The sequence below is a fragment of the Sulfurimonas paralvinellae genome, from assembly GCF_014905135.1.
Taxonomy (GTDB): domain Bacteria; phylum Campylobacterota; class Campylobacteria; order Campylobacterales; family Sulfurimonadaceae; genus Sulfurimonas; species Sulfurimonas paralvinellae.
Window position 1 is genome coordinate 1550450 of record NZ_CP041406.1, and the last position, 115343, is coordinate 1665792.

The following is a 115343-nucleotide window of genomic DNA, read 5'->3' on the forward strand; positions in this document are numbered from 1 at the left end:
GAAGGTTGGAGATATTGAGCGTTACAGTTGAGAGCGGTTGACGCCACTGATGGGCAATCATAGAGATCATCTCTCCCATCACGGCCTGTCTTGACTGCAATGTCAGCATCTTGTCTTTTTTCTGCATCTCTTTTATCTGCCGTTCCAACTGTTCTTGCTGCTGCAATATCAGTCGTTTTGATTCAATCATTTTATATTTATAGAAATAGACGATCAAACTGACGATCACTAGTGCAAAGACAATATAAAAAACCTGAAAGAAGCTGTATTTGACAGGTATGTAAGGCTGCAGTGGTGCGATTAGAATCATGCCGATTAAGATTAAAAACCATACAATGGTCACTCTGTCATCAACAAGATAGAGCATTACGATAGGATAGGTGTATATCCAGACAAATTTCATCTGCGTTGGATCAGTGACATATATCAACAGTATCAACAGAGTCGTACCTATGGTCGTAACAGACATAGAAACAAAAGTATAATACTGCTTACTGCGCCTTAAAAGAAAGAACGCAATGATGTTAAAAACGAAAAGTGAAAATTCAAACCATGCCAAAGCACTGAAATGGTTGATAATAAAACCATAAATATAGGCGATAGAAGATGTTATAAGAGCTATATTTATCATCTGAAATCGACTGCGCTGTTCGATCTCATCTTTTTGAAACTGGTGACCGCTAACAAAAATATTTCTCAATGACATCTGCATCCGTTTCTCTCTTAAGGAAGATATATCTTATCTAGCATCTCTTCATATTCACTTACAGCATCACTGTCAAGCGTAATGCCGCCCCCGCTTTTATAGACATAACCATCTCTTGTTTTTTCAATAAAACGGATCATCACCCCGCTATCGAAGCTTTGTCCGTCAAACAGACCAAAAACACCGCTGAAAAATCCCCGCTCATACATTTCTGTCTTCTCTATTATATCCAAAGTACTCTTCTTTGGCGCACCGCTGATACTACCGGCGGGAAGCAGTGAATGCAGTATATCTCCAAGATGCTCACGCCAATCTTTGGGAAGTACGCCAGAGATATGTGAACTTACCTGCCACAGCTCTTTTTCTCCTGCTTGAATTTTTTGTGTATAACGAAAACGATCAACCTTCACATCTCTTGCAACAATCGAGAGATCATTGCGTAGCAGATCAACGATCATAATATGCTCAGCCATCTCTTTAGCATTGGCTAAAATTTTCTCCTCTGCGTGAGGTATCGCCGCATCTATGGTTCCCTTCATCGGAAATGTATGAATGATATCATCATTTATCTGCACAAACTTTTCAGGAGAAAAGCAGACGAACTCATCTTTGTAACGAAGTTTGTAATGTGCATTGGCAAGCGCATATATCTCTTGAAGAGAAAGCTCAGTGTCAATAACAGTCGGCTGCGTGAGATTTAAAATGTAGGTATTACCTGAACGTATCTCCTCAATAATGGCATCAAACTTTTTTTTATACAATGCAAAATCGAGGGGAGATTTCTTTAAAAAATGTGGATGTGCTTTGTAAACATACTCTTCACAAATAGCAAACTCTATATCACTCTTTTTGAGTTCATCAAGCGTAAAAACTTCTACATTCTCTGCTTTAAAATCACTCAAAAACAAAAAAGGAGTTCCCTCACGTGAGAGGGCATTTATTTTTTCAAAAGGCATCTCTGCGTTTAAACTATCAACTTTTTAAGAATTGCCATTCGGATATTGACACCGTTGCTCACCTGCTGGAGTACTTTGCAGCGTTTATCTTCAAGCATCGCATCGCTAATATCTATGTTTCTGTGTACCGGACCAGGATGGAGTAAAATGATGTCACGATCCCCTACCAACTCTTCAGTGATACAAAAATCGCTCGCATAATCCTTGAGTGATGCATAGCTTTGTGAAGAGTGACGCTCAGTCTGGGTTCGAAGACTCATAATAGCATCCACTTCATCGATGATATCATGCAGATAGTGCGTCGTTCTAAGATCTGTTTTTGGTAAAAAATGCGGCGGAGCCACGAGGACTACTTCCATACCAAAACGTGTCAAAAGCTCAATGTTTGAATTTGCCACACGGGAATTCTTAATGTCACCGACGATGGCTATCTTTTTACCACTTACATCTCCAAAATGATCCTTGAGCGTATAAAGGTCCAAAAGTGCCTGTGAGGGATGCGCATGAGCACCATCACCTGCATTTAAGATAGCGGCTTTTGTATGGTTAGAGAGAATTTTCGGCACACCGGCATTTTGATGACGGACAATGATTGCGTGAGGGCCCATTGCATCGAGATTCATCGCTGTATCGACAAGTGTTTCACCTTTTTTTGTAGAGCTTTTTGCCACATCAAGATGCACTATCTCAGCGCCTAAACGTTTTGCGGCTATTTCAAAAGAGCTTTTTGTCCGTGTGGAGTTTTCAAAAAAGAGTGTAATAATGATCTTGTCCTGCAAAATCCGCTCGAATCTTCCATCACTGAACTCCTTTGCATCAGCTAAAAGTGCTTCTATCTCTTCTTTTGTAAAGTCATCAGTTCGAATTAAATGGCGCATGAGAATCTCTTTTATTTTAATTTACAAATTATACAGGACATCGCAAAGCGTGTCAATGTCAGAAGCACTTTTATATACTTTGAGATCTTTAGCCAGAAAGTAAGGTTCACTGACTACAGAAAAACTCTCATCATCCTCTTTACAGTTAAAAACAGTCGCAAAAGACACTTTTTTATCTTCAAGTGTCTTTTGAGAAAGCAGTGTATCATTGATACAGCCAAGTGAGCAGTGCGTCACTAGCAGTGCCGTTGCCTGAAGTGCTTTAATAAGGTCTATCATCATTGCATTACTGTCTAAAGGCACATAAAGCCCCCCTGCCCCTTCAATGAGCAAAACATCACAAAAGGCTTCCTGCTGTGCTATGGCTCTGTCTATCTTGTCATAATCAATGAGGCTGAAATTTGAAGCGATGGCAGGAGCCGCAGGCAGTTCGTAAGAGATGGGCACGATATCTTCAACATCCAAAGACCAGGCAAGCGGATTGAGCTGTTTTAAAAGCCCTAAAAGTTCATCCCCATCAGGATACATTTCATCTGTAACCCCAGTCTCTATCGGTTTAACCACACCGACACTATACCCTTTGTCAGTAAAAGCCCGCATCAAAAGTTTTGTGAGATATGTTTTACCGATGTCAGTATTGGTAGCTGTTATAAAAATTCGTTTTGCCAAAATTTCTCTCTTAATTATTTAAAAGATTATAGCAAAATAAAATTTTATAAGATAATGAAAAAATTGAAAACTATTAGATTTTTGCTTAATGTGCTTTAGATTTGGATGTTTTTGTAAAGGAGCTTACTGAAGTAAGTGACTGCACAAATCATCCGAAGATGAAGTGCAGTAAGTAAAAAGATATTAGTTTTCGTCTTGATTAACGATTTTATTTGCCGATATCCACGGCATCATTTCACGAAGTTTCACACCAGTCTGCTCAATTAATGAAGCACGAGCATTTGTTCTTTCAGCATTCATACGAGGATAACCTGCTTGACCTTCTAGGATGAAGTCTTTTGCAAATCTACCATCTTGGATCTCTTTAAGAATCTCTTTCATAGCAGCTTTAGACTCGTCGTTGATAACACGTTTACCAGAAACATAGTCACCATATTCAGCAGTGTTAGAGATAGAGTATCTCATATCTGCGATACCACCCTCGAACATTAGGTCAACGATGAGTTTCAATTCATGAAGACATTCGAAATATGCCATTTCAGGAGCATAACCAGCTTCAGTCAATGTTTCAAAACCAGCTTGAACAAGTGAAGATACACCACCACAAAGTACAGCCTGCTCACCGAAAAGATCAGTTTCAGTTTCATCTTTGAATGTTGTTTCGATAATTGCAGTACGTCCGCCACCGATTGCAGATGCATAAGAAAGTGCTAACTCTTTCGTAGTACCTGAAGGATTTTGACCAACAGCGATAAGGTCAGGAATACCACCACCACGAACGAATTCAGAACGCACAGTATGACCCGGAGCTTTTGGCGCAATCATAGTAACATTGATGTCCGCTCTTGGAATGATACGACCATAGTGAATGTTGAAACCGTGACCAAAAGCGATAGTAGCACCTTCTTTAAGATTTGGTTCAATCTCTTCTTTATAGATTTCAGCTTGATTTTCATCCGGTAAAAGGATCATTACAACATCAGCTTTTGCAGTAGCTTCGCCAACTGTCAATACTTCAAAACCTTTTGCTTCAGCTTTTGCCCAGCTTGATCCACCTTTTCTAAGACCAACAACAACTTCTACACCGCTGTCTCTTAAGTTTTCTGCGTGAGCGTGTCCTTGAGAACCAAAACCGATCATCGCAACTGTTTTACTTTTGATGATGTCTAAATTACAATCTTTGTCATAATATACATTTAATGCCATACGTTTTCCTTGAGGCTTTAGAGAAATTTACTCTAAAAAATTTGTCGCATTATACTGAAACTTTTGTAAAACTTTTATTAGTTCTAGCTTATAACAAAGATAAAAATATTTATCTTAATCTCACACTCTGTATAATATGAAAAAAATTAGAGGCAGTTATGAAAAAATTTAACCTATTTAACGAGATAATCATTACAAGTAAAAAAGAACTTCTTAATGCTGTAAACTCTCAAAAAGAGTTTGGTATAAACACGCAAGGGGAGATTGTATTTGCACCTTTTAATGCTAAAGAGATACTGATCTATCAAGACAAACACACGCCGCAGGCTTCGAGTGCCCTTATGCCGCCGAAAGTCCCAACACTCACCGATATCTTGGGAGAAAAGTATCAGATAGTAGAGGATGATGACCGTCTGCTTATAAAAGCATTCTCAAACTGGCAGGAACTTATCAAGATAAATACACCTCGCGCATCGTATGACGATACCACAGGAGATGGTGTCGATAAATTTGCAAACAATGAGCTTGAAGATATCGGCTGGAATGCAACTGAATTTGACATCTCTTACCGGGAACTCGTTGAAGTTTTAGAAGAGAAATGCGATGGGACACTGCTTTGCATCGAGCAGGAAGAGCCCTCTTATCAGTTCAGTGGATTAGGTTTTATAGCTGACGACAAACAGGCAAAAGAGATTCTTTTTAACTATTGTCAGGAAAAAATCAAAAAAATGACAAACGAAGACCCTCTGTATGCCAAAGACAACCTAAGCTCCGATGAAGAAGAAGCTGCAGAATTTTTCGCTGTGCTATAATCCAACAAATGACAAACAAACAAAAAATCACCATCGAGTATAAGTATCGCGGCAGTATCGAACTGCCGGACACTCCTCACTCAAAAGATATCTTCTTTCGTGTTAAACAGGCTTATGCAAACCATGAAAAGATGGGTGTGCATCTTCTTTTCTCACGCAATAAGCTTCAACAGCTCAAAAAATACCAAAAGGGTGCTGCGGAAAATGAACTCTTGGAGTTGGATTTTTACATTAACATGGGTGAGATACTTGGCTTTGAGACAAAAGATGCACAAAAATTAAAACAATCCATTATCCTTATCAACGATACTGCCCATACAGGCTTTAACATCACCAAACGTCTCAAGCTCATCAACAAAAAAAAGCCCTCTCACGCAAAGAAGAGTTACCTCTTTTGGGATATTGAGAACTTTTCAAGTATCGCGTCCATCTTCAATGATGTCATAGAACCCTATAACATAGACGATAAGAACATATTTCTAGCAGCAAACCCTGATTCACTCTACTTAAAAAAAGCGGAGTGGGAAGCAAATCTCTATGATTATGGAAAAACGCTCAACTCTTTTGAATTTATAAAGTGTGACCATGGAAAGAATGTAGCAGATGATGTTTTGCTGCGTGAGATGCAGAAACTGCACTTGAAAAACACAAATATCTTTATACTCACCTTTGACAGAGAGCTAAAAGAGCGTTTCACGCAAGAGGTGGATAAAAGCAACAACCTCTATATCTTGGGCAAATAACTTTAAAGTATACCTCTACTTACGAGCCAGATACCTCTGCAGAATTATCATAGCAGAGAGTGAATCGATGCGCCCGTCACGTATCTGTTTCATCTCTCCTTTCATAAGAGCTTCTGCTTCTTTGGAGCTGCCTGCTTCATCTTGAAAAAAGACTTCCCCTTGAAAATCGACAAGATTCATAAAGTGTTCTATCCTGCGGCGCATCTCATCTTCACTGCTTCCGCCAAGCGGCAGACCGACAACGACTACATCGGCTTCCCACTCTTTTAGCACTGTTTGTACTTCAGCTGCTGCTTGATTGCGATTCTTACGGATGACTGCCGGCAGCGGTGTTACAATGTCCTTATGTGCAGAATAGGCAAGACCGATACGCTTGAGTCCTAAATCAATAGCAATATATTTCATCTATTTTCCAAGACAAAAAGAGCCGAACATCTTGTCAAGCATCTCATCATTTTCAAACGGGCGTGTTATGCTTGCCATTGCCTTGACGGCTTCATTGAGATGAAAAGAGAAAATTTCAAGTTCTTGTGACTCAAGCGGTTCATACGCCTCTTCAATATTACGCATCGTCTCCCTCACCGCACTGATCTGACGCTCCGAAATCAGCATGATCTCATCACTGCTGTTACTACTGTCCATAATGGCTTGCAGCTTTGCAACAAGAGAAGAGACATCCTCTTTGGAATTGAGTTCAAGATCGAAATCCATACCCTCAAGTAGAAATTTCTGCGGCAGATCGACTTTGTTTTTAATGATGATCTTCTCTTTATCGGCTGCGTGAGCATGCAACAGTTCGACGATCTGGCTATCCTCATCATCAGCCTCACGTGAGCCGTCAAAGAGAGCGATGACGATATCACTCTGTTTAATAGCATCGAGACTTCTCTCTATTCCTATGCGTTCTATCTCATCATCAGCCTCACGGATTCCTGCCGTATCAACGATTCGGATAAGGTGTGTGCCGATCTTCACCTGTTCTTCAATAGTATCACGTGTCGTTCCCGCTATATCACTGACTATGGCACGATTATAATTCAGCAACGCATTTAAAAGGGAGCTTTTACCGACATTCGGTTTTCCAATTATAGCTACACGAAAGCCCTGCATCAAGCCTGCGCGTGACTGCGATGCCATCAATGTTTTTTGCAGCAGCTTATACAGTTCATCGAGTTTTGCTCTTATCTGCGCAACCAAATCTGTTGGCAGATCCTCTTCTGCATAATCGATCGTCACTTCAGAGTAAGCAAGTATATGAATTATCTCATCTCTGACCTGCTCGATGAACTCTTTAAGTGAGCCTTTCATCTGAGCGGCAAGTATCTTCGCCGCATCTTCACTCTTTGCCTCTATGAGTTGTGAGATAGCTTCTGCTTCGCTGAGATCTATTCTTCCGTTAAAAAAAGCCCGTTTGGAAAACTCGCCGGCATTGGCAAGGCGTGCACCTGCATCCAAAGCTGCCTTGAGAATACTCTGTGCAACGATATAACCGCCATGACACTGGATCTCGACAACATCCTCTGCAGTAAAAGAGTGCGGCCCTTTGAAATAAATAACGATAGACTCATCAATAAGTTCACCATCAGCATTGTAAATATTTGTCAGCGTTGCATATCTGTTTTGGAAATTTTCTTTTTTGGAGAGTTTTTTTGCGATTGAGAATGACTCAGCGCCGCTGAGTCTAATTATTGCAATAGAGCCAATGCCATTTGCAGTGGCAACGGCTGCTATAGTATCATTTTCCATGATCAGTTCGTGTGGTAATCATTTACCAGAATATATTTAAGTCCGTCCCGAGTTGAACGGATAACGACATATTTTTCCGGATAACGCTCACGCAGCTCTTTGAGTGCGATCTGAACGAGAACACCATCAAGAATTTTTGTTTGTGCACGGCCGTCTCTGTCGATATTTTCACATACTGACGTGAGATAACGGCCGACGGACTCTTCCTGATTTTTCAAAAATTCTGCGATCTCCAGACGAAGCTGTACATCATATTTTGTATTTATCCAGTTAAAGAGCATATAAGAGAGTGCTTTGTAACGGTACCCTTCTTTTCCTATGAGCAGTGCTGCATCTTCACCTTTAAACTCTACAAGCAGTGTCTCATTGTCATATGGGCTAACTTCAATGGTATCGATCTCGAAACATATCAGCTTAAAAAGGTCATTGATCTCTTTTTGCACTTCAACTGCAATGGCATCGATGTCAACGGAAACTTCTTTTTCGATATTCTCTTCATCATAAGCGTCATCATAATCTGCCGTATAGTCCAGCCCACTTGCCAAATCTTCCTCTAACTCTTCTTCATCCTGATCACTCACAAAAGAGGTCGGCATGATAGTGTCATTTAAGAATGTCGGGCTTATTTCTTCCTCTCTAACAACAGGCTTCTCTTTTTTTGGAGATACTTGTTTTGGAGTATTTACTTCATTCTTGACCTGTTTTGATTTATCAATCGTTGCAACAATGATTGCCGGCTTTTTAAAAAGTCCCAAAAAACCGCCGCTTGGAGCTTGTACAACTTCAACAGCCATCTCCGTAACGGAACATTTTAGTGTAGCTGCTGCATCTTTGTAGGCTTCTTCAAGGGTTACAGCTTCTATCTTAATCATAACTATTTCTCGCTTTTTTTCTCTATGGCAGCTTTTGCATCTTCAGCATTTTTAAACTGCTGATTTACCATATACTGCTGTGCAATTGAGAAAAGGTTATTTGTAAACCAGTACAGAACAAGTCCTGAAGGGAATGTTACAAAGAAAAATGTAAAGATCACAGGAAGATATTTAAACACTTTTTCCTGCATTGGATCTGTAAAATTATTCGGTGTCATTCTCTGTTGTATAAACATTGAAGCACCCATTAAGATCGGTAGCACATAGTACGGATCCATACGTGAGAGGTCATTGATCCATAAAATCCAAGGAGCACCTTGCAGCTCAACCGCGTTTAAAAGGGTACGGTAGAGTGCAAAGAAAACTGGAATCTGCAGTAACATCGGCAGACAGCCTCCAAGCGGATTTGCTCCGTGTTTTTTGTACATCTCCATTGTCATGGCATTGAGTTTTTGAGGGTCTTTGCCATACTTCTCTTTGAGCTCTTTGAGCTTTGGAGCAAGTGTTTTCATCTTCTGCATGCTCACCATACCTTTGTATGTCAAAGGATACAGAACCGCTCTGATGATGAAAGTAAGTGCAATGATGGCCCATCCCCAGTTTCCAAAGATGCCATGCAGCCAGGAAAGCAGAGCAAAAAGCGGTTTTGCCGCAAAAGTAAACCAACCGTATTCGATGGCATTTGTAAGGACAGGATCAATCGCTTTTAAAACTTTATGCTCTTTTGGCCCAATATAACCGTGAATATTTTCATTTTGTGCAGCATCGAAATAGACGACAGGATTGTCATCACGACCTCGTTCTACGATTACGTTTGTATCTTTTTTGAAACCGTAAAGAATAATCGCCGTATACTGATCAAATGATGATGCAAGTTTCACATCCTGAAAAATCTGTCTGCCCTCGGCATCACCGTCTTCAATGATGTGCGCGACATCATCACCTGTGTAAATAAGTGCTCCGGCAACTGCCATAAGTTTTTTGGATACCTGCGGACGATCTCCAAGATAAACAAAGTGTCTTACATCTTTTGAAAGTGATATCTTTGCATCATAATGCCCATCTGCATAAAATGTCAAAACTTTTGTAACAGTCAGTGACGGAAGTTTTTGTGTCAAGGTAACTGTCACAGGCTGATCTTTTACTTGAACGTCACTAATGTCTGCCATGTATGGTGTTCGTATCGCTGCATCATTAATGGCATCATCTGCAAAACGAATATAAAGAGGCTTTGTTCCCTCACTCGGAATAACTTGAGCATGAAGGTCTTCATCATTTCTAAATTTATCTTCCAAAAGCTCTTTAGATGCTATACGTCCCAAAGTGTCGATTTTTAAAACAAACTTCTCACTTGTAACAGTTACGATATCACTTGATGTTGTATTGGAAGCTTTTTCCTCCGCTGCAATGGCATGTCCGGCTACTTCTTCTACTTTTTTACTAATGTCTTGTTTTGCACTCTGTGCCACTTCTGTTTGAGAGCTCTTTTCTGCTGTGTTTGGCTCCGCCGGTGGAAATATTGCAGTATATCCTACGAAAAAAACTACAGATAACAGTACTGCGACTATCAATCTTTGATTTGGTGTCATTTTGTCTAACACTAACTACCCTTTATATGAAAAATTTTTTATAATGTAATAACGGTTTTTTTTATTGGGAACCAACCAATATTTTATAGAATCAACGTCGAGTTTTGCGGGCTTTTGTTTGAGCTTATCCAAGAGTGGATACTCTATGCCGCCTTCAAAAAATTGATTACAACGTAGTATTCTAGTAAAAGAGTGGTAAAAAGCACTTGAAATTGAATTGTTTTCGAAATTTAGTCGTGCATATTCGCTGCAACTTGGGTAATATCTACACGAACCAAATCCAATGAGTGTAAAAAACCTTTGATAAAGCCATAAAAGCTTAAGCAGTAATTGCTTTAGCACGTAAGAGAACTTTTTTAAAATCATTGTGGAATTTTTCATGAGAAGTATCGAAGAGGCCCGCTTTTGCAACAAAAATATAAGTACCGTCTTTGAGAGAGTTTGAAAGTTCATAAAACATTGCACGCATTCTGCGTTTTGCTCGATTGCGTTTTACTGCATTTCCAATTTTTTTGGTTGCTGTAAAACCTACTTTATGAACTCCATTTTGAGGAAGGTAAAAAAGAACAACACTGTTTGCGTGTTGATTTTTTCCTTTTCTATAGATATAGCTGAACTCTTTATGAGTTTTAACTATATCAAATCCGCCTATACTGACAATTTTTTACGACCTTTAGCACGACGACGGTTAAGTACGTTACGACCGTTTGCAGTAGCCATTCTAGCTCTGAAACCATGTGTTCTTTTTCTAGGTGTATTATGTGGTTGGTATGTTCTTTTCATGTGACATATCCTTATTTAATTTAAGTCCGGAAGTGTACAAAATTTTTGCTTAAAGCGCGGTTAAGGTTTAAGTTCTCTGCTTATTCTTACGAAAGAAACCATAGATGTAGTTACAGAGTTAGGAGTAGATTATGCGCAGGATTTCCATCTTGGAAAACCACTGCGCATTGAGGATTATATTAAAGATTAAGAGATATTTACGGTTACTTCTCCATTTTGTACCGTAAACTCTACGCGAGAGCCTTCAGTGACTTTACCTTCCAAGATAAGGTCAGCCAAACGGTCTTCAACAATCTCATAGAGAGCTCGTTTAAGCGGACGTGCTCCATATACAGGATCAAATCCTGCCTCTGCGATGTATGTTTTCGCTTCTTCAGAAAGCACAAGCTCAATATCACGCTCTTTGACTTTCTTTTTAATGTCATCAAAGAATATCTCGACAATTCCTTTAATTTGCTCTTGACCAAGCGCATTAAAGATAACAACATCATCAAGTCTATTTAAAAATTCCGGTTTAAAGGCCTGTTTCAACTCAGCCATAACCATTTTATCAAGCTCTTCACCTTGTGGATTATTGATGATTTTATCAGACGCGATATTTGACGTCAAGATAATAATGGTATTTGTAAAATCTACCGTCACACCTTTGTTATCTGTTAAACGCCCGTCATCAAGTACCTGTAAAAGGATGTTAAAGACATCCGGATGTGCTTTTTCCACCTCATCGAAAAGGATGACAGAATATGGTTTTCTACGCACCGCTTCGGTAAGCTGTCCGCCTTCTTCATACCCGACATAACCTGGAGCTGCACCGACCAAACGTGATACGGCATGTTTCTCCATGTACTCACTCATATCGATACGGATCATTGCATCTTCTGAGTCAAAGAGGAACTTCGCGAGCGTTTTTGCAGTCTGAGTTTTACCCACACCGGTAGGTCCTAGGAACAAGAAACTACCAATCGGTCTATTTTTGTCACTAAGTCCCGCTTTATTACGCTTGATAGCACGTGCTACGGCATGTGTCGCTCTCTCTTGACCGACTACTGTTTTGTTCAACTCATCTTCAACGTGAATGATTTTATCTTTTTCACTTTGAAGCATTTTGTTGACCGGTATGCCTGTCCATCTGCTTACAATTGAAGCAATGGATTCTTCATCGACAGAATTTTTAAGCAGCGTTCCAGCTTCTTGCATTCTTGCCCATTGTTCGTTAAGCGCCTTTTCTTCCTCGATTAGTTTTGGAATTTCACCATACTCAATCTCAGCAGCACGGTTAAAGTCAGCTTGTGCTTTTGCCAACTCTGCTTCACGACGTTTCGCTTCGATATCTACTTTAATACTCGAGATTTTCTCAAAAACCTCTTTTTCAGTTTTAAATTGAGACTCGAGATTTCTTACTTTCTCTTCTACATCAGCAAGCTCTTTCTCTATCTCTTCAAGGCGTTTTTCATTTGAAGGTGTTTTTTCCATCTTCAACGCCTCTTTTTCAACCATTAACTCTGAGAGTTTACGTTTTGCAGCACTGAGTTCATTCGGCTCAGATTCTATCTGCATTTTCAGCTCAGCTGCTGCTTCATCAATAAGGTCAATCGCTTTATCCGGCAAGAATCTGTCAGCAATGTATCTATCAGAAAGTTTTGCTGCAGCAACAAGTGCAGAGTCCGTAATATTTACATTATGGTGCGCTTCAAGTCTCTCTTTTATTCCACGAAGAATTTGCAGTGACTGATTCACTGTCGGTTCATCTACAGAGATAGGAAGGAAACGACGTTGCAATGCTGCATCTTTTTCAAAGTATTTTCTATACTCTTTAAGTGTCGTTGCACCGATAGTATGCAATTCACCACGAGCGAGTGCTGGTTTCAAGATATTTGCCGCATCCATTGAACCCTCAGATGCTCCAGCACCGACAATCGTATGAATCTCATCGATAAAGAGAATGATATTTCCGTTCTCTTTTACCTCATCGATAACCGCTTTGAGTCTGTCTTCAAATTCACCACGATATTTTGCACCGGCGATAAGTGCCGACATATCAAGTGCTATCAAACGTTTGTTCTGTAAAGACGTTGGAACATCCCCACTATGAATTCTCTGTGCAAGCCCTTCAACAAGTGCCGTTTTACCAACTCCAGGTTCACCGAGGAGCATCGGATTGTTTTTCGTTTTACGGATGAGAATCTGCATCGTTCTTGCAATCTCTTCATCACGTCCGATTACAGGAGGCAGTTTTCCCTCTGCTGCTTCTTTTGTAAGATCGATTCCGTATTTATCCAAAGACTCTAACGTTTCATCTGCAGTCTGTGAATCTATCTTCGCACCGCCACGAGCTGCTTCCAGCTCTTTAGCAAGATCCATAGTATTGATATACTTCGGTAAAATCTCAGAGAATGGAGGTGTCTGCAAGTTTGCCAAGATATAAGTGTCTACTGCCAAGAAAGCATCTCCATTTTTTATCATGAGACCTTCTCCGTTTTGTAAGGTTCTCACAAACTCTTGAGAAAGCTTAATGTTCTCTTTTGTTACAGATGAAGATTTTGGAAGTTTTTCTGCCATTGACTTAATGTCAAGCTCCATTGCAACTTTATCGACACCCATTTTATTGAACATCTGATTAAGCACCGAATCAGAATTCGTCAAAAGTGCCCATAAGAAGTGGATTGGTGTCACTTCCTGATTTTTATTATGAAGCGCCAATGAGACTGCACTCTCAATTGATTCTGTCATGTTATGTGTTAGTTTTTCGAAAATATTATTAGCCATTTTTAAATCCTTCTATTTTTTTTCTGACGTAAGTATATTCTATTTCTCAAAATAGCTTTGCTACTTAAGTCGCATAAATTATACTACTTGAGTATACCTTTGTCAATATTTTTATATCTTGGTAGCATAGAGGCATTGCCACTCACACCGCCACTATGTATATAAAGGATTCTCTCATCAGTTTGTTCAAGAAGTGTCTGCCACATCAAAGGAGCGTAGAGCAGATCAAATTCAATACCTCCAGATTTGAGCTTTTGATACATCTCATAAAACTCCGGATAAGGCTTTGCAAAATGATACTTTTTCTTTGATTCTAAAATATGAAGATTTTTCGGCAGTTTTCCAAGTGCGAGCATCTGTTCTTTTAGATAGCTGACATCACCGACACTCGGCGTTGTATAGATCCTATACTCCGGCAGTGCCAATGCTAAAAAGTATGCTGTCGTTCCTGTTCCCGAAGGCGTTGCCAATGATTGAATATCTTTATGCTCACGCAGCTGTTCGCGCAGCTCATCTGCCAAGACTTCAAGACCTTCTTTTGCCTCTGTTACCGCCCCGCCCTGATCGAGTATAAAAATTTTTTCATCAAGGTTTAGCCGTAAAGATGCTATAAAATCTCTATAGAGTTCATGCTCTATTTCATGATGCGTCATTCCTAGAGCAAGTGCTGTCGCAAAATTTCCAAGAGTGTTCTCTCGTTGTTGTCTACTTAGAGGTTTGGAGTAATAGATAAAATTCCAACCTTTTTGCCTACACATAGCTGCAATTGCAAGCATTGCATTGGACTGTGTACCGCCATAAGAGATAATTGTGTGGTAAAGTTCTTTTGGTGTTTGTAGAAGAGTGTAGAGTTTTCTGTATTTGTTTCCTGCCAAATAAGGGTCAATGAGATCATCCCTTTTGACAAGAAACTCTCTTGTGTCTAAAATAATTTTAGACAGAGGAGAGAGTTGCATAGAATGTTACTTGATTACAGCTTTCTTCTGTAATGCATCCATTTTTTTCTTCATGACTTCTTTGAATTTTTCCATTTTCAAACGTTGTTCGATAAATGCTTTTACTTCATCGAATTTTCTTGTCATAGATGGTTTTTTATCTTCAAGATAGATAACATGGTACCCAAACTGTGTTTTTACAGGTTGTTGCGTAATCGTACCTTTTTTCATAGAAAATACTTTATCATTAAAAGCAGGAACCATCTGTCCTTTAGAAAAATATCCAAGATCACCACCATTTTTACCGCTAGGTCCGGTTGATTCTTTTTTTGCCAGCTCGATGAATTTTGCTTTGAGTTTATCACCACTTAAAGATTTAAGCTGTGCAATGATCTTCTTAGCTTCATCTTCAGTTTTTACCAAAATATGGCGTGCATGAACAGACTCTTTTTCTCTGAATTCATCCATATTTTTCTTGTAGTAGTCTTTGAGCTCTTTATTTGAGATTTTGATACTGTCAAGTAATTTTTTCTGCCATACCTGAATAGCAAGCTCTTTTTTCATGCGCTCTTCAAGTTTTTTATATTCACTCTTATACTCAGCAGATTTTGTTATGCCTGATTTTTTTGCATCATCATAAATAAGCTCTTTGCCAATAAGCTGTTGCAGAACCTGTTGTCTGAATGCTGCTTGTCTATCAGCCGGTACTTGATTGAATCTTCCCTGAGTAGCTTGCATTAACTCTTGGTCAACCTCTTCTTGCGTAATAGGTTTGCCATTTACGCTCACTAATGTTTTTGCTGATGCCACTGCTCCAGTGAGTAGTAAAGCAGAAAGTAAGATCGTTACTTTATTCATTATAGTTCCTTATAGATTAGTTATAAGAAGTTTAATGACAATATATTAACAATTATTAAACAACAGCTCTTTTACTCGGCAAATGTAAGATATTTGTCTAAAATAGATTCCAGTTTTTCCCGTGTCAACGGTTTTGAGAGATAATCATCGAGTCCTTCGGCCAACAACATCTCTTTATCCCCTTCCATAGCCATTGCAGTCAGTGCAACTATAGGCAATTCTCTGTCTCTCGGCATTTTATCTTTAATCTGTTTTGTTGCTATGATCCCGTTCATCTCAGGCATATCAATGTCCATGAAGATGATATCGTATCTGTTTTTTTCAGCCATTGAGACAGCTTCAAGCCCATTGGCGGCAGTGGCTACTTTGATATCATACTCCTGTAAAAGGATTTGAATGAGTCTTTGATTGATAAGATTGTCTTCGACGACCAAAGCAGTCAGTCTATGTTTTAACTGCAGCTCGTTTGTCTCTTCTTTTTTCGGTTCAAATTTATGAACCGCATAAAGATGTTTTGCCATATTGCTTGGCAAGATTGGTTTATGAATCACTTCATCGACAATATGCGTCAGTTTTGTCTGTAGTTTTTCATGCTCTTCCAACAGAAGTGTTATCGGTGCTTTTTTAGAATACGTTCCGAGTTCAAGCATCCATGAAGAGTCATTTTGATTGCCGACAATATAAAGCGCATCTATATCATCGTAAAGTGTCTCATCAAGAAGATTTGATTTGATGACATCAATAGCAAAAGCTCTGAGATAGATCGTTAAAAAGTTTGCTTCATCCACTCTTGAGTTATCAAGCAGTAGCACTTTTACTTTGCGTTTTGGCATCATTTTATAGTTTTGACCTTCAGAGTCTTTAAAATCAAGTACAAAGTTTACATATGTGCCATTATCTTTCTCACTCGTTATTCTCAGCTCAGAACCCATCAGTTTTGTAAGTCCGTGTGAGAGACTAAGTCCGACACCCATTCTCTGGTCTGCCTGATTTCCAGCAGTAAAAGGCTCATACATAAAGGCGATCTGCTCTTCTGAAATGCCTTTGCCGTTGTCTTTGACTCCAAAACCGATGCTGCAGGCACCGTTTTGTGCACGCTTGAGAACTTTAACTTCAAGGATGACCTTACCGCCGCGAGGTGTGAACTTAATGGCATTTTGAGTAATGGCATTCATGATCTGTAGAATCTTATTGATATCACCTGTCAGTTTCTGCGGAATTTTAGGGTCTATGAATGAAAGGACTTTCACCCCTTTCTCTTCTCCGGCTTTATAAAAATGGTAGGCGAGTTTTTCAATCTCCGGCAGCAGATTAAACGTTTCATTCTCCAATTCAAGGCGACCTCCCTGGAGCTGTGAAAGATCTAACAGAGTTTCAATATTCGTCATCAGACTTTTCGATGATTTTGAAATCATATTAATATATTCAAGTTGTGTAGCATCAAGGGAAGTCTCTTTAAGAAGTTCTACAAAACCAAGTATCCCGTTCATAGGTGTTCTAAATTCATGTCCTATATTGGCTAAGAACTTAGTTTTGAGTTTTTCTACTTCTTTGGTTTTCAATCTCGCCTTATGTAAACTCGTCACATCTCGCAATTCTAAGATATAAAGATTTTTATTATGGGGGTAGATATGACAATAAGCATCGATAACAAGAACTTCATTCGTCTCCTGTGATGCTAAACTAACACGGTAACCATCACTTTTATATTTTTTGATGTAGTCAAGCCAGCTTTTGTCAGACTCTGTAAATATCTCTTCGCTCTCATTTAAAAAGACATCTCTTATACTCTCTTTTTCTCTTTTAAAATCATTCATATCATGATAGGACATGGTTTCTAAAAACTTTTTATTTGCCCATATCCACCCTTCGCTCTCCAAGAAGCAGAGTATCATATTCTCATTTTTATTGACAATGTATTTAAAAAAGTTATTATCTAGATAGTGTGAAACATCATCATCTACTATAATCGGCTCACGTCCTGCCTCTTTTTTATCACTGCCAAATATCATTGAAAAAAATCCCATAATGTTATCCCCCAAAAAAAATGTCGTAATTTTGATTATATCACAAAAAAAGGATAAAATTGCTTTTTAGACTTCTTTCATAACCTCTGATACTCTTCAGAGGTCTAAAAAGAGTTAAGATTGTGCAAAATGTTTTTTGAAGCGTAGCCGTAGCTACGGTGATGAAAACTTTTGTGCAAGATTGATTCTTTTTAGACCTCCCTTCGGGTAAACTATACAAAAAGATATTCTGTGTTGGATAACCTTCACCGTAACTACGGCTACGCTGAAGAACATCCGCCTTGACTATCATATTGTATAGTTTACTGAAGAATATCAGAGGTTATGAAAGAAGTCTTATGAAAAAAGCAACAAAAAAAGAGATTCAAGAAATTCACAAAAGATTTATTCAAAGATACAGCGATGCCGTTACCGAATTAAAATACAAAAATGCCTATGAACTTGTCGTGGCAGTTGCACTCTCTGCGCAATGTACAGATAAACGTGTAAACCTTATCACACCGGCATTGTTTGAGAAATACTCCTCACCAAAAAAGCTGGCGGAAGCGGATATTGACGATGTTAAAAAACTTATAAACAGTTGTTCGTTTTTTAATAACAAGGCAAAAAATATTATAGCCATGGCCAAACGTGTCGTAGAGGTCTATAACGGTGAGATACCTATGGATGAAAAAGAGTTGCAGACACTTGCCGGTGTAGGGCAAAAAACAGCAAATGTCGTGATGATAGAGTACACCGGAGCTAATCTTATGGCCGTTGACACCCATGTATTTCGGGTTTCTCATCGTTTAGGGCTTAGTAATGACAAAACAGCCAAAGCGACAGAAGCAACGCTCGTAAAAAAGTTTAAAAACGACCTGCATGCACTCCATCAGGGGATGGTACTTTTCGGACGTTATATCTGCACGGCAAAAAATCCAAAATGTGATGAATGTTTTTTAACCGACCTTTGTAAGACAAAAGAGAGTTTCAAGGTTTAGGCATAGAATTTGCTTCTTTAGAAATATGAAAAAAATTTTATTCCTATTGCTGCTTAGCCTGAGCAGTTTTTTTCTCTCAGGCTGTGTAAACAAGCACGGCATTTCGGCAAAATATTACAGTGACTGCAAAGAGTATTATGACCTGCAGGGCTATTATCACAAAGAGTGCGGGGACGATGATATCGTAACATACAAGCAGATGGGAGACCTCATCAAAAAGAAAAAACCCGAACCGACCTCCAATGTATGGTAAATCAACGCAAAGTTTTTAAATAGAATTTTCCATTTTTCACAGTAAAAACGGCACTTGATATATCTGTTCTTCTACTTGCTTTTATACTCTTTTGAAAATTGTTCGAAGATGAGTAGAGTTTTCCTCTAGATACTTTTGGATCACCAAAGACCATATGCATTGCCTGTGATGCCATTGCATCTGCAATACTTCTCACATTCTGTCTCTTTTTCGACAACGATTCTTTTATAAGCAGTGTTGTCAGTGCAGCCACTTTTTGCTCGCCTGTTATTTTTGTATTGAAGATAATCTTATCATACTCTGTTGATGCGGCTCGTACAGGCATGACAAGTGCAAAATTTTTCGCATGATTCAAAGCAAAATATATGCCTTCCGTCGCATCTGTATGCTTATTTTGCTTTATGATAGGACCGTCATACAGTCCCGTTTTCTTATTATACGCATACGCTACACTGCAGTTTGAGTTATATCTGTTCTTTTTTAGCTTTGTACAGAGTACAGGTAAATTGAAATGTATATCTTTATATCTGCTATAGTGCACTTGAAAATATTTTTGATATTTTTTAAAAGGGTTGGAGGTATAAAACTCTTTTTCCTTAGGCAGTCTCCAGTAATTGACCATCGAATTTGTCTTGAGTTTACTCAGTTTGGCAACGACAACACCTTTTTGGTTTTTCACGCCGGCTTTATACTCTGTCACTTCATTGTTGGATTTAAAAAGGAAATTTCTGCCGCGATACCTGAAGTATCCGCTGTATATCAATGTATCGAGTTTTGTTTCATAGATCTTCGGCCATGGCTTGCCCTTTGCAAAAACTGCATCTTTTACAATCATGCGTGGTTTTTTTTGTAAAATATAATCAACATAAGCACTCGGCATTGCCCATATAAGTTTACTTTTTTTATCATATACCAAAGAGAAAAGATCATGCTGATTTTTCCACTCTATTTTTGTAACATACTTAAAATAACTTGTGTCATATGGATTTTTAATGGTATGCAGGGTTACAGGCAGTACAAAATCTTCTTGAATGACTATCCATTTTTTATATTTTTGATATCCCTGCTTTGTAACTTCTATAAGATACTTACCTGGTTTTAAAAGAATATTGTCATGATATTTTGGTTTTATGTTGAGTATTCGAACACGAGCACCTTGAGGCGCTTTTACATACAATGTATACTGCTGCGTGAGCGTATGTGCTGAAGTTTTGGCACTCTCTTTTGTTTGATTGCTCTCCTTCAGTGCTGTATCCGTGAGAACAACTGGAGCAGGCTTCTCCTGCATACAGCCCTGTAAAATAAGAACTAATAAAACCAAAGCCGGCAGATATGTAAAGAGTCTCATAAACATCCTATTTTATAGCAATGAACGTTGCAAAGTTTGCCCAGCGGAATATCACTTCACAATGTGAAAATCCTGCATTTTTTGCCATTGTCATATTTTCTTCTTCACTGTAAGGCACAAGCACATTCTCCAACGCCTCACGCTTTTGCATGATCTCATACTCCGAGTATCCCTGCTCTTTTTTAAAATCATAATAACACTCTATCAGATCTTTATTTAATTTTGAATGATGTGATATCACTTTTTCACTAAAGATAAAGACACCCTCCTCACGCAAAGAGGCAGCGATCTTTTTTAGAAGTTCTTCACGTACAAGTGGTCGAACAAACTGCAGTGTATAGTTTGAGATAAAGACATCTGCCTCTTTATAATCGTATTGTAAAATATCAGCTTCTTGAACATCGACATCCGCCCCAAAAGCTTCTATCTTTCTTGTGGCGCGTGCAAGCATCGCTTTTGAATTGTCAAGCCCTATCAATGTCGCTTTTGCATGCAGATCCCGGTGGATTTCTATAAGCAATGAAGCTGTCGAGCAGCCAAGATCATACAAATATCCATCCTCACGCAGGTTTTTCAAGGCAAAGAACTTTGTGATCTTCTGACTCTCTTTATAAAAAGGAACACTCCGCTCCAACATGTCATCAAAGACCGCGGCGACTTCTTCATCAAATTCAAACTGTTTTTTTATCGGTTTTGTAAATACTTTATCATTTTTGTCATTCATCGTATGCTATTTTATCGAAAATTGTCTATAATTAAAAAAGAATAATATTAGAAGAAGGTTTTTTATGGAAATAAGCACATCAACATGGATGATGACAGCCTTTATTGCAGGGATGATTGTAAGTATATGGAAAATGTACCCTTTTTTAGTCAATCGGACACTTGAAGATGATGATACGGGAGAAGATGCCCACAATTATCTCATTGAACTTATGCAAAAAGTTTTAAAAGAAGAGGAAACGGCACCTGACGCGAAAACTCTTCATGAAAAGATGACGGCACATGCGGATTTTGATAAAGAGAGATTTTGGAGATTTAATCTCAACAAACTCAATCAGCTGCTTTTCACGCACTATGCACAACACCCGCACTTGAGTTCTATTGAGGATATTCACCAGGAAGTGAACAAAGAGACTAAGAAAAATTAGTTTCTATTTAATGCATTTAAGTCTTTATAAGCCTGCAGTACACGCTCTACTAAAGACTCTTGCCCTGCTCGGAGCCATTTTCTAGGGTCATAATATTTTTTGTTCGGCTTATCATCACCTTCAGGGTTGCCGATCTGTCCTTGAAGATAGTCATGGTATTTTTCAACATAGTTCTTCACACCTGACCATGTAGCCCACTGTGTATCTGTATCGATGTTCATTTTGATGACACCGTAAGAGATTGCTTCAGAAATTTCTGAAGGCAGTGAACCAGAACCACCATGGAAAACAAAGTTTACAGGTTTTTCAGCTGTGCCGAACTTCTCTTGGATGTATTTTTGTGAGTTATCCAAGATCTTTGGCGTGAGCTGCACATTTCCTGGTTTGTAAACACCATGGACATTTCCAAATGACGCAGCGATGGTAAAGTGTGGTGATACTTCTCTGAGTTCTTTATAAGCAAGAGCGACTTCTTCTGGCTGCGTGTATAAGAGAGCATTGTCAATGTTCGTATTGTCAACACCATCCTCTTCTCCACCTGTACAGCCAAGTTCTATCTCGATGCTCATACCTATCTTGCTCATTCGCTCCAGATATGCTTTAGAGATACCTATGTTCTCTTCTAACGGCTCTTCAGAGAGATCGAGCATATGTGAAGAAAAGAGTGGTTTACCTTGTGTTTTATAATAAGATTCGCCTGCTTCTAAAAGTGCATTGATCCATGGCAGTAATTTCTTTGCAGCATGGTCTGTATGCAGAATAACCGGAACACCATAAGCTTCGGCCATCATATGCGTGTGAATAGCACCTGCTACCGCACCTGTGATCGCTGCTTTTTCATTTTCATTGCTTAACCCTTTGCCTGCATAAAAAGATGCACCGCCGTTACTAAACTGAATGATAACAGGAGAGTTTGCTTTGGCCGCAGCTTCCAAAACACCGTTTAAAGAGTCACTGTTGACAACATTCACAGCAGGTATGGCAAAACCCTCTTTTTTTGCATGATCATAAACTTTTTGAACATCTTCGCCAAAAAGAACTCCGGGTTTTACAATATCTAAAATGCCTTTGCTCATAATACTTCCCTAAAAAAATTAATTTCAACCCGGATTATAATATATACTACATTTAAAACAACTTTATGTTAGAATGAAGTCAAAAAGAAACCATAATGCCTTTATATAGAGAAATCACAACAGATATTGTTCTCATAGATATTATTGATTTTTCCAAGCTCGATGCAAAGCAGCAGCTTGAGATCATCTCTTTTTTAACCCGAAGCTACCGTAAGGTGATAGAGAAGATGCTTTCTCACTCCGAGATAGTTCTCGAGAGTTTCATTATGGGCTTCATTCCAACCGGAGACGGTTTTTACTGTATTTTAAGTCCAAAGTATAAAGGATACGGTGTTATTCTGGGACTTAGTTTCAACCATTTTTCAGACCAAATAGCCAAGATGTTTCCCTATTTTCATGGTATACGCATCGCTGTCCATACCGGAGGCGTCAACCAGTTTCGGGACATTTTAGGACACAAGAATTTCATAGGTGACGGACTCAACGACTGTGCACGCTATCTTGAGCTCAAAGACTTTACCATCTCTACGGTCATGGTCTCCGACACTGCCTATGAAAACTTTAAAAGCTTCCTTTCAAAGAGAGAAGATTACAAAGAGCTTTTACAAAGAAGAGAGTTTAAACGCTCTGATGCCTACATATTTCAAGACAAGCATCATATAACAAAACGGGGTTATTTAGTCTGGATGAGAAAATCGGGTATAATTACTCCTCCAAAATATAAACTTTAAAACAGAGGGCAGACCATGCGATTGACCTTAGACGAATATTCAAAACATTTTAAAATGTCCAAAGAGATGATTAACTCCAAACTGCGTGCAAAAAAACTCAACTACATCATTGAAGACGGTATTACTTACATTATTGTCACCCGCAGCTCATTAGAACCCCAAAAACGTGAAGAGATCCACAAAGAAAAAAAGCAGACCATACAATCGCAAAAAGAAGAGACACAAAAAAAGAACGAGGAAAGAAAAATGCCGCAAAAACCTAAAACAACCGTTGCAATGGTACTTTCTCTTTATCAAAAAGAGAATCAACACCTCAAAGAAAAAATAGTACAGCTAGAAGCCAAGATAGACAAACTCATTGACGACAAGGAACAGATGCTGCGTGATGAGATGAACAAAATTGAGCAGGTATATTCTCAAAAAGATGAGCAGCTCAAAAATATTTTAGAGTTGATGAACACGCAACTGCTCACGCAAAAGTCGCAAACTATCCATGATGTTGAAACCGTTAGTGCTGATGTTGCGATCAAGAAAGAAAAAAATAAAAAAGAAGATGAAATTGTAGAACTCAAAGAATATCTCAAAACACTTGATCTTGAACCCTACCAAAGAAAGATCATCAAAAAAAGATTTTTGGCAGTATATGACAAAGACGTTCGTGTTATCAAACAAAACGGCAAACTCTATCTGAACTTTTCAAAATACGATTACAGCGACCTTTTAGAGTATTAGGAGTTATCAAGAGTGGCAACAAAAGAGCTTATAAAAACAAAACATATCAAAGATGCTCTTCAACGCTATGCGACAGATAATCTCATTCCACTCTCCGAATGTGATTTTACAATCAATAAAGTGGATACACTGGTTAAAAATGCAAGGAACCATGAGTTTGAGCACTATACAAAAGAGCGTCTAGAAGAATATCTCAACCCCGAAACAATTCTCAATGAGCATGTTGAATTTACGCAGATATACACCATCACTGCCATGCAAAAAGATACTCAGGAGATGGATCTTCTCTACACAATCGATTACGGAAGATATGCGACACATCCAACACTCATTCTCTCGCCGAAATCAAAAATACCCTATAAACGATATGCGCCTTCTGATACACTTAAACTGCTTTATAGAGAACTTAACAAGATAAAAGCCGCTAACGAGATTCTTATTGGCATCTTTGATGAAACTATGAAAACGACACTGAAGAAATTTGTAAAGTACCTCTATGCAGGAAAGTTTACAAAAAAAGTAAAAATTTCTCTTTTTGAAGGCATTGAACCTGTTGTTGCACGCCAAAGCCGTGTTATTTTCTGGTTCAAGGAAAAAGAAAAAGAAGGCATGGTTATAGAAGTCGATAAAGATGAGATACTAATAGAATACAAAAAACCGATCTATGGACATAATGGGTTCAATGCACACGGAAAATATATTGACACACTTTATGCACAGAACAATGATGATGTAAACATAGAGATAGATCCAAAATCTGTACGCATTGAGGAAGATAATAACTCGAAACGCTACATCAGTATAAACAAAGGCTATGTTCATTATGACGGTGTCAAACTCTCGGTAGACAACCGACTGAGACTTCATGAGATATCACGCAATAAACATATTATAGATTCTCATGATGAAGATAATAACATCGATGTCATTGTTGCGCAGCATGACGTCACAAAAGATTCCGTTGGCGAAGGTGTAGAACTTGTTTCTGAATGTATTGCCGTTGAAGGGTTTGTCGGTGCCGGATCCACGCTCGAAGCGATGCAGCTTGAGATCAAAGGAGCTACGCATCAGGACTCCAAACAATTCGCAAAGTTTGCCAAGATAAATCGCCATAAAGGAACGCTGCGTTGTCATGAAGCTGAAATAGGACTGCTTGAAGGCGGTACTGTACATGCAACGAAAGTAAAGGTAGAATCTTCTCTCGGTGGGCAGATTTATGCACAGGATGTTGTCATAGGACATACAAAGAACAACCTCAAGGTCTATGCATCAAACTCGATCACCGTACGACTTGTCAGCGGAGAGGACAATCTTTTTCAAATAAACTACAGAGATATTCCAATTCTCGATGCAAAGATACAATTCATTCAAGAAGAACTCGAAGATCTTAAATACAGAGTCGATCAGGCAAAACGCTTTCAACCGCAGGAAGTGAAACTCTTAGAAGATGAGATAGCTTCACTAAAGATTGAAGAGAAAAAGATCGTTGAGTCCTACAAAACAGCCACAATTACAGTTGAACAGCCATTTAGAGGTTTAAACTCCATAGTTTTCACAATAGATAAAGACCATGAGATTCACTACAAAACTGATGCAAAAGCCTACCTTCCATTTCATTTGAAAATAGATGACGGCACCATAACATTGCTTCCTCCTGCCATTTCTCTTACAATTGAATGAAGTTTAACAATTAAGTCTATTTATGATGGATCTTTGCTTTTTCAGAGACCATCTCATCAAGTTTAGAAAAGAGCAGATAACTTTGAGCTTCCATATCTTTAAAGTTAGCTACGATCTCATCTTCATGCTCCAGTCGTGTATCGACAGGTTTCAAAAAGTCAAGGTTGTGATAAACATCATCATGGACATGTTTATGCGGCTCTTCCATCTCTTTAAAAGCTTTGGTAGTGCCAAAACGCTCTTTCCCTGTGGTGGTATACCATTTGCCAAGACGACATTCGGTATGACGTGTAAATTCTTTTTGCGTATCAACATTTACAATAGTATTGTAAGCATCAGATTTAAAGATGATATGATCAATTTTTGCCAAAACTACAAAAACTCTGTTCTCCATATCTTCAACGACATCTGCCATCAGTCCTGCATCATCATTAAGCTCAGACATGGTTGCATTAAAAGCTTCTACGGAATCTGAAGACTCTTCTGCCAACAGCGTCATAGCTTCTGATTTATCTAAAACGGTACTTGCTTCTTGCTTCATGGAGTTGATAGAGATAGTGATCTCGCTTGTCGCTTTTTGCGTTCTCTCGGCAAGTTTTCTAACCTCATCGGCAACAACGGCAAAACCACGTCCGTGTTCACCTGCACGAGCTGCTTCAATGGCTGCATTGAGTGCCAATAGATTTGTCTGCTCTGCAATATCTTTAATGAGATCAACAACAGAAGTGATCTCATTTGTTTTTTCATTCAAATCTTCTATGGAAACATTACTGTCATTTATATGTTCAACCAGACTTTGAAGTTTAGATAAGATAGCTTCTACCTGCTGCATACTTTCAGAGGATTGGGAACTTGTTTTTTGGGTATTTCTATGGACATCACCCAGCTCATCGATAACATTGGCTATTTCACCTTGGATAAGTTTAAGACCATCGCCAACATTATTGATGCTAAGAACAGAGCTGTTAAAAGAGATGACCTTTTGCTTCTCATTAGCATCTTTCATCGCATCAATACCACTTTTAACCATATGTATGGCTTCAGAAAAATCTCCACTTAATCCCTCATCCTTAAGTTCATAACTAAAATCACCTGCTGATGCTTTGTGTACCGAAGTATTAATTCGTTCTGTTAAAGTTTTCATAATAGTTACAAGTGATTGTAAAAGTACGGTAATCTCATCCATCTCATTACGAACTGTTTTTCTGCGATTAACAACAACGTTTAAGTCACCCTCCGTTACTTTTGTAATTAACATTTTAAATCTATCAATAGCTCCGGTAATACCCTTTGTCACACTCAAAGAGATATAGATGACAAAACCAAGAATAAACAAAGAGGATATGATTAAAAATAACATTTTTCTTAATGCTCCGGAAGCTTTTGATGCAGCCAAATTATTAATATCCTTAGATATCTCATCTTCCAACCATTTTAATTTATTTATTTTTTTAGTTATTGTTTTAAACCAATAAATTGGATCGATTCCAAATTCGCTCTCCTTGGAAAAAGCGAGCTGTCTTATTTTTTCAACTTCTGCAAAAGAAGGGTCTGAAGAAGCTTTTTTATATAAATCATTTATATGTTTTGTAGAGACATGTAAAAAAAGATTGAGAAGCGTCTTTTGCTGACTTACCAAAGATGCAAATTTAGCAGATGTGGCTCTGTTAAATCTATCTTTGGCAAATACCGCTGACAATACAGCTCTTTCAATGCCGGCACGCTCTTTTGCTGAGATAAAAAGAACGAGAGAGTTGAAATCATTACGAACTTCTCTGTCCTTTGGCTCAATAGAAAATTCAGAGATAGTATCTATAATTTTTTTATTTAAGCCTGTATAAAAAGAGACAGCACCACTCACAGGAATACTAAGACTGTTTACTTTTGTACGCATAGATGCAATCGCGTCAAAATCTATCTCACGTTTGACATACTCTGAGTAGCTATTTTTATGGGTATTGTAAAATTTTTTCAGCGCTGCAATTTTGATATCGGTAGTTTGTTGTTGTTGCGGCAAAATATCAGAAAACTTTTTACCCTTAGACCCTAAAAATCCCGCACTGGCACCACGCTCTTTTTGTAACTCATGCAAAACTGCACTCATTTTTACAGAGAGTGCTACTATCGATTTTGTTCTCTTCTGATCTGAATACTCATTCCACGATTCATAAGAGAGAACACTTGCATAAGCCAATATAACAGCCAGTACACTCAAACTAAGAACTATTAATCTTTGCCGTATAGTTAAATTCCTCATGTTTTCACCTTTATAGAATTATAAAATTTCAATTTGAAGTTCAATTATTAAAAAATATCTTATCTGCTTCCAGCTTAAATCGCACTAACACTCAGAAGAGACTTAAATGAAGCCTCTGAATAAAGTCACTTTCGTTACTCTGCATTTTAAAAGTTACGTGTTTTATATAATCCTACCTATCTTAAATATATATAGCTCATAAACCATTTAATAACTACAAATAGTCTTTCAAACTTTATTAAAAATTATACGTTATTTCGTGTATAATATTCGTAATAACATATCTATTATTGTATTTATCGAATATAATATTCTATTTTCATACAATTAAATACATTATTTGATATATTTTTAATAATAAAATGTATATTTAAGTATTAAAACCGTATACTTTTCGAATGCAAATTGATGATCTGTTTAATATCCTTCATAACTCTATAGAGTCTCAAAACAACGGCAAGAAGATATCCCTTAAAGATATGGCCAATGAACTGGGAATCTCTATGCGTACATACCAAGACTGGAAACTCGGCCGTGCCAAACCACAGGCAGCCGCTGTTGTGATGAAGATGCTTGGAAAGTTGGATGATGATGAGATCATCAGAGCCGTTCGAAAAATAAACAAACTAGAGGAGTAGTAATGGGTGCGCTTACAAAGAATGAAAGAGATGGTTTGGAAGATGTATTTTTATCTATCCACAGTGTCAGCAGATATGAAAAACTCAAAGATTTATCATCATTAGTTATTTCTAAGCCAAGAACACTCAACTTCAAAAAACTCGTAAAACAGGCTAAACATGGACTAAAAGAAACAAAAATATCACATTTTTTACTCAAAATTGCCAAAAAGAAGAAAAATTTAAGCAAATAAACTATAAAGTATCTCTAGCTGAATTATTTAATTCGGAAAATTTTAATCCAAGGGTAAATTTATGAATAAAGCGCAATTCGTTGAGTTAGTACAAGAGAAAGGTGGTTACAAAACTAAAGTTGAAGCTGAATCTGCAATCAAAGCATTCACTGAAGCTGTAGTTGAAGCACTTGTAAAGGGTGAAGATGTTTCTTTAGTTGGCTTTGGTAGCTTCGCTGCTGCATTACAAAAAGGTAAAAGTGGTAAAGTTCCTGGTACTGACAAAACATACACTACTCAAGATAAAATGGTTCCTAAATTTAAAGCTGGTAAAGGTCTTAAAGACCGCGTTGCAGCTGGTAAATAATTGTTAAAATACCGTTATTTTCATAACGGTATTTTATCTCTATGATGAAATTATCATTCCTTCCTTCATTTTTTAAAACAAAAGATGAAACACTCATTGTCCCCGACTCTTTGTTGCTAAAAAAGATCAAATCACTCTCAGATAACAGTGATCTTATCGTTTTTTCAAATAAAGAAATTTTTCACCATAAAACTGCTTATTTAATTCCACTGATGATATATGACAAACTTCGCGATATCTATATCTTTGAAAGAAAAGAGTGGTCCTATGATGACTTAAAAAATGCAACTGCAAGTAAAGCAGAAGGTGTAGAGAATTCAAAGAATACGCTTGCTTTTGATAAAACACATGCAATTATCAAGCAAAAATTCAATGAGCTGCTTCACAATGACGGCGTCGACATTTTCAACTATCTGTTAATGGAAAATTTAAGTTCTGATGAGTATGAGCACTTAAATGATTCATTACAGGAAATTCTGCCAAAAGAGAAGATTATATTCAGTGATTCTGATACATCCGAGATCTTTAAAAAACTGCAAAATGCTGCAGATGAAAATCATTCTCTTCCTTCTGCCGACACTGTCTTAGGAACACTTTTTATACAGTATGCCATTGCACAAAACAGTAATGAAGTTCATCTTTGCAATAATGAGCAGATTAATTTTATAGATACAGATATAAAAGGAGTTCAAAATCTATGTGCTCCTGCGAGAAGCGGAAAAAGCTATGCGCTTCTGCTCAAATCGATAAAAGAGCTTTTTCAGCACAAAAGAGAGAAGATTATCCTTATAAAACCGACGACGCTCTCAAAAGATATTTTACACCAACGCTTTTTAGAACTGATCGAACACGCCATCATAGATATAGATCTCATGGCATTTGAGATTTTAACACCATTGGAACTCATCAACAGACATTTAGCCAAACTGAAAATGCCTCTGCTTGATGAAACACTTATCATAGATACAAAATTAATGCAAAAGAGCTTCGATGCCGCAGATATTATTCTCTGCGATGATGCAAATATGATACCTGCACAATTTCTCTCTTATCTTAAACATATACAAAAAAAAGGTGACTTGCTTTTCGTAAATAATATTGACCTGGAATCAACTTTCACTTTTACAAAAAGCTATCTTCCCCAAACAAGAGAAGTCCTGTTTCATCAAACGAATCCTCTTGCAAAAGCGCTCCATCTTGTTTCATCCTTATTACAGACTGCGGAGGCAAACGAAATTATCATAGTCAGCAGTAACAACAACAGAAAAAAGCTTCAAGATGACCTTGCTTTTTTCATAGAAGATAAAACAATAACAATCGATGCTTCAAAACATCTCTTGGAACAGGAATTGAACTCTCTTTTACTGACAACATATGATGATATCTTTGACTTGCATGCAAAACACATCATTTTAATGGATCTTTGTGATGAAGATAAAGAAAAAATCAAATATGCCTGCACCCTGGCAGAGGAAACTCTTCACATTCTCTATGAAGAGAGTTGTGAAACCATAGAAGGACTCAAGGAACAGTATGAAAGTAACGAAAACTGAACAGGAGTGGAGAGAACAACTCTCTCCAGAAGCCTTTGCCGTTTGCAGACAACATGGGACAGAAGCTCCCTTTTCTGGAAAATATTATGATAACAAAGATGCCGGTATTTACAAATGTGTCTGTTGTGGTGCACCTCTTTTTGAATCAAGTACAAAATTTGATTCGGGCACAGGTTGGCCAAGCTACTATGAAGCGATTGAAGATGCCGTTAGAGAAGTCAAAGATATGAGCCATGGTATGATTAGAGTTGAAGTTCGTTGCAGTAACTGTGATGCTCATTTAGGTCACGTCTTTCCAGACGGACCGGAACCAACAGGTATGCGCTACTGCATCAATTCTGTCTGTTTAGACTTTCAAAAGGAATAATAACAATGTTACAAAAATTATTTTTTACTTTTCTGTTACTACTCAATGTCAATCTCTTTGCCAAAACGAATCCTCACGTTATACTTGAAACAACACAGGGAAAGATAGAGCTGGAACTTTTTTCCGATACTGCACCTCTGGCAGTTGAGAATTTTATAACACATGTAAAAGAAGGTTACTACAATGGTATTGCATTTCACAGAATTATCCACAACTTTATGATCCAAGGCGGCGATCCGACAGAAACAGGACGTGGCGGTGAGAGCATCTGGCACAAAGAGTTTAAAGATGAATTTGCTCCAAATCTTGTTTTTGACAAAGCAGGCATACTTGCTATGGCAAATCGTGGACCAAATACCAACGGCAGCCAATTTTTCATCACAACCGCTCCTGCACCCTGGCTCAACGGAGGCTATACCATATTTGGAAAAGTAGTGGACAATGCTTCGATGAAAACAGTGATGAAGCTCAACAATGTGGCGACAACGGGACGTTCAGGCGGCGACAGACCGTTAGAGAGACAAGAGATTATAAAAGCATATATCAAGCAATAAAAGCTTATAATTTCATCATCCTATCTATGGAGTAACAATGGAAATTGAAACGATAAGCAAGCTTGAAAAAGAAGCACTCAAAAAAAGCGGAACTGACTTTACACGGATAGGGCTTGCTCTATTTTTCATGATAGGCGTTCTTACCTATACCTTTTTAAGCAGCGGCGGCATATCTGACAATATGTTTTTAGCCGTTGCCGCTTTCATTGGTGCTTATATGGCAATGAACATCGGTGCAAATGATGTAGCCAACAATGTCGGCCCTGCTGTTGGCAGCCGTGCAATGACCATGACAATGGCAATCATCATAGCAGCTGTTTTTGAAGCTGGTGGAGCACTCATTGCCGGTGGCGAGGTCGTCAAGACAATCAAAAAAGGCATTATTGACATTGCAGCCTTTGGCGGCAATCCCGACCCTTTTATATGGGCTATGATGGCGGCCCTCCTCGCTGCTGCACTCTGGCTGAATTTCGCAACAGCCATGAAAGCACCTGTATCAACGACACACTCTATTGTCGGTGGTGTGATGGGTGCCGGAATTGCAGCTGCAGGTTTTAGCATCGTTTCCTGGTCAACAATGGCAAAAATTGTCGCTTCATGGATTATCTCACCTCTTTTAGGTGGTCTTATTGCCGCTGCTTTTCTTTTTGCCATTAAAAAAAGTATTGTTTTTAAAGAAAATAAAGTAGAAGCCGCAAAAGAGTATGTTCCTATTTTTGTTGCTTTGATGTCCTGGGCTTTTATAACTTACCTTGTAATCAAGGGTCTTAAAAAGATATGGCCGCAGATCATTGAAATTGTAAACACCATTCCTCTTATCTCTCTTGAAATAACTAAAAAACCTTCCTTTGTAACAGCGCTAATTATCGGTGCTGTTATCGGTGTAGTCATCTACTTTATTCTCAAAAGAAAATTATCATCCCATAAGGGGTTGGAGAATTCAAAAGAGTCAGTAAATACACTCTTTACCATCCCTCTCATCTTTGCAGCAGCACTTTTAAGTTTTGCTCACGGTGCCAATGATGTTGCCAATGCCATCGGTCCACTCGCTGCAATCAATGATGCTGTTGTCAATGGCGGTATCTCTTCAAAAGCAAGTATCCCGCTGTGGGTTATGGGCGTGGGTGCTTTTGGTATAGCACTTGGTCTGGCTCTCTATGGTCCAAAGCTAATCCGAACGGTTGGTTCCGAGATCACTGAACTCGATCAGATTCGTGCTTTTTCCATCGCTATGGCAGCATCTATCACTGTTATTATCGCTTCACAACTTGGTCTGCCTGTCAGTTCTACACATATCGCAATCGGTGGTGTTTTTGGAGTCGGATTCTTGCGTGAATGGCTGCAGCTAACAGAAACAACCACCACGATCGAAGAAGACAGAGAACTTATTGAAGATGAGAAGAACATCCTCAACAGCTATAAAGATGAACTCAAATCATTAAAATACAAAACAGATAAAGAAGAAGCCGAGTATAAAAGAATTGTAGAACTTTACACGCTCATAGAAAAAGAGGAAAAACTTATAAAGTCTGCTAAAAAGCATATAAAAAGAGTGAAAAAAGTAGAGTATGTCAAGCGTGATGCTGTCAAAAAAATCATCGCTGCATGGATCATTACCGTTCCGGCTGCTGCCATTCTCTCCGGACTTCTATTTTTTACTATCCGAGGAATAATGCTTTAGAGTTTTAAAAGAGTCTCTTGTACTCTTAAAGCCTGTGCATGTTCATAGACATCATGCACACGTAAAATAGAAGCACCATTTCTAAAAGCTTCAAGATGCAGAGCCAGCGTGCCGGCTAATCTCTTCTCGACCGGTGAAGGAAATATCTTATCAATCATTGACTTGCGTGAGGCACCAAATAAAATCGGCTTTTGCAATGAGAGAAAATGTTCCAGGTTTTTCAGCAGCATCAAATTATCTTCAAGCCTTTTTCCAAAACCTATGCCGACATCAAGTACAATATCTTCGATACCAAATGATTCCGCTTTTGCTATGCGCGTTTGAAAAAAACTGTAAACCTCATCCAATACATCCTCGTAGTAAGGATCGTTCTGCATCATCTGCGGCGTTCCCTGCATATGCATAATAACAACTTGGGCTTTATACTTTGCCACTACTTCACAAACTGCATCGTTTTGTAAGCCTGTTATGTCGTTAACGATGCGAAAACCATGTTGCAGAGCATACTCAATAACTGCAGGCTCATACGAATCTATACTGAAATCCACACATTCATAGAGCTTTTTCTCTGCAATCAGATCACAGACAGGACGAACCCTTTTGAGCTCTTCCTCTACTGAAACGACAGGAGCATTGGGACGAGAGGAGACGCCTCCGATGTCAATGATGTCAGCACCCTCTTCTATCATAGCTTCTATTTTCTTGATAGCATCACTGCTTTGAAACCTGCTGCTGCTAAAAAAGCTGTCATCATTGGCATTGATAACACCCATAATTTTGGCCGTGTGAGGCTTTTGTATCTGTGTATAGATTTTGAGCTGTTTTGCCAGATCTTTAAGGCCAAATGGCTGAGCGAGTTCTTTGCGTGAGAGAACTTCAAGCTCTTTTGTCGTTGCAATCAAAAGGCAGTCCACTCTTTGTGTTTTTGCTACAACCGTTCCCCGTGGTACTGCCAGATCTGCACCGACAGAAAGGGCATCCTGTTTTAAAATATTCGCAGCGCCGACATGCAGATCCTTAATAGCTATCAAGTGCACTTTTGCTTTTGCGCTCAATATGCTTACACCGCCGTTGTCCACATCAAGCTTTTTAAGATACTGCTTTATATCTATCTCTGAAGAGAGCTTCTCTACAATCATCCTCTCTCTCCCGTAAAACTCATCAGTAGCATTGCAAAGACTGACTGTGCCCGGGCATTGAGATCAAGCAGTCTGTAAGCTTTATCGAAATTATCCAGTTGTCTCTCGCTCAAGATCAGTTTATCAACTACTGTTGCTCTATAGTAAAGGGCTTCAACAAGCCCTTTTGCTTCATTCTTTGACACACGGGCATTTGCCTTTAAAAAATCAAATATCTCTTTATAATCAATCTTTGCAAGATGAATATCTAAAACTTCTTTTTGGTGTGTCTGCTCGACTTTTAGTATAGGCAGTCTTGATCGTACCGTTGGGAGAAGATTGGATTTTGTTGGAGAGATGATGATAAATTCTATATTTTTTGGTGGTTCTTCGAGAAGTTTGAGCAGAGAGTTTTGCGCTACTGTCGTAAATTCCACTGCCGCTATGATGATGTACTTTGTTTCAGATTCACTGATGTACGCTTCGGCAGTGACAAGTTTGGCATGTTCAATCTTAAAATTCTCTTCGAAAAAAGAGACGACACGCAATGGTTTTAACGTACTCTCCAGCCGTTCAATCTCCTGCTCTATCTCTGATGCAATGAGGATATGTCCTTTGAGTTTATCAGGAGCCTGCATCGACCTCTCCAAACATCGTTGCACTTAACGAAGCATCAAAAAGACGGTAGAGCTGTAGAAGTTTGATGTCTAAAACAGGATCATAAGATTTCAGCGTAAAAGCATTGTTGAAATCTTCATCAAAGATCCAAAAATAACTCTCATCTTTTCTTTTGGCGATATCACTGCGTTTATCATCACCTTTACCGATATACCAAAAGAAATAATCATCTTTATAAGAAAGCGATATCATATCATCGAGCATATCTATCATCTCACCGCCACTGAGACTGTTATAGTGCGGATAGACACTGTCTATACTGATAATAGGAATAAGAGGACGATCCAAAGAGATGGAATTTATAGAGCTGATTATATACTGTTCCAGCCATTTTCTCTTCTCATCCGTGATCAGGATGACTGTTTTGCCGTTTAAAATCTGTTCAAGTGCAAAGGCTGTCGTTTTGGACCACTCAAAGCGGTACTCTTCAAGCCATGAAAGGCTTCCGCCCTCTTCACGAATAGCATCCAGACTCCATTGGGCAAAATCGAGTACCATAACTTACTTATCTAACTCGTATGCATTATGCAGGCTGCGTACTGCAAGCTCTGCATACTTTTCATCAATGACCATTGAGACTTTTATCTCAGAAGTTGAGATCATATTTATATTGATATTCTCTTTTGCCATTGTTGAAAAAGCGAGTGCCGCAACACCTGCGTGAGACTTCATACCGACACCCACGACAGAGACCTTACAGATATCTTCATTATATGAATCATCTTTTACTTCTCCGTTTTTAACGAATGTATCGACAACCATTTTAGCATCATGCAAATCACCGACAGGAACAGTAAAGTCAATGTTTGTTGTATCATCTACCGCCTTGTTTTGAATGATCATGTCAACATTGACCTCAGCATCAGCCAATGCATTGAAAATATCAGAAGCAATTCCCGGTCTGTCTTTGACACCCATTAAAGAGATGCGAGCCTGGTTTCTATCGAGTGCGATTCCGCTGACAAGTGGTTTTTCCATAATGTTTTCTTCCTTTGTGATTAATGTTCCCTCTTCATCGCTGAAGCTGCTTCGTGTTACTAAGTTTACATTGAGTTTTTTTGCAAGTTCTACCGAACGGTTCTGCAGTACTTTTGCACCGAGACTTGCGAGTTCCAGCATCTCATCATACGAGATGCGCTCAAGCTTCTTTGCTTTTGGTTCTATGCGCGGATCTGTTGTAAAGATTCCCGTCACATCGGTATATATCTCACACAGATCAGCCTTTAGTGCACCGGCAATTGCAACAGCTGAGAGATCACTCCCGCCACGGCCGAGTGTAGTAACATCACCATTGGTATTTACACCTTGAAAACCTGCGACAACTATGATCTTGCCTTTATCAAGCGCACTTTTCATTGTTTTTGGATTGATCTCCTCGATACGTGCTTTTGTATGGTGCTTGTCTGTTACAATACCTGCTTTTCTTCCCGTCATCGCTTCAGCATCAAAACCCATCTCCTGAAGTGCGATGGAGAGTAAAGCAGCCGTTACGCGCTCTCCTGAGCTCAGCAGCATATCCATCTCAGCACGTGCAGGATTGTCGGAAAAATGCTCCGCATACCCTACAAGCTTATTTGTCTCACCGCTCATGGCCGATACGACAACCACAACATCATTGCCTGCTTTTTTTGTCTCTGCCACACGATTGGCTACGTTTTGAATGCGTTCCAGGTCACCGACACTTGTCCCGCCGAATTTTTGAACAATCAACATCTACAGTAATCCCTCTTTTTTGAAATAATTTATCACCGTCTCATACACGGGCTTCTTAAAATGTGCCGTAAAATCAAGAACCTTATCAACATCTACAAACTTATAATTTATAAACTCCGGATGTTTCGTAGCGAGATTTATCTTTGCATCTTTACCAAGTTTCAGTAAAAAGTAACGCTGTGTCTGCCCTTTGTACGGTTTCATTTTTTTCGCTATCTTGTCCGGAAAATCATAACTGATCCACTCCGGATACTCAGCCACAATCTCAGCCGCATCCGTACCTATCTCCTCTTCCATCTCACGAAAAAGAGCCTCTTTAACCTCTTCACCTTTATCAATTCCACCCTGCGGAAACTGCCAGATGTCAGTTAAATCGTTACGCTGTGCGATAAATATCTCTTTTTTATCCGGATAGTTCTCCGATAAAATTATCATCGCAACATTAGGACGATATTTGTCATTTTTACTCATACCAACACCTATTTTAAATTACCGCGATTATACAAAAGATGCGATTAAAGTAAGTTTATCTTGTTATAATTTTGCCATGCTTTTATATATTCATATTCCATTTTGTGACTCCAAATGCTCCTACTGTGCTTTTAATTCCTATGTAGATAAATTTCATCTCAAATCCAGCTATATGCAGGCCCTTTATAAACAGCTCTCTTTTGAACTTGATCGCTTTGAAGCAACAGACAATTCCATCGAGACGGTTTTTATAGGAGGCGGAACACCTTCTACCGTTTCACCCAAACTCTATGAACCTATCTTTGATCTTATCAGACCTTATCTCACGCAAGATGCAGAGATAACAAGCGAGGCAAATCCAAACAGCGCAACACGGGAGTGGCAACAGGGAATGAAAGATCTCGGAGTCAACCGTCTCAGCTTTGGCGTGCAGAGTTTTAATGCAGCAAAACTCAAACTACTCAATCGTGCGCACACACCGCAAATGGCAAAAGAGGCAATCACTCACGCAAGGGAGATCGGTTTTGAAAATATCTCCCTTGATCTTATCTATGCAACACTCGGCGACACAAAAGAGCTGCTTGAAAATGATCTGCGTGAGGCCTTTTCACTCCCTATAAACCATCTCAGCGCTTATGCGCTTACTATTGAAGAAGGAACTGCTTTTGAGACAAAACCGCAAATGGCAAAAGAGCACTTGGATCTGACACAATGGATATTTCAAAACATCCAAGAACATAGATTTGAGCAGTATGAGATCAGTAATTTCGGTTCGTACCGTTCCAAACACAATCTTGGATATTGGAAATATAAAGATTATATTGGTGCCGGTGCCGGTGCCGTAGGCAAAAAAGATAACGAACGGTTCTATCCCTCTTGTGATATTGAATGCTACATCAACAATCCAATAAAGATGCGCGTTGAAACGCTCAGTGAAGAGGATGCAAGACTTGAAAAGATATTTTTAGGTTTTCGCTCCTGTATCGGTGTTTCAAAAGAGGTTTTAAGTGATGAAGAAAAAGTTAGAGCCTCTGTTTTGATTGATGAGAAGAAACTGCTCCTGCGTGAGGGAGTTTTATACAATCCAGACTATCTTTTAGCAGATGAACTTGCCCTCTTTTTAACCTCTTGAAGATTATTTAATCATTCTTTGGATAAAATTCAGAACTAAAAACCAATATGAAGGCTAATTATGTTTGGAATGGGGTTTACTGAGATACTTCTCATCGCCGTTATTGCAATTCTTTTTTTAGGTCCAGACAAACTGCCAAGTACAATGATAGAAATTGCTAAATTTTTCAGAAGTGTTAAAAGCACCATTGGCTCGGTCAAAGACTCACTAGAAGAAGAGATGAATGTTACAGGTATCAAACAAGAAGCGTTGGCATATAAAGAAGAGCTTTTAAAAGCAAGTGAAAGTGTCCATAAAGCGACAAATGTCCATGCAAATCTTGGGGCTGAGATTGACAATATTCTCAATGATGACGAACCGACAGCAGAAGTTGCCGCTCCACAAGCTAAAAAAACACCAAAAGAGCCTCAGGAAGTAACTTTTAAAAAAAAGAAAAAGAAAAAAAGTAAGCCTTCAGAAGAAAAATTAGAAGATAAAGAAGAAAATACAGATGTTTGATGAATTACGACCGCACTTAGTAGAACTCAGAAAAAGGCTTGCCATCTCTGCTGCAAGTCTCATTGTAATGTTTTTTGCAATGTTTTATTTTCATGAACCGCTTTTAAACTGGATGGTAGCACCACTCAATGATGCACTTGTTGAAGTCGGTAAGGTCTCTGTCAATGCAGCTAACGGAATGGTTACGACTTCTCAGGTCGGTGGCGCTTTTTTTGTTGCACTAAAAGTCTCTTTCTTTGCGGCAATCGTCGCGGCACTGCCTATCATCCTTTCTCAAATCTGGCTTTTTATAGCACCGGGACTTTATGCACATGAGAAGAAGATGCTCATTCCTTTCATCATCGGTGGAACGACTATGTTCATCGTTGGTGTCCTTTTTGCCTACTACATTGTAACGCCATTCGGATTTGATTTTCTCATCACATTCGGTTCTTTTAAATTCACACCGCTCATCAATATCGAAGATTATGTCGGATTTTTTACAAAGATTATGTTTGGTTTCGGACTGGCTTTTGAGCTGCCGATATTCGCTTACTTCTTAGCACTTCTCGGACTCGTTGATGACAGACAGATGACAGCATTTTTTAAATACGCCATCGTCATTATTTTTATTGTCGCAGCACTGCTCACACCTCCTGATGTCCTCACGCAGCTGCTAATGGCAGGACCGTTGATCATTCTTTACGGAATTTCTATCATCATTGTAAAACTGGTCAATCCGGCAAAACCGGAAGAAGATGACGAAGATGAAGATATAGATGATGAACAAGAGAGTGAAGAAATCACGGCGACAATTGCTGAAGAATCACAAGAGCCAAAACAAGATTAAAGACGTGTCCATAGACAAAGAACTCCTCACGCAGAGCTATGATTTCATCCTTCCGGATGAACTCATAGCCACACATCCTGCACATCCTCGTGACCATGCTAAACTATTAGTCTATAATAGAGCTTCAAACTCCATCACACACACTTACTTTTATGAGCTTGAAAAATATCTTCCAAAAGAGTGTGCACTTATCTTTAATGATACCAAGGTTATCAAAGCGAGACTTTTTGGGCACAAAACAAGCGGTGGGAAAGTAGAACTGCTCATTAACAGAGCACTCAATGCACATGATGTCAATGTCTATATCCGGGGAAAAGTAAAAGAAGGGACAAAACTGCACTTCGGTGAAGCTCTTGATGCAGAGGTAAAGGAGCTGCGTGAGGATGGCAGCCGTATTGTTAACTTTTATAGAAACGGCACACTGTTACGCTTTGAAGAGATTCTGCCTGTCATCGATAAAATAGGCCATATTCCACTGCCTCCTTACATAAACAGAGAAGACAATGAAGAAGATGCAAATGAGTACCAGAGTGTTTTTGCCAATGAAGAAGGTGCCGTAGCCGCACCGACAGCCTCACTGCACTTCACGCAGGAGCAACACGAGCGAATATGCAAAAACTTCAGACACGCCTATGTTACCTTGCATGTCGGCAGCGGAACATTCAAACCTGTTGAAGCCGAAGTAATAACAGAACATCCCATGCACGCAGAATATTATGCCATTTCTGATGAAGCCAAAGAGCTGCTTGACTCTACTGTGCCAATTCTCTGCGTGGGAACGACATCAACGCGTACTGTAGAATTCTATGAAAAGCATGGCAAGGTACAAGCGGGAGAAGCCAACCTCTTTTTACATCCAAAGAACAGACCTAGCCGTGTCAATCATCTGCTTACAAATTTCCACCTGCCAAAATCAACACTTTTAATGCTCGTAGCATCTTTTGTAGGACTGCAAAAAACAAAAGAGCTTTATGAGGAAGCTATAAAAGAGAAGTATCGTTTCTACTCTTACGGCGACGTTATGTTGATACTGTAACCCTTCCATTTTTAACAACTATCTCACCGCTGAGTTCAGCTTCAAAAACTCTATTTGAAAACTTTTTCAATGCTTCTTCATAGCTTGGATTTTTTGCACAAAAAGATAAAAAATCATCACTCTCTTGCTTTGCTTCTTGACTCACGCAGGTAAATTTATCTATAAAGCTTCAAGATTATAGATTGCTTCTGCCTTGCCCTCTTCAAGCAAAAGATTAGTACCTTGACTCTCAGATATTCTATGCGGCAGAACATAGATTTTTTTGCCCATTTTCATAGCATACTCCACACTGCGCATCGTTCCTGAGTCAATATCCGCATAGGTAACAACCAACACATCGCCAAGAGCTACGACCACTTCATTTCTCAAGACGAAATTATATCTGTTCGAGGGTGTTTTTGAAGGAAACTGGCTCATAATCAAACCCTCTTTTTCAATATCACAGATAAGATTTCTATTGATGGCGGGATAACGCTTATCTAAACCGGTCGCAGCGACCATGATGGTATTTTTAGCCCCTGCCGCTTTATGTGCAATGGCATCGACACCGATAGCACCGCCACTCACAACCACAACTCCTTGCTTTGCAAGTTTTCCTGCCAAAAGATGTGTCATCTCACGCACATACTGATTTGGCTTGCGTGAGCCGACAATAGATACTTTTTTATTGTCTAAAAGATCAGTATTGCCGATACAGAAAAGTTCTTTGGGATATTTTTTCATAGATTCAAGTGCATCTATATGAAAATCTATCCTTTGCATCGTAAACTTCTAGTAGATCTTATTGACAAGTACGAGATCAACATCTTTGGCAAAAAGCTTTTTCGATTCATACAGTGCTTCAAGTGTATTTTTATGAGGATGTCCTATTGCAATGGCAGTTCCGTGTGCTTTTGCAACCGCTATAGCTTTTTTGATCTGTCCTAAAACATATGGTTTATCCATATGATGATCCAAAAAAACATCACGTGCAACATATTTCAAGCCAAAATTTTTCATAACTTTAGGAGCCTGTGTTTGTGCAGTCGTGCGTGAGTCAATAAAATGGATATGATATTTATTGAGTGCAAATATCAATCTGTTCATTGCAACTTCATTAGAAGTAAACTTACTTCCCGTATGGTTGTTAATGTAAGCAACCTTTGGAAAAAGTTTTTTGATATCGGCAACTCTTTGAAGTATCTCCTGCTGCGACTCTCTTACACGCAGTGTATACGGTTCTTCTTTACTGAAGTGCATCGCTTCCATCGGAAGGTGAACCATATAAAACTTCTCGTGAGCCGCCAATTTTGCCGAGTTTGGACGTGCTGCACGAGGAGGCAAAAAAGACATTGTCAATGGAATACCGACACTTTTAATAGCACGTACCTGAGAGGCCGTCTGTACATCATCGATGATAATCGCCAATTTTGGTTTTGCAGCATAGAGCTTTGGTTTTGTAAGCGGTACCTTTGGCGGATTTGCCAATGCTTCACTCTCTATCTCATGGGCAGCGGAGTTGTAGGTTTTTGACTCTTTTTTCAGCACCTCTTCAAGCTGTTTTTTTACATTTGTTTTTTTGGGTTGTGATTTTGAAGGGAGTTTACGGACTTTCTCTTTTGTTACAGTTTTTACCGTTTTTTCTTCGGCACTGCTGTACCCGAAATAATAACCGATAAGAATCGAACTGAGCACCAAAGCAACAAGGGCAAGTGCCCATGCTGTGTACATTAGTACTTTAGAACTACTTTGCTTTTTTTTACTTTTTTTTCTTTTTGCCATCTTGAAACTTTTTGTAAATTTGTGAAACTATATCCTAAATATATTAAATAAATAATTTCATGACACTATGTCATAAAAATTTATAACAATTTTTCATGTGCTTATTTTAAGATAATTTTAGTATAATTGCGCGTTCCTTTCTCTTTGTAATCTCACAATTGAGACTATATTTAGATCCGAAAGGGAAACATGAAGCCAGTCAATGGCAATACCAAGAGGAGATCATACTATATGAGAAACTACGAAAACCTAGTAATCGTAAAACCTACATTAACTGCTGAAGAGATTCAAGCAGCTATAAAAAATGTTGAAGATATTATAACTTCTAACGGTGGCGAAATCGCTGCTGAAGATGCAATGGGAATGAGAAAACTTGCATACCCAATTGATAAAAACGAACGTGGTTATTACCAAGTAATCTACTACTCAGTTGCACCTGCAGCTATTGCAGAGATCGAAAGACGTTTCCGTATCAACGAGGACCTTCTTCGTTTTGTAACTATTAAATATACTACAAATCGTGAAGTAACTGCATGGAACGGGCTTGTTGAAAAAGCGAAAAAAGCAGCAGCAGCTCCGGCAAAAGAAGAGACTCCTGCAGAGGAAGCTCCTAAAGCTGAAGAAGCTCCGGCAACTGAAGCAGCAGCTGAGTAATAGCAAACGCTATAAAAAGAAGGAAAACTTATGTTCAATAAAATAATTTTAGTTGGAAACCTAACGCGTGATATCGAACTCAGATATTCTCAAAGCGGCATGGGCATCGCAAAAAGTGCTATCGCTACAAGCCGTAAATTCACTAGCAATGGTGAGAAAAAAGAGGAAGTCTGTTTTGTAGACATCACTTTCTTCGGAAGAAGTGCCGAAGTTGCCAACCAATACCTTCGCAAAGGAAGTAAAATCCTTGTAGAGGGAAGATTAAACTTTGAACAATGGGTTGACCAAAATGGACAAAAAAGATCAAAACACTCTGTAATCGTTGAGACTATGCAGATGCTTGACTCACGCAGTGACTCTCAAGGCGGTGGATACAATGCACCGGCAAGTAACGGTGGAGCAGATTATGCAGCACCTGCACAAGGGCAACCGCAAAGCTATCAGGCACCACAGCAGCAACAAAGCTATGGACAACCGGCACAGCAGCAACAGCAACAACAAAGTTATCAACAGCCATCACCGGCACAGGAACAAAGCCGTACAATGCCAAGTCCTGCCGATGTTCCAGTAATTGATATTGATGAAGATGAAATTCCATTTTAGAAAATAAATAGATACAAAGGTAATAACATGTCAGAAAAAAGAAAATACAAAAAAAGATACTGTAAATATTGTGAAGCAAAAGTTGACTTCATGGATTATAAAGATGTAGCAAACCTACGTTTTTCACTTTCAGAGAGATATAAAATCATGCCACGTCGTTTAACAGGTAACTGTAAACGTCACCAAGACATGATCTCTACTGTTATCAAACGTGCACGTGCAGCGGCATTCGTTCCGTACACTGTAACACGTAAAAAAGTTGTAACAGCACCTTTTGAAAACCTAAAATAAGGTTTTACAGACTCCCTCTTTTGGGTGTCACCACTTCTACTCCAACTCTCTTCTTAATTCAAAATACACTTCTCAATATATGCACTTATAGTTTATTGCGAACACTCCATGTCTTTAATTTAAAGTTAAATATTGCTACAATAAGGAAAAAGTGAATTTTTATGAAAATAAAAGCATATGCTCTCATAATTTGGTCTCTTTTACTTACAGCCAGTCTATCTGCACAAACATTAGAAAAAATTTCGCTACAACTCCTTTGGAAGCATCAGTTTGAGTTCGCCGGTTTTTATATGGCACAAGAGAAAGGCTTTTATAAAAATGCAGGATTGGATGTAAATTTTTTAGAGTATGAAAATGGTGTGGACGTCGTAAAAAACATTGCAAATGGTAAAACAGAATATGGCATTGCTTATCAAGATGCTCTGTTGGACAAACCATCTAGTAAAAATATTGTATTACTTGCCGCTATATATCAATCTTCTCCTCATGTGCTGATAACGTTAAAATCATCCAATATCAAGACACTTCAAGATTTCAAAAATAAAAAAATCATGATGAGTCTTGCGGCAAAAAATTCTGCCTCTTTTATGGCAATGCTACGTTCTAATGGAGTTTCACTCAAAGAGATGATAGTTGTAAAACCTACATATAATGTTGAGAGTCTTATAGAAGGCAAAACAGATATTATTACTTCTTACATCTCAAATGAGCCATATATACTAGATAAAAAGGGAATTGCCTATGATATATGGGATCCAAGAGATTACGGTTTCGATGTATATAATGATTTATTGATTACTTCAAAACAGGAGTTGAAGAATCATCCAAAAAGAGTAGAAAATTTCAGGAAGGCCTCTTTAAAGGGTTGGGAATATGCATTTTCACATATTGATGAAACGATTAATGTTATTTTACAAAAATATAATACACAGCATAAAACGAAAGATGAACTTTATTTTGAAGCTCAAAAATTAAAAAAACTTGCTTATGAAAACAATACTAAAATAGGAACTGTAGATAAATATAAAATACAAAGAATTATAGATATATATAATGTTTTGGGATTAACCAAGGGTAAAATAAATTTAGATACTTTCATTTATAAACAGCCTTTACATTATGCTTTAACAGAACAAGATAAAGAGTACTTAAACAAGAAAAAAACAATTACTATGTGTGTAGATCCTGATTGGATGCCGTTTGAAAAACTTTCTAATGGAAAACACATTGGTATGAGTGCTGAGTATTTTGAACATTTTAAAAAGTTTTTAAATATACCTGTAAAAGTGATTTCTACAAAGAGTTGGGAACAGTCCTTGGAATATGCAAAAAGCAGAAAATGTGACATACTTTCACTACTGATGAAAACACCTCAAAGAACTAAATATCTAAATTTCACAGATCCTTATTTGAAAATTCCTATAGTGATGGCAACAAAAACGGATGCTCCTTTTACCACAGATTTTACTTCACTTAAAAATAAAAAGATAGGACTTCCAAAAGGATATGCTTTTATAGAGATTCTCAAGACTAAATATCCAAATTTAAAAATAGTAGAAGTAAAAAACCTGCAGGATGGGCTCAATCAAGTTAGAGAAGGAAAAATATACGGTTACATCGGTTCACTGGCTACTATCGGCTATGCATTTAGCAAGCAATATACCGGGGAGTTAAAAATCGCAGGGAAGTTTGACGGTACCTGGGATTTGGGAATAGGTGTTAGAAATGATGACAACCGGCTTTTACATATAATGCAAAAGGCAGTTCACAGTGTTGATGAAGCAAGCAGGGAAAAAATACTAAATAATTGGCTTGCAATTAAATATGAAAAGGGAATTGATTATTCATTAGTTTGGAAAATAATATTACTTTTTAGTGCTGTTTTCTTTATTATACTCATCTTTTATTTTAAAATGACAAAATTAAAGAACAAGATACAAAAGCAAAATGACGAAATAAGTACCAACCATGCACTACTGATAACACTTTTCAATACCATTCCGAATCCTGTTTTTTATAAAGATAAAAATGGTGTTTATCAAAATTGCAACCATGCTTTTTCCCAAAAAATAATTGGAGTACCAAAAGAGAAGATTATTGGCCGTTCCTTACAAGACTTAGAAGAGTATATTCCTCCTAGTTTGGCATTGATATATCAACAAAAAGATGAAGAATTATTAAAAAGCAGAGGTACACAAAAATATGAAGCGCAGGTACAGTGTGCAGATGGAATGCTCCGTGATTATATTCTAAATAAAGCCGTTATACTTTCTGATACAAATGAAGTACTGGGCATAGTGGGTATTATGCTGGATATTACAGAGGTAAAAGAAAAAGAAAAAGAATTACTTACTCTTGCGACTGTTGACTTCTTGACAAAACTTTATAATAGACGTTATTGTATGCAAACAGGTGAAAAGCTCTTTATGCTGGCAAAACGGCATAAACAGCTTATGAGTGTCATTATGATAGATATAGACGATTTTAAAAATATTAATGATACTTACGGACATAAAATGGGTGATAATGTTCTTGAAAGTTTAGCATTGACAATTTCTAAAAATATTAGACAGAGTGATGTGGCCTGTCGCTTTGGTGGGGAAGAGTTTCTTATTCTTTTACCACAAACGGACAAAGAAAATACTTTTAACATTGCACAAAAAATTCGTCAAGAGATAAAAAAGACAGCAGATGTCAATGCTTTACACATAACAGCAAGTTTTGGTGTATCGCAGTTAGATATAGAAAAAGACAATAATTTAGAAGAATTGATAAAGAGAGCTGATGAAGCTCTTTATATTGCTAAAAACAAGGGAAAAGACAAAGTAGTCACAGTTTAAAATTCTTTAGTTTTTTTGAGTCATAACTACCATACTAACGCAAAAAAGTTATAATTGCAGCAAGCTTTCATTTAGGAATATTTTTTGCTTTAAATTCAGAAAAAAAGCAAGCTTATGAAACTCTTTCTACTCTTTTTCCTTATACTCTCTTTTGTTCATGCAAAAACAACGACCGACTTTTCTGTAGTCATCCATAAACCATTCAATGCAGCACTTTTTGACATCACGGAAGATCACGACAGAACCATTACTGCCGTAGGTTTTTCCAATACATTCAAACAAAACGCCAATCCGTCTAAAACGTACACGAATGCTTTTGATTATCTTGCAAGTGTTTCAGACAAATACGGTGCACAGATGAATCTTGTAAAAGTCAACAATCAGGCAAAAATCCTACTAGACAAAACAGCAAAATTATCGCGTTTCAACAAGGCTGTTGCTGTTGTCAAAACACCCACAAACGGTTACTTTATAGGCGGCTACACAATGGATGGATCTTTGCTTGTTGCAAAACTCGATGCCAATGCAAATCTTCTCTACTCAAAAATTTTCGGTACAAAGAACTATGATAGAATGAGCAACCTTGTCCTGCTCAGTGACGGCGGTGTTCTTGCAGTGGGATCCTCATTCACCTCACGTGATACACGTGATAATATGTTTCGAGCAGGTTTGGGTAATAATGACATCTTTTTAACACGCTTTTCTAAAGACGGACATATGCTCTGGAGTAAAAAATACGGCACACGTTTTGATGACAACGGCATCGATGCCGTCGAAGCTCAAGACGGCTCCATCATAGTCGTAAGCACAATGTCATCACAAAAGAGCAGAGATGTAAGCTTTATGCGCATCACTGAAAACGGTAACAAAATATGGCTGAACCATTTCATCACACATCATAATGATGAAAATTTAGTTGTTCCTAAAAAAATTATCCGCCTCAAAGATAATAGTTTTGTCGTCTCATTAATTCAGTACAATCAAGTTCAAAAAGAGCATATCAGACTCGTCAAATTCGATCTTTATCAAAATATTTTAGCAGATAAAGAGATAAGTACAACCTACCCTTCGGGACTAATGGACATCAAAGAGTTCTCAAACGGCAAACTTATGGGAGTGGGCTACGTAAAAGACAAACACAATACAGACGGGCTAGCCATGCTGATTGATTCTGATCTTACAATGCTCAAACAAGAACACTATGGCGGTAAGAACTTTGACATCTTTTATGCACTCAGCATTCTGCATAACTCACAGGTTGCCGTCGCCGGTATCCATACCGATGATTATTCACAAGAGGGCAATATGTGGATTTTAAAACTCAATCAAGATGCAACGATTGCCCAGATTGCAACACTGAGTGGTGATTTTTACAATGTGCTTTGTAAAACCTTTGCCAAAGAGATAGAAAATAAAAAATTACGAATCAAAGAGGATCTTAGTATAGAGTTTACAGATAAAACGCTCTATTTTCCAGTCGGAGAATATAAACTTACTCACGAGCAAAAAGAGTTTCTTAACTCTTTTTCTAAAAAACTAATCCCATTTTTATATGCAAACAGAGAACTCATTAGCGCTTTTTCTATCAATGGACATACTTCCAGTGAATGGAAAAATGTCAGTTTTAAAGACCGTTATTTGAAAAATGCAAATCTGTCGATGCAGCGCTCTTTTTCAGTTTTAAGTGAAATTTTTTCAACACAGGATAAAGCCAAACAAAAATGGCTGAGTAAAGTTTTACAGGGAAGCGGTTTAAGTTTTTCTCATAAAGTAATGACAAACGGATTTGAAGATAAAACAAAATCCAGAAGAGTTACCTTCAAGATTTTATTAAAGTAGTAAAAACGAGATTTTTATCCGCAAGACGGTGTTTCACCATCAGAAGCATATTTCCAAACGAAATCGTATAGGTTATTGATATCTTTTTTTCTCATTTTTTTGATTTTCTTCTTACCATGAGAGCAAACCTTTGTCCACTCCTGCTGCAGTTTATTTGACTCTTTTATCTCTGCCCAACCGCGACGATCATGTTTAATGGCAAACATGGCACCATTTTTAATTCCATCTTTTTTACATGCGTGTCTCAGCTTTTTCATGTAAAATCTTTTCCCTTTGCTTGCATCAGCAGACGCAGTCGCTGTAAAGACAGATCCTGCCAGTATCGCAGCTAATAATAGTGAAGTAGTTTTCTTCATAAATGATATTCCTTACTTTTTAATAAAATTCTAATATGTTACTCATATCTAAATAAATAACAGATTAATATTATGCTTATTCTATCTCTGTAGTATTTGTTTCTCTAAAATCTAAACGGGTTTTATCCTGCTTGAGTTTTTTATAAAGTTTGAATTTCGCTTTTTCCAGTGCTTCATCATCATATCCAAACTCTTCTTTCAACACAGAATCATCAACATTAGCACAATCCATAGCGAAAAGTTTCAGCTCTTTTTTCGTCAATTTCGATTTTAAAACCGAATAAAGAAGTTTATCATCTTCAATCAGGTCAATAGTTTCCAATCTACAAAATTCCGCTATCTTGTCTCTAAAATTATTTTCATTATGATACTGTCTCCAGACTGTATTTTCTAACATTATTATATTTCCTTTAGTATAAGTGACAAATCTTTTTCTTCAATGATAATATTTGCCTCACGTTTGAGTATATCTCGTGCACGAAATGCTATGCGCGTGCCTGCGTGAGCGAACATAGAAAGATCATTCGCACCGTCACCGCAGACAAGCGTCTCCTCTTCACTGACACCCAAGACTGCCTGCAATCTCGTGAGCATGTCTCCTTTTGAAAAGTTGTACATCATATCACCGCCGACTAGACCTGTCAATTTTCCCTCTTTTACATGCAGAGCATTGGAAAAATCGGCATGATATCCCAAAATATCTTTTGCATACGATGTAGCCGTACGGAAACCTCCACTGAAACAGACCACTTTCATGCCTCTGTTTTTCAGCTCAGTTATCGTCTCCTTGGCTCCGGGCATATAAGGAAGATTATGTGAGATTCTCTCAACGACAGAAAAATCAAGTCCTTTTAAAAGACCGACTCTCTGCTGCAAAGACTCAAAAAAATCAAGTCTGCCGCTCATCGCTTCTTCCGTTATCTTGGCCACTTCTTCACCAATTCCAAGCTCTTCAGCAAAAAAGTCTATGGTTTCTCCGTCCATCAATGTAGAATCAAAGTCAAATACTGCAAGTTTTAGCATTAAATACCTTCTCTTTTGTTATAATTGCGCAATTATAGCGAAAGAGGACTTTATTTGTTTGATACACTCATAGAGAAATTACAAAACAATACCTACATCACACTTGAGACGACACCGGGACACTCTGCAAAGTTCACGCCTATCATTGATAAAATAGAATCTTTGGGCCTGCATACAATGGTGGACGGTTTTTCAACAACGGACAATCCCCTTGCAAAACTGAAGTTCAACGCTCTTTTTGGCGCAAGACTGCTACAGGAAAGATTCAACAAACCTGTCATTGCAACAATGAGTATGCGTGATCGTAATAAAATTGCCCTGCAGTCAGACCTGCTTGGTGCAAATGAATTCGATATACGTGCCATATTGGCACTTACAGGTGATCCTGCAAATATCTCTGACCAGCCAAATGCAAAAGGTGTCTTTGAAGCAGACTCGACACTCCTACTTGATATCATTTCAGCTTTTAATTCAGGTATGGATTACTCGGCAAAACCTTTTAAAGAGCGCCCTTTACAGATATATCCGTTTGCCGTTGTCAACTCTTATGCAAAGAATCCAAAGACATTGCAAAAAAAGATGCAAAAAAAGATAAAACACGGGGCACTTGGCATCATCACACAACCTGTCTATGACATTGAAAATGCAAAACAGCTCTTAGAGCTTAAAGAAAAAGCCAATAAAGAGTGCTGCAGTGAGAACAAAAGTGCAGAACTTATCATGGGAGTCTTTCCGATCACCAAACTCCGTACAGCTCAATTTTTGGCTTCACATGTTCCGGGCATCAATGTACCGCCATGCTGGCTCGATAAACTGCGTGAGGCAAATGCCAAAGGCGCCCAGGAAGAATATAAGATCGGGTTTGAGCTGAGCAAAAAACTCTTTGAAGATCTCAAAGCACTCCATCCGAAGATTCACCTTATGACAGCAAATCAATTTCAAATAGCAAAAGATATACTCGTATAATAGAGAAGGAAAATAATGATCGATTTAAAACTACTGCAAAAAGATTTTAATGAAGTAAAACGAAAACTGCTTCGCAAAGGTGTTGATGAAAAACTCCTTGAAAAACTACGCATCAAAAATGAAGAGCTCAAAGAGGCGAAAAAAGAGTACGAAGCACTCCAAGCTGCACAAAATGCCATGAGTAAAGAGTTTGGCGTTTACAAACGTGAAGGCAAAGATATCTCTGAACTCAAAGCTCGAGTCGATGAGAACAAGATCAAGGTCACCGATGCCATCGAAATACAAAGACTCCGCCAAGAAGAGCTTGAAGCCATTGCCATGGCAATACCAAATATGCCTGATGATTCTGTTCCTGACGGTGAAGATGAAGATGACAATATAGAACTCAAAAGAGTTCTTGAGCCTCGTCAATTTGATTTCACACCAAAAGAGCACTGGGAACTGGCCGAACAAAACGGCTGGATAGACTTTGAACGTGGTGTCAAACTGGCTGGAAGCCGTTTTTCCGTAGCTTATGATATGGGTGCAAAACTCGAACGTGCTCTCATCAACTTCATGCTCAATTACAATACAAAAAAAGGTTATACAGAAGTAAGTGTACCACACCTTGTCAACCGCAGAGCCCTTGAAGGAACAGGACAACTGCCAAAATTCGAAGAAGATCTTTATAAGATAGAAAATCAGGATCTTTACCTCATCCCAACAGCAGAAGTACCGCTGACAAATCTTTTTGCCGATGAAATACTTCCGGCAGACAAACTGCCATTTAAAATGACAGGATACACATCATGTTATAGAAAAGAAGCAGGTGCAGCCGGACGTGATACACGTGGTATTATCCGTCAGCACCAGTTCCATAAAGTAGAACTTGTCTGTATCACAAAACCTGAGGAGAGTGAAGCAGTATTTGATGACATGGTAAATACCGCCTCTGAAATTCTAACAGCACTTGAACTGCCACACCGTCTTGTCAATCTCTGTACAGGTGACCTAGGCTTTGGAGCTGCACATACAACGGACATCGAAGTATGGCTTCCTGGGCAAAATACTTACCGCGAGATCTCCTCTATCTCCAACACGAGAGATTTTCAAGCAAGACGTGCAAAGATCCGCTATAAAAACGGCAAGAAAAATGAACTCGTACACACACTCAACGGCTCTTCTTTAGCCGTTGGCCGTACTATGGTTGCCATCATGGAAAACTATCAAAATGAAGATGGAAGCATCGATATTCCGAAAGTTCTCAAACCTTACCTTCCATAAAGAAGTTTCATACAGCGCAATACTATTTTGCGCTGTAACGCATGACAAAGATAAAAAGGCTCAATGAAGCCATCATCACGCCAATTCCTCCTATAAGATAAAAAGCCTGTAGCATTTGAGTATAATCTTTTAACACTATTTTAAAAACGACTAAAAGTGCTTCAATCGAAAGTGCAATAATGATAGAGATGAAAAACCTTGCTAAAAGTCTGTTCTCAAGGTTGTTATTTCTACTGAGACTTTTGTAAAAGACCTCATGTTCGAGTATTGTTTTGGAAAGATCAAAGATAGCAAGCGCCAGTGTCAAGGCTATGATTGAATGAAAAATACCAGCAAGAACGTCATTGCTAGTGCGTGAGAGTATTTCCCATATACTCGAAAAAGCATAAACAATGAGTAATAGTGATAAAAAAGAGAGTAAAAAGCCGAAAAAAGAATAGAAAGCTTTTGTATACTTTGAAAAATATTCATTGCCTTCTATCATTGAGAGTTCTTTGAGAAGTGTATAGAGTTCAAAGTCAAACACATAATACTCATCCTTATACTTGCGAACAACAGTTAAATAAGGTGTCGCACTGCGTGAATTTACATAAACGTTTGATATGTAGATATCATCATCCCGAAAACGTATTCTTTCAAGAAGATGCTTTTTATTGGAACCAAGGTACGTTGTATCTGTTTCATCCTTGGTATATAGCGGAGTTGACTGACGCAAATCTTTACTGATTATATATGTGGCTCTAAGTGCGGGATAGAGTTGAAATATAGATTTTTCAACCATCTCTGAATATACTGCAAGGTCAATGCTTTCAATCATTGTACTTAAAGAGTTCTCAATAAAGGCATATTGTTTTTTGTAAATTGTTACGATCTCTTTCATAGCTACCTCAATTCAAGCATCATAAAAAATACTTCAACTAAGAGAGTATTTAAACTTTAGCACTTTATATGATAAAATTAACTGTTTAATTGAAACTACCATAAATTATTAAGACAATTAGTGGTACTTTTATTGCTTAAAAGTACCACACAGATATGAACACTTCAATCCAAGGGAATAGATGGCTGACGCACCAGAAGACATAATAATCATCGAAGACAGTGATGCCGCTTCCTATGACAGTGATTCAGGGTATTCGAGCGATGAATATTTACAAGAAGAAGAGGCCAAAAGAAAAAAAATAATCCTTTTTGGCGGTCTTGCAATTATCGTAGTTCTCATCATTGCCATTACTATTATTCTTCTTACGCTCAAATCATCGAAAGAACATTCACAAATAAACATTACCGCTATTGATAAAAAGATAGAAGCAAGTAAACAAAAACCGACACTTGAACCAAGTAAACTTGAAAATATGATTGCAAAAGCGAACTACCTCTATGCAAGCGGTTCAAAAGAAAAAGCACTGACACTCTATGAGCAGATTGCATCTTACAGTGAGGCTGTTTCTGATTATAATCTGGGTGTAGCAGAACTCAAAGAGAAACAATTTGAAAAAGCGTTGCAAAGCTTTCAAAAAGCGATTGCAAATGATGAAAAACGCTGCGTGAGCGCTATCAATGCTGCCGTATGTTGTCTACACCTGCAAGATAAAGAGAATTTCAAATATTATATCGACCTCGCCTATGCTTATCTGCCTTATGAGATAGAATCGCCTCTTTACTCTTACTACTATACCCTTATAAGTTATTACAATAAAAACTATCTAGCTGCATTGAACTCCTTAAAAAATGCAACTTCTCATGAGTACCCAAATGTGCAAAATCATCTCTCAGCCAAGATCAATGCTCTTTATGAAAATGATTATGATGCCATAGAAGCGATGGAAAGAAAATCTGATGAACCCGAAGATTTTTCTTTAGGTCTGCTCTATGCAAGGATTGGTGACTTTTCTTTAGCCTCAAATCATCTCGAAGCCGCCATCTCCAAAGAGACACAACCGGTTCGAGCACCTCTTGCACTGGGCCTTGTCAATCTCAAAGCAGGTCATATTGCAAAAGCCGCAAAAAAGATCAAAGAGGTTACTGAGAAGTATCCTCAAGAAGTTTATAAATACTACCCTGTTAAAGTCAAGCTCAAGGAGTCACTCTTTGATCCGCAAAAAGCGCAGCAAAACTACAGACATAAGATCCAACACTCTAAAAATGTTATGTATCAAAAGATTTTTTATTTCTCTCCATACAAGATCTTTAATGCCAACCAAACTATCAGCTATATCAGAAAAGGAAATGCAAATATCTATATAGATAATGTCAAAAGTGCAAAAGAGTACCTTAAAAAGAGTGCTTCTTCTTCCTCAGTAAATATCGGCATTGTAAAAGCCATAAAAAAAGCACTCTCTTTTAAGATAAGAGAAGCCAATGAAGATCTCCAAAAGCTTGTGAAACTACAGCCTAAACACTCTATACTACAATATAATTTAGCCCTTACCTATGCTCAAATGGGCAATTTGAAAAAAGCACATGAGCATTTTTTACGTTCATACTATCTCGATGCAAAGAACTATCTCTCAGGTATCTATGCAGTTATGACTGCACAGCTTATAAACGTGAAATACTATAAATTAAAATCAATTATCAAAGACTCCATAGCATTGGAGGAAGATGGAGAAGATGTAGATCTCTATAAAACACTGTTGCATCTTAGTGAAGGTGATTATCTCTCTGCTGTAGAGTGGCTGGACAGAGATTATAAACAGCGTCCTCTCTACCTTGCTCTTGATATTCTTATAGCAACGAAACTCTCAAAGATGGATAAATCAAAAGAGTCTGCAAACAAACTGCTTCTTATGCAGCCAAATGACATTCTTCCAAATATCATATACATGGATACAGAATTCGCCGATCTTAAGACATCCGAATATGCAAAAGAGACGTTAAAATACCTTAAAGAGCACAGTTTTACCTATGATGATCTTTATTATGGTCCTTACATAACACGCTATCTTTTTATACAGGAAAATCTTATCAGCGGGCGTCTTTACTTTTTAAGAAAACAGCTTAAAGAGGTGCTAGAGACGACAAATCAAGATACGCGTGATATTGAGAGTTCTTTAGCTCTGGTCTCTCTTTACAGTAAAGAGTTTGAAGAATCATACACGCTTTACAATCATCTTATCGATGAGCTCAAAGTTCGTGATGCTTACACACTTTATCTTGGAGCTGTTGCATCAACTGCTGCAGGACATCATGAAAATGCCATTGCACTGCTTGAACTAGCGAAAATGAAAGATGGAAGTTTTTATGAAAGCAGATATGCGCTTGCTCTGCTCTATATGGAGATCAATAACAATGACGGTGCTGTCATTCAGCTCTCACGTATACAAGAAGATGGATTTCAGTCACAATATTTTGAGTTTATGATAGACACGGATAAGCTGTTATTTCAGAAACAGCATCCGCAAAAAAAGTAGTTTAGGAAAAGTAGCCTACAAGTGTTTCTGAAGCTCTAAGCTCCTGCCCAACATTGAGATTTAAACGAAAATTTGCAGGCAGGTAAAGTGATGTCACACCATTAATCATAACACCATATCTCGCTGCTTGCATCAACTCCTGTGATTTGATAAGATCAATATCCAAAGGAGCGAAGCTCTGCTTCAATCTATGAAGAACTTTTACTTTATTATCGGCTTCATCAGCGAAAGTGATCTCTCCATTTTCATTTAAAAGAGAAAAAAGCTTTGAATTTTTTCCTGTTCGTACACCTCTGACAATCTTTACCTCTGAAACTTTAGCTGCCATAGGCACTCTCAATACACCAATATTCAGATATGAAGATTCTATATCCAATCTATAGGCATAATCTGAATTTTCAAGATGCTCAATAGCTGTTACAACACCGTCTGAAGGAGCCACCAAGTTCTTCTGCTGATAAAAAGGCATAATACGTTCAGGATTTCTAAAAAGATAGATAAACAATCCTGTCATTAGCAGGGAAATAAAAGCTAGGAGATCCCAATCCAGCAGCGAGAACAGAATAAATGCAACAAGAGCGTATCCAATATATTTCCAACCGCTATTTGCTATTATAAAAAGATTATTTCTCATCACCACTACTCATTGTTGCATCTTCTTTGAGCTCATCTTCAATAGTTTCTGTCTCTTGAACAATTTTTGATTCAAGACCATGCTCTTTCTCAAAATTCAAAATAATCTCTCGTACTTCTTCTCCTGTTATATTCTCTTTCTTGTAAAGCAGTGCAACCATCTCTTCTATTGCTTCTTTATACTCTTCAAGACGGGCAACAACATTTTTATAGTGTTCATCCAATGAACTTTTAATGAATGCATCCATCTCTTCAGCCATCTTGTCGCTATACTCACGAGTTGCTTGCTGACCGCCACCCAAGAAAGACTGACGTGATTTTTCAAGGACCATCAAACCTGCGATATCACTCATACCATAGGTTTGAACCATGGATTTAATAATATCTGTTGCACGTTCAAGGTCATTACCTGCACCTGTTGAGATCTCACCAATGAACACCTGTTCAGCAGCACGGCCGCCTAGGAGTGTGTCGACCTCAGCCCACAACTCATGTTTCTGCATCATGAACTTATCTTCTTCAGGCTTGTTAAGTGTATATCCAAGAGCAGCAAGACCACGAGGAACGATGGAAACTTTTGAAACTTTCTTTGCCCCCTCTGTCGTCTCTGCGATAAGCGCGTGACCACTTTCATGGTACGCCACAATTTTCTTCTCTTTTGGGTTGATGCGACGGGATTTTTTTGCAAGCCCCGCAAGCGCACGCTCAACTGCCTCGAACATATCCTTCTGCTTCACAGTTTTTTGACTTTTACGTCCCGCCAAAAGTGCCGCTTCATTGACAATATTTGCCAGATCTGCTCCTGCAAGTCCTGCAGTAAGTCGTGCCACCTCTTCAAGATCCACATCATCATCTATTTTCACATCTTTAACATGCACTTTGAGAATTTTCACACGCCCTTCAAAGTCCGGTTTATCAACAAGAACCTGTCTGTCAAAACGTCCAGGACGCAAGAGTGCCTGATCGAGGATTTCTGGTCTGTTTGTCGCAGCAAGAATAATAACCGGCGTATCTGTTCCAAAACCGTCCATCTCGGCAAGCAGTTGGTTAAGTGTCTGTTCACGTTCATCGTTACCACCCATAACACCACCTGCTGCACGACTTTTACCGATAGCATCTATCTCATCTATAAAGATGATACTTGGAGCATCCTTCTTCGCCTGTTCGAACAGATCACGCACACGAGCCGCACCGACACCGACGAACATCTCAATAAAGCTTGAACCACTGACCGAGAAGAAAGGCACTTCCGCTTCTCCTGCAACAGCTTTTGCCAAAAGCGTTTTACCGGTACCCGGACTACCTACAAGCAAGACACCTTTTGGAATCTTCGCTCCGATCTCTACATAACGTCCCGGATATTTCAAAAAATCAACAATCTCCTGAACTTCTTCTTTTGCCTCTTCTACACCGGCAACATCGTCAAACTTCGTTTTTGGTTTCTCAGAAGAGATAAGCTTTTTCGAGTTACCCATACCAAGCAATCCACCGCCCATACTTTTTTGCATACGTCCCGCAAAGAACATCCAAATACCGATGATAAGTAAAAATGGAAAGAGCCATCCGAACATATCTGTAAACCAGTTCGTTTCAGAAAAACCTGTATATTCAATGCCCTCTTTGTCAAGCATCTTTACAAGTTCGTTATCACCTTTAACCAGTCTTGTCGTATAGATTTTACTACCGTCATTGGACATTGCACGAATTATTGTCTGTCCAATCTCAACTTTTTTAACTTCTTTGTCTTTTACAAGTCTTTTCAACTCGGAATAATCAACACTCTTTACTCTTGCAGTCGGACTCATTGCAGATTGTGTACCGCCTGCTGCACCATCACCTACCATGACTTTAAAAAGCAGAATCACAGCAACTGAAAATATCGCAAATGTGATCAGAGGATTTTGATTAAAAAAGTTATTGTTATCGTTATTATTATTTTCTTGGTTCGCCATTCACACTCTCTTTTATTTTTTCTTTAATACTAAAGTAACCCATTCATCCTGGGCTATTTTTTCTAAAATTTCGCAATCTTTATAATATGCCAGTACTTTATCTTCATACTTATCAAGAATACCTGATAAAATCAAAATACCGTCATCTTCCAAGGCATTTTTCAACTCATTTGCAATAAATGTCAATACATCTGCAACGATATTAGCAACGACTATATTATATTTCTCTTTTGTTAGGGCGCAGGAACCTTCCCATAAACCATGAAACTCCAAACCATTCAAGCTGGCATTTTCCCTGGCATTGGCAACTGAGACGGGGTCTGTATCACAGGCGTCAACAACAGCACCCAGTTTCATAGCACCTATGCCAAGGATTCCACTTCCACAGCCAACATCCAAAACCCTGTCACCCTCTTTAACATAGTTTGATATGGCCAAAAGGGAAGAAGCAGTTGTCGGGTGATGTCCTGTACCAAATGCAAGTGCCGGGTCTATCACGATATTAATGAGTTCTTTACTCGGCTCACTCCATGTCGGATGAATATAGAATTTTCCGATACTCAGTGGTTCAATACTTTTTTTATACGATTCCACCCAGTCACTGTTTTGCAGTTTTGTCTGTGTAGTTTCCAGTTCTATACTAGTTCCGAGTGCTTTTTGCAAAGCTTCTCGAAACTGCTCCAGTCCCCAAACGATTGTGTCTAGCTCATCTTCACTTCGTATGATAAAACCATCCTCTGTCTCTTCAAAACCAATAGGAAGTGTATCTGCTAAAAAATCTGAAAATAAGGAATGATGAGAAGAAACTTTGACACGGAGCTCGAAATAATGCTCTTGCATTATTCCGCAACACCCATAACGGCACCAAGTTTTTCTTTGAGTACCTGAGGAGTAAATGGTTTGACAATATAGTTGTTCACACCGGCTTTGAGCGCCGTAATAACCTCAGCTTTTCCACCTTCTGTCGTAACCATAATAATTGGAAGATCTTTAAAACGATCGTCTGCACGAACTTTTTTCACAAGTTCAAGTCCGTTCATTTCCGGCATGTTCCAGTCGGTAATCAACATTTCAATATCCGGATTTGCATCCAGTTGTGCCCACCCTTCGACACCGTCCGCACCTTCAAGAATATCTTTATATCCAAGTCTCGCCAAAGTATTTTTTATAATACGGCGCATTGTAGAGCTGTCATCAACAACAAGTAATTTCAATTGAAATCCTTTTTAATTATAATTTGCAAATTTATTTATCTAATAATAGCCAAATTTTGTTTGTTTTGCCATTAAGGGCTGTTTTAAGCCAAAAGTTTAAACATTTTTGGAAGGTCCAATGTCCCTTCATAGTAAGCTTTTCCGATGATAACACCTTCTATTTCACCTGTTGCTATCAGAGCTTTAATGTCATTTTCATCTTTTACACCGCCGCTTGCTATCGTTGCGACTTTACTTGCACGGGCAATATCAAGAGTAAAGTCCACATTGACACCTGAAAGCGTGCCATCACGACCTACATCAGTACAAATAATAGCTTCAACACCTGCATTGGCAAACTCACGTGCCAAGTCAGTCGCTTTCATCTGGCTTACTTCACCCCAGCCTTCTACAGCCACATAACCGTCTATTGCATCAATACCCACCGCTATTGGATATTTTGCGGCCATATCTTTAACGAACTGCGGATCTTTTACTGCAATAGAACCTAATATTATTCTATTTATCCCGATCTCAAGCATCTTTTGAATCGTTTTCTCATCACGAATACCGCCGCCGAGTTCAAGCTTTACACTACAGTTCTCTCGTATCTTGACGATCTGCTCAAGATTTTTCGGCTCTCCTGCAAAAGCACCGTTAAGATCAACCAGATGCACCCACTCTGCACCCATCTCTTCAAATGCTTTGACAAGTTGCCATGGCTCATCCGAGTATATTTTCGCACTCTCCATAAGTCCTTTTGTCAAGCGCACCGCTTTGCCGTCTTTTAAATCGATTGCCGGATATAAAGTCATTTTCTTCCTTATAGTTCTATAAAATTTTTAAGTATTGCAAGCCCGTTTTTGTGGCTTTTTTCAGGGTGCGGCTGGATTCCCATAATATTACCGTGTGCCACTGCCGAAGTGAATTTATAGCCATAATACGTCTCACCGATAATATCTTCGTCATTTGCACATTTGACATGATAGGTATGTACAAAGTAGAGATAGTGTTCATCATCCAGCCCTTCAAAAAGAGGATGTTCCTTTGTAAACATTCTATTCCAGCCCATATGCGGTACTTTGAGCGGCTCTTCAAATTTTGCAGTATCAAAATGTTCGACACGGCCTTGAATAAGTCCAAGCCCTGCGTGAGAACCAAACTCTTCAGAACTTTCAAAAAGCAGCTGCATACCGAGGCATATACCAAGCATTGGTTTGCCTGATGCGGCAAATGATTTAATGGAGTCTATCATATCCCGCTCACGCAGATGCTCCATCGCATCACCAAAAGCGCCGACTCCCGGCAATACAAGCTTATCATAAAGGTGAAATTTTTTCGGATCACTCTCTACGACTGTCTCTTTTCCCAGTTTTGCAAATGCATTTTGAACACTTGCCAAATTTCCCATGTTATAGTCAATTATCGCTATCATTATTCATCAATCTTTAATTTTGTAAATTTTATATATACAGCCAAACTTATCAGTAAAAATGCCACACCGATGACAATATACATCGCATATATCAACTTATTCGGATCTATTATGGCAAACTTGAAAACCAGCATCAACGCCTCAATGGAGAGTGCAATAATAATAGAACCCAAAAATCGAACCATCGTCTTATGCGGGCCTGAGATATTGTGTTCTTTATGCCGTCCCAATATCTCCTCTTCGATAAGCGTTTTAGAGAGATCAAAAATGGCCAGTGATAGTGTAAGAAGAATCGTCGCTTCGAACATATCTTTTATTTTAAATTTATCCGGTGTGATCTCATAAACAAAAAAGCTCTGAATTCCTTTAAAAAAGAGTAAAACAGCAACGGCAATGAGAGCAAAAGCAAAGGCACCATATGCGACTTTAAAAAATTCACTGAAAAGATGATCCATTGTCGTTGGATGTGCAATTTTTATGGCCTCTGCAAGTGGCACATCAATGCAGGCAACATACTTCAACTCACCTTTTTCATTGAAAATCGGTGCTGATGCTGTTACTGTCAGATCTCCGGTTATCAAGGAAGGATACGGATCAGTCAGCGTACATCGTTCTTCTCTTACTGCACGGTAATAATAAGCTCGATCGGCTCTGATTTTACCAATATCGTCATCGACCTGTTTTTCGGGTTCAAAGGTAGGACTGACCTGCACACCTTTTTCATCAAGAAGATAAACACCTTCACAATGCTCAAGTTCTGCTTTTATCTTGAGCAGACGGGGGATTATCATCTCACGTGTAATCGACGGCAGCCTGTTTGGTATATTTTTAGAAAACAGGTAGCAAAAATAAGCTCTTGCTTTCGTTCTGCCTTCAGCATAGAGTTGTATATCGTGTGCAACCATTACCAAACCTCCTCATGATTTAGTCGAATTATATCAAAGATTTACTATTATTGGTATAATGTCATCAATGAATAAAGATATTAAAAAGATTGCCATTGTCAGGCTTTCAGCCCTCGGTGATATTGTCAACAGCAGTATTGTTTTACAATTTATAAAAGAGTTCTATCCTCACGCAGAGATTTCATGGATAGTGGAAAATGCTTTTGCAGATATACTCAAAAACGCAAAACATCTCGACCATATTCATCGCGTCGATCTCAAAAGATTTAAAAAAGAAAAAAAATTTAGCTTACTGAGCGAAGAGTACAAAAAACTAAAAAGCATCGCTGAGTTTGACATTATCATAGACATGCAGGGACTTATTAAATCGGCCATAGTTTCTAGAATACTTGGAAAGAATACGCATGGCTTTGACAAACACTCAACGCGTGAGTCTTTAGCTGCTCTGTTTTACAATACAGCTTCAAACATCGCATATGAGACAAACGTAATTACCCGTAATGCAAAAGTCGTCTCCGATGCTTTAGGTATAAATATTACAGATACTATGATAGAAAATAAAGAGCCCGTTTTTAAAATAACAAAAGAGTTCGAGCTCAGAAGTGACATGAAAAATATTGCCTTTGTCATCGGAGCATCCTGGGAATCTAAACGCTACCCAAAAGAGAAGGTCGCTGAAGTTTGTGACGAGCTTGGGGAACAGTGCTACATAATCTGGGGAAATGACAAAGAATTTGAAGATGCAGAGTGGATATGTAAGCACTCAGAGTATGCTACACTTGCACCGAAACTCACCTTAGATGAACTCATCTCTTTTATCTCCCATATGGATCTGCTTATGGGCAACGACACAGGACCGACACATATAGCATGGGCACAAAACATTCCATCTATCACGCTCTTAGGACCAACTACACTGCGAATGATTGGACAAACACCTCAAAACATCAGTATAAAATCACCTTCCCATGTCAATATTTTAAAAATCGATAAAGATGATTTTTCGATCAAAGAGATCAAACCAGAGCAGATAATCTCTCATGCCAAGGAAATATTATGCAGCGTATAGGTTTTTACCTTTTTCTATCTCTTGAAAAGTTTTTAATGTTTTTACCAAAAAAAACAAGGCGCTCTTTCTTTGAATCACTTGGAGTCTTGGCTTATTATATTAGTACTCGTTACGGAAAGGTAGTAGAACAAAATCTTCGTTTTGTATTTGAGGACTCAATCACTCCTGAACAAATAGATGAGATCAAACGCTATTCTTTCAAACAGATGTTGATCAATTTTCTACACACTATGGAAAGCCGCTACTATACTCCTGATGAGATCACCCAAAACATCACCTTTGAAAACCTAGAAATCGTACAAAAAGCACAACAGGAAAAAAGGCCCATCATATTTGTAACCGCCCACTACGGAGCATGGGAATTAGCAGGTCGTGCACTAAGCTATAAAATCGAACCTATCCTCATCATCTATAAAAAAATGAAAAACAAGTTCTTTGAAAACTATCTTCTATCATCGCGTGAAAAATGGAAAATGACCTATGCAGAGCGCCATGGAGCAACAAGAGCAATGATGAAAACATTACGAAAAGGCGGGGCTATGGCAATTTTAATAGATACCAATGTCAACAAGAACGAAGCTGTCAAAGTTAAGTTTTTAGGTCACGAAATCTCTCAAATCAAGACAACTGCCTATTTTGCAAGAAAATACAATGCTGCCCTTATTCCGGCACTGATTCATACAGAAGATGATGAGAACTACACTATACGATTTGACAGTGAAATTGTTCCGCCAAAAACCGACAATGAAGAAAGAGACATTCAAGTCTCCATGCAGATGCAAACTGACTGGCTGAGTAAAGAGATACTCAAAGAGCCAAAACCATGGTTTTGGCTTCACAGAAGATTTAAAGAGGATTATCCAGAAATATACAAACGAAACTAATCGTCATTTGACTTTCCTTCACACTCCCTGGTCTGTGCTTCAAAAAGTTTTAAAACAGTAAGAAAAAAGGCTGTTATTGCAGGGCCTAAAATCATGCCCCAAAAACCAAACGTTGTCAATCCTGCGATAATTGCAAAGAAAATAACCATCTCATTCATCTTTGTATCGTCATCATTGAGCAGTTTTTTATTGATCCATTTGATAATGAGCGGTTTTACAAAAGTATCTGCAACTATAGAGATGACAACTATAGAATAAAGTGCAATAAAAATCGCACTACCGGAGTTGCCTATGGCAAATTCATAAATCATAAACGGCAGCCACATCAAAGCTCCGCCAACTACCGGAATCAAAGAGGCAAAACCATACATGATGCCAAAAAGAAGTCCATTATAACCCATAAAAGAGACGGCAATGCCAAAAAGCGCCCCCTCGAACATCGCTGTAGTAATAATGGAGTAAAAGACAACACTCATCACGGCAGAAAGCTCCCGCGTGAGCAATGAACTCTCTTCTACGGACATCTGCAACACACGCTTTAAAAATCCCATAATGGCAGCACCGTTATACAAAGCGAAAAAGTAAAAGACAATAACAAGAAATGCATTTTTTAAAAACCCTGCACTAAAAGCTCCTATTTTTGCCGCGATGCTCAATGCATACGCCGTAATTGTATTAATATTCACTTCAGCAAAAGAGTCTTTGATATATGGTTTTATAAAAAGTAAAAACTCCGGTGGATTTGTAATGAAACCATTGATGTAAAGTTCGACTTTCTGCAGTGTATCCGGCTGTAAATGCTTAAGCCAAATTGTCAAATTTCCCAAAAAGTACCCAAGCGGTGCAAAAAACAAAAGTGCTAACAACAGACTTGAAACAGAAGCAGCCAAAAGCTTGGAATGAAGTTTTTCTTCAAAATAATCTTGAATGGTAGAAGTCGAGACAGCAAGCAAAGCTGCAATCGTAATGACCATCAAAAAGGGTGCGTACAGCAGATACATCCAATAGAGTGATGTTGCAAAGAGTATGGCTATAAAATACTGCGGTTTCAAAAGAGTGTCCCATCCTCATTTATATTGTTCATATTTAATACATCATACGTTGCTCGAGTAGCCCTGCGCCCTTTTGCCGTTCTCTCCAAGTAGCCGTTTGCGATGAGATACGGCTCAAGAACATCTTCAACCGTACCTTCATCTTCGCTTAGGGCGGCAGCAATGGTACTTAGACCCATCGGACGACCATTCGAACTTGCCAACAGTTTTAAAAGCCGCAAATCCATTTCATCAAACCCATGTGAATTGATGCCAAGTTCATCCAAAGCGTATTGTGTCCGCTGATGATGAATATGCTCTTCATCTGCCACCTCAGCAAAATCCCTCACACGGCGTAACAGACGTAGAGCGATACGCGGTGTCCCTCGACTTCGTTTTGCAATTTCAAGTGCTGCTTCATGAACAATTTCACGTTCAAGTTTTGCAGATGCCTGTTTAATAATCTCTGCCAACTCATCATGAGAGTAGAAGTTCATACGAAAGCTCATGCCAAAGCGGTCACGCAACGGATTTGAAAGCATACCCGCACGTGTCGTAGCACCGATGAGCGTAAAACGCGGCAGATCGATTTTTACTGTCTGTGCAGCCGGACCGCTTCCTATGATAATGTCTATGCGGTAATCTTCCATAGAAGAGTAGAGTATCTCTTCTACTGCAGGAGAGAGCCTGTGTATCTCATCTATAAAAAGAATATCACCCTCTTCCAGATTTGTAAGAATCGCAGCCAGATCTCCACTTTTTTCTATCATCGGTGCAGCCGTAACTTTAATATTTGAGTTCATTTCATTGGCAATGATCAGAGCAAGCGTTGTCTTTCCGAGTCCCGGAGGTCCATAAAAAAGAACATGGTCAAGAGCTTCATCTCTTTTCTTGCTTGCTTCTATAAAAACAGAAAGATTCTTTTTAATCTGCTCCTGACCTATATACTCACTCCATGCATCAGGGCGCAGTGTCTGTTCACTGCTGGCATCTTCCAATGAAAAAGTTTCTATATCCACAACTCTATCCATAGACATATCACCCATTAGTATGTATGTTCCTCAGCAGGAAATGTTCTTGCCGTCACCTCTTTTGCATATGTCGCAACAGCACCTTTTACCAAAGCAGCACCGTCAAGATACTTTTTTACAAACTTTGGTGTAAATGCTTCAAAAAGTCCCAGCATATCAGAAAACACAAGCACCTGCCCATCCACATCTTTTCCCGCACCGATTCCAATCACAGGAATACTCACTGCCTCTGCCACCACTTTGGCGACATCAGCTTTTGTTCCCTCGATAACCATACAAAAAGCACCCGCCGCCTCAACAGCCTTTGCATCGGCTATCAAAGATCTTTTATCCTCTTCATTTTTGCCTTTGATCTTGTAACCGCCTTCACTGCGGACAGATTGCGGTAACAGTCCTATGTGACCGCAAACTGCAATACCGTTATCGGTCAAATGTTTGATGATCTCCGCTTTATCCGCACCTCCTTCTATCTTCACACAATCCGCTTGTGAGGATTGAAAAACTTTAATGGCATTCTCAAGTGCTTTTTCTTTTGTGCTGTATGTTCCAAAAGGCATATCACACACAACAAAACTCTCCGGTGCACCTGCACAAACGGCATTCGTGTGGTAGATCATCTGATCGAGTGTCGCTGAGATGGTATCACTCTTTCCGGCGAAACTCATATTGAGACTGTCCCCCACCAAGATCATGTCGACACTCTCTTGAAACAGTTTTGCAAAAAGTGCATCATAGGCTGTAATCATCACTAAAGGCTTCACGCCCTTGCTCTTTTTTATCGAAGATATCGTTGCTTTTTTACTCATTGAAAAACTCTTTTTAAATTTGTAGATATATTTTAACCAAATATTGCTATAATTTAAACAACAATTGGAGTATTTGATGGGTATACGAAGTGATTTAGATGCTAATTTTGATTTTGAAATTGTGGATGAGTTTCTAGACCACTACGCAATGATGGTTGACAGCATGGAAGTAATGATAGTAGATCTATCAAAGCCGAACATGTATGAACGAAGTGTCAACGAACTTTTTCGTGTCTTTCACAACATTAAATCCGCTTCGGCATACCTCAAAATTGTACCTATGAACAAACTTGCCGAATTTGTAGAAAATGAGCTCGAAGAACTCCGCAATAAAAAGCCGCCGGTATCTTCAGAGACAGTGGACTGGCTGCTAAATATTAGCGATATGTTCGCAACATGGCAAGATGACTTTAAAATGGACAATGAACTCAGCAAGATCAAATACTCTCTGCTAAAAATACCTGACTTGGAAAAATAACATTTATGAAAAACTTAGTAGCTTACATAACTTCAGGCTATCCTGATAAAAATTTCTCAATTGACTTGGCACTCTCACTTGGTCAAAACGGTGTAGACACCCTTGAACTCGGAGTACCATTTTCAGACCCTGTTGCCGATGGCCCTGCCATTGAAAATGCAAACCATAAAGCATTGGAGCTTGGATTTAAGTTTAAAGACCTTCTTGCAATCTCTAAAGAGGTCGCACCAAAAGTAGATACACTCTGGATGGGCTATTTCAATAGTTTTTATCAGCAAAATATGGAAACACTCATACCTCACGCAAAAGAACTCGGCGTGAACGGTTTGATAATTCCGGATGTTCCTCATGAAGAGGCGCTTGCTTATAAAAAACTCTTTGATGATAACGAGATGGCGAACATCTCTTTTGTCGCACCGACAGATTCAGAGCAACGCATCCAAGAGATCGTAAAAGATGCAAAAAAATTTATTTACATGGTAGCGTATACAGGCATTACGGGTGCAGGAACAGCAGAAGATTTGCAGCCTTTTTTAGCAGATATCAAAAAATATACGCAAACACCGGTCTATGTCGGTTTTGGTGTGAATGAGAAAACAGCGAAAGAGAAGGTAAAAGGAGCAGACGGTGTTATTGTCGGAAGTGCCTTTATCAACATTCTTCTCGACGATTCCCTTTCAAAAAATCAACAAATAGACAAATGCAGCAGTTTGGCAAAAGAGATCAAAGAAAAGATCAATTCATAATTTCAAAAAGCACTAAGAGTGTTTTTTGAAACATCGAGTCATTATCATCACTGACCATCAAAAATCTATTTTTCCCCACTTTCGTAACTCCTTCAAAATTATCAATATGCCATCCGGCATCAGAATCAAGTTTTGCAATCAACTCACGCTGACAGACTCTTTTTTCATTGCAATTCGCCAAATTGACCTTCACTAAAGATGTAATGTGACGATTGGTGAGATAACTATACTCACGCAAGAGTATTAGCAAATTGTCCGAATCTATGAACGCAATATCCGTTACTGCGCCTTGAGCGTGAAATTTCCAAAGTTCATCTTTGGCATAGAGTGTATGGTATTTGCTGTTTTTGTCTTTTAACGGTAGTTCCGGAATGGTTATAATTCCATATTTTTGAGAATAGGCGACACTCTCCAATCCTTTATTTGGACTCTGATACTTTTCATTATCTTCCAAAAGAGCATTAAGTTTCATTTTTTTTATTTTTTTACCCCTGCGTGAGCAAAAAAGCACTCTATTTTTACGTTCAAAAGAGATTAAAAAGCCATCTTTATAGAAAGTTATTCCCTCTGAATCCCTCTTCTTTTTCTTGAACGGCTCTGATTTTTTATTTCTCAAAAGATAATGCTCACGCAGCGTGAGTTTTTGGATTCTATCATTTTGTACAATGATGTCAAAAAGGTACAAACTGCCCTGATCACTCAAAGCGTATAACATATTATCTTTATAAACCAAACCTGAAAACTCATGAACATTTGGAAATTGCAGCTCTTTTGCATCTAAAATTTTTATACTATTCTGTGTAGCTTGTTGTTTGGCAGGAGTGATTGTATATGCAGTCATATCTGCGTGAAGCATATGTTGTAATGCAAAAATTAAAATGATACTTTTAAACATTGTTTCGTTCTTTCACTTGGTCTCCCTACGTGGACTCGAACCACGAGCTATCCCTTAGGAGGGGACTGCTTTATCCAGTTAAGCGATAAGGAGAAATACATTGTGCTAGATAAGAAAATATTTTGTTTTATAAAAGTTAAAAATTTGGAAGTTAATGAAGTAAGTATGGTGCGCCCGAAAATATAGCGTTTTCTCTCTAACTCCGTCAGTGCAGTCCATACAGCCATTTTGAAATTTTCCTTTTAAGTTGTTATAAAGTTGTCATCTCTGTGAAAGTATATCTGCACCATTCTGATTCTACTATTAAATCTATATTTTATCTTTTGAATTTATTTCATTTCATTTAATGAAATGAGATGAGATAAAATATGAACTGAATTCTGCTAAAAAATTATATAAATTGCTATATAGTAATTATGAGTGAAAAGAGATTTTCAGCTATATACAAAAAAGATACTTTTAGAAAAAACAATTTCCCCTTTTTAGATTTTTGATATATTTTTTAAGTATTAATTTTCTTCATTTTACTATAGTATAAAAGGATAAAAACTATAGTATAAAAGGATAATTTTTAATTTTTAGCTATAGTATAAAAGGATAAAAACTATAGTATAAAAGGATAATTTTTAATTTTTAAAATCTTTTAGAATATCATATTCTAGGTAGTTTCAAGGAATTTGTAAAAAATTCCATCATGTTATTATATTAAAGAGCATGAGTGCTGTATATTTCTATAAGGTTTTCTAAACCTTAGAAATTGTTCCAGATACTTTTGTGAAAAAATATCCTCATAATTTTCATAAATGAAAATTATTCTACCCTCCGATTATTTCTCTTTTCAAAAATTAAAAATTTTTTCATTGAGAAATATATCGTTCCTCCTATTGAAACACATAATGTCCTGCAACAATAATATTTTAAAATATTCCCCTTCCTCCTCAATCGTGAGGAGTTTTTCCCCAAAGGGGAAAAGAGATTCAGGGGTAAAATTGAAATGAAATAGTCTTCATTTTAATATTTTATATAAATTATCTTTTTTATTTGACAAGGTTATTTTTTTTCTTATAATAGTTATATAACAAAAAAGGAAATAAAAATGAATATAAATAATGGAGACTATAAAAAAAATAATCAACTAATTAACAGGCTATCATATATAGATGATAAAAAAAATTTAGTATCAATAACACTAAATGAAGAAAAACTATTAGAATACTTCTTTTTTTCATTACAAAAAAGACATATTATTAGAAAAGATATTAAAAAAGAAAGTTTTTATTGGGAGAAAAATGAATGGGGAGAATTTTTAAAATTTAAAACAGATACAAAAGAATTTGAAAGCGTTCAGTTTGAAATAGAATTATATGGCTTAAAAACATTTATGAAAGTTGAAGAACAAAACTATATTGAACACATTAGAGAAATATTATCTAGGTTTTCAAAAAGACAAATAAATTATATTAGAAATCTAGAAAATGGAACACAAGAAAGAACGATAATGCCTGTTAAGGATTTTATAGTAGATAAAATTAATGGAGAAAAAAATTATAGAGTTTTGGTTCATTTAAATATTGAGTTTTTATATCTATCTTTATTTAAAGATGGACAATATACTCCTCTTAATATAAATACAGTTAAAAATATTCGTTCTAAATACTCATTGCGTATGTATTCCGAAATAGAAAAAGCATTAAATTTAAAATATGATAAATTGCCGTTAAGAAGCTTAAAAAGTATGAATGAGTTTTTTGGAACAAATCTATCCAAGCAAAAAATGGAACAAAATATTTATAGAGTTAAACAAGAATTTTTATTAAATCGAATGTATTCGTTTAAATATGAAGTTTATAAAAATGAAAATAAAGAGTGGATTTTTAGCATTACAGATATAAAAAAACTTACTGAAAATGACATTATTCTTGATTACGTTGATAGTTATTTGGATTATAGGCTACTTACACCAGAATTAAAACAACAGTTTCAAAAGAACTATATTTCAAAACTTGAAGAAATTGAACCAGATTCTAAAACTTTAAAATCTGTAAATGCACAAACTAAACACTTACAAAGAAAACAAAAAGAAAAATTTTAATTTTTTAAAACTATAAATAAATTTTATATAAATTATCTTTTTTATTTGACAAGGTTATTTTTTTTCTTATAATAGTTATATAACAAAAAAAGGAAATGAAAATGGAAAAATTAACAAAAAAATTTGGTAAAAATCTAGGAAGTTTTAATTCTCAATATATGAAAGAAAAGTTCAATATTGAGATTAATGCTAATCATTTTGTTATGAGATTTGAGAGTAATAAATATGTTGTATGTGATAAAAATTATAACATAGTAAAGGAGTTGTAAAATGATTAAAATAACACTTTTAAGTATGATATTAGCAACAGTTTTACTTTCTAATATAGTTTATATTAAAGATATGAATAAAAACCATAATTCAAGTGAATATAAGGATAATTCTAACGAAAATAAAACACCTACAAAAGTAGAATTACAATATACACCTACAAAAATAAATCTATTAACTCACAAGTTTAAATCAGAACAACACAAAAAAATAAATTACGAACAAGGAACTATAAAATGACTTTAAATAAATATAAGAAAAGAGGTTTTATAGATACAGAATTAATGAATTTCATAGGAGCGACTAATCCACCACCGATGGACAAAGAAACTTCTGATATGATAGTGAAGACAGCTAAAATGATTTTAGATGGACTTTCCTTATTTCTTCCAGATTTTATTATTGAATGGATTAAAAATTTTATTTCAGCAATAGGAATAGTAATAATTGCTTCTTTAACAATCATAACTTTTCCATTAGCATTATTCTATGCGATAGTTAAAATAGCTTACAAACTATTCAAAAAAATAAATGATGAGATAGATAACATATTCAACACTCTTTCTAGGTAATATTAACTCTTATTTTTATACCTAAAACAATATCATGGATTTACATAACATTACTTCTTAATATCTATTTTCTATGTTTTAAAAAACTTGCATATAACTCTTCAAAACCGACTTCACTTGAATGTTCAACATCTTTCATTATTTCTAAAGCTTGCTCATACTGACCTTTATCCCAGGCTTCAACAGCTCTTCTGACACCCTGGTGCACTTTTGCGTGATGATTTGACAAATCAGTAATAACTTTTTGATCATCTTTGATTTTATGCTTATTCTCTTCAAACCATTTTCCAAAACGGCAGCCATTTTCATCAATGATATTTACATTCTTTTCACCGTTTACGATATGATTATAAGCTATAAGCTTAAAGAGGATATGGTCTAATTTTCCAACGCCGACACCTACTTCATTTGTTATATTTTCCGTAATATCTGAGATTCTTGCTGCATTGGATATAATGTATCCCTGTTCTTCAAAAAATGCGTCTAACGCAGCATTTACCTCTTCGCTTTTTGTTCTGAATATTTCAGATGATTCCTGAATCTCCGATGAGCTCTGTTTTAACTGTCCGATGTTTATTTCAACTTCACTTGTTGCTTTTTGGGTACGTTCTGCAAGTTTTCGAACTTCATCGGCAACAACGGCAAACCCACGTCCATGCTCACCCGCACGAGCCGCTTCTATGGCAGCATTTAATGCAAGCAGATTTGTTTGGTCAGAGATATCTTTTATAAGTGTAATCACTTCACTGATTCCGACAACATTTTCATTAAGTACATTCACACCATCATTCAATCCTATCGCCTCTTGTGCAATGTTAGCTATAGAGTCAGATATATTTGCTGATTGTGAAGAAATTGTTTCAATGCGTGCAGCTGACTTTTTATTTAAATCGCCCGCTTCTTCAAGCTGTTCTATTGTAGACTCCATTATTTCTCTAGAGAAAGAAACACCGCTGCTATAGGATTTTATCAATATTTCAACTGCTGTATTAAGTGCATTTTGTTCAACACTATCAGTCTCTATGCCTGTTGATTGATTTTGTTCTATCTTGTAAATATGCTGCTGTAACTCTTCATTTTTACTCTTCAGAGTTCTCACTTCCTCTTCCAGTTCTTCAATACGTTCTTTATCCTGACTATTAGAAAATAATCCCATAATTAAAATCCCTTTTTTTGTATTTTCAAAAATTATACTCCTTGAAATTCAAAAATAAACTTAAATTGTTTTTTTAAGGTTTAGTTGTGATAATATAATGCAGATTCTATTGATTCTTTGCTTAAAGTAACGTATTATAGGGAATTATATGGGTTACGAAGTCATTTAATACTACTTATTTAAGCTCTAGGGGTCTTACATAAGTTCATTTTTTACGATTTGACTTAAGAAAAGTGGTTGCCTTAGAGCTATTTGACCTAAAACTTAATTAAGTTTCACAAAAAATAAATTTCTTAATTATTACAATAAGTAACAAAAATTCGTATAGACCTGGACTTTTCATAGTTAAGTTGACATTTTCATAGTTAATTTCGTAATCGTTACTTAGAAAAATTACTTGAACAACAAATTTCAAAATAACTTTTAATCTTCAAAAAGTCCTTTTTCAACATTATTACCCTATATCTCTTTTCCCTTTTGGGGAAAAACTCCTCACGATTGAGGAGGAAGGGGAATATTTTAAAATACTATTGTTGAAGGACATTATGTTTTTTGTATATAGTTTTTATTAGATAGGGAGAGCAATAAGAGCATCAAGCAGGAAAAGGTGCGTCTTAGTTATCCTACGGAAAACACGACTACACACAAGGGGGAACTACTCTCCGAGGGTCATTTTTTGACAAATTTTTTCATTAATTATTTTTATTTTGTTTATTTCTTATAATAGTTATATAACGAGTAAGGAATTTGAAAATGAAATTTGAAACAGTTCGCAAAAGATACACATTTAAAAAAGAAATAGTTGAACTTTTAGAAAAAGAATCTAAAAAAGTGAAAAAGACTGAAAGTGAATTTTTAGAAGATTTAATTTATAAAAACTCACACGAAAGAGATAACAGGTTAAGTAATCATATTGCAAGAGATTCTGAAAATTTAATCTTACTTCAAATATTGAATAAAGGAAAACAATATTCAAGTATTGAAGAAATTTATAAAGATGTAAATGTTATCAATAATGATAAAAAAATTTATTTATCTGAAAAGAGAAATAAAGAAGTTGGTTTTTTTAAAGAGGTAAAATCCATTTTTAATTTTGATAATTTTAAAAACATTCATAATGATTACAATCAAGCAAAAGACGATAAATCTAAAAAAATAGTTTTAGAAAAAGCGTTCAATAAATTTTTATCAATAGTGAAAAAGTATGAGAACAAATAAAAAAAAGGTTTGGAACTTTGGAAAAGAAAGTTTAAATCTAAAAAATATAGGTGTTGTTTTCAAAGACGTTAAAAAAGGCGGTATCTATCAAGGTTCTTCAAAAGAAAAACTTGAAAAATATGTTGAAAAACAAGGGAATAATTTTCAATCTACTAAATCCATTGAGAAAATGAATTTAAAACACTTTATAGTTTCTCCGATAAATCCAGAACTTTACAAGAATTTAACAGAGAAAGAGAAAAAATTAATTCAAGAAGAAAGTAAAGCATGGACACATAAAACTTTTAATAAATGGGGTTATAAAGCCGGCATTGAAGAAAATTCCGATAAAGGTATAAAGGGTGGAGTTAGAGATGGTTTTCATATTCACATTGCAGTTAATGAAAAATATCAAATAAAAGGTTCTGTTGATATGTTGAGATTAAGAGAATCTATGACAAGAGATTTTGCTGAAAATTTACCTAAATCACTAAGAGATAAATTAGGTTTGAAAAATAAAGAAGAACAAAAAGAAGCTATAAATAAAAGTCGAAGTGAAAAACAAAAACGTAATCATTTAAACAAAGTTAAAAATTCTCCAGAGTATCAAGCTAACAACGAAACTATTTTAAATTTGACTAGTCAAATGTCAAATATTTTTAAATCTATGAATTTTCAAAATGAGAAAAGACAAGAGTTATCAGAGATAAGTAAAATAGATAGAAGTTTAATTTTAAAGAGAAAAGATGGTTTAAAAGAACAGATGGAAGATTATAATAAATCTATCAAACGAAAAGACGAAGATATTGAGATTCTTGATAATAATATCAATCAAAAAGAAGAATCTATTAGTGAAGTTGAGAGAGTTTTTAATAAAGAAATGGAAGAGTTTAAATATTTTATAGAGAGTGAAGAAAGTAGCTTTAATTACTTTGCCGACAATGAACATAGATTTTTTAAAAAACTTATGAGAGATAAGAAGAAAAATGGAACAATTTCTTCTGCTGAATTTTTGAGACAAGTATCAAATAATAAAGCATATTGGAAAATGATTAAAGACGATAAAAAAAGAGAAAATAAAATATTTCTTGAAGAGAAACAAGAAAGGTTTAAAAACACTATAAAATCTATCAAAGAAGATATTAAACTACTTGAAAATAACAAAAGTTTAATAAATAGACTTAAAAGAACTGATATGAACTCTTTAAATATTGTAAGGACTGATTATAAAGCAACATCAAAAGAATTAACTAGTCATTATGAAATATTTGATAAGAATATGAAAAATATTAAAAAAACTCTTGAAGATTTATCAAATCAAAAAGAAGAAATCTCACAAGAGAGAAAAGAGGCAATCACTTATAAAAATAATATGATAAAAAGTGCATTAAACTATGAAGATTCACTTCCTAACACAAGCAATAAAATATCTAATGAAATGATTAAAACAATTCACAAAAAAGAGAAAATTAATTTTGAAGCAAGTCATACTACTGTTGATTCTGTTGATAAATCAAATAGACAAGTATTTCTTAATTCTGATTGCTCAACAACTGAATTTTTTAATAAGATAATTAAATCAACAATGAAAATAACAAATTACCCAAAATATAAAATTATTGAAATGTATGAAAATAGAACTTTATTAGATACTTTGAAAACAATAATGGATGAAGATAGAAAAATTGATAGATTTGAAATGTTATCAGTTAAAACAGTAGAAGAAGCACTTAAATTGATAGAAGAAAAAAGAAATGGAAAGAAAAGAAGAATAAATACACCTGTTCTTAACTATGCGACTAGTCAAGAAGAAGTTATTTGTGGAATGTAAGTGAAATTATTTCACTTTTTAGCATAATTCAATTCCCTCACTAAATGAATCTTGATTTTTTTGAACTACTAAAAATGGTGTAAAGTCAACTTTGTCCATCTTCTCTTTTAAAGATTTAAAATCTCTTTTACCACGCAAATAGTGTCTATCAGTCGTATCTTTTTTTGTGGAGTGCCCGACAAGTGTTTTTATTTCTAAATCATTGAAAACATTAGCTAAATATAATATTTGAGAGAAGTTTTTTCGCAATGAATGAATGTCTAAAAATTTTTTGTTTTCTTCTCCAATAACAGTTTTAATATATCTGTTTATCAGAATTCCAACTTTTGACTCCCTAGGTTTTTCACCTAATCTTGTAAATTTTTTTTCATTGAAGAATATAAAATCTGATTTTTCTTTACCTTGAATCTGTTCTTTAAGAGTAGAAATCAAATCTTTATGAATAACCATAATTCTTACAGCATTTTCTGTTTTAGTTCCACCAACATAAATAAGTTCTTTTTCATAGTCTATATTTTCAAGTTTTAAATTTACTGCTTCCGCTCTTCTTAATCCTGTCATTAGCAAAAATTTAAAGAAATTATATTCTTGCGTTAAATTTTCATTTTTTAAATACTCTAAAATATAAGCACTTTCACTTTCTGTAAATTCTCTTTTATCAGAATAGGTTTTTTTATTCATAGCTTTTAGTTTTATAAATGGATTCTTATAAATAAAATTATTATCTACAAAATGCTCAAATATCTCTTTTGTTCTTTTAACGACTTCATCTATCGTTCTAGTTGATTGTTTAGGGTATTTGTCTAATAGCTTGCTTTTTTTCTCTATAAGTAGCTTTAAGTTCTTATCTCTTATATCTTTTTTGCGTTTCCAATTGCTAGGAATAGATAATAAAAAAGTTCTAAAATTAGTAGCATCAAGATTAGTAATGTCTTTTACATTTTTACTTGCTTTAAAATAGATATATAGATATTCAACAGTTAGATTATATTTATACATTATTTTCGTATTGCCTCTTTTCTCAGCAGACTTTACTTTTAAGAAATGTTCGCAAGACTTCTTTAATGTTTGAGAATTTCTGGTTTCTTTATTTTCAATAGATACATTGTTCTCTTTTTCTAAAAGTTTGATTTTTTTGATAATGGTTTTTTCAATTTCAGCAATTAGTTTGCGTTCATCTTCATTTTCAGCAGTGAGAACTAGTCCTGCACCGCCCATATTATTAATTTGATAGTGAGTGTTAATCATATCATTTAAAGAAAAATCATTTTTGATTTTCTTGATAACTTCTAAAATCTTATATTTTAAAAGGTTTGCGTAAATGAAATTATCTGTTTTAAGTGATTTTTTATAGGTGTAATTTTTAATTTTAATAACAAAATAATATTTATCATTCTTAAAAGTCAAATATTTATTATTTAATAAACCAAGATTCTCTAAAAGTTGTCCTATTTTATTAAGTTGTTTTAAAGTTGTCATGATGTTTGATAAGTCCCTGTTTTCGGGGGTTTCGAGGGGTAAAGTTATGGTGCGCCCGACATGATTCGAACATGTGACCGCTGGTACCGCAAACCAGTGCTCTATCCAGCTGAGCTACGAGCGCACACCGTTTCTCTATTTAAGAGGCTGAAATTATAGCACTATTAACTTATATTATTATAAAATTACATCCTCATTATCTAACTTTTTCAAAATTTCCTCTACCTGTTGATTTTGCACATAGAGTTCATGATTTTTTCTTACATAGGCTTGCAACAGTGCTTTGAGATCATTATTACCATCCATATTGAAATCTTTTGCCATTTGTTGTTCTAAGAATTTTGCAAATTTCTTTTCAACATCGACATCAAATCTGCGACCTCCAATATGTAAACCTATTTTTGTACTCATAAATATTTAACCCAGTATGCTTTCGATTTTATTAACGATCTCTTCTATTTCAAGATCTTTTTTACTGTTTTGTTCAAGGAGTTTTTCTATCTCGGCATCTTTAATCTCACACTCTGCTTTTACTGTTACAAGTTCATTTCGTAATGTTTCATTTTCTTGCGTGAAGTCCTCACATTTTTGTACTATCTGTGTGATTCTCTCATCCAATCGTTCCAAAGCAGTTCTGTTTTCCATAAAATATACACCCTCATATTAATTAATAAATTTATTTCTTACAATTCTAGCATAATTAATCGACATAGAAAAATTATTATCTCAAATTTGCTATAATTAAAACACTATGAATAAGGTAATACTATAAATGAATAAATTTGAAAACTATTGTACAGACTTTGTACAGAGAGTTGGCGCTAAAGAAGGTGCCATCTCTCCTGCAATCACATCATCAGCATCTTTTGCCTATGGCTCACCTGAAACGGCAGAAGGGATATTTAACGGCAGTGTAAAAAAACCTCTCTACTCACGCATGGGAAATCCGACGACAGCAAAACTCGAATCCATCATGGCTAAAATGGACGGCGGAATCGGTGCTGTTGCAACAAGTTCAGGAATGGGTGCAACAACTCTTGCCTGTATGTCTCTTCTTGCTTCCGGTGATGAGATCATCAGTGTCGGCGGGCTTTTTGGAGGCACATATTCACTTTTTAACGAAACACTTTCACGCTTTGGTATTAACACATCTTTTTTCGATGTAGATGAATTTGAAGCTATAGAAAATACCATTACCGATAATACAAAAATAATCTTTTTAGAGAGTGTCGGCAATCCAAACATGTGCCTGCCTGATATCAAACGCATTGCAAATATAGCGAATAAACATGGCGTCGCGCTTATCATTGACAATACCATAACGCCTTTAAGTATCACTCCTTTGGAACTTGGCGCTGATATTGTTGTTTATTCAACAACAAAAATCATTGCAGGAAATTCATCTGCACTTGGTGGCTGCGCCGTCTTTCGAGCCATAAATGATGATGCTGACAAATTTAAAACACAGCGTTATGCTTTTTTAGAGAAATTTATAAAAAATGCAGGCAGCATGGCCCTCATTCCAAATGCAAAAAAACGCGCATTGCGTGACTTTGGTATGAGTGCAAATGCTCACGCAAGCTACCAGACAATGCTTGGACTCGAAACACTGCCGTTGCGTCTGCCGAGAATCGTTCAAAGTGTTGAGACGATCGTAAAGGCTTTAGATGCACAAGGGTTACATATCAATCATCCTGTGCTTGCTTCACACCCACACCATGCACGATACAATGAGAGTTTTCCAAACGGATGCGGAACACTCTTTACAGTCGATATGGGTTCACAAGCCAGAGCGTATGACTTTTTAAGAAAAACCAAACTTGCAACCATAACAGCAAACATCGGTGATTCTCGCACGCTGGCACTCCATATGGCTTCCACTATTTACAGTGATTTCGATCAGGAAACACGAAAGTTTCTCGGCATTACAGACGGACTTATCCGTGTCTCTGTAGGGCTGGAAAATCCTCAGGACATCATAGATGATTTTATAAAGGCGGCAGAGTAATGGCTACAAAAACAGATTATGAACTCCATGAAGAGACCTCTTTAAAACATCCAAAAAAGTACAAAGTCTATCTTCTCAATGACGACTATACTTCTATGGAATTCGTTGTGGACATCTTAATGAGTATCTTTCACAAAAGTTATGAAGAGGCGGAAGCTATCATGCTTGCTGTTCACAAACATGAACGAGGTCTTTGTGGTGTATATACGCATGAAATAGCCGAAACAAAAGTGATGCAGGTAAGCAGACGTGCCAAAGAGAGCGGTTTTCCTTTAAAAGCCACAATGGAAGAGGAGTAGCAGATGATTAGTCCCACACTCAATGACATTTTTCAAAAATCGATTCTTTTTGCAAAACAGTTACACCACGAATATCTCACAATAGAACATGTCTTTTATCTTTTACTCAGTTCAAGCGAAGGTGCAGCTATCATTGAAGCCTGTGGCGGCGATACACAAAAGATGAAAGATGAACTGGCGAATTATATTAAAGAAAATATAGAAACACTCCCTCAAAATATTGAGCAAGATCCCTATGAAAGTGTTGCACTTTCTCGCCTCATTGACAATATGGTACGTCATATTCAATCCGCGGGACAGACGAGTGCCGATGTAGGCGATCTGCTTGCAGCGCTCTATGAAGAAGAGCACACCTTTGCCTATATGCTGCTCAACGAGTACCACATCTCACGTCTTGATATCTTGGAGATCATATCACATTCCGACATCAAAACTACTGCCAATGACAAAGAAAGCAATCTAGACAAATATGCCGTAAATCTTTTAGAAAAAGCACGAGAAGGCAAAATCGACCCTGTTATCGGCAGAGATAAAGAGATAAAACGTGTCACACAGATACTCTGCAGACGTAAGAAAAACAATCCTATCTTGGTTGGAGAACCGGGCGTAGGAAAAACTGCTATTGCAGAAGGCTTGGCGTTGCGTATAGTCGCACAGGATGTTCCTGATATTATTCAAGATTCAGAGCTTTATGCGCTCGATCTTGGAGCAATGCTTGCAGGCACCAAGTACAGAGGCGATTTTGAAAAAAGATTAAAAGGCGTTATGGATGAGATAAAACTCATTCCTAATGCTATTTTATTCATTGATGAAATCCACACACTCATCGGTGCAGGCAGTACAAGCGGCTCTATGGATGCAGCGAACCAGCTTAAACCCGCTCTTGCCTCTGGTGAGATAAAATGCATGGGAGCAACAACTTTTTCTGAGTACCGCAACAGTTTTGAAAAAGACAAAGCTTTGAGCAGAAGATTTTCAAAAGTGGATATCAATGAACCTTCCAATGAAGTCAGTTATAAGATTCTCAAAGGTCTGCAAAACAAATATGAAAAGCACCATAGCGTAAAATATACCAACAAAGCCCTCAAATCTGCCGTTGATCTCTCAAAACGCTATATTACAGATAGATTTCTTCCCGATAAAGCCATAGATCTCATCGATGAAACAGCAGCTTCTTTTCATCTTAAAAAGAATAAACGCGTCAAAGTCAGTGCAGCTGATATTCAAAAAACGATCGCATCTATTGTCGGCATATCCAACAGAAAAATGAACAATGACGAGACAGAAGCACTTAAAAATCTTGAAAGTGATCTCAAATCCCGTGTAATAGGTCAAGATCAGGCAGTTCAAGCCGTTGCTCAGGCCATAAAAATATCAAAAGCCGGACTTACACCACAAAACAAACCAATTGCATCCTTTCTTTTTTCAGGGCCAACCGGTGCTGGAAAGACTGAACTTGCCATTGCACTCAGTGATACACTTGGCATTCATTTTGAGAAATTTGACATGAGTGAATACATGGAGAAACATGCACTCTCACGTCTTGTAGGAGCACCTCCCGGTTATGTCGGTTTTGAACAGGGTGGGCTGTTGACAGAAGCCATTAAAAAACATCCTTATACGGTTCTCTTACTCGATGAAATCGAAAAAGCCCATCCAGATCTTGTCAATATTCTTCTTCAGATTATGGACAGTGCAACACTCACGGACAACAATGGATACAAAGCTGATTTTCAAAATGTTATCCTTATCTTGACATCCAATATTGGAGCAACAGCGCGTAATGTTATGGGCTTCAATAAAGATGATTCACTCTCTTCTAACGAAGAACTCAAAGCATTCTTCACGCCGGAATTTAGAAACAGACTTGATGCCATCGTTGACTTTCAACAGTTAAGTCATGATACAGTCAAAGGAATCGTTTATAAATTCATCAATGAACTAAATGCAGAACTAAAAGCGAAAAAGATAAATGTATACCTTAATGATGAAAGTGCTGAATTTATAGCCAATAAAGCCTATTCAAAAGAGATGGGAGCGCGGCCTATAAAACGCTATATTCAAGACAATATTACCAATAAACTGAGTGATGAAATTCTTTTTGGCAAGCTCAAAGATGGCGGTAGCGTAGAAGTCAATATCATTGATAATAAACTTGAACTAGATTTTCAAGAGCACCAACGTGTACCTACCACAACTGAATAAACACTCCCTGACCTTTCCAGATCCAAGAGATGCTAATGAAGACGGCATTGTAGCTTGGGGAGGAGATCTCAATCCTTCAAGACTGATCCGTGCCTATCAAAACGGTATCTTCCCCTGGTACTCCCATCAAGACCCTATTCTATGGTGGTCAACAGACCCAAGACTTATCATGGAACTTGATGATTTTAAACTCTCTAAATCACTTAGAAAAAGCATGAAAAAGTTCAGCTATGCTTTTGATAAGAATTTTACTCAAGTCATGCAAAATTGTGCCACAACACCAAGAAAAGGACAGCAGGGCTCTTGGATAAACGATGAACTCATAGAATCATTTGAAATACTCCATGGGATGGGAATAGCTCATAGTGTTGAAACGTATAATAAAGAAGGAGAATTGGTAGGCGGACTTTATGGTTTGGTAATTGGCAGAGTATTTTGCGGAGAATCAATGTTTGCTCATCAAAGTGATGCATCAAAAGCTGCTTATGCTGTTCTTGTCAGACATTTAAAAGATTGGGGATATGATTTTATAGATTGTCAAGTACCTACAGAGCATCTCTTAAGTTTAGGTGCAAAAGAGGTGGCAAGAGAATATTTTTTAATGCGTTTGGAAAAAGTCAATATGGATATAATTAAAAATAGTTGGGAAATTAATAGTTTATTGATATAAATAAAAGCAGAAAGAAATTGATCAACTAGGCAGCGACCTACATTCCCACACCTGAAAGATGCAGTATTATCAGCGATGAGAGGCTTAGCTTCTGGGTTCGGAATGGGACCAGGCGTTTCCCTCTCTCTATAGCCACCTAGACAAGATCAAGTATAAATTCATTGGAGTAATGAACTTATATTTGACCTTGAAGGATCATAAGAGTTGAAGTAACTCATTAAATATCAATCGTTCTGCGGCTAAACCGCGATACCCCCGTTGCTAAAGCATAAGTGGGGTAAAAGTCAACATACTAAAGAACTTGTTTCAAGATTCTTCTTATTTGTGTAATCTATTCGTACACTAAATAAGGTAGTGAAGCAACAGCGTTCGTAAGAACATAAAAAAAGACAAACGACCTATTAGTACTGGTCAGCTAAACGCATTGCTGCGCGTACACATCCAGCCTATCAAGCTTGTAGTCTTCAAGCGGTCTTCAGGGATTGTTCATCTTGGAGTTGGCTTCCCGCTTAGATGCTTTCAGCGGTTATCTCATCCGAACGTAGCTACCCAGCTATGCCCTTGGCAGGACAACTGGTGCACCAGTGGTTCGTCCAACCCGGTCCTCTCGTACTAGGGTCAGCTCTCCTCAACAATCCTACGCCCACGGAAGATAGGGACCGAACTGTCTCACGACGTTCTGAACCCAGCTCGCGTACCGCTTTAAATGGCGAACAGCCATACCCTTGGGACCTGCTCCAGCCCCAGGATGCGATGAGCCGACATCGAGGTGCCAAACCTCCCCGTCGATGTGAGCTCTTGGGGGAGATCAGCCTGTTATCCCCGGCGTACCTTTTATCCTTTGAGCGATGGCCCTTCCACACAGAACCACCGGATCACTATGACCGTCTTTCGACTCTGCTCGACTTGTATGTCTCACAGTCAGGCTGGCTTATGCCATTATACTCTACGGTGGATTTCCAACCCACCTGAGCCAACCTTTGTAAGCCTCCGTTACTTTTTAGGAGGCGACCGCCCCAGTCAAACTACCCACCAGACATTGTCCTCGCACGAGATAATCGTACGGAGTTAGCTATCAGAATATTCAAGGGTGGTATCTCAAGGATGCCTCATCATAATCTGGCGACTATGAATCAAAGGCTCCCACCTATCCTGCACATGAATATCCCAATAGCAGTGTCAAGCTATAGTAAAGGTGCACGGGGTCTTTCCGTCTTTCCGCGGGTAGGAGGAATTTTCACCTCCACTACAATTTCACTGGATCCCTTGTTGAGACAGCTCCCATCTCGTTACGCCATTCATGCAGGTCGGTATTTAACCGACAAGGAATTTCGCTACCTTAGGACCGTTATAGTTACGGCCGCCGTTTACTCGGGCTTCAATTCATGCCTTCGCTAATGCTAAGCAATCCTTTTAACCTTCGAGCACCGGGCAGGCGTCACACCCTATACATCCACTTACGTGTTAGCAGAGTGCTGTGTTTTTGGTAAACAGTCGGGAGGGACTCTTTGCTGCGACCCAGAGATGCTTTGGAGAGTAAATCTCCTAACATCAAGGGCACACCTTATACCGAAGATACGGTGCTAGTTTGCAGAGTTCCTTAACAAGGGTTCATCCACGCGCCTTAGAATACTCATCTCACCCACCTGTGTCGGTTTACGGTACGGGCGACATACCATCTCGTTTAGAGGCTTTTCTCGGCACGACAGTATCGACGATTCAGTTCGCTCTCCGAAGAGATTGAACTGCCTGTCGGGTCTCGGTCGAATGTGAAGCGGATTTGCCTACTTCACAACCTACACCCTTCGAGCCACTATTCCATCAGTGACCTCGTCTAACTCTATGCGTCCCCCCATCACTCAAATGATGATATGTCGGTATCGGAATATTAACCGATTTGCCATCGTCTACCCCTTTCGGACTCGACTTAGGTCCCGACTAACCCTACGATGACGAGCATCGCGTAGGAAACCTTGGGTTTTCGGCGAAGAAGATTCTCACTTCTTTTCTCGCTACTCATGCCTGCATGCTCACTTCCATCCGCTCCAGTGCTCCTTACCGGTACACCTTCAACGCTGAATGGAACGCTCTCCTACCACTCATAGTAAACTATGAATCTAGAGCTTCGGTGCGTATCTTAGCCCCGTTATATTTTCGGCGCAGAATCGCTAGACCAGTGAGCTGTTACGCTTTCTTTAAAGGATGGCTGCTTCTAAGCCAACCTCCTGGTTGTCACAGCAACTCCACATCCTTTTCCACTTAGATACGACTTTGGGACCTTAGCTGCTAGTCTGGGTTGTTCCCCTCTCGACATAGGATTTTATCACCCTACGCCTGACTCCCGAGGTTACACGTATAGTATTCGGAGTTTGATAGGGTTTGGTACCGCGGTAAGCAGCCCTAGCCCTGTCAGTGCTCTACCCCTATACGCTAATGCTCGAGGCTATACCTAAATATATTTCGGAGAGAACCAGCTATCACTGAGTTTGATTGGCCTTTCACCCCTATCCACAAGTCATCCGAGGAATTTTCAACTTCCACCGGTTCGGTCCTCCACTGGCTCTTACACCAGCTTCAACCTGCTCATGGATAGATCACTCAGTTTCGGGTCTGCAGCATCTGACTATGTCGCCCTATTAAGACTCGCTTTCGCTACGGCTTCTCGTTCGATTAACCTTGCCAGATACCACAACTCGCAGGCTCATTATGCAAAAGGCAGTCCGTCACACTTATTTAATAGTGCTCCGAATGATTGTAAGCCATAGGTTTCAGGTTCTATTTCACTCCGCTCACCGCGGTCCTTTTCACCTTTCCCTCACGGTACTTGTTCGCTATCGGTCTAGTAGTAGTATTTAGGGTTGGAGGGTGGTCCCCCCATATTCAGTCAAGATAACACGTGTCCCGACCTACTCATTCCTTACCTTAGTTCCACACAAATGTTTTCGCTTACGGGAGTATCACCCTCTATGCTCTGACTTTCCAGACAGTTCTGCTAACAAATGTGCTAAATGTAAGTGCCCTATTCCAATTTCGCTCGCCGCTACTCTCGGAATCTCGTTTGATTTCTTTTCCTGCAGGTACTGAGATGTTTCACTTCCCTGCGTTCGCCCCCGAAGGTGACATGACTCGCGCCATGCCGGGTTGCCCCATTCAGAAATCCCCGGATCAAAGCTTCTTGGCAGCTCCCCGAGGCTTTTCGCAGCCTAGTACGTCTTTCATCGCCTCTACTAGCCAAGGCATCCACCTATGGCCCTTAATATCTTTTATTCTATATTGCGTTCACTACCTTATTTAATGTACTATCTCTAATACAACAAACAAGATTGAATGAATCCATTTTTTTGTAGTTATTTAGTTTATAATTAAATCTCTTTAATTATATGTTGTTGACTTTAACAATTGTAATTTAATGAACATAAAAAGTTTAATTTTTATATGGTGGAGAATAGCGGGATCGAACCGCTGACCTCCTGCGTGCAAGGCAGGCGCTCTCCCAGCTGAGCTAATTCCCCATAACTGTAAAACTTTTTGTAGTGATTATGTCAAATGAACACAGATCACTGAAAACTAAGCAAGCAAGCAGACTGAAGTAACTAATATCTCTGTGAGATTCTTTTGTGTTGAGCCGATCAAACGAATGATCGCTCTTTACTCTAGAAAGGAGGTGATCCAACCGCAGGTTCTCCTACGGTTACCTTGTTACGACTTCACCCCAGTCGCTAATTCCACCGTAAGCGGTAGCCCCCCGAAGGTTGGCTTCCCGATTTCGGGTGAAATCAACTCCCATGGTGTGACGGGCGGTGAGTACAAGACCCGGGAACGTATTCACCGTAGCATTGCTGATCTACGATTACTAGTGATTCCAGCTTCATGGAGTCGAGTTGCAGACTCCAATCCGAACTGAGAGACGCTTTAAGTGATTAGCTCCACCTCGCGGTATCGCAACACTCTGTACGCCCCATTGTAGCACGTGTGTAGCCCTAGCCATAAGGGCCATGATGACTTGACGTCGTCCTCACCTTCCTCCTCCTTGCGAAGGCAGTCTCCTTAGAGTGCTCAGCCGAACTGCTAGCAACTAAGGACGAGGGTTGCGCTCGTTGCGGGACTTAACCCAACATCTCACGACACGAGCTGACGACAGCCGTGCAGCACCTGTTTTCGAGTTCCCCGAAGGGCACCCCGCCATCTCTGGCAGGTTCTCTCAATGTCAAGGCTAGGTAAGGTTCTTCGCGTATCTTCGAATTAAACCACATGCTCCACCACTTGTGCGGGTCCCCGTCTATTCCTTTGAGTTTTAATCTTGCGACCGTACTCCCCAGGCGGAACACTTAATCTGTTAAGTGCATCACCGAGATGACTAGCATCCCGACGACTAGTGTTCATCGTTTAGGGCGTGGACTACCAGGGTATCTAATCCTGTTTGCTCCCCACGCTTTCACGCCTTAGCGTCAGTTATGTTCCAGCAGATCGCCTTCGCTTTCGGTATTCCTAGTGATATCTACGGATTTTACCCCTACACCACTAATTCCATCTGCCCCTCCCATACTCTAGGTTAGTAGTTTCAAATGCAGTTCTACAGTTAAGCTGTAGGATTTCACATCTGACTTACCAACCCGCCTACGCGTCCTTTACGCCCAGTGATTCCGAATAACGCTTGCACCCTCCGTATTACCGCGGCTGCTGGCACGGAGTTAGCCGGTGCTTATTCATATGCTACCGTCATTTTCTTGACATATAAAAGGAGTTTACACACCGAAATGCGTCATCCTCCACGCGGCGTTGCTGCATCAGGGTTTCCCCCATTGTGCAATATTCCTCACTGCTGCCTCCCGTAGGAGTCTGGTCCGTGTCTCAGTACCAGTGTGGCGGATCATCCTCTCAAACCCGCTACCCGTCATCGCCTTGGTGAGCTCTTACCTCACCAACTAGCTGATAGGATATAGGCCGATCCCTTGGCGGAATCCATTTCCCGATTCATCTTTTGATGAAAAGGAGTATCCAGTATTAATCACCGTTTCCAGTGGCTATCCCGGTCCAAGGGGCACATTACCTATATATTACTCACCCGTGCGCCACTCGTCAGCAGAGAAGCAAGCTTCTCTCTGTTACCGTTCGACTTGCATGTGTTAAGCACGCCGCCAGCGTTCATTCTGAGCCAGGATCAAACTCTCCATAATTGTTTATGAAAAGATAAATAAATTTAATTACTGATCTTTGCCCAAGATTTAAAAATCATTGGCTTTGTTAAGACATTAAGAGTGCTTAAGCTCTTAATGAATATAGTTATCTATTACTATAGGGAAACTAACTATATCAATAGCTAGAATTCAAATAGAATAGACGGTTGTTGTTTTATTAGTTATTTCTAAATAAGATTTAACTGATAGTTACATCAGTCTCTCTTACTTGCTTAGTTTTCAATGATCTCAAACTGATTCAAGCGGCTTCAACTCGAAGTCTCTCTAGGCCTTTAAACAAGGTCTCTCTGTTTGTGGATGGGAATTATAGGGAAAAACAACTTAATATTTTATTAATTTCTAGACATTAATTTCAATAATAGTCGGTTCTGAAAAATTCGGTACATCATCATAAGAGAAAACAGCATAATACTTGTGTACTTCTCTATCACCGAAGCTGTCATAAGTATAATTATCTTTACCTCCATAGAGTTTTTGTCCATCATATGGAGAACATGGAACCTTAAAAGGATTCTTCACGACAATTACACCTTGAAAACCTTCATCTTCAGGGTTATCCCACTCTAACTTCACAACACCGTTTTCGAAACTTGTTCGAAGATTCTCTACCTGCTTTGGAGGATTTTTACGTTTCTTTATATAGTGTAGCGCCAATTGAGGTCTGTTTTCACGTTTTGAATCCAGCCAGCTTACGTATTCGGAATTGACACTCTCTTTATGTGTCGAAGCTGAGATAACGAACAGAACTTTTTTCATTATTTTATGGATCTCTATCATCTCATTGATCGCAAACCTGTCAAAAACAAAGCGCTGCTGCCTCGAATCTTCTAAATCTGACAGACTAACATCATAGCCTATACGTTCAATTACATTTCGATTTTTAATTTTATCATAGGTTATGTCACCATCTATCGGTTCAACCATCTCAATATGAAAACGTAAACTTTTACTTGTTGAAACAATCTTTTGTGCTTCAAGTTCTATGTATGCTTTAGAGACGACAATATTATCTGTATCTGGTAAATTTGTAAGATCAAACTCCATACAGGCGTATTTTTGTAAAGAGTTTTTATCGTAGCCTGCATTGAGTGCCGTATCTTTTAAATTATCTTCATTAATTGTGAATTCAGAACTCGAAAGCAAGTCAAGTTTTGCTTCATCTATAGTATAAGAGATATCGAGCTTAGGTCTGTATGTAAGACCACCGCTGAATTTTCCATAACCGATATCCCACTGCATCAGTTGCGATGAACGATCAAGAGGCAATGATGTCGGTCCCTGCATTTTAAAGTAAGCTTCTCTGCGTTTGAGTGATTTTTGCAAAACTGCTATCTCCTGTGCAGCGAATTTATACGTTCTCCAAATCCCCTGTGAGAGTTGTGAAGAGGCTGTCGGTCTATCAATGAATGAGAGCATTTTTGCATTTTTTATATCTTCAAAACGATCTATCTTCTCAATCGTGCGCTCATCCATCTGTCCGACTCGCCACTCTCCATAGCGTTCAACCTGAACTGCTACACGGTTCATCGGATAAAAAGAGATCTTTGCTTCTGTAATAATTGCATTTTCAGGAATTGTCTGTAATGAAAATCCTGCAACTCCGAGACATTCCCCTTTTTTCTCCGAAATTCCGACAAACAGAGAGTTATTACCAAAATGCTCTGCATTCTTCTTTGTTTTTTCGCCTACATAACCTATTTTTGAAGCAACCGGATAGAGGATTTTTGAGAACATGCTTTCTGCAGGCTTTGTGCGCACACCTACCATCTGTCCAAATGGTGACTTAATAGATCTATCTTTACATACTGCGCGAATGTAATAATAGTAGTTCGTTGCTGATTTTAGATTTCTATCAGTGAAAGTTTTTAACTTTGTCATTCCTATTCTATTGGAAGCCTGTGCAAAACCTTTTTTCTTTGTTGAGCGATAAATTTCAAAAAATATTGTTTCATCATCAATATAATCCCATTCCAGAGTAATCTCTTTTGATGCTATTGTCGTTGCACAGAAATCTTCTACTCGTGGAAGGACATTGACTTTATTGTAATTTTTCACTTCAGAGAGCGCCATCATAAGTGCAGGAATATTTTCATCGATATGTTCACTCATGTGCTCAAGATAATCACTGATATTTCTAGTTCCGACTTCCGCAACAAGAGCAAGGGCTCCACGTGAATAGTAAAATTCTCTTCCACTTCCTGAAATAAGATGTACAGGAGGTTTTCCCATATGAACACCATATTCACGACCAGATTCTTTGCGAATCTCTTCAGCCATATTCGAAGCCAGGATATTCAGGTCAATAGCATCTTCGGCATCTTCATGAATAAAATTGTGAGCGGGAAAGAAAACATTTCCCTGTGAGTGATAATCGAGGGCTATAGTGATATTTTCATGTGAGACAAAAAAATCTCTCAGTGCTCGCGTTTCAGGCTCAGAAAAAGGTTCCGGTCCAGAATAGACATTTGATGTATAATTTTTATTTGGAGCATAACCGATACTAAAGTTTCTGTTCAAATCTACACCATAGCTTCCATCAGGGTTTTTACGACGATTCTTTCTCCAAAATGAGAAGTGATTGCGTGAGTATTCAAAACCATCAGGATTCGCACACGGCACCATATAGAGTGTTGTGCTGTCTAAAATTGCATTGAGTTGCGGATCATAATCAATATGATCTATAATGTATTGCGCAAAGGAGAGCGAAAGTTCTATACCTATCCATTCTCTAGCGTGAATTGTTCCGGTATAAAAAAGTGCCGGCTTCTCTTGATGCGTAGCAATCTCTTTTGTAATGGTAACAGCGATAATGTCTCTTTCTTCCCATGTCTTTCCAATGGTTTGTACTTTAAAAAGATCCGGGTTTGATTTTTGTGCTGCTTTAAAAAAGTCTACACACTCATCATAAGAGCTATATTGTTGTCTCAATGTTTTACCTTAAAATTTTTTTGAAATAATACTCTTACTTCGTTTTTCTGTCAATTAAATCCACAATTAAATCGATTTTTTTACTGTTGAAGTTTAATCCCATTTTTTCCTGTTCAGGTGTAGCAAAAGCTGGTATGCCGTTTACTTCCAAAACAACATACTCCTCTTTTTCTCGGTCATAGATAATATCTACACCGCCGATATCCACTCCGGTAGCTTTACAGGCACGCATTGCTACATCAATGATTTCATCATTGGCCTCACGCATAAAGACAGAACCGCCGCTTGTAACATTTGTGCGCCAATCAGTTCCACTCGCTTTTCTGCCATAGCAAGATACAAATTCACCATCCACAATGTCTACACGAAAATCGGTATTGTCATAATCAATAAACTTCTCAACATAGAAAAATCGTAAATCCATTTGATTTAAAAACGGCATCAGCATATCAAGATTGGCTTCATTTTCGATTTTTGTCAATCCGACACCACCCCAGCCATCAGTTGGTTTATAAACCATTTTATCCCATTTTTTGATGATCTTTTTAAGTTCATGACCATCATCACGGTGACACAGTTTATAATCAGGTGTTTTTATTCCATTATTTCTCAAAACAAAAGATGTATGAAATTTATCTTCCGTCAAAGCAAAAGCATCATATGAGTTTATCATCGGGATGATACGGTTAAGAGCTTGATAGAGATACATTTGATACTGTGTCTGTTCTCCCGCATTATAAGAGAAAAAGAGATCAAGTTTATCAAGTTTAATGCCACTGTTTTCTTTACCATGGTAAATAATATGGCCATTTTTCGCTATTGCATGGCGTAAGTTTAAATCATTCACCACATCAATATCTCTCTCTTTGAGCTGTTTTATGATTTTTTTTCCTATCTTATCACCGCCGCCATTTCTATAAAGCCACATCCCGATCGTTCTTTTATCCATTTTCATTTCTCCTAAAAATTTGAATTTTTTATAAAGTGTTCAAAAAGCTTTCTACTCATCTCTATGCGTGAGGCGAAACTGTTTTTAAGTGCCCTCTCTTTAACTGTATGATCGCCATCCCCATAAGGACCAAAGCCATCTAGTGTCACCACTCCACAGGAACTGACAATATTTGCATCACTCACGCCACCGCGTTCTTCTGAAATAATTTGCTGTTGTGTAATCATTTCTATCTTATTTAGCAGTTCTAAGGACTTCTCAGATGTTTGCATTACATCTCGTTGTATCCCGCCGCTTAGTGTCGATGATGTTCCCTGTACATAGGAACGATTGACTATTGCTTCAATTGTCTGCAATACCCTGTCTCGCTCTCCAGCACTTTTATATCGCAGCTCAAAGGTCATCCTTGCGTGAGGTGAAATTGTATTTGCACCTATGCCGCCTTCAATCTTTCCTACATTGACCGTTGTTCCCTTATCGAGATCCGTCAATGCAACAAGTTCCTGCAGTTTATAAGAGAGTTCCAAATTTGCATCATGCCCGTCACTGTAATGATTACCTGCATGAGCGGCTTTGCCTTCAATATCAATGAAAAAAGTACCGACACCCTTACGCCCGGTGACAAGTTCCATGTTTCTGCCTGCCGCTTCATAAACGAAACAATAATCATATGCCGATGCCAATTCCTGCGTGAGGTATTTTGAATCATCACTGCCTGTCTCTTCATCGCTGACTAATAAGACATCTATATTTTCAATCTCAATATCACTGTTCTTTAGCTCACGCAAAGCCTCGATCAGGACAATATTGCCGCCCTTCATATCACAAACACCCGGTCCATACACCCATTCTTCATCTTCAGTAAAGTATTCAAACTTACCGGGAGGAAAGACCGTATCTATATGGCCTAAAAGCAGTAATTTTGGATGATTTTCTGTATGGGAGGAGGCATAATGACGATGATTCCCTATCGTTTCTCTTTGATATTGTGTAGTTCTAAAACCCAAAGATTCAAACCAGCCATCAAAAATATTACCGACTGCGTCAACGCCTTCTTTGTTGTTTGTATATGAGTTGATTTCTATGACTTTTTTCAGGTCATCAAGGTAGTGCATTTAGTATCCAAATTAGTATCTATTTTGGACAATTATACATGAATTAGATTTAAAGTTTATAAATGAAAGATATTTGTGAATTTAAAAAAGAGAAGGAGGTTTAGAAAAGTAAGAGACTTAGAAGAATTATTTTCTTCTAAGTTCTTTAATACGAGCTTTTTTACCTGCAAGTGAACGTAGGTAGAATAGTTTCGCACGACGAACACGACCGCGACGAATTACTTTAATCTCGTTGATTGAGTCAGAGTAAATTGGGAAAATTCTTTCAATACCAACACCGTTGGCTCCAATTTTACGTACTGTAATAGTTTGACCAGTACCTTGACCACGTTTAGCAATACAAACACCCTCGTAATTTTGTACACGAGTTTTGTCGCCTTCTTTAATTGTTACTGCAAGATTTACAGTATCACCAGCACGAAAATCTGGAATGTTTTTCTCAGCGATTTGTGCTTTTTCAAAGTTTTCAATATACTTATTTCTCATGAGAGTAAGTCCTTAATTTTATTTTATCTCTTACGATAAATGTTGTTCAGCTTTATGCTTTTTTAGCTCATTTGGTCTGAAATATTTTGTTTTACATTCAGACAAGGCTAATTTTAGTGAGCGAATTTTACTATGATTTCCCTTTAAGTATTCTGATGGAACACTTAAAGAGTCATATATTTTCGGTTTTGAAAAGCTTGGTGCTTCCAGAAGTGGCGTTTCAAAACTCTCAGTCTCCAAAGACTCAGCATTTCCAAGAACACCTTCTATATTTCTACTTGTTGCATCACAGATAACCAAGGAAGCAAGTTCACCTCCAGTTAAAATGTAATCACCAATAGAAAAAACTTCATCCGCATACTTTTCAATGACTCTCTCATCTATTCCCTCATAGCGTCCACTCACAAACGCTACATGAGATTTCTTTGCCAAACGTTTTGCATCATTTTGTACAAACGCTTTGGCAACCGGAGTCATAAAGACGATATGCACGTCTTCATCTCTGTTTTTCAAGTCATCCAGTGCATCAAACAGCGGTTGGGGATTCATAACCATCCCGGCCCCTCCGCCTACTGCAGTGTCATCGACTTTAAAATGTTTGTTTTTCGAGTAATCTCTCGGATTGCAATAATCAATCTTCAAGATCCCTTTCTCTATTGCCCTTTTTAATATAGAGTCTTTAAAATAACCCTCTATCAAATTAGGAAAGAGTGTGACAAATGTGAACTGCATTTAAGAAGCTTCGAGTATATCCATCGCACCACGCAACTCAATGCGTTTTGCGTCAATGTCTACGGCAACTTTAAACGGTTCATGAAAAGGAACCAAAAAACTCTTTGGCAATCCCTTGGCAACTAAAGAAGCATCGGTTACGATACTCAGATAGTTGCTGATGTTGATTCTCTCAACCTCTTTTACACGGCCGAGCAACTTACCATCTTCATACACATCACAATCTTCTAGATCAAAAAAGAAATATTCACCCTCATCAAGATGACAATTCTTCCTTGTCTCTTCATAGGTTGTGAACAGCTTTGCATTCGTATATCTCTTTGCATCTTCCGGATTTGAGATATCGTTTATCTTTACCAGTCCACGCTCAAGATTAACATCACGCAGCGTCACTCTCTCTTTTTTGTTTATCAAAAATGATGCTCCAGATCGAAACTGCTCCGGAAAATCAGATTTGATATGCAGCTTCATATCGCCTTTTATCCCGACAGTTTTGCCGAGAGTTGCGATGTGAAGCAGCGGTTTTTTAGATTGGTTCGACATTGATTCTATAACTCACACCATCTTTAGCTTTACAGCCTGAGATGACAGTTTTTATAGCACCTATCATCTTCCCGCTCTTACCGATCAGTTTGCCGATATCCGCCTGATTGGCATAGAGAACTATCTCTGTTATTTCGTCGCCCTCTTGAACTTCAACTCTAATATCATCAGGGTTCGATGCTATCAGTCTTGCAAATTGTGCGACAAAATCAGCAATCATGATTAGCGACCAGTAATCTTTTTAACACGGTCACTCATTTGAGCACCGACACCTAGCCAATAATCAACTCTTTCATTATCAACTTGAAGTTCTTTTGTCATCGGGTTGTAGTAACCGATAAGTTCAATCCAACCACCATCTCTACGTTTACGGCTGTCTGTTACCGCGATACGGTAAAATGGACGTTTTTTTCTTCCCATACGAGTAAGTCTAATTACTGTCATTTAATTTCCTGTTTTTAATTTTACCTATTACTGGTTAAATCTGTGCAGTTGCTATAAAGTTTGTAAGAACATTGTGGGAAGAATAGAATGCAGTATAAATAGATATTTATAAATTTTAAGCTTCCCTCTTACCATCTCTATAGTTGGATGTACACATTTAACCAGTAAACAGGCTAAGAATCTTCTTATCACAGAGGTATTGTTTAAGAAGATTTTAATTTCGTCGGAATTATATCCAAATAATTCTTAAATTACAAAGATTATCTAGGTAATCCGCCAAGTCCTCCAGGACCACCGGCTTGTCCCATCATAGATTGCAGCTGTTTCATGCCATTTTTACCAGAGAATTTTTTCGCCATTTTTCCGGCATTTTTGAACTGTTTTATCATACGGTTGATATCAACAATATCGAGTCCACACCCTTTTGCGATTCTCTGTTTGCGTGAGTTATTTAAAAGATCCGGGTCTTCTCGCTCTTTTGGCGTCATTGAACTGACCATTGCTTTGATGTTCTTAAGCTCACCCGAATTCTCAAAATCAAAATCTTTGATAGCTTTGGACATATTTCCCATACCTGGGATCATTCCCATGATTGAGCTCATAGAACCCATCTTTTTCATCTGTTCCATCTGTTCCAAAAAGTCATTGAAATTGAATTTCCCTTTTTGGATCTTTTTCGTCAGTTTCTTCGCCTGCTTTTCATCGATGACATTGGTAACTTTTTCGGCCAGCCCTTCGACATCACCAAACCCCATCAAACGATTGACAATACGCTCAGGTAAGAAGACCTCGAGATCTTCCATCTTTTCACCCAGACCTATAAAACGCAGTGGTACCTGAACTTGTGATGAAAGACCAAGTGCAACACCGCCTTTGGCATCACCGTCATATTTTGAAAGAATCACACCATCAATGCCGATTTTTTCTTTAAAGGTAGTTGCCGTTCGAACAGCATCCTGACCCGTCAAAGAATCTGCTACATAAAATATCTCATCGGGATTTGCCGCTTTTTTAACATTTTCAAGCTCTTGCATCAACTCATCATCGATTGCCAAACGTCCTGCCGTATCTATCAGAACAACATCGAATATTTTAGAGTTTGCATATTCAAGAGCGGATTTAACGACATCCACAGGGTTTTTGGTAGCTTCATCTTCGTAAAGTTCAACTTCTATCTGTTGTGTAATCTGGCGCAATTGTTCTACCGCTGCAAGACGCTGCAGGTCAGCTGCGACAATAAGCACTTTCTTGCCTTTATTTTTCAGATATGTCGCCAGTTTTCCTGTAGTGGTCGTTTTACCCGAACCCTGCAGACCTGTCATCAAAATAACGGTCGGAGGATTTGGAGCGAAGACGAAACCTTTATTTCCACCAACATCCAAAAGTTCGTTCAATGTCTCACGCAGAGCATTTAAAAATTGGTCTTTCCCTATTCCGGCCGCTTTTGTTTTAAGCTCGACCTGTTGAATAAGTTCTTTAACGACCTTATGATTTACATCCGCTTTGAGCAAATTCTTTTTAAGTTCCGTCAATGCTTTTGAAAGTGCTTTTGCATCATCATGAAAGCGAATCTTCTTTATTGCATTTGTAAACGAGTCTGTTAAAGTGCCAAACATTCACATACCTTTTTAATTATATAAATTTTCTCGAATTGTAACGAAGTTTTTTATTCAAACGTCTTAAACGCTTTTGGTTCAGGCGCTACAAACTCCATACCAAGAAGTCTCACTTTATGTGCATGCAGCATTACCCGCTTGGCACGACGTCCTCCATACTGTTCATCCCCTATGATAGGATGTTCAATATATCTTGCATGTACACGGATCTGGTGTGTTCTTCCGTGATGAATAATAACTTTTACCTTTGTCTTTTTCGCACTGACGATATCCGGAAAGAATTCCGTTCTTGCCGGTTTTCCTTTTGGAGAGACATTCGAGGTGGCACGATTGTTTCTCTTCTGCGTGAGAATTGGTTTATCCACTTCTATCGGCTCAGTCATAATCCCCTCAACCCATGCAATATACTCTTTGTAAACCTTATCCTGTGCAAACTCTTTAATGGCTTTTTCACGGAATTCTTCATTTTTTACAAGCATAAGCACACCGCTAGTCTCACGGTCAAGTCTGTGCAAAAGTCTTGCACCTTTAAATTGACGTTCGATCTCATCGGAATTCACATAAGCCGGTTTATCGATGACAATAATGTCATCATTTTCAAAGATAGGTTTTGCCTTCTCGACTTTCTCTACTCGAAAGATCGTGCGTTCATCAATCTCGCCACGGGCGATCATCACTTTCTTGTTCCCTACATAGACAAGTCCTCTGTCTATCATAGATTTTGCAGCAGAGTTTGAAATCCCCTCTTGTGCTGCCAATAATTTATATGCTTTTTCTGTTGCCATAAAATTCTTCCTTTATTTCATATATTCTTTTATTTTTTGAACCACCGGTTCTAGATCTATCGTCTCTTCCACCATCGAAGGCGGCAGTTCTTTTGTTTGTTTCAGTGCTGCTGCAATCTCATCAGGCTCTACATACTGCACATGATGCACATACTTAAAAAGCTCTTTTTGGTGAAAAAAATGTTTTCCCGTAATGATTTTACAACCAAAATATGCCGGTTCAAGCGGATTGTGTCCGCCCACATCCTCTCGAAAAGCACCGCCTAATATAGCCACATCGCTCACAGCATAAATGTTATTCAGCTCGCCCATCATGTCAACAAGTATCAGATCACTTCCAAAATCCTGCGTGAGAGAGAATTTCTCTAATGTTAACGAATGTTCACCTGCATATTTCTGCATTACTTCATAAACACTCGCAAAACGTTCCGGATGCCGCGGTACAACAACAAGCTTTGCGTGAGGCATATGCTTTTTATATGCAATAAATGCTTTTAATACGGCATCTTCTTCATCCGGATGCGTCGAACCGGCGACAATGAGTTCACTCTTTTGAGGTTTTACATAACTTTTCGTCTTTTTTATCTCACCGGCAAGTTTTATATTGCCGATGACTTCAATATTTTTCGCACCAAGTGCTAAAAATCTGTTCTTATCCACTTCGCTCTGCACATAGATGATCTCCACTTTTTCAAGCAGTTTTTTATAAAACCATGCAAATTTCAGATATTTATCGACACTTTTATCAGATATGCGGGCATTGAGTAAAATGACCTTTGCACCTCTGGCATTAGCTACACGAAAAAGCAAATACCAAAACTCAGCCTCCAAAACGACAAGTACCTTCTCCCGATGTATCCAAAAAGGCAGATGCATCTCATACGGCAGATAGCGCACCTCGGCATCATACTTCTTTGCTTCGGCATGTCCTGTATGCGTAATGGTAGATATACAGACCTCTTGCGATGAGAACTTTTGAAGTAGTGGTTTTAATGCTCTTGCTTCACCAAGTGAGCAGACATGAAACCATAAAGCATCCAGATGTTGAAAAGGAGGATTTCTAAAAAGAAAAAATCTTGCAGGAATCGACTCTCGATACTTTTTCTTAAAAGATAAAAGTATCAAAAGCGGAAGCGCTATGATAAAAAGCGCGATACTTAAAAGAAAGTAGAAAACACTAAAGAGGCTCAAAGCCTACTCTTCGCTGGCTTTCACGTACAAAATACGTCCACAATGAGGACATGTAGTTATATCTTCACCTTTAATGACATCAGCATACACTTTATCGCCGATAACCATATGGCAACCCATACATGCTTGATCCTCTACAGGAACTACCGTTGTATTTTTTGCCCATCTACGGATCTTTTGATAGAACGCCAAACCTTTTTGGTTGATGTCAGCCAAAAGTTTCTCTTTTTTCTTGAAAACTTCCTGACGCTCTTTGTTAATCTCTTCAAGTTTTGCATCAACCTCAGCTTTTACGCTTTCTAGGCTTGACTGCAGTTCTTCAAGTTTAGCACTTGCCGCTTCAATCTGCTCTTTTTTTGCTTCGATGATCTTCTCAAGTCTTTCGATCTCTTCATTTGCAAATGTGATCTGCTCTTTTGCAATTTCTTCTTCGAGTTGCAGAGATTTCATCTCACGTTCAGTCTTAACTTCTGAAGATTTTTTAGCGTTTTCTTCTAATTTTGCAGAGAGTTCTGCAAGGTGAAGTTCATTTTTCGCTTTTTTTACTTCTTCTTCTTTAATTTCATTTGTTAAATTTTCAATATCTGACTCAATACTCTTCGTTTTTGCAAGGGCTGCTTCATATTTTGAGTTTGCTTCTTCTATCTGAGGCTCAAACGCATCTATCTCTTTATCTACGATAGAGAGATCAATTAGTTGCTTTAAGTGCTTGTTCATTGGAGTCCTTTGGGGTTTTACTGTGATCCATTATGCTCATACATATGATTAAATATAGGTGAATGGATTTTCTGATGACGCAATTATAACTTTTAAACCTAAATTTTTCAAATACTTTTGTAAAATTTGGGCAAAAAAGCGTTCACTTTCATAATGTCCGATGTCAATTACAGAAAGATTTATACTTTTTGCTTCCATTGCATCATGATATTTTACATCCCCTGTCAAAAAACAATCAGCACTCAGACTGCGCATTAAAGAACAGCCACTTCCGGTAGTGAGTGCTGCTCTTTTTACAAACGAGTTCGCTTTAACACATCTTGCGTGAGGCAGACCAAAAGCCGCAGCAACTTTTTTTGCAAAGCTGTCAAAATCTTCATTCACATCAAGGTAAGCCACAAAACCATCTTTTTCGGCAATCTCATAACCTAAGATTTCCATTGCGACATAATCGTTAAGATGCGTCTGGTCAAAGTTCGTATGCATTGCGATATTTGAGATGTTTTTCTTTATCATCTTATGCAGTAGATTTGCCGGGTATTTTGAAAATTCCAACTGCTTGAGACCGCCAAAGATAATGGGATGATGTGTAATCAGCAACGTCCCCTCTTCCAAAGAGTCTATCAACTCTTCATCCACATCGATACTCAAAGCCACGGTCGTAATGTCTGTTTTAAAGTCCCCGACCAAGAGTCCTGAATTATCCCAAGACTCTTGCATCTCAAAAGGAGAGAGTTCGTTCAGGTACTCATATATCTCTAAGATTTTCATTGTTGCTCCTCTAATTTTTCAAGTTCTTCTTTGGCCTCTGTAAAATCAGCATCAAGTTCAAGCGCTTTTTTATACATCTCTTTTGCTTCATCGAAATGTTTCATATCGACAAGTAAATTACCATAGTTATAATAGGTTATCGGATTTTTATCATCGAGTTCAAGTGATGCATTGAGATGATTTTTCGCACTCGCAAACTCACCCATTTTTCGATAAAGTGACGCCATAGCCTGATGAATGGCAGTGGAGTTCGGGTCAAGTTCAAGTGCCTCTTTATAGTATTCTATTGCTTCATCATTACGTTCTTGCTGCATTAAAGCATATCCCATTTTAAAAAGAGTATCTGCATCTTTTGGCGATTTTATATTGACTTCAGAGTAGATAGCGAGTGCTTTTTGGTAGTCACCCTTTTGCATCGCTTCATCACCGCTTTGGATAAGCGCAGAAGCATCAAAAGTAGAAAAAGCATCAGCACTTCTATCACCTTGATTTTCTGTTGGATCCTGTAATGTTTGAATGTGTTCATAAATTTTATAGGCAAAAAATGCCGATGCGCCAAGCATCAAAAGTTGAAAAAGTGTCACTAATTATTCTCCTGTCTATAGTTACTAAGACTTTCCAAAAGATGCTTTTACGAGGACAAATCCTCCCGATGGTCTGAGCCTCTACAAAGTATCTTTTGGAAAGTCAAGCACGTTATTATTCATTAATTTTATAAGTTGCAAAGGATCGACTTGTACGCCATTAATTCTAGCAGAAAAGTGCAAATGGGGACCTGTTACACGTCCGCTTTTGCCTGAAAGACCTAATATCTCACCGCGTTTGACAATCTCTCCCTTTTTCACATGGAACTTACTCATATGAAAGTAACAGGTGTAAATCCCCTTACCATGATCAAGAACAACTGTTCCACCGGAATAAAATCGTTTTTTAACCAAAACAACTTTTCCGTCATTTGCCGCATGGATCGGTGTTCCTATTTTCGCACGAAAGTCTGTACCGCTGTGATACCCCTTTAGCGAGCCATTATAGACTCTTGCTTTTCCAAAATCACTTGTAATTTTACTCTCGATCGGCAAAATAAACGGCTCACGCAGATAATTTTCTCTGCTGACATGATTATAGACTTTCATCGCCTCAGCATACTCTTTTGCAATTCTTTTTTTTACCGCTGGGGCTTTTGGATTGACTTTCGATGGATCGACCTTGATCGTCTCTTTTTCATACGCTCCTGCGTGAAGATGCAAAAAGAGCAATTTTTTTTCTCTTTTTTTATGCTTCTCATACTCCACGTAAAGCTCTTTGGTTGCAGGCTTTTCATAGTAGGAAAATCCAACAAGTGCACAGTACTCATCCTCACGCAGAGGGTTTTGAAAAACAGGGAACCTCTTTTTGCCGACAAGAACATCTTTATAGGTAACACCCTTCTCTTTTTTAAATTTTATCAGCGTCGTTTTACCGTTGGCGACATCAGGATTGACTATCTCAAAATTGAGTGCAAAAAGAGAAGTATATACTACAAAGAGGAGAAGATATCGTAGCATCAATAATCCTTCATCGCCCTTGCTATATCGCGTTTTTGATCTTTTTCTTTCAGGTCATGGCGCTTGTCATGCAGCTGTTTTCCTTTGGCGATGGCTATTTGCAGTTTTGCGATGTTTCTGTCGTTAAAATATATCTGCAGCGGCACAATCGTATAACCGTCACGATCGACCGCTTTTTGCAGTTTTGCTATCTGTTTTTTATGCAGCAGCAATTTCCGGCTGCCTCGCTCTTCATGTCCGTAAAAACGGTGTGTCGTCTCAAGTCGCCCAATATGTGCATTGAAAAGATACGGCTCACCTTTTACAAAACGGATAAAGCTGTCTTTGAGGTTTGCACGGTGTGCACGCAGCCCTTTGACTTCGCTTCCCGTAAGCACCAGACCCGCTTCAAACTTCTCTTCTATAAAATAATCATGATAGGCTTTTTTATTCTTTGCTATTGTTTCACCCATAATTTACGCTTCTTTTTCCTTTACTTTAAAAAAACTGCTGCCGCTCCCACTGAAGAAGTAGCCTTGTCTATAATGCTCTTTGAGTTCTTTATACTCTTGCAGTGCCGGTGCGAAGAGGTCATTTGCCTCTTTGGCACTCATACTCTGGAGTATCTCTTTTGAAGGTGTTTCCTTGAGCTTTTGTGTTGCAAAACCATCGATAGGTTCATAAAAATTTTCTCTGTAGGCACTGTATACTTTTGGTGTTGCTATCTTGACATCGGGAGTGAATACTTCAAAATCAAGCAGCTCTTCATCATACGCTTCTACAACTTCGCCGATACCGCTTACATTGGCACTTGCATACCCATAGATAAAAAACGGTACATCGGCACCCACTTGCAGGCCAATCGCAGCCAGTTCATTAAGGCTTAAACCCAAATGCAGTACTTCGTTGCACATTTTGAGATACGTTGCCGCATCACTGCTGCCGCCGCCTAGTCCTGCAAAAGCAGGAATATTTTTTTCAACCATAACGGCATGTGTCTGCATCAGTTTTTCCAGAGCTTCTGAATTTGTTGCAGATTTGAGTGCCTTGTAAGCTTTATAGATAGTATTCTCTTCTGTTTTACAGGCAAAATCACCAATAATGCCAAATTCATTGCTGTTTGTCCCTACCTTTTCCTTGGAGACAAAAGAAAGCTCATCAAAGAGATCGTTCACGCGCATAAAACGAGAAACTATTTCATGATAATTCCCACGCTTGCCGCTTATCTTCAAAAAGACATTTACTTTGGAAAAGGCTTTATATTTCTTCATTACTTTCTTATTTCCCAAGTAATTTACTAAGTGAATCTATATCTTCTTTATTGACACCGTGATGTAAAACAGCCGCCTGATTACTTTTGGTCACCTCTTCTATCAATTCACTGCGAATTATCGAGATCTCACGCGGCGCATCAATACCGAGTTTTACAACACCGTTCTCTACTGCAACGACTTTGACCGTGATATTATCTCCAATAACTATAGACTCACCTAGTTTTCTTGCAAGTACTAACATTCTATTCTTCCTAATTCGTATTTTACACTCTTTTGACTGACAGTGATTATAGAGATATTCTCACCGTTATCAAGCCAGTATGTTCCCTCATCTTGAATCTTTAGATCTTCTAAAGCAAGAACTCTTCCATATCTGACATTGTCATAATCCCCAAGATAATAGTTTTGAGGAATGTTCAGAGATTTTTTGATATCAAGCGCCTTTTCATTTTCATAGACAAACTGCCCTTCACAAAGCCTCTCAAGCATTGAGAGACTTCCCTCTTGCACTCCAAGCCGCTGCGCTATTATTCTCCCGAGTGAGCGGATATATGTTCCTTCACTCACCGTTGCTTCAAAAGTAACAAAAGGGTGGCAGTAGTGCAGCAGTTCTGTCTCATAGATTGTCGAAGTGATTTTATTTAGTTCAACTTTTTTTCCGGCGCGCGCAAGATCATAAGCACGCTGGCCGTTGATGCGTTTTGCCGAAAAGATAGGCGGTTCATACTCCAAAGTGCCCTCAAGTGATTTCACAATTTCTTCTACTTTGGAAATCGGTAACTTGGGAACCTCATCAACAGACTCTATCATCTCAATATCCAAAGAGTCGCTCTTTGCACCGAGCCACAGTGTCGCTCTGTATCTTTTTGGGGTTTTGTTCAAAAAACGAAACAGCTTTGTATGCGAGCCAAATCCGACAAGTAAAACACCTTTTGCAAAAGGGTCAAGCGTTCCTGCAAAACCTGCCTTTTTATCATTATATTTTCTCTTTAAACTATAAAGAAATTTATTTGAGCCGATTCCACTCGGTTTATAGGCAACAAAAAGACGATTCATAATCTTTCTACAAAAGATGCAAGAATATCTCTTTTTGTTCCTGCAAAATTGATCTGCAGTTTAAACTCTCGTCCCGATTTACTCACACCTGTTACACGACCTGTTCCAAAAATCTTATGGCGAACGAGGTCACCTTTTTTATAGGCAGTCTTTTTCTCGACTATCAGTGAACCGTCACAGAGTCCCGCTTCATTGAAAAAACGGCTTTTTGCCAAATCACTTCTGCGCCCTTTGTAAAAACGGCTGCCTGCGTGAGAGAGTGTCAACGACTCTTTTGCACGGGTAAATGAGACATAACCAAGACGACGCTCCTCTTCAAGGTCACTGCCGTCACCTACCAATGGCAGAAAGCCCTCTTCCATTCCAATGACAAACACATGCTCAAACTCCAGACCTTTGGAAGCGTGTATGCTCATCATATAGATAGATTCTCCCTCGACCTGATCCTGCTCACTCTGCAGTGTCAGTTCATTTAAAAACTCATCCAATGAAGCTTCGGGATGATTTTTAATGAAGTCACGGAAAAGTCCGTAGAATTCATCCATATTGAGGATGCGTTCCTGCCCGTCTTGCATATTGACATAAATATCTTTGAGATGGAATGTATCTTCGAGTACGTCGATAAATTCATAAGTCGACTCTTTCGCCACCCGAGCTACATCGTCGATATCTGCAATGAATTTTTTCAGCGTCGTTGCGTTTTTCTTTTTCACAAGTGCTTCAAGCTCTGCAAAATCAACTGTTTTTATATACTCAAAGATAGAGCTTCCCTTTGCGTGAGCAGCCAGTTCTATCTTGTCAACACTCGCTTTTCCAAGTCCGCGTTTTGGCTTGTTTACGATACGCTTGAGTGAAAAATCATCGTGATTGTTTGTAATAACTCGTATGTAAGAGATAAGGTCTTTGACTTCCGCCCTCTCAAGGAAGCGAACACCACCGACAAGTTTATAACCGATGCCTGCACGGTTAAGCCCCTCTTCTATAGAACGAGAAAGCACATTGACACGATACAAAATCGCTATCTCACTTGCTTCAACGCCCGAATCCAAAAGTTTTTGAATCTTCAGTGCGATTTTTCTTGCCTCTTCATTCTCATCGTTGGAATTAAGGATGGCAACATCTTCACCCTCCCCGCGAGTTGCGATAAGACTCTTGCCAAGACGGGAACGGTTGTGTTCAATGAGTGCATTGGCAGTCTTTAAGATAGGTGCACGTGAGCGGTAGTTCTCTTCGAGTTTAAAAACACTCGCTCCCTCAAAATCTTCATCGAACTCCATAATATTTCGAATATGTGCGCCACGCCAGCCGTAAATACTCTGATCGTCATCACCAACCACACAGATATTGTTATGGGAAGTGCAGAGTTTTTGAATGAGCTTTAACTGCAGTTCATTGGTATCTTGATATTCATCGATCATAATATACTGATACTTCTGCGATGTTTCCTGAGCCAGCTCCGGATTTTCATCAAGCAGCTTATATGTCAATGCGATCAGGTCATCAAAATCGACAAGATTATTCTCCTTAAGATGATTTTCATACTCACGGTAAACCTCTGCGATCTGTTTATAGTTAAAGAGTTCCGCCTGCTTATAGGCATCATCAGGAGACATCAAAGAGTTTTTGTAACGGGAAATCTCACTTGCTATGAGCGGTGTAGGCAGTTCTGAGTTTATCTTCTTTATGATTCTTTTTTTATCATCCGTATCAATAACGACAAAATTGTTTTGGCGTCCTAAACGGTGAATGTTAAATTTTAAAAAGAGCAAACCAAATTTATGAAATGTACAAAGAAGCGGCGGATAGGCACCGTTTTTCTCCATCATCGCCATAGAACGCTCTTTCATCTCACGCGCTGCTTTATTTGTAAAAGTAAGCGTCAAAGTATTTGCAGGCGGTATACCGACAACCTCAATGAGGTATGCTAAACGGGAAATAATAGTCGTTGTCTTCCCGCTTCCTGCACCTGCCAAGATAAGTACAGGGCCTTCTGTTTGTTTTACTGCAGCTGATTGAGAATCATTTAAATTTTTAAATATTTTTTCCATAAAGGTCCATATTTTTCTAAAGTAATAATATTATAACAAAAAAAACTGAAAATTATTACAAAACTATTGCAATAATTATAATTATGAGTTATAATTTTGTCATTATTATTACTTATAGGAATTATTATGTTAAAAGATTTTGCCAAATTACAAACATTTTTAATGGTCATAAAAGAGAAGAGTTTCTCTAAAGCATCCGCTAAATTAGGCATATCACAGCCTGCAGTCACACAGCAGATAAAATTTATCGAAGACTATCTTGATACAAAAATAGTTGAGCGTAAAAAGAACGGTATTGTTCTCACCAAAGAGGGTGAAGATCTGTATCGTATTGCAACAAGACTTGAAAAAGCGATCCAGAACTCAGAAAAAGAGCTTCTTAAAATCATGAACAAAGAGTTCACTTTTGTTATGGGCTCTTCGTTTGCTATTGGAAACTATGTCCTGCCAAACTATCTCGGTGAGATTAAAAAACGTATTGACAATGAAGTGTTTATGAACGTCGATGTCTCTTCAAATATCATCGATCAACTCGAAGATAAAAAAATAGATGTCGCACTGATTGAATCGCCTATATTTAAAGACGGCATCATCTATAGAGAATGGGTTGAAGATGAACTTGTTGTCTTTGCAAACCAACCGATCAAAAAACACCTCAGCGCAGATGATCTGCTTGATTTTGACTGGGTATGTAGAAATGAAGAGTCACATACAAGAAAGCTAACAGCTGAAACATTTGACGAGATTGGTGTAAATTGCAACAGCTTCAATGTTATTGGTGTTCTAGCATCCCAAACTGCTATCAAAGAGACTGTGCTTCATGCAGATAAAAATGCAGAAAGACCGCTTGTATCTATAATGTCACGCCACGTTATCAAAGCGGAAATTGAAAACGGTACACTCTATGAAGCAAGACTTAAAAACCACAAGATAACAAGACACTTCTACATTGCTTACCTTAAAGAGAGAAAGCATGATGCCTTTGTAGACAATGTCGTCAACTACCTGCTCTCTTTGAACAGAGTCTAAAACTTTTTACTTCTTTTTCAAAAACTTTGAGTTTTCAGGGTTTGAGAGAAAAGAAGCCATGGAGTTCTTCACTCCATTTTCATCAACTTCACTCTTCTCTTTTTCTTTTACATCTTCTTTTTCAACGGCAATATTGATAAATATCGGCGTTTCATCTACAATAATCTGTAAAATGCTCAATAATGGTACAGCAACGACACTGCCAAAATTGTCACTCCCAAATCCCGCCTCAAAGATAAGCATATCATCTTCGATCTGAGCAGTTTCAAAGGTATAGCCTGCAAGAAAAAAGAGTGTTAAAGGACGAAATTCCGCATTCATGTCATCAGGGAGTTCCGGATTAAATGTAACATCTTCAATCTTACATAAGATCCCGAAGTTCTGATCTTTTTGAAAAAGTATACTCATAAGTTCCTGCATATGCTTTTTCATCATTTTTGCAAAATCTCTATCTTCTATTAAACTCTCTAACAAATTATTTCCTCTATTGTTTTATCTGCAATTATATCAAAATCTATCATCGCATTCATCAGGGCGATTTTTGAGAAGTTTTTCAGTTCATATACACTGATATCCCGTGCAACCAAAAACCCTTTTTCTAAAAGTCTTGCTCGTGTTGTTCCCTCTAAAAGAGGCTGTTTTGGTGTCACCCATTGTCTGCCGTCAAAAAATGCAATATTCGCGATGCTTGTATCAGTCATAAGAGCATTTTTTACTATCAGAATATCATCACAGTCACCTTTTTTTGTAAAAAGAGTATCGAGTGCTGTTCTGTCGGCATATTTTTTCTCGTACTCCATGGTGTCATCATAGACAAGCTTCAAAGAGTTGATGGCTCTTTTTTTATAGTTGTAATAAGAACATTCAATATTCCCCTGCAAATCATACAAAAGCCTGCATCTGTAAAGCCCCTCTGCAGGCACTTCTATAAAATCTTCTAAATGCTTGTATGATGTAATGCCATAAGAGTGCAGTACACTTTCATAGCGTTTTTGATGATACTCCATATGAAAAAGAGTACCGTTTTTAGCTTTTATGGTCTCTAAAAAATCAATCTTCACTGAAAAGTTCTGTAGAGAGATAACGCTCTCCCGTATCACATAAAATAGTTACGATTGTCTTGCCTTGAAACTCAGTACGTGAGGCGATTTGCATAGCGGCATAGACATTGGCACCTGCTGATATTCCAACAAGCAGTCCCTCTTTTCGTGCAAGCATTTTTGCCGTTGCAATCGCATCTTCATTACTCACTTTTATGACTTCGCCGTACACAGACGTATCTAAAATGTCCGGCACGAAACCGGCACCAATCCCTTGAATCTTATGCGGTGCAGGATCTTCTCCTGAAAGTATCGCCGAAGCCTCCGGCTCAACTGCAAAAATTGCGATATCTTTAACTTCTTCCCGCAACACTTTCGATGTTCCCGTAAGCGTACCGCCTGTTCCAACAGCTGCAACGAACACATCAAGATTTCCATCAGTGTCTCGCAGTATTTCACGGGCCGTTGTCAATGTATGAATTTCCGGATTGGCAGGGTTTTGAAACTGCTGCAGTATCAATGAGTTTAGCGTAGCCTCACGCAACTCTTCTGCTTTGGCAATGGAACCTTTCATCCCTTTTGCAGCAGGCGTAAGTACAAGCTCTGCACCAAGTGCCTTGAGTAGATTTCTCCGTTCAATACTCATGGAATCAGGCATCGTCAAGATCAGTTTCAGACCTTTTGCTGCACAAATTGATGCAAGCGCAATGCCCGTATTACCGCTTGTCGGCTCAATAATGGTCGTATCTTTTGTAATTTTTCCTGACTCGATGCCTCGGCGTATCATATTAAATCCTATACGGTCTTTTACTGAAGATGTCGGGTTCATAAATTCACATTTACCGAGTATTACCGCCCCTGATAACTTCGAAGGAGTATTTAATCTGACCAATGGTGTATTGCCAACCAATTCACTTACGTCATTTGCTATATTCATTATTCTTACCTTCTTATTCTTTATTTTCAAATTTTAGCTTAAAAAGATTATTAACACAAACTTCTATCATCTCATACACTTTGTCAAAGCCTTCAAAACCGTTAAAAAAGTACGGGTCCGGTATGTCAGCTCCATCATATCCATAATTACCGAGTTTTACAATATTGTTCGCTCCCATAGCTTTGAGGTCTGCATAGTTTTTCTCATCAAGAGCGACCATAAGTTCAAAGATTTCCAAATCTTTTTTACTTACCTGTCTTGCACGTAAAGACGAAATGTCAACACCATGCATCTTGGCAACTTTTATGGAGTCTACACAAGGTGCTTCTCCAATATGCCAATCCCCCGTTCCTGCCGAGTCGATAAGAATATTCAGTCCTCTCTCTTGTGAGATCTTCTTTGCTATTGCCTCTGCTAAAGGTGAGCGACAGATATTACCAAGACATACAAATAGTACAGATTGCATAATTTTCTCTCTTTTTAGGTAGAATTATACTAAAAAAGGTTGATGCAGTGGCTATATATCAGAGTGATGGAAAAAAACTTATAGATGTCGAGTACGATGTTGTACCGCAGATCAATGATATCATCGATGGGATGATGGTTTTATCTGTCGATATGAAAAGTATTGAAGAGTATGCTGTTTTTTTACTTGAACCCCTCAGTCGGCATATTATCTGCTATATCTTTGATGAAATATTTATCATCGGTAAATCAGATGAGTTTGAAACACTGAATGACGCTATCGAAGCGTGGAAGGCGGGAGAGATTTAAAGCATTATCCCATAGGATATAAAATCTCTTCATGAACCTTGTCACAGGCATCGAGTATATCCTGCGAAAGTTCCAAATCCATGGCCGCAAGCGATGCATCGAGCTGTTCAGGCCGTGTCGCTCCAATGATGGTGGAAGCAACAAAGCCAAACTGCTTCGACCAGGCTGTCGCCATTGTTACAGGGTCCAATCCTGCGTCATGTGCTATTTTAAGATATTTCTGTGTCGATGCAAGTGTTTTGTCATTTACAAAACGTGCTGCCATCAATCGTTGTCGTTTCTCTTTTGATCTCATATAGGCTGAAAAGCGGCCCTCATGAATCTCCGGTTGATTATACTTACCGCTGAGTACTCCTCCGCCAAGAGGAGAATAGGGCAGCAATGAAATCTGCTCTTTTTCACATAAAGTGGAGAGTTCATCCAAAAATCGACGGTTCAGCAGAGAAAAATTGTTTTGAATCGACTCGAAACGGGCATAATTTTTAAACTCTGAAGTCATCAAAGCTTTTGTCGTTCCGTATGCCGTGTCATTCGATGTACCGAGATAACGAACCTTACCACTTTGCACAAGTCTGTCAAAAGCTTTGAGACTCTCTTCAATCGGAACGATCGTATCTGGCCAGTGCATCTGATAAAGATCTATATAATCTGTCTGTAAGCGCTTCAAACTTCCTTCAAGCGCTCTTTCTATATGAAAACTGTCAATAGCCGTTAAACCATGGCGAATAGGCGGTACAAACCACCCGTTTGCAGCTCCTGCCACCTTCGTTGCAAGAATGATGCTCTCACGTGGTTTTGTCTTTAACCAACGCCCGACTATCTCTTCGGTAAGTCCGGCAAGTTTTGCACTTGGCGGAACAGGATAAAGCTCAGCAGTATCAAAAAAATTTACCCCTGCATCATAAGCTTTGTCCATTATCTCAAAAGCTGTTGTTTCATCAGGAGTCTGTGTACCAAAAGTCATAGTTCCCAAACAAATCGGGCTCACACGAAGTCCCGTCTTTCCTATATATCGATAGTGCATAGCTGTCTCTTTAATAAAAATTTACTTGATTGTAACAAAGAAGTTTTAAAGTTGGATAATTATTTGAAAGTATGGTGCGCAGAGGGGGAGTTGAACCCCCACACCCGAAGGCACAACGACCTCAACGTTGCGTGTCTACCATTCCACCACCTGCGCATTTTGTGGTATATAAAAGTTGTTTGGCTCAGAAGAGCCAAACTGAGGTTTACTTATTTTATCTTAAAAGATTAACCTAAGTATGGGTTAGCGTAAAGTGCGATCAATGCAATTACTAGTGCATAGATAACTTGTGCTTCGATCATTGCAAGAGCGATGAACATTGTAGTCATAAGTTTAGCACCTAAACCTGGGTTACGAGCTGTACCAGCGATAGTTGCAGCAGCAGTGCTACCCATACCGATAGCTCCACCAAGTGCAGCTGTACCGATCGCTAAACCAGCAGCTAACATAGAGTAAGCTTTAAGAGTTTGGTTTGCAACTTCACCGTCGTTAGCAAACGCTGCAGCAGATAATGCTACTAAAAGAAAAAGAATTTTTTTCATAATGTGTTCCTTAAATTTATTACAATCCGTTCGGATAGCGTAACCTCATTTTTAATCATGAAGCAACCGTAACATAAATGCAACGATTTCCCTACTAGAAATTGATAGCCGAATTATACACAGGCTTTTCTAAAATCCTGCTTTACTCTGCCATGCCCAAAGAGATTTTATTGCCTTTGAACTCTAAGATTTCAACTTTAACTTTTTGCCCTTCATGAAGCACATCTTTTACATCATTGACACGCTCTTTTGAAATTTTTGAGATGTGTAAAAGACCGTCAGTACCGTCCGAAAGTTCAACAAAAGCACCAAAATCCACAATGCGTTTGACAACGCCTTCATATACGCTGCCTACTTCATATTTTATCTTCTCTTTTTTAGGTGCATTTACTATACTGTGAATATGCTCTTTGGCACCTTTGACACCCTCTTTGTTTTTACCGGTAATTTTCACTTTACCGTCTTTTTTATCGATGTCAATGGCAACTTCGAATTTCTCAATGATCTCACGGATAGTTTTACCAGCCTGACCGATAATCTCACCGATAAATCCTGGATCTATATGGAAATGTTCCGTTGAAGGAAGAACACCGTCATTAAATTCTATCTTACTCTCAGCTTCAAGCATAATATCAATAATATGGCTTCTGCCCTCTTTTGCCTGATAGAGTGCCTCTTTTAATATATTTAAAGAGATACCGCCGAGCTTGATATCCATCTGCATTGCCGTAATACCGTCTTTTGAACCTGTTACTTTAAAGTCCATATCACCGTCATGGTCTTCAAGTCCCATGATATCTGAGAGGATTGCATAGTTATCGCCTTCACTCACCATACCCATCGCAATTCCGGCAACGGTATCACTCGTCTCAATATCTGCTGCACGAAGCGCTAAATAACCGCCACATACAGTTGCCATTGAGGATGAACCATTTGATTCTAAAATCTCCGATACAAGACGAACAGTCTGCCCTTCAAGGTTTATGATCGGTTCTAACGCCCGTTTTGCCAAGTTTCCGTGGCCAAGCTCACGTCGTTTCGTTCCCATGATCGGACTTGCTTCACCGACTGAAAATCCAGGAAAGTTATAATGCACCATGAAATTTTCATTTTGCGTACCTTCATCTGTTAGACCCTCAAACATCTGTGCATCTTTTGGTCCACCCATTGTTAGGACTACAAGTGCCTGCGTCTGTCCACGTGTAAAGAGACATGATGCATGTGCTGCCGGTAAAATATTCGTATCGATGCTGATAGGTCGTACTTCATTTAAAGCACGACCGTCTGCACGCACTTTATCATTTAAAATCTGTGAACGGACATACTCTTTTTTAGCCGCTTCGATCGCATCTTTTAATTCAAGCTCAAGTTCGACATCAGCCCACTCTTCTTTAGCGGCAATAATCTTTTTTCGAAGCTCACGCAGGGCAGTAGAGCGTTCTGATTTTGCCATTTGAGAAAGCGCATCTTTGATATCTGCAAGATGATTTTCTTTGACATAAGTAAGCATATCAGCATTAAGCTGATGCGCTTTTAACTCCATAGGCTTGATATCTTTTTGATACGGTCCAAATGCCACTTCATACTCTACATTGGCTTCAAAAAGAACTTTCTGTGTTTTGTCAAGCACTTCTATAAGTTCATCTTCTCCCATAGCATTGGAAACATGCGTATCGATGACCACTGTGCCGATTGACGGGTCCATAATAGGATCAAGCACTGGTTCAGGAATCTCTTCTACATCTATTTTCTCACTTCCTATCGAACGCATCTCTATCATCAAAAGTTCCTCTTTTGTACCTGAAAGATAAAGGTCAAGCGTAGAGTTTTTCAGTTGCGTGAGGGTTGGATTGAGTACTAGTTCACCATCCACTTTTGCGGCACGCACAGCAGAAACACTTCTGTTGATGTCAATGTCAGAGACATAGAGAGCTGCAGATGCGGCATTGAGTGCGAGTACCTGCATATCTGAATCTGCATCCGCTGAAAAGACCATAATAGTAATCTGTGTAGGATGGCCGAAACCTTTTGGAAAGAGCGGACGCAGACTTCTATCTACGATGCGTGAGGTCAATGTCTCAAAATCACTCGGTTTTGTTTCACGTTTGAAAAAGCCGCCAGGAATCTTTCCGGCTGCATATGTTTTTTCTATATACTGCACAGTAAGCGGCAAAAAATCATCTTTGACAATTTCTGTCTCATCAATCACTACCGTTGCGAGAATGACTGTTTTGCCGGACTTTACCCATGCACTCCCGTTTGCCTGTTTTGCCACATCACCAAAACTGTACTCTTCTACTCTGTTTTCTAAATCTAGTTTTACATCATATTTCATCTGTTTTCCTCTAATATATTTTCTATTGCTTCATCATCAATTTTTTCTAAATTTTTGTAATACAAATCCGTCTCTACATAATCATCAATATCATATAGAAAAAAGATATCATCTACAAAAGTCTCCAACACTTCAAGCACATCTCTTGGCAGAACCGGGACAGCAATATAGACAGCTTTAGGTTTTTGATTTAAAACAGTCTTAAGCGCTGTCATGAATTTTGTGCCAGTCTCACTGCCTTCATCCACCAATAAAATAACCCTGTTTTGCATCGAAGGGAAAGGCCGGCCTTTTCTGTATTGATATATTGAGCTAAGTATATCCTCTTCATGCTTTCTATGAGCTTCTCCATAGATATAATCATACTGAATTTCAAATGCATTTATAAGACTCTCATTCAAAACGATCTCTTCTGTTTCGCTCACTCGCGCCACTTCGCACTCATTATTGTGTGGGGCCATGATCGCTTCAAGAAAAAGAATTTCCAAAGGGTTTTTGAGCTTTTGTTTGAGATGACGGCCCAACTCTAGACCGCCTTTGGATACTGCTACAATATGCCACTCTTCTTCTTTGAATTTCTGCATCGGCATAATATCGATCAACTTCTTCGCCGCATCTTCTCTATCTTGCAGCATATGTTTATATTTTTGCATAATACCGTCTCTCCCTAGTTCGTCTGACTGTTTGGCAGCTTGTATGTAATAAACGAACTGTTCTTACTAGACTGCATCAACGGTTTCAATACAATCGTCACATAGATATACCTGTCATATATTGATGAAGATCCGCTGTTTTGTGTCAAGATCGGTCTGTTGTTCTCACTGTATTTTATACCAAAGTCCCAACATCGTTTCTTATACATAAAACCGATAGAGGCACTTTTTTTCTCTTTATTTTCAATATCGTAGTTATAAAGCACTGAAAATGAGTAATGTCTATTGTAGGTGTACTCAACACTTGAGGTCAGATAATTTGTAAACCGCAGTGGATCGCCAGAGATAAAACTGTCTTTATAAAGATGAGAAAACTGTAAATTAACGCCATATTTGTTCAAAGAGAGCTTATTAAAAAGTTTTGAGAAGGCATTCCTGTCATAATTGTAAAACATATTATTATAAAACGAGAGGTATTTTGTTATTTTATAATCCAGCTCATTTTCAAGCTCTCCATAACGACTGCTTGTCGAAGAGTAAGAGATTCTTTGCGCCATTCTATGATAGAGTATCTGCTGTGCTTTATCATCATAAATATATTGAGTAAACTGCAACTGAGCAGCATTATCAATTTCCGCTATATTATAAAACTCGCATCTGCTTGCATATTCAATATCACTTGCATTATCCAAATTGGAACAATAATCAGTATTATCTGCATAAAATCCGGTATCCTGTTCCCACGCAGATTTATTATAGATCACACCAAAACCTATAATATGGCTAAAAGAGTCATATCTCTTTGTCAACTGCGTATTTGCACTGAATGTATGATAATTTCTGGCATAATAGCCGTCTTTATACTCAAAATTCGGTGTATTGTCATTCTCACCGCTAAAAGCTGAATGCTGCAGATAAAGATTGGCAGTATATGAAAGATTGAGATACTCATCAAAAAGAGATGTCTGCAGTGTCACGGGCAAATTTACATCTGTTTGAATGACCTTATTGTTTATCTGTCGTCGGATATTGTTACTCTTGACATCTAAGGAGTAGAGCAGATGATCTTTTAGATAAGTATCAAGGTAATGGTGATAGTGAAGTGTCGGCAGTTTTTGCAAAGTGTTGTCATTGTTCTCTGATCTTAAATCTTGATAATATTTAAAATAGGCACCCATATAGTTAT

119 protein-coding genes, 4 tRNA genes and 3 rRNA genes (2 of these 126 running past the window's edge) are annotated in these 115343 nt (G+C 38.1%); 43 read left to right on the forward strand and 83 right to left on the reverse strand.

Going from position 1 to position 115343, the window contains the following annotated elements; all coding sequences use genetic code 11:
• The 5 genes from FM071_RS07975 to ilvC all read right to left on the reverse strand — a co-directional run.
• Positions 1-712: the 5' portion of a sensor histidine kinase gene (locus tag FM071_RS07975; RefSeq protein WP_226960522.1), read on the reverse strand. 593 nt of this gene lie to the left of the window's left edge; the window shows 712 of its 1305 coding nt (coding positions 1-712); the start codon lies at positions 710-712; its stop codon lies beyond the left edge, outside the window.
• 11 nt (positions 713-723) lie between these two features.
• A complete protein-coding gene (locus FM071_RS07980) occupies positions 724-1662 on the reverse strand; it encodes an aminodeoxychorismate synthase component I (RefSeq protein WP_193110467.1) in 939 nt (312 codons plus the stop codon).
• 8 nt (positions 1663-1670) lie between these two features.
• Positions 1671-2540, reverse strand: coding sequence for an aspartate carbamoyltransferase catalytic subunit (locus FM071_RS07985; protein ID WP_193110468.1), 870 nt, complete (start codon positions 2538-2540; stop codon positions 1671-1673).
• Positions 2541-2561: 21 nt separating this feature from the next.
• Positions 2562-3209 carry a dethiobiotin synthase gene (gene bioD, locus FM071_RS07990; RefSeq protein ID WP_193110470.1) on the reverse strand — a complete coding sequence of 216 codons (648 nt, stop codon included), beginning with the start codon at positions 3207-3209 and terminating at the stop codon, positions 2562-2564.
• A gap of 183 nt (positions 3210-3392) precedes the next feature.
• Positions 3393-4415: a ketol-acid reductoisomerase gene (ilvC, locus tag FM071_RS07995; protein WP_193110472.1), complete on the reverse strand. Its 1023-nt coding sequence runs from the start codon at positions 4413-4415 to the stop codon at positions 3393-3395.
• Between the two features lie 158 nt (positions 4416-4573).
• On the opposite strand from ilvC, the gene FM071_RS08000 reads away from it, so the two are divergent.
• Both FM071_RS08000 and FM071_RS08005 read left to right on the forward strand, forming a co-directional pair.
• On the forward strand, positions 4574-5227 hold the full coding sequence (locus FM071_RS08000) for a hypothetical protein (RefSeq protein WP_193110473.1): 654 nt from the start codon (positions 4574-4576) through the stop codon (positions 5225-5227).
• A gap of 8 nt (positions 5228-5235) precedes the next feature.
• Positions 5236-5970 carry a hypothetical protein gene (locus FM071_RS08005; protein WP_193110475.1) on the forward strand — a complete coding sequence of 245 codons (735 nt, stop codon included), beginning with the start codon at positions 5236-5238 and terminating at the stop codon, positions 5968-5970.
• Between the two features lie 15 nt (positions 5971-5985).
• Here FM071_RS08005 and ruvX read toward each other — a convergent pair whose 3' ends face one another.
• From ruvX to FM071_RS08060, 11 genes are all read right to left on the reverse strand, one after another.
• Positions 5986-6375: a Holliday junction resolvase RuvX gene (gene ruvX / locus FM071_RS08010; protein WP_193110476.1), complete on the reverse strand. Its 390-nt coding sequence runs from the start codon at positions 6373-6375 to the stop codon at positions 5986-5988.
• A complete protein-coding gene (gene mnmE / locus FM071_RS08015; protein ID WP_193112061.1) occupies positions 6376-7719 on the reverse strand; it encodes a tRNA uridine-5-carboxymethylaminomethyl(34) synthesis GTPase MnmE in 1344 nt (447 codons plus the stop codon). It lies immediately after the preceding gene.
• Complete coding sequence (locus FM071_RS08020) at positions 7719-8588, reverse strand: Jag N-terminal domain-containing protein (RefSeq protein ID WP_193110478.1); 870 nt, start codon at positions 8586-8588, stop codon at positions 7719-7721. The genes mnmE and FM071_RS08020 overlap by 1 nt, the downstream gene beginning before the upstream one ends.
• Before the next feature lie 2 nt (positions 8589-8590).
• Positions 8591-10189, reverse strand: coding sequence for a membrane protein insertase YidC (yidC, locus tag FM071_RS08025; protein WP_193110480.1), 1599 nt, complete (start codon positions 10187-10189; stop codon positions 8591-8593).
• Positions 10190-10192: 3 nt separating this feature from the next.
• A complete protein-coding gene (yidD, locus tag FM071_RS08030) occupies positions 10193-10558 on the reverse strand; it encodes a membrane protein insertion efficiency factor YidD (RefSeq protein ID WP_347402243.1) in 366 nt (121 codons plus the stop codon).
• Complete coding sequence (gene rnpA / locus FM071_RS08035) at positions 10497-10838, reverse strand: ribonuclease P protein component (RefSeq protein WP_347402249.1); 342 nt, start codon at positions 10836-10838, stop codon at positions 10497-10499. Before rnpA ends, yidD begins: the two co-directional genes overlap by 62 nt.
• The gene (gene rpmH / locus FM071_RS08040; protein WP_152183943.1) at positions 10826-10960 is read right to left on the reverse strand and encodes a 50S ribosomal protein L34; all 135 of its coding nucleotides are present in this window, start codon (positions 10958-10960) and stop codon (positions 10826-10828) included. The genes rnpA and rpmH overlap by 13 nt, the downstream gene beginning before the upstream one ends.
• A 186-nt stretch (positions 10961-11146) precedes the next feature.
• Positions 11147-13726: an ATP-dependent Clp protease ATP-binding subunit gene (locus FM071_RS08045; RefSeq protein WP_193110484.1), complete on the reverse strand. Its 2580-nt coding sequence runs from the start codon at positions 13724-13726 to the stop codon at positions 11147-11149.
• 83 nt (positions 13727-13809) lie between these two features.
• Entirely contained in the window at positions 13810-14682 is an 873-nt protein-coding gene (locus tag FM071_RS08050) for a 1-aminocyclopropane-1-carboxylate deaminase (RefSeq protein ID WP_193110485.1), read from the reverse strand.
• A gap of 6 nt (positions 14683-14688) precedes the next feature.
• Complete coding sequence (locus tag FM071_RS08055) at positions 14689-15519, reverse strand: peptidylprolyl isomerase (protein WP_193110487.1); 831 nt, start codon at positions 15517-15519, stop codon at positions 14689-14691.
• A 71-nt stretch (positions 15520-15590) separates the two neighbouring features.
• Positions 15591-17546 carry a response regulator gene (locus FM071_RS08060; RefSeq protein ID WP_226960524.1) on the reverse strand — a complete coding sequence of 652 codons (1956 nt, stop codon included), beginning with the start codon at positions 17544-17546 and terminating at the stop codon, positions 15591-15593.
• Between the two features lie 338 nt (positions 17547-17884).
• Between FM071_RS08060 and nth the strand changes: the two genes are divergently transcribed.
• Together nth and FM071_RS08070 are read left to right on the forward strand one after the other, a co-directional pair.
• On the forward strand, positions 17885-18526 hold the full coding sequence (gene nth, locus FM071_RS08065; RefSeq protein ID WP_193110489.1) for an endonuclease III: 642 nt from the start codon (positions 17885-17887) through the stop codon (positions 18524-18526).
• 25 nt (positions 18527-18551) lie between these two features.
• Positions 18552-18779: a hypothetical protein gene (locus FM071_RS08070; RefSeq protein ID WP_193110491.1), complete on the forward strand. Its 228-nt coding sequence runs from the start codon at positions 18552-18554 to the stop codon at positions 18777-18779.
• Between the two features lies 1 nt (position 18780).
• On the opposite strand, the gene FM071_RS08075 is transcribed toward FM071_RS08070, so the two are convergent.
• On the reverse strand, positions 18781-20127 hold the full coding sequence (locus FM071_RS08075; protein WP_193110493.1) for a hypothetical protein: 1347 nt from the start codon (positions 20125-20127) through the stop codon (positions 18781-18783).
• Positions 20128-20134: 7 nt separating this feature from the next.
• On the reverse strand, positions 20135-20851 hold the full coding sequence (cmoA, locus tag FM071_RS08080; RefSeq protein ID WP_193110495.1) for a carboxy-S-adenosyl-L-methionine synthase CmoA: 717 nt from the start codon (positions 20849-20851) through the stop codon (positions 20135-20137).
• A 64-nt stretch (positions 20852-20915) separates the two neighbouring features.
• Here cmoA and FM071_RS08085 point away from each other — a divergent pair, with 64 nt between their 5' ends.
• Complete coding sequence (locus FM071_RS08085; RefSeq protein WP_193110497.1) at positions 20916-21278, forward strand: hypothetical protein; 363 nt, start codon at positions 20916-20918, stop codon at positions 21276-21278.
• Here FM071_RS08085 and fbaA read toward each other — a convergent pair.
• A complete protein-coding gene (gene fbaA, locus FM071_RS08090; protein WP_193110499.1) occupies positions 21275-22354 on the reverse strand; it encodes a class II fructose-bisphosphate aldolase in 1080 nt (359 codons plus the stop codon). The two genes, FM071_RS08085 and fbaA, sit on opposite strands and share 4 nt — an antisense overlap.
• A 95-nt stretch (positions 22355-22449) precedes the next feature.
• Here fbaA and FM071_RS08095 point away from each other — a divergent pair, with 95 nt between their 5' ends.
• The 3 genes from FM071_RS08095 to FM071_RS08105 are packed head-to-tail and all read left to right on the forward strand — an operon-like array spanning position 22450 to position 25497.
• Positions 22450-23085: a hypothetical protein gene (locus tag FM071_RS08095; protein ID WP_193110501.1), complete on the forward strand. Its 636-nt coding sequence runs from the start codon at positions 22450-22452 to the stop codon at positions 23083-23085.
• Between the two features lie 15 nt (positions 23086-23100).
• Positions 23101-23817 carry a hypothetical protein gene (locus tag FM071_RS08100; protein ID WP_193110502.1) on the forward strand — a complete coding sequence of 239 codons (717 nt, stop codon included), beginning with the start codon at positions 23101-23103 and terminating at the stop codon, positions 23815-23817.
• Positions 23818-23829: 12 nt separating this feature from the next.
• Positions 23830-25497, forward strand: a complete 1668-nt coding sequence (locus tag FM071_RS08105) for a flagellar assembly protein A (RefSeq protein ID WP_193110503.1) — start codon at positions 23830-23832, stop codon at positions 25495-25497.
• 16 nt (positions 25498-25513) lie between these two features.
• Here FM071_RS08105 and FM071_RS08110 read toward each other — a convergent pair whose 3' ends face one another.
• Positions 25514-27712: a methyl-accepting chemotaxis protein gene (locus FM071_RS08110; RefSeq protein WP_283949403.1), complete on the reverse strand. Its 2199-nt coding sequence runs from the start codon at positions 27710-27712 to the stop codon at positions 25514-25516.
• Positions 27713-28152: 440 nt separating this feature from the next.
• Between FM071_RS08110 and FM071_RS08115 the strand changes: the two genes are divergently transcribed.
• From FM071_RS08115 to FM071_RS08145, 7 genes are all read left to right on the forward strand, one after another.
• Entirely contained in the window at positions 28153-28392 is a 240-nt protein-coding gene (locus tag FM071_RS08115; protein ID WP_193110505.1) for a helix-turn-helix domain-containing protein, read from the forward strand.
• A gap of 2 nt (positions 28393-28394) precedes the next feature.
• The gene (locus FM071_RS08120) at positions 28395-28625 is read left to right on the forward strand and encodes a hypothetical protein (protein ID WP_193110506.1); all 231 of its coding nucleotides are present in this window, start codon (positions 28395-28397) and stop codon (positions 28623-28625) included.
• A 61-nt stretch (positions 28626-28686) separates the two neighbouring features.
• Positions 28687-28971 carry an HU family DNA-binding protein gene (locus FM071_RS08125; protein WP_193110507.1) on the forward strand — a complete coding sequence of 95 codons (285 nt, stop codon included), beginning with the start codon at positions 28687-28689 and terminating at the stop codon, positions 28969-28971.
• Positions 28972-29015: 44 nt separating this feature from the next.
• Positions 29016-30524 (forward strand): hypothetical protein, encoded by a 1509-nt coding sequence (locus tag FM071_RS08130; protein WP_193110508.1) that lies wholly within the window; start codon positions 29016-29018, stop codon positions 30522-30524.
• Entirely contained in the window at positions 30505-30891 is a 387-nt protein-coding gene (gene msrB / locus FM071_RS08135) for a peptide-methionine (R)-S-oxide reductase MsrB (protein WP_193110509.1), read from the forward strand. The genes FM071_RS08130 and msrB overlap by 20 nt, the downstream gene beginning before the upstream one ends.
• 5 nt (positions 30892-30896) lie before the next feature.
• Positions 30897-31445 (forward strand): peptidylprolyl isomerase, encoded by a 549-nt coding sequence (locus FM071_RS08140; protein ID WP_193110510.1) that lies wholly within the window; start codon positions 30897-30899, stop codon positions 31443-31445.
• 37 nt (positions 31446-31482) lie between these two features.
• Positions 31483-33126 (forward strand): inorganic phosphate transporter, encoded by a 1644-nt coding sequence (locus FM071_RS08145; RefSeq protein WP_193110511.1) that lies wholly within the window; start codon positions 31483-31485, stop codon positions 33124-33126.
• Here the strand turns inward: FM071_RS08145 and folP are convergent.
• From folP to FM071_RS08170, 5 genes are read right to left on the reverse strand one after another with little or no spacing between them, the layout of a single operon-like run.
• The gene (folP, locus tag FM071_RS08150; protein WP_193110512.1) at positions 33123-34265 is read right to left on the reverse strand and encodes a dihydropteroate synthase; all 1143 of its coding nucleotides are present in this window, start codon (positions 34263-34265) and stop codon (positions 33123-33125) included. The two genes, FM071_RS08145 and folP, sit on opposite strands and share 4 nt — an antisense overlap.
• Positions 34262-34882 carry a DNA polymerase III subunit delta' gene (locus FM071_RS08155; RefSeq protein WP_193110513.1) on the reverse strand — a complete coding sequence of 207 codons (621 nt, stop codon included), beginning with the start codon at positions 34880-34882 and terminating at the stop codon, positions 34262-34264. Before FM071_RS08155 ends, folP begins: the two co-directional genes overlap by 4 nt.
• Complete coding sequence (locus tag FM071_RS08160; protein WP_193110514.1) at positions 34869-35420, reverse strand: HobA family DNA replication regulator; 552 nt, start codon at positions 35418-35420, stop codon at positions 34869-34871. The genes FM071_RS08155 and FM071_RS08160 overlap by 14 nt, the downstream gene beginning before the upstream one ends.
• Before the next feature lie 3 nt (positions 35421-35423).
• A complete protein-coding gene (locus tag FM071_RS08165; RefSeq protein ID WP_193110515.1) occupies positions 35424-36635 on the reverse strand; it encodes an aspartate kinase in 1212 nt (403 codons plus the stop codon).
• A complete protein-coding gene (locus FM071_RS08170; protein WP_193110516.1) occupies positions 36636-37106 on the reverse strand; it encodes an RNA pyrophosphohydrolase in 471 nt (156 codons plus the stop codon).
• A 76-nt stretch (positions 37107-37182) separates the two neighbouring features.
• Between FM071_RS08170 and hemW the strand changes: the two genes are divergently transcribed.
• From hemW to queA, 4 genes are read left to right on the forward strand one after another with little or no spacing between them, the layout of a single operon-like run.
• Complete coding sequence (gene hemW, locus FM071_RS08175) at positions 37183-38238, forward strand: radical SAM family heme chaperone HemW (protein WP_193110517.1); 1056 nt, start codon at positions 37183-37185, stop codon at positions 38236-38238.
• A gap of 60 nt (positions 38239-38298) precedes the next feature.
• Positions 38299-38736, forward strand: a complete 438-nt coding sequence (gene tatB, locus FM071_RS08180; RefSeq protein ID WP_193110518.1) for a Sec-independent protein translocase protein TatB — start codon at positions 38299-38301, stop codon at positions 38734-38736.
• Positions 38729-39565 (forward strand): twin-arginine translocase subunit TatC, encoded by an 837-nt coding sequence (tatC, locus tag FM071_RS08185; protein WP_193110519.1) that lies wholly within the window; start codon positions 38729-38731, stop codon positions 39563-39565. Before tatB ends, tatC begins: the two co-directional genes overlap by 8 nt.
• On the forward strand, positions 39531-40601 hold the full coding sequence (gene queA, locus FM071_RS08190) for a tRNA preQ1(34) S-adenosylmethionine ribosyltransferase-isomerase QueA (protein ID WP_226960525.1): 1071 nt from the start codon (positions 39531-39533) through the stop codon (positions 40599-40601). Before tatC ends, queA begins: the two co-directional genes overlap by 35 nt.
• On the opposite strand, the gene FM071_RS10860 is transcribed toward queA, so the two are convergent.
• Genes FM071_RS10860 through FM071_RS08200 form a run of 3 tightly spaced genes read right to left on the reverse strand, consistent with a single transcriptional unit; the run spans position 40585 to position 42362 of the window.
• A complete protein-coding gene (locus FM071_RS10860) occupies positions 40585-40746 on the reverse strand; it encodes a hypothetical protein (RefSeq protein WP_347402244.1) in 162 nt (53 codons plus the stop codon). The two genes, queA and FM071_RS10860, sit on opposite strands and share 17 nt — an antisense overlap.
• 14 nt (positions 40747-40760) lie before the next feature.
• A complete protein-coding gene (locus FM071_RS08195; protein WP_347402245.1) occupies positions 40761-41363 on the reverse strand; it encodes a DNA-processing protein DprA in 603 nt (200 codons plus the stop codon).
• A gap of 9 nt (positions 41364-41372) precedes the next feature.
• Positions 41373-42362 (reverse strand): divergent polysaccharide deacetylase family protein, encoded by a 990-nt coding sequence (locus tag FM071_RS08200; protein WP_193110520.1) that lies wholly within the window; start codon positions 42360-42362, stop codon positions 41373-41375.
• 231 nt (positions 42363-42593) lie between these two features.
• Here FM071_RS08200 and rpsF point away from each other — a divergent pair, with 231 nt between their 5' ends.
• The 5 genes from rpsF to FM071_RS08225 all read left to right on the forward strand — a co-directional run bounded on the left by rpsF (position 42594) and on the right by FM071_RS08225 (position 48589).
• Positions 42594-43016, forward strand: a complete 423-nt coding sequence (rpsF, locus tag FM071_RS08205; protein WP_193110521.1) for a 30S ribosomal protein S6 — start codon at positions 42594-42596, stop codon at positions 43014-43016.
• A gap of 30 nt (positions 43017-43046) precedes the next feature.
• On the forward strand, positions 43047-43619 hold the full coding sequence (locus tag FM071_RS08210; RefSeq protein ID WP_193110522.1) for a single-stranded DNA-binding protein: 573 nt from the start codon (positions 43047-43049) through the stop codon (positions 43617-43619).
• A 27-nt stretch (positions 43620-43646) separates the two neighbouring features.
• Positions 43647-43910, forward strand: coding sequence for a 30S ribosomal protein S18 (gene rpsR / locus FM071_RS08215; RefSeq protein WP_193110523.1), 264 nt, complete (start codon positions 43647-43649; stop codon positions 43908-43910).
• A 161-nt stretch (positions 43911-44071) separates the two neighbouring features.
• On the forward strand, positions 44072-46750 hold the full coding sequence (locus tag FM071_RS08220) for an ABC transporter substrate-binding protein (protein ID WP_193110524.1): 2679 nt from the start codon (positions 44072-44074) through the stop codon (positions 46748-46750).
• 114 nt (positions 46751-46864) lie between these two features.
• Entirely contained in the window at positions 46865-48589 is a 1725-nt protein-coding gene (locus FM071_RS08225; protein ID WP_193110525.1) for a hypothetical protein, read from the forward strand.
• A 14-nt stretch (positions 48590-48603) separates the two neighbouring features.
• Here FM071_RS08225 and FM071_RS08230 read toward each other — a convergent pair whose 3' ends face one another.
• The 3 genes from FM071_RS08230 to serB form a co-directional block, all read right to left on the reverse strand.
• The gene (locus FM071_RS08230; RefSeq protein ID WP_193110526.1) at positions 48604-48945 is read right to left on the reverse strand and encodes a cytochrome C; all 342 of its coding nucleotides are present in this window, start codon (positions 48943-48945) and stop codon (positions 48604-48606) included.
• Between the two features lie 76 nt (positions 48946-49021).
• On the reverse strand, positions 49022-49342 hold the full coding sequence (locus FM071_RS08235) for a hypothetical protein (protein ID WP_193110527.1): 321 nt from the start codon (positions 49340-49342) through the stop codon (positions 49022-49024).
• Positions 49343-49344: 2 nt separating this feature from the next.
• Complete coding sequence (gene serB, locus FM071_RS08240) at positions 49345-49968, reverse strand: phosphoserine phosphatase SerB (RefSeq protein WP_193110528.1); 624 nt, start codon at positions 49966-49968, stop codon at positions 49345-49347.
• Between the two features lie 54 nt (positions 49969-50022).
• Here serB and FM071_RS08245 point away from each other — a divergent pair, with 54 nt between their 5' ends.
• A complete protein-coding gene (locus tag FM071_RS08245) occupies positions 50023-50934 on the forward strand; it encodes a methylenetetrahydrofolate reductase (RefSeq protein ID WP_193110529.1) in 912 nt (303 codons plus the stop codon).
• A 15-nt stretch (positions 50935-50949) separates the two neighbouring features.
• Positions 50950-52197 carry a serine--tRNA ligase gene (gene serS / locus FM071_RS08250; protein ID WP_193110530.1) on the forward strand — a complete coding sequence of 416 codons (1248 nt, stop codon included), beginning with the start codon at positions 50950-50952 and terminating at the stop codon, positions 52195-52197.
• 22 nt (positions 52198-52219) lie between these two features.
• Here the strand turns inward: serS and FM071_RS08255 are convergent, their stop codons facing one another.
• On the reverse strand, positions 52220-53077 hold the full coding sequence (locus FM071_RS08255) for a hypothetical protein (RefSeq protein WP_193110531.1): 858 nt from the start codon (positions 53075-53077) through the stop codon (positions 52220-52222).
• A gap of 181 nt (positions 53078-53258) precedes the next feature.
• On the opposite strand from FM071_RS08255, the gene FM071_RS08260 reads away from it, so the two are divergent.
• Entirely contained in the window at positions 53259-55610 is a 2352-nt protein-coding gene (locus FM071_RS08260; protein WP_193110532.1) for a tetratricopeptide repeat protein, read from the forward strand.
• Position 55611: 1 nt separating this feature from the next.
• On the opposite strand, the gene FM071_RS08265 is transcribed toward FM071_RS08260, so the two are convergent.
• The 7 genes from FM071_RS08265 to FM071_RS08295 all read right to left on the reverse strand — a co-directional run bounded on the left by FM071_RS08265 (position 55612) and on the right by FM071_RS08295 (position 61728).
• Positions 55612-56244: a phosphatidylserine decarboxylase gene (locus FM071_RS08265; protein ID WP_193110533.1), complete on the reverse strand. Its 633-nt coding sequence runs from the start codon at positions 56242-56244 to the stop codon at positions 55612-55614.
• Positions 56234-58195, reverse strand: coding sequence for an ATP-dependent zinc metalloprotease FtsH (gene ftsH / locus FM071_RS08270; RefSeq protein ID WP_193110534.1), 1962 nt, complete (start codon positions 58193-58195; stop codon positions 56234-56236). Before ftsH ends, FM071_RS08265 begins: the two co-directional genes overlap by 11 nt.
• Positions 58196-58207: 12 nt before the next feature.
• The gene (locus tag FM071_RS08275; RefSeq protein WP_193110535.1) at positions 58208-59035 is read right to left on the reverse strand and encodes a 50S ribosomal protein L11 methyltransferase; all 828 of its coding nucleotides are present in this window, start codon (positions 59033-59035) and stop codon (positions 58208-58210) included.
• Positions 59035-59409 carry a chemotaxis response regulator CheY gene (locus FM071_RS08280; RefSeq protein WP_193110536.1) on the reverse strand — a complete coding sequence of 125 codons (375 nt, stop codon included), beginning with the start codon at positions 59407-59409 and terminating at the stop codon, positions 59035-59037. The genes FM071_RS08275 and FM071_RS08280 overlap by 1 nt, the downstream gene beginning before the upstream one ends.
• An 83-nt stretch (positions 59410-59492) precedes the next feature.
• Complete coding sequence (gene hisA / locus FM071_RS08285; RefSeq protein WP_193110537.1) at positions 59493-60203, reverse strand: 1-(5-phosphoribosyl)-5-[(5-phosphoribosylamino)methylideneamino]imidazole-4-carboxamide isomerase; 711 nt, start codon at positions 60201-60203, stop codon at positions 59493-59495.
• A gap of 8 nt (positions 60204-60211) precedes the next feature.
• Complete coding sequence (gene hisH, locus FM071_RS08290; protein ID WP_193110538.1) at positions 60212-60823, reverse strand: imidazole glycerol phosphate synthase subunit HisH; 612 nt, start codon at positions 60821-60823, stop codon at positions 60212-60214.
• The gene (locus FM071_RS08295; protein ID WP_193110539.1) at positions 60823-61728 is read right to left on the reverse strand and encodes a PDC sensor domain-containing protein; all 906 of its coding nucleotides are present in this window, start codon (positions 61726-61728) and stop codon (positions 60823-60825) included. Before FM071_RS08295 ends, hisH begins: the two co-directional genes overlap by 1 nt.
• A gap of 67 nt (positions 61729-61795) precedes the next feature.
• On the opposite strand from FM071_RS08295, the gene waaC reads away from it, so the two are divergent.
• Together waaC and FM071_RS08305 are read left to right on the forward strand one after the other, a co-directional pair.
• Positions 61796-62797: a lipopolysaccharide heptosyltransferase I gene (waaC, locus tag FM071_RS08300; protein ID WP_193110540.1), complete on the forward strand. Its 1002-nt coding sequence runs from the start codon at positions 61796-61798 to the stop codon at positions 62795-62797.
• Entirely contained in the window at positions 62785-63681 is an 897-nt protein-coding gene (locus tag FM071_RS08305; RefSeq protein ID WP_193110541.1) for a lipid A biosynthesis lauroyl acyltransferase, read from the forward strand. The genes waaC and FM071_RS08305 overlap by 13 nt, the downstream gene beginning before the upstream one ends.
• On the opposite strand, the gene FM071_RS08310 is transcribed toward FM071_RS08305, so the two are convergent.
• Genes FM071_RS08310 through panB form a run of 3 tightly spaced genes read right to left on the reverse strand, consistent with a single transcriptional unit; the run spans position 63678 to position 66549 of the window.
• Complete coding sequence (locus tag FM071_RS08310) at positions 63678-64733, reverse strand: AI-2E family transporter (protein WP_193110542.1); 1056 nt, start codon at positions 64731-64733, stop codon at positions 63678-63680. The genes FM071_RS08305 and FM071_RS08310 overlap by 4 nt on opposite strands.
• A complete protein-coding gene (gene ruvB / locus FM071_RS08315) occupies positions 64730-65743 on the reverse strand; it encodes a Holliday junction branch migration DNA helicase RuvB (protein WP_193112065.1) in 1014 nt (337 codons plus the stop codon). The genes FM071_RS08310 and ruvB overlap by 4 nt, the downstream gene beginning before the upstream one ends.
• Positions 65744-65757: 14 nt before the next feature.
• Positions 65758-66549, reverse strand: coding sequence for a 3-methyl-2-oxobutanoate hydroxymethyltransferase (gene panB, locus FM071_RS08320; protein ID WP_193110543.1), 792 nt, complete (start codon positions 66547-66549; stop codon positions 65758-65760).
• Positions 66550-66625: 76 nt separating this feature from the next.
• On the opposite strand from panB, the gene FM071_RS08325 reads away from it, so the two are divergent.
• Both FM071_RS08325 and trpA read left to right on the forward strand, forming a co-directional pair.
• Positions 66626-67027, forward strand: a complete 402-nt coding sequence (locus FM071_RS08325) for an Hpt domain-containing protein (protein WP_193110544.1) — start codon at positions 66626-66628, stop codon at positions 67025-67027.
• A gap of 5 nt (positions 67028-67032) precedes the next feature.
• The gene (gene trpA / locus FM071_RS08330) at positions 67033-67773 is read left to right on the forward strand and encodes a tryptophan synthase subunit alpha (RefSeq protein ID WP_193110545.1); all 741 of its coding nucleotides are present in this window, start codon (positions 67033-67035) and stop codon (positions 67771-67773) included.
• Here the strand turns inward: trpA and FM071_RS08335 are convergent.
• Together FM071_RS08335 and FM071_RS08340 are read right to left on the reverse strand one after the other, a co-directional pair.
• A complete protein-coding gene (locus tag FM071_RS08335) occupies positions 67763-68668 on the reverse strand; it encodes an esterase-like activity of phytase family protein (protein WP_193110546.1) in 906 nt (301 codons plus the stop codon). The genes trpA and FM071_RS08335 overlap by 11 nt on opposite strands.
• Positions 68669-68685: 17 nt before the next feature.
• Positions 68686-68761 (reverse strand) — tRNA-Arg (locus FM071_RS08340).
• 1003 nt (positions 68762-69764) lie between these two features.
• Here FM071_RS08340 and FM071_RS08345 point away from each other — a divergent pair.
• From FM071_RS08345 to FM071_RS08360, 4 genes are all read left to right on the forward strand, one after another.
• Complete coding sequence (locus tag FM071_RS08345) at positions 69765-70760, forward strand: RepB family plasmid replication initiator protein (protein ID WP_193110547.1); 996 nt, start codon at positions 69765-69767, stop codon at positions 70758-70760.
• Positions 70761-70861: 101 nt separating this feature from the next.
• Positions 70862-71029: a hypothetical protein gene (locus tag FM071_RS08350; RefSeq protein ID WP_193110548.1), complete on the forward strand. Its 168-nt coding sequence runs from the start codon at positions 70862-70864 to the stop codon at positions 71027-71029.
• Between the two features lies 1 nt (position 71030).
• Positions 71031-71270, forward strand: coding sequence for a hypothetical protein (locus FM071_RS08355; RefSeq protein WP_193110549.1), 240 nt, complete (start codon positions 71031-71033; stop codon positions 71268-71270).
• Positions 71267-71602 (forward strand): hypothetical protein, encoded by a 336-nt coding sequence (locus tag FM071_RS08360; protein WP_193110550.1) that lies wholly within the window; start codon positions 71267-71269, stop codon positions 71600-71602. The genes FM071_RS08355 and FM071_RS08360 overlap by 4 nt, the downstream gene beginning before the upstream one ends.
• Positions 71603-71666: 64 nt before the next feature.
• On the opposite strand, the gene FM071_RS10830 is transcribed toward FM071_RS08360, so the two are convergent.
• Entirely contained in the window at positions 71667-72758 is a 1092-nt protein-coding gene (locus FM071_RS10830) for a methyl-accepting chemotaxis protein (RefSeq protein ID WP_193110551.1), read from the reverse strand.
• Between the two features lie 753 nt (positions 72759-73511).
• On the opposite strand from FM071_RS10830, the gene FM071_RS08370 reads away from it, so the two are divergent.
• Both FM071_RS08370 and FM071_RS08375 read left to right on the forward strand, forming a co-directional pair.
• A complete protein-coding gene (locus FM071_RS08370; RefSeq protein ID WP_193110552.1) occupies positions 73512-73976 on the forward strand; it encodes a hypothetical protein in 465 nt (154 codons plus the stop codon).
• On the forward strand, positions 73963-75786 hold the full coding sequence (locus FM071_RS08375) for a coiled-coil domain-containing protein (RefSeq protein ID WP_193110553.1): 1824 nt from the start codon (positions 73963-73965) through the stop codon (positions 75784-75786). Before FM071_RS08370 ends, FM071_RS08375 begins: the two co-directional genes overlap by 14 nt.
• Positions 75787-75804: 18 nt before the next feature.
• On the opposite strand, the gene FM071_RS08380 is transcribed toward FM071_RS08375, so the two are convergent.
• From FM071_RS08380 to FM071_RS08395, 4 genes are all read right to left on the reverse strand, one after another.
• Positions 75805-77265, reverse strand: a complete 1461-nt coding sequence (locus FM071_RS08380; RefSeq protein ID WP_193110554.1) for a tyrosine-type recombinase/integrase — start codon at positions 77263-77265, stop codon at positions 75805-75807.
• A 47-nt stretch (positions 77266-77312) separates the two neighbouring features.
• Positions 77313-77389: transfer RNA gene (locus tag FM071_RS08385), tRNA-Arg, on the reverse strand.
• 53 nt (positions 77390-77442) lie between these two features.
• Entirely contained in the window at positions 77443-77676 is a 234-nt protein-coding gene (locus FM071_RS08390) for a hypothetical protein (protein ID WP_193110555.1), read from the reverse strand.
• A 6-nt stretch (positions 77677-77682) separates the two neighbouring features.
• A complete protein-coding gene (locus FM071_RS08395) occupies positions 77683-77910 on the reverse strand; it encodes a hypothetical protein (protein ID WP_193110556.1) in 228 nt (75 codons plus the stop codon).
• Between the two features lie 127 nt (positions 77911-78037).
• On the opposite strand from FM071_RS08395, the gene FM071_RS08400 reads away from it, so the two are divergent.
• From FM071_RS08400 to aat, 4 genes are read left to right on the forward strand one after another with little or no spacing between them, the layout of a single operon-like run.
• Positions 78038-79273 carry an aminotransferase class I/II-fold pyridoxal phosphate-dependent enzyme gene (locus FM071_RS08400; protein WP_193110557.1) on the forward strand — a complete coding sequence of 412 codons (1236 nt, stop codon included), beginning with the start codon at positions 78038-78040 and terminating at the stop codon, positions 79271-79273.
• Positions 79273-79572, forward strand: a complete 300-nt coding sequence (locus FM071_RS08405) for an ATP-dependent Clp protease adaptor ClpS (protein ID WP_193110558.1) — start codon at positions 79273-79275, stop codon at positions 79570-79572. The genes FM071_RS08400 and FM071_RS08405 overlap by 1 nt, the downstream gene beginning before the upstream one ends.
• Before the next feature lie 3 nt (positions 79573-79575).
• Positions 79576-81777, forward strand: coding sequence for an ATP-dependent Clp protease ATP-binding subunit ClpA (gene clpA / locus FM071_RS08410; protein ID WP_193110559.1), 2202 nt, complete (start codon positions 79576-79578; stop codon positions 81775-81777).
• On the forward strand, positions 81755-82447 hold the full coding sequence (aat, locus tag FM071_RS08415; RefSeq protein WP_193110560.1) for a leucyl/phenylalanyl-tRNA--protein transferase: 693 nt from the start codon (positions 81755-81757) through the stop codon (positions 82445-82447). The genes clpA and aat overlap by 23 nt, the downstream gene beginning before the upstream one ends.
• Positions 82448-82471: 24 nt before the next feature.
• On the opposite strand, the gene rrf is transcribed toward aat, so the two are convergent.
• The 24 genes from rrf to FM071_RS08535 form a co-directional block, all read right to left on the reverse strand.
• Positions 82472-82587, reverse strand: a 5S ribosomal RNA gene (gene rrf / locus FM071_RS08420).
• A 240-nt stretch (positions 82588-82827) separates the two neighbouring features.
• Positions 82828-85714, reverse strand: a 23S ribosomal RNA gene (locus FM071_RS08425).
• A 169-nt stretch (positions 85715-85883) separates the two neighbouring features.
• Positions 85884-85959: transfer RNA gene (locus FM071_RS08430), tRNA-Ala, on the reverse strand.
• Between the two features lie 145 nt (positions 85960-86104).
• Positions 86105-87624, reverse strand: a 16S ribosomal RNA gene (locus tag FM071_RS08435).
• The 16S, 23S and 5S rRNA genes sit together here with 1 tRNA gene alongside, the layout of an rRNA operon.
• A gap of 360 nt (positions 87625-87984) precedes the next feature.
• Positions 87985-90573, reverse strand: coding sequence for a M14 family zinc carboxypeptidase (locus tag FM071_RS08440; protein ID WP_193110561.1), 2589 nt, complete (start codon positions 90571-90573; stop codon positions 87985-87987).
• 34 nt (positions 90574-90607) lie between these two features.
• Complete coding sequence (locus FM071_RS08445; protein WP_193110562.1) at positions 90608-91522, reverse strand: ATP-grasp domain-containing protein; 915 nt, start codon at positions 91520-91522, stop codon at positions 90608-90610.
• Between the two features lie 11 nt (positions 91523-91533).
• Positions 91534-92637, reverse strand: a complete 1104-nt coding sequence (locus FM071_RS08450; protein WP_193110563.1) for a M20 family metallopeptidase — start codon at positions 92635-92637, stop codon at positions 91534-91536.
• Positions 92638-92763: 126 nt separating this feature from the next.
• Complete coding sequence (gene rplS / locus FM071_RS08455) at positions 92764-93123, reverse strand: 50S ribosomal protein L19 (protein ID WP_193110564.1); 360 nt, start codon at positions 93121-93123, stop codon at positions 92764-92766.
• A gap of 30 nt (positions 93124-93153) precedes the next feature.
• Positions 93154-93855: a tRNA (guanosine(37)-N1)-methyltransferase TrmD gene (gene trmD / locus FM071_RS08460; RefSeq protein WP_193110565.1), complete on the reverse strand. Its 702-nt coding sequence runs from the start codon at positions 93853-93855 to the stop codon at positions 93154-93156.
• Positions 93856-94398 (reverse strand): ribosome maturation factor RimM, encoded by a 543-nt coding sequence (gene rimM, locus FM071_RS08465; RefSeq protein ID WP_193110566.1) that lies wholly within the window; start codon positions 94396-94398, stop codon positions 93856-93858.
• Positions 94382-94618 carry a KH domain-containing protein gene (locus FM071_RS08470; RefSeq protein WP_193110567.1) on the reverse strand — a complete coding sequence of 79 codons (237 nt, stop codon included), beginning with the start codon at positions 94616-94618 and terminating at the stop codon, positions 94382-94384. Before FM071_RS08470 ends, rimM begins: the two co-directional genes overlap by 17 nt.
• 2 nt (positions 94619-94620) lie before the next feature.
• The gene (gene rpsP, locus FM071_RS08475) at positions 94621-94842 is read right to left on the reverse strand and encodes a 30S ribosomal protein S16 (protein WP_193110568.1); all 222 of its coding nucleotides are present in this window, start codon (positions 94840-94842) and stop codon (positions 94621-94623) included.
• A 260-nt stretch (positions 94843-95102) separates the two neighbouring features.
• On the reverse strand, positions 95103-96458 hold the full coding sequence (ffh, locus tag FM071_RS08480; RefSeq protein ID WP_193110569.1) for a signal recognition particle protein: 1356 nt from the start codon (positions 96456-96458) through the stop codon (positions 95103-95105).
• 50 nt (positions 96459-96508) lie between these two features.
• The gene (locus FM071_RS08485) at positions 96509-97243 is read right to left on the reverse strand and encodes a pseudouridine synthase family protein (protein WP_193110570.1); all 735 of its coding nucleotides are present in this window, start codon (positions 97241-97243) and stop codon (positions 96509-96511) included.
• A gap of 12 nt (positions 97244-97255) precedes the next feature.
• The gene (waaA, locus tag FM071_RS08490; protein WP_193110571.1) at positions 97256-98434 is read right to left on the reverse strand and encodes a lipid IV(A) 3-deoxy-D-manno-octulosonic acid transferase; all 1179 of its coding nucleotides are present in this window, start codon (positions 98432-98434) and stop codon (positions 97256-97258) included.
• Between the two features lie 3 nt (positions 98435-98437).
• Positions 98438-99151, reverse strand: coding sequence for a zinc ribbon domain-containing protein (locus FM071_RS08495; RefSeq protein ID WP_193110572.1), 714 nt, complete (start codon positions 99149-99151; stop codon positions 98438-98440).
• 48 nt (positions 99152-99199) lie between these two features.
• Positions 99200-99922, reverse strand: a complete 723-nt coding sequence (locus FM071_RS08500; RefSeq protein WP_193110573.1) for a Nif3-like dinuclear metal center hexameric protein — start codon at positions 99920-99922, stop codon at positions 99200-99202.
• Positions 99919-100506: a tetratricopeptide repeat protein gene (locus tag FM071_RS08505; protein WP_193110574.1), complete on the reverse strand. Its 588-nt coding sequence runs from the start codon at positions 100504-100506 to the stop codon at positions 99919-99921. The genes FM071_RS08500 and FM071_RS08505 overlap by 4 nt, the downstream gene beginning before the upstream one ends.
• An 81-nt stretch (positions 100507-100587) precedes the next feature.
• Positions 100588-101466: a peptidoglycan metallopeptidase Pgp3 gene (gene pgp3 / locus FM071_RS08510; RefSeq protein ID WP_193110575.1), complete on the reverse strand. Its 879-nt coding sequence runs from the start codon at positions 101464-101466 to the stop codon at positions 100588-100590.
• A complete protein-coding gene (smpB, locus tag FM071_RS08515) occupies positions 101466-101918 on the reverse strand; it encodes an SsrA-binding protein SmpB (RefSeq protein ID WP_193110576.1) in 453 nt (150 codons plus the stop codon). Before smpB ends, pgp3 begins: the two co-directional genes overlap by 1 nt.
• A gap of 3 nt (positions 101919-101921) precedes the next feature.
• Entirely contained in the window at positions 101922-102716 is a 795-nt protein-coding gene (locus FM071_RS08520) for a 4-(cytidine 5'-diphospho)-2-C-methyl-D-erythritol kinase (protein WP_193110577.1), read from the reverse strand.
• Positions 102717-102723: 7 nt separating this feature from the next.
• Positions 102724-102960: a carbon storage regulator CsrA gene (gene csrA, locus FM071_RS08525; RefSeq protein ID WP_193110578.1), complete on the reverse strand. Its 237-nt coding sequence runs from the start codon at positions 102958-102960 to the stop codon at positions 102724-102726.
• The gene (gene truB / locus FM071_RS08530; protein WP_193110579.1) at positions 102954-103775 is read right to left on the reverse strand and encodes a tRNA pseudouridine(55) synthase TruB; all 822 of its coding nucleotides are present in this window, start codon (positions 103773-103775) and stop codon (positions 102954-102956) included. The genes csrA and truB overlap by 7 nt, the downstream gene beginning before the upstream one ends.
• Positions 103772-105823 carry an ATP-dependent helicase gene (locus FM071_RS08535; protein ID WP_193110580.1) on the reverse strand — a complete coding sequence of 684 codons (2052 nt, stop codon included), beginning with the start codon at positions 105821-105823 and terminating at the stop codon, positions 103772-103774. The genes truB and FM071_RS08535 overlap by 4 nt, the downstream gene beginning before the upstream one ends.
• 126 nt (positions 105824-105949) lie before the next feature.
• Between FM071_RS08535 and FM071_RS08540 the strand changes: the two genes are divergently transcribed.
• Positions 105950-106852, forward strand: coding sequence for a LysR family transcriptional regulator (locus FM071_RS08540; RefSeq protein WP_193110581.1), 903 nt, complete (start codon positions 105950-105952; stop codon positions 106850-106852).
• Between the two features lie 6 nt (positions 106853-106858).
• Here FM071_RS08540 and FM071_RS08545 read toward each other — a convergent pair whose 3' ends face one another.
• From FM071_RS08545 to FM071_RS08560, 4 genes are read right to left on the reverse strand one after another with little or no spacing between them, the layout of a single operon-like run.
• Positions 106859-107326 carry a hypothetical protein gene (locus FM071_RS08545; RefSeq protein WP_193110582.1) on the reverse strand — a complete coding sequence of 156 codons (468 nt, stop codon included), beginning with the start codon at positions 107324-107326 and terminating at the stop codon, positions 106859-106861.
• Entirely contained in the window at positions 107320-107913 is a 594-nt protein-coding gene (locus FM071_RS08550; RefSeq protein WP_193110583.1) for an aminotransferase class IV family protein, read from the reverse strand. The genes FM071_RS08545 and FM071_RS08550 overlap by 7 nt, the downstream gene beginning before the upstream one ends.
• Positions 107903-108829: a cysteine synthase A gene (gene cysK / locus FM071_RS08555; protein ID WP_193110584.1), complete on the reverse strand. Its 927-nt coding sequence runs from the start codon at positions 108827-108829 to the stop codon at positions 107903-107905. The genes FM071_RS08550 and cysK overlap by 11 nt, the downstream gene beginning before the upstream one ends.
• A gap of 13 nt (positions 108830-108842) precedes the next feature.
• A complete protein-coding gene (locus tag FM071_RS08560) occupies positions 108843-109295 on the reverse strand; it encodes a low molecular weight protein-tyrosine-phosphatase (protein WP_193110585.1) in 453 nt (150 codons plus the stop codon).
• A gap of 47 nt (positions 109296-109342) precedes the next feature.
• Between FM071_RS08560 and FM071_RS08565 the strand changes: the two genes are divergently transcribed.
• Positions 109343-109603 (forward strand): hypothetical protein, encoded by a 261-nt coding sequence (locus tag FM071_RS08565; protein ID WP_193110586.1) that lies wholly within the window; start codon positions 109343-109345, stop codon positions 109601-109603.
• Positions 109604-109607: 4 nt separating this feature from the next.
• Here FM071_RS08565 and FM071_RS08570 read toward each other — a convergent pair whose 3' ends face one another.
• The 6 genes from FM071_RS08570 to FM071_RS08595 form a co-directional block, all read right to left on the reverse strand.
• The gene (locus tag FM071_RS08570) at positions 109608-110627 is read right to left on the reverse strand and encodes an aldo/keto reductase (RefSeq protein WP_193110587.1); all 1020 of its coding nucleotides are present in this window, start codon (positions 110625-110627) and stop codon (positions 109608-109610) included.
• Between the two features lie 72 nt (positions 110628-110699).
• A tRNA-Leu gene (locus tag FM071_RS08575) sits at positions 110700-110783 on the reverse strand.
• Positions 110784-110854: 71 nt separating this feature from the next.
• Positions 110855-111169 carry a F0F1 ATP synthase subunit C gene (locus FM071_RS08580; RefSeq protein ID WP_152183404.1) on the reverse strand — a complete coding sequence of 105 codons (315 nt, stop codon included), beginning with the start codon at positions 111167-111169 and terminating at the stop codon, positions 110855-110857.
• A 142-nt stretch (positions 111170-111311) separates the two neighbouring features.
• Entirely contained in the window at positions 111312-113504 is a 2193-nt protein-coding gene (locus FM071_RS08585; protein WP_193110588.1) for a polyribonucleotide nucleotidyltransferase, read from the reverse strand.
• Positions 113501-114157 (reverse strand): phosphoribosyltransferase, encoded by a 657-nt coding sequence (locus FM071_RS08590; RefSeq protein ID WP_193110589.1) that lies wholly within the window; start codon positions 114155-114157, stop codon positions 113501-113503. The genes FM071_RS08585 and FM071_RS08590 overlap by 4 nt, the downstream gene beginning before the upstream one ends.
• 14 nt (positions 114158-114171) lie before the next feature.
• Positions 114172-115343, reverse strand: the 3' portion of a protein-coding gene (locus tag FM071_RS08595) for an LPS-assembly protein LptD (protein ID WP_193110590.1). It continues 1003 nt past the right edge of the window; the window shows 1172 of its 2175 coding nt (coding positions 1004-2175); its start codon lies beyond the right edge, outside the window; its stop codon occupies positions 114172-114174.

What these genes read in the sequence shown, in the direction of transcription:
- FM071_RS07980 (WP_193110467.1), bottom strand. Translation starts at nt 1,662, where the DNA reads ATGCCTTTTGAAAAAATAAATGCCCTCTCACGTGAGGGAACTCCTTTT.
- FM071_RS07985 (WP_193110468.1), bottom strand. Translation starts at nt 2,540, where the DNA reads ATGCGCCATTTAATTCGAACTGATGACTTTACAAAAGAAGAGATAGAA.
- ilvC (WP_193110472.1), bottom strand. Translation starts at nt 4,415, where the DNA reads ATGGCATTAAATGTATATTATGACAAAGATTGTAATTTAGACATCATC.
- FM071_RS08000 (WP_193110473.1), top strand. Translation starts at nt 4,574, where the DNA reads ATGAAAAAATTTAACCTATTTAACGAGATAATCATTACAAGTAAAAAA.
- FM071_RS08005 (WP_193110475.1), top strand. Translation starts at nt 5,236, where the DNA reads ATGACAAACAAACAAAAAATCACCATCGAGTATAAGTATCGCGGCAGT.
- ruvX (WP_193110476.1), bottom strand. Translation starts at nt 6,375, where the DNA reads ATGAAATATATTGCTATTGATTTAGGACTCAAGCGTATCGGTCTTGCC.
- FM071_RS08020 (WP_193110478.1), bottom strand. Translation starts at nt 8,588, where the DNA reads ATGATTAAGATAGAAGCTGTAACCCTTGAAGAAGCCTACAAAGATGCA.
- yidD (WP_347402243.1), bottom strand. Translation starts at nt 10,558, where the DNA reads ATGAAAAATTCCACAATGATTTTAAAAAAGTTCTCTTACGTGCTAAAG.
- rpmH (WP_152183943.1), bottom strand. Translation starts at nt 10,960, where the DNA reads ATGAAAAGAACATACCAACCACATAATACACCTAGAAAAAGAACACAT.
- FM071_RS08045 (WP_193110484.1), bottom strand. Translation starts at nt 13,726, where the DNA reads ATGGCTAATAATATTTTCGAAAAACTAACACATAACATGACAGAATCA.
- FM071_RS08050 (WP_193110485.1), bottom strand. Translation starts at nt 14,682, where the DNA reads ATGCAACTCTCTCCTCTGTCTAAAATTATTTTAGACACAAGAGAGTTT.
- FM071_RS08055 (WP_193110487.1), bottom strand. Translation starts at nt 15,519, where the DNA reads ATGAATAAAGTAACGATCTTACTTTCTGCTTTACTACTCACTGGAGCA.
- FM071_RS08060 (WP_226960524.1), bottom strand. Translation starts at nt 17,546, where the DNA reads ATGGGATTTTTTTCAATGATATTTGGCAGTGATAAAAAAGAGGCAGGA.
- nth (WP_193110489.1), top strand. Translation starts at nt 17,885, where the DNA reads ATGAAAAAAGCAACAAAAAAAGAGATTCAAGAAATTCACAAAAGATTT.
- FM071_RS08070 (WP_193110491.1), top strand. Translation starts at nt 18,552, where the DNA reads ATGAAAAAAATTTTATTCCTATTGCTGCTTAGCCTGAGCAGTTTTTTT.
- FM071_RS08075 (WP_193110493.1), bottom strand. Translation starts at nt 20,127, where the DNA reads ATGAGACTCTTTACATATCTGCCGGCTTTGGTTTTATTAGTTCTTATT.
- cmoA (WP_193110495.1), bottom strand. Translation starts at nt 20,851, where the DNA reads ATGAATGACAAAAATGATAAAGTATTTACAAAACCGATAAAAAAACAG.
- FM071_RS08085 (WP_193110497.1), top strand. Translation starts at nt 20,916, where the DNA reads ATGGAAATAAGCACATCAACATGGATGATGACAGCCTTTATTGCAGGG.
- fbaA (WP_193110499.1), bottom strand. Translation starts at nt 22,354, where the DNA reads ATGAGCAAAGGCATTTTAGATATTGTAAAACCCGGAGTTCTTTTTGGC.
- FM071_RS08095 (WP_193110501.1), top strand. Translation starts at nt 22,450, where the DNA reads ATGCCTTTATATAGAGAAATCACAACAGATATTGTTCTCATAGATATT.
- FM071_RS08100 (WP_193110502.1), top strand. Translation starts at nt 23,101, where the DNA reads ATGCGATTGACCTTAGACGAATATTCAAAACATTTTAAAATGTCCAAA.
- FM071_RS08115 (WP_193110505.1), top strand. Translation starts at nt 28,153, where the DNA reads ATGCAAATTGATGATCTGTTTAATATCCTTCATAACTCTATAGAGTCT.
- FM071_RS08120 (WP_193110506.1), top strand. Translation starts at nt 28,395, where the DNA reads ATGGGTGCGCTTACAAAGAATGAAAGAGATGGTTTGGAAGATGTATTT.
- FM071_RS08125 (WP_193110507.1), top strand. Translation starts at nt 28,687, where the DNA reads ATGAATAAAGCGCAATTCGTTGAGTTAGTACAAGAGAAAGGTGGTTAC.
- FM071_RS08130 (WP_193110508.1), top strand. Translation starts at nt 29,016, where the DNA reads ATGAAATTATCATTCCTTCCTTCATTTTTTAAAACAAAAGATGAAACA.
- msrB (WP_193110509.1), top strand. Translation starts at nt 30,505, where the DNA reads ATGAAAGTAACGAAAACTGAACAGGAGTGGAGAGAACAACTCTCTCCA.
- FM071_RS08140 (WP_193110510.1), top strand. Translation starts at nt 30,897, where the DNA reads ATGTTACAAAAATTATTTTTTACTTTTCTGTTACTACTCAATGTCAAT.
- FM071_RS08145 (WP_193110511.1), top strand. Translation starts at nt 31,483, where the DNA reads ATGGAAATTGAAACGATAAGCAAGCTTGAAAAAGAAGCACTCAAAAAA.
- folP (WP_193110512.1), bottom strand. Translation starts at nt 34,265, where the DNA reads ATGATTGTAGAGAAGCTCTCTTCAGAGATAGATATAAAGCAGTATCTT.
- FM071_RS08155 (WP_193110513.1), bottom strand. Translation starts at nt 34,882, where the DNA reads ATGCAGGCTCCTGATAAACTCAAAGGACATATCCTCATTGCATCAGAG.
- FM071_RS08160 (WP_193110514.1), bottom strand. Translation starts at nt 35,420, where the DNA reads ATGGTACTCGATTTTGCCCAATGGAGTCTGGATGCTATTCGTGAAGAG.
- FM071_RS08165 (WP_193110515.1), bottom strand. Translation starts at nt 36,635, where the DNA reads ATGTTGATTGTTCAAAAATTCGGCGGGACAAGTGTCGGTGACCTGGAA.
- FM071_RS08170 (WP_193110516.1), bottom strand. Translation starts at nt 37,106, where the DNA reads ATGAGTAAAAATGACAAATATCGTCCTAATGTTGCGATGATAATTTTA.
- hemW (WP_193110517.1), top strand. Translation starts at nt 37,183, where the DNA reads ATGCTTTTATATATTCATATTCCATTTTGTGACTCCAAATGCTCCTAC.
- tatB (WP_193110518.1), top strand. Translation starts at nt 38,299, where the DNA reads ATGTTTGGAATGGGGTTTACTGAGATACTTCTCATCGCCGTTATTGCA.
- tatC (WP_193110519.1), top strand. Translation starts at nt 38,729, where the DNA reads ATGTTTGATGAATTACGACCGCACTTAGTAGAACTCAGAAAAAGGCTT.
- FM071_RS08195 (WP_347402245.1), bottom strand. Translation starts at nt 41,363, where the DNA reads ATGCAAAGGATAGATTTTCATATAGATGCACTTGAATCTATGAAAAAA.
- FM071_RS08200 (WP_193110520.1), bottom strand. Translation starts at nt 42,362, where the DNA reads ATGGCAAAAAGAAAAAAAAGTAAAAAAAAGCAAAGTAGTTCTAAAGTA.
- rpsF (WP_193110521.1), top strand. Translation starts at nt 42,594, where the DNA reads ATGAGAAACTACGAAAACCTAGTAATCGTAAAACCTACATTAACTGCT.
- FM071_RS08210 (WP_193110522.1), top strand. Translation starts at nt 43,047, where the DNA reads ATGTTCAATAAAATAATTTTAGTTGGAAACCTAACGCGTGATATCGAA.
- rpsR (WP_193110523.1), top strand. Translation starts at nt 43,647, where the DNA reads ATGTCAGAAAAAAGAAAATACAAAAAAAGATACTGTAAATATTGTGAA.
- FM071_RS08220 (WP_193110524.1), top strand. Translation starts at nt 44,072, where the DNA reads ATGAAAATAAAAGCATATGCTCTCATAATTTGGTCTCTTTTACTTACA.
- FM071_RS08225 (WP_193110525.1), top strand. Translation starts at nt 46,865, where the DNA reads ATGAAACTCTTTCTACTCTTTTTCCTTATACTCTCTTTTGTTCATGCA.
- FM071_RS08230 (WP_193110526.1), bottom strand. Translation starts at nt 48,945, where the DNA reads ATGAAGAAAACTACTTCACTATTATTAGCTGCGATACTGGCAGGATCT.
- FM071_RS08235 (WP_193110527.1), bottom strand. Translation starts at nt 49,342, where the DNA reads ATGTTAGAAAATACAGTCTGGAGACAGTATCATAATGAAAATAATTTT.
- serB (WP_193110528.1), bottom strand. Translation starts at nt 49,968, where the DNA reads ATGCTAAAACTTGCAGTATTTGACTTTGATTCTACATTGATGGACGGA.
- serS (WP_193110530.1), top strand. Translation starts at nt 50,950, where the DNA reads ATGATCGATTTAAAACTACTGCAAAAAGATTTTAATGAAGTAAAACGA.
- FM071_RS08255 (WP_193110531.1), bottom strand. Translation starts at nt 53,077, where the DNA reads ATGAAAGAGATCGTAACAATTTACAAAAAACAATATGCCTTTATTGAG.
- FM071_RS08260 (WP_193110532.1), top strand. Translation starts at nt 53,259, where the DNA reads ATGGCTGACGCACCAGAAGACATAATAATCATCGAAGACAGTGATGCC.
- FM071_RS08265 (WP_193110533.1), bottom strand. Translation starts at nt 56,244, where the DNA reads ATGAGAAATAATCTTTTTATAATAGCAAATAGCGGTTGGAAATATATT.
- ftsH (WP_193110534.1), bottom strand. Translation starts at nt 58,195, where the DNA reads ATGGCGAACCAAGAAAATAATAATAACGATAACAATAACTTTTTTAAT.
- FM071_RS08275 (WP_193110535.1), bottom strand. Translation starts at nt 59,035, where the DNA reads ATGCAAGAGCATTATTTCGAGCTCCGTGTCAAAGTTTCTTCTCATCAT.
- hisA (WP_193110537.1), bottom strand. Translation starts at nt 60,203, where the DNA reads ATGACTTTATATCCGGCAATCGATTTAAAAGACGGCAAAGCGGTGCGC.
- hisH (WP_193110538.1), bottom strand. Translation starts at nt 60,823, where the DNA reads ATGATAGCGATAATTGACTATAACATGGGAAATTTGGCAAGTGTTCAA.
- FM071_RS08295 (WP_193110539.1), bottom strand. Translation starts at nt 61,728, where the DNA reads ATGGTTGCACACGATATACAACTCTATGCTGAAGGCAGAACGAAAGCA.
- waaC (WP_193110540.1), top strand. Translation starts at nt 61,796, where the DNA reads ATGAATAAAGATATTAAAAAGATTGCCATTGTCAGGCTTTCAGCCCTC.
- FM071_RS08305 (WP_193110541.1), top strand. Translation starts at nt 62,785, where the DNA reads ATGCAGCGTATAGGTTTTTACCTTTTTCTATCTCTTGAAAAGTTTTTA.
- ruvB (WP_193112065.1), bottom strand. Translation starts at nt 65,743, where the DNA reads ATGGATAGAGTTGTGGATATAGAAACTTTTTCATTGGAAGATGCCAGC.
- panB (WP_193110543.1), bottom strand. Translation starts at nt 66,549, where the DNA reads ATGAGTAAAAAAGCAACGATATCTTCGATAAAAAAGAGCAAGGGCGTG.
- FM071_RS08325 (WP_193110544.1), top strand. Translation starts at nt 66,626, where the DNA reads ATGGGTATACGAAGTGATTTAGATGCTAATTTTGATTTTGAAATTGTG.
- trpA (WP_193110545.1), top strand. Translation starts at nt 67,033, where the DNA reads ATGAAAAACTTAGTAGCTTACATAACTTCAGGCTATCCTGATAAAAAT.
- FM071_RS08335 (WP_193110546.1), bottom strand. Translation starts at nt 68,668, where the DNA reads ATGTTTAAAAGTATCATTTTAATTTTTGCATTACAACATATGCTTCAC.
- FM071_RS08345 (WP_193110547.1), top strand. Translation starts at nt 69,765, where the DNA reads ATGAATATAAATAATGGAGACTATAAAAAAAATAATCAACTAATTAAC.
- FM071_RS08350 (WP_193110548.1), top strand. Translation starts at nt 70,862, where the DNA reads ATGGAAAAATTAACAAAAAAATTTGGTAAAAATCTAGGAAGTTTTAAT.
- FM071_RS08355 (WP_193110549.1), top strand. Translation starts at nt 71,031, where the DNA reads ATGATTAAAATAACACTTTTAAGTATGATATTAGCAACAGTTTTACTT.
- FM071_RS08360 (WP_193110550.1), top strand. Translation starts at nt 71,267, where the DNA reads ATGACTTTAAATAAATATAAGAAAAGAGGTTTTATAGATACAGAATTA.
- FM071_RS10830 (WP_193110551.1), bottom strand. Translation starts at nt 72,758, where the DNA reads ATGGGATTATTTTCTAATAGTCAGGATAAAGAACGTATTGAAGAACTG.
- FM071_RS08370 (WP_193110552.1), top strand. Translation starts at nt 73,512, where the DNA reads ATGAAATTTGAAACAGTTCGCAAAAGATACACATTTAAAAAAGAAATA.
- FM071_RS08375 (WP_193110553.1), top strand. Translation starts at nt 73,963, where the DNA reads ATGAGAACAAATAAAAAAAAGGTTTGGAACTTTGGAAAAGAAAGTTTA.
- FM071_RS08380 (WP_193110554.1), bottom strand. Translation starts at nt 77,265, where the DNA reads ATGACAACTTTAAAACAACTTAATAAAATAGGACAACTTTTAGAGAAT.
- FM071_RS08390 (WP_193110555.1), bottom strand. Translation starts at nt 77,676, where the DNA reads ATGAGTACAAAAATAGGTTTACATATTGGAGGTCGCAGATTTGATGTC.
- FM071_RS08395 (WP_193110556.1), bottom strand. Translation starts at nt 77,910, where the DNA reads ATGGAAAACAGAACTGCTTTGGAACGATTGGATGAGAGAATCACACAG.
- FM071_RS08400 (WP_193110557.1), top strand. Translation starts at nt 78,038, where the DNA reads ATGAATAAATTTGAAAACTATTGTACAGACTTTGTACAGAGAGTTGGC.
- FM071_RS08405 (WP_193110558.1), top strand. Translation starts at nt 79,273, where the DNA reads ATGGCTACAAAAACAGATTATGAACTCCATGAAGAGACCTCTTTAAAA.
- clpA (WP_193110559.1), top strand. Translation starts at nt 79,576, where the DNA reads ATGATTAGTCCCACACTCAATGACATTTTTCAAAAATCGATTCTTTTT.
- FM071_RS08445 (WP_193110562.1), bottom strand. Translation starts at nt 91,522, where the DNA reads ATGGATAAAAGAACGATCGGGATGTGGCTTTATAGAAATGGCGGCGGT.
- FM071_RS08450 (WP_193110563.1), bottom strand. Translation starts at nt 92,637, where the DNA reads ATGCACTACCTTGATGACCTGAAAAAAGTCATAGAAATCAACTCATAT.
- rplS (WP_193110564.1), bottom strand. Translation starts at nt 93,123, where the DNA reads ATGAGAAATAAGTATATTGAAAACTTTGAAAAAGCACAAATCGCTGAG.
- trmD (WP_193110565.1), bottom strand. Translation starts at nt 93,855, where the DNA reads ATGCAGTTCACATTTGTCACACTCTTTCCTAATTTGATAGAGGGTTAT.
- rimM (WP_193110566.1), bottom strand. Translation starts at nt 94,398, where the DNA reads ATGTCGAACCAATCTAAAAAACCGCTGCTTCACATCGCAACTCTCGGC.
- FM071_RS08470 (WP_193110567.1), bottom strand. Translation starts at nt 94,618, where the DNA reads ATGATTGCTGATTTTGTCGCACAATTTGCAAGACTGATAGCATCGAAC.
- rpsP (WP_193110568.1), bottom strand. Translation starts at nt 94,842, where the DNA reads ATGACAGTAATTAGACTTACTCGTATGGGAAGAAAAAAACGTCCATTT.
- ffh (WP_193110569.1), bottom strand. Translation starts at nt 96,458, where the DNA reads ATGTTTGGCACTTTAACAGACTCGTTTACAAATGCAATAAAGAAGATT.
- FM071_RS08485 (WP_193110570.1), bottom strand. Translation starts at nt 97,243, where the DNA reads ATGGCAACAGAAAAAGCATATAAATTATTGGCAGCACAAGAGGGGATT.
- FM071_RS08495 (WP_193110572.1), bottom strand. Translation starts at nt 99,151, where the DNA reads ATGAACAAGCACTTAAAGCAACTAATTGATCTCTCTATCGTAGATAAA.
- FM071_RS08500 (WP_193110573.1), bottom strand. Translation starts at nt 99,922, where the DNA reads ATGAAAATCTTAGAGATATATGAGTACCTGAACGAACTCTCTCCTTTT.
- pgp3 (WP_193110575.1), bottom strand. Translation starts at nt 101,466, where the DNA reads ATGCTACGATATCTTCTCCTCTTTGTAGTATATACTTCTCTTTTTGCA.
- smpB (WP_193110576.1), bottom strand. Translation starts at nt 101,918, where the DNA reads ATGGGTGAAACAATAGCAAAGAATAAAAAAGCCTATCATGATTATTTT.
- FM071_RS08520 (WP_193110577.1), bottom strand. Translation starts at nt 102,716, where the DNA reads ATGAAGAAATATAAAGCCTTTTCCAAAGTAAATGTCTTTTTGAAGATA.
- csrA (WP_193110578.1), bottom strand. Translation starts at nt 102,960, where the DNA reads ATGTTAGTACTTGCAAGAAAACTAGGTGAGTCTATAGTTATTGGAGAT.
- truB (WP_193110579.1), bottom strand. Translation starts at nt 103,775, where the DNA reads ATGAATCGTCTTTTTGTTGCCTATAAACCGAGTGGAATCGGCTCAAAT.
- FM071_RS08535 (WP_193110580.1), bottom strand. Translation starts at nt 105,823, where the DNA reads ATGGAAAAAATATTTAAAAATTTAAATGATTCTCAATCAGCTGCAGTA.
- FM071_RS08540 (WP_193110581.1), top strand. Translation starts at nt 105,950, where the DNA reads ATGTTAAAAGATTTTGCCAAATTACAAACATTTTTAATGGTCATAAAA.
- cysK (WP_193110584.1), bottom strand. Translation starts at nt 108,829, where the DNA reads ATGAATATAGCAAATGACGTAAGTGAATTGGTTGGCAATACACCATTG.
- FM071_RS08560 (WP_193110585.1), bottom strand. Translation starts at nt 109,295, where the DNA reads ATGCAATCTGTACTATTTGTATGTCTTGGTAATATCTGTCGCTCACCT.
- FM071_RS08570 (WP_193110587.1), bottom strand. Translation starts at nt 110,627, where the DNA reads ATGCACTATCGATATATAGGAAAGACGGGACTTCGTGTGAGCCCGATT.
- FM071_RS08580 (WP_152183404.1), bottom strand. Translation starts at nt 111,169, where the DNA reads ATGAAAAAAATTCTTTTTCTTTTAGTAGCATTATCTGCTGCAGCGTTT.
- FM071_RS08585 (WP_193110588.1), bottom strand. Translation starts at nt 113,504, where the DNA reads ATGAAATATGATGTAAAACTAGATTTAGAAAACAGAGTAGAAGAGTAC.
- FM071_RS08590 (WP_193110589.1), bottom strand. Translation starts at nt 114,157, where the DNA reads ATGCAAAAATATAAACATATGCTGCAAGATAGAGAAGATGCGGCGAAG.